The following is a 112977-nucleotide window of genomic DNA, read 5'->3' as shown; positions in this document are numbered from 1 at the left end:
GGGACTGGCTGGCGGCGCAAGCGTGAGGCTATCCCACAATGCCCGGTCAAACCGTCACGACGATCTTGCCGAATTGTTCGTTCGACTCGAGATAACGATGCGCCTCGACGATCTGATCAAACGGAAAGGTTCTAGCGATTGCGGGCTTCAGCGAACCCGATTTCAGTCCATCAAGGATGAATGTCTTGGCGGCCTGTAGCCGGGCCGGATCGCGCACGATCTCGTGGACGAGATAGCCGCGCAGCGTCAGCGTCTTGCCTAGCACTGCAGGTAACGGAAAAGGTGTCGGGTCGGGGCTCAAGCCGCCATATTCGATGAGAATGCCACCCAGTGCCATCGCTGCCGTCAGAGGCTCGAAGATCGGCCCGCCGACCGCGTCGAACACCACGCGCACGCCGTCCGGGCCGGCGATTTCCTTCAACCTGGCTTCCAGATCCACCTCTGCCGAGGCGATGACGTGGGCCGCGCCGAACTCAAGCAGAGTCCGCTTCTTGGCGGACGTCCGTGTGACGGCGATCGGGGTCGCGCCAACCAGGTTGGCAATCTGGATCGCCGCCAGTCCGACGCTGCTCGATGCCGCAGTGATGACGACAAAGTCCTTCCTGCCGAGTTTGGCAATGTCGATCAGCGCACCGTAGGCCGTGAGATATTGCATCCACGCAGCGGCGGCCTCTTCCCAGCTCAGCGATGGTGGATGCTTGACGACGAGCTCGGCGGGATATGTGGCAATCTCACCATAGGCAGGCCAGCGGGCCATCGACACTGGCGGCACGATGCTGACGGCATCGCCCGGCGCAAACCCGTCCACGCCTTCGCCGACCGTTTCGACGAGGCCAGCGGCCTCAAGCCCAAGACCAGAAGGCAACGGCGCGGTTTGGATATATCTGCCTGAACGCAGCAACGCCTCGGCCCGGTTCAGACCCAACGCCTTGACACGGATCTGGATCTCGCCTCGTCCCGGCGCAGGCATGTCGACATTCTCGATGCGCAGAACCTCGGGACCACCCAGCTCATAAAAACGAACGACACGCGCCATCGGTCACAACTCCAAAATATTTGCACTGAATGTGCTATGCCAGCGGCAATCAGGCGGATAAATAGCCGCTTGAGTAGATCAGTGGAAACTGTGGGTTTTGAATATGGATCGCCTTACGAGCATGGCCGTGTTCGTCAAAGCCGTCGACCTGGGCTCGTTCGCGGCTGCGGCGGCGGCTCTCGATCTATCCGGGCCGATGGTCGGCAAGCATGTCCGGCTTCTCGAGGAGCGCCTGGGCGTGCGCCTCATCAACCGGACCACGCGCCGCCAAAGCCTGACGGATTTCGGGCGCGCCTATTATGAACGCTGCCGGCTGGTGCTTGCCGAAGCGGAGGCCGCGGATGCACTCGCCGCCGACCAGCTTGCCGAACCGCGCGGAAAGCTGCGCGTCCTCATGCCGGTGCATTTCGGCCGGCGCTGCGTTGCCCCGATCCTGTTCGGGCTTGCGCAGCAATATCCGGCGCTGGAACTTGACCTGTCGTTCAGCGACGCCCTCGCCGACCTCGCCGAGGACGGCTGCGACCTTGCCATCCGAACGGGCGATCTGGAGGACCAGGCCGGGGTGATGGCGCGGCGCGTCGCGCGCCAGCACATGGTCGTCTGCGCGTCGCCATCCTATCTCGACAGGCACGGCCAGCCGCAGGCGATAGATGACCTCGGCAGCCATCACGCGATCATCTACCGCCGTTCCGGGCGTGCCGTTCAGCCGTGGCTGTTTCCACGCAATGGCCAGCCTGCGACGGAGGTCAGGCTCGCTGGCAGATTGCGGCTCGACGATCTCGATGCCATCGCCGATGCCGCGGCCGCCGGCATGGGGCTCGCCTGGCTGCCATACTGGCTGGTTCGCCAGCGCATTCAGGCGGGCGTACTTGTCCCGCTATTGCCGGAACAGCCGAGGTTTCTCTATGACGCCCATGCGCTGTGGCTGCAGACGCCACATCTGCCGATGAAAGTCCGCCTTGCCGTCGATGCACTGGCGGCAGCGCTGCCCAAACTCATGACTTGAAGTGCACGGTCGCGGTCAGCTGCGTGGATTTCCTCAATTCCGCCCTCCCGCATCGACCACGAATCCGCCTATAGTGCTGCCATGCCCATTCGCCAGCTTTCCGAAACGATGATCAACCAGATCGCCGCCGGCGAAGTCATCGAGCGTCCGGCAAGCGTGGTCAAGGAACTGGTCGAGAACGCGCTCGATGCCGGCGCCACGCGTGTCGAGATCGTCACCGCTGGTGGCGGGCTGAACCTGATCCGCGTCAGCGACGACGGCTCGGGCATTCCGGAAAAGGAACTGGCGCTGGCGATCGCGCGCCATTGCACCTCGAAGCTCGCCGACAATATTCACGACATCCGCTCGCTCGGCTTTCGCGGCGAGGCCTTGCCGTCGATCGGCTCGGTGGCGCGGCTGTCGATCCGCTCGCGCACAGCGTCCAGTGAAAACGCCGCCGAGATCGGCATCGCCGGCGGCCGCGTCTCCGCCGTCAGGCCGGCGGCGGCCAATCGCGGCACCACGGTCGAGGTGCGCGACCTGTTCTTCGCCACGCCGGCGCGGCTCAAATTCATGAAGGGTGAGCGCGCCGAAGGCTCGGCCATCGGCGACGTGGTCAAGCGCATCGCCATCGCCTTTCCCGCCGTGCGCTTCACGCTGGCCGGCCCGGACCGCTCGACGCTGGAGCTGCCGGCGACCGAGGACAGCCCGGAAGGCCGGCTGCGCCGGGTGGCACAGGTGATGGGCGCCGACTTTCCCGACAATGCGATCGCCATCGACGCGGTGCGGGACGGCGTGCACCTCGCCGGCCATGTCTCGGTGCCCTCCTTCACCCGCGCCAACGCCCTGCAGCAATATGCCTATGTCAACGGCCGCCCGGTGCGTGACAAATTGATCGCCGGCGCCATTCGCGGCGCCTTCGCCGACGTGCTGCCGCGCGACCGCCATGCCGTCACCGTGCTGTTCCTGACGCTCGATCCGGCGATCGTCGACGTCAACGTCCATCCGGCCAAGGCCGACGTGCGCTTCCGCGATCCGGGGCTGGTGCGCGGCCTGATCGTCGGCGCCATCCGCGAAGCACTGGCCCATGCCGGCATCCGCGCCGCCACCACCGGGGCCGCCGGCATGATGGCAGCGTTCCGGCCGGGCGCGGCATCCTATGCGCATGGCGGCCCGGCCAACGGTCACCGCAGTTACGAGGCCGCCTATCGGGCATCGGGCTTTGCCGGGTTCGACCCTGCCCGTTCGCCGCAGCGGCCGCTCGATATGGGCTCTGCAAATGGCGGCTTCGGCGAGGACGAGCAGGCGGCCTTCGACGCCGACCCACTGCACAGTGCCGACGCGCGCGCCGGACAGGATCAGGCGGCAGAGACGCTGCTCGGCACGGCCCTGGGCGCGGCGCGCGCGCAAGTGCATGAGAACTATATCGTCGCCCAGACCAGGGATTCGCTTGTCATCGTCGACCAGCATGCGGCGCATGAGCGACTGGTCTACGAGGCCTTGAAGAACGCCCTCCACTCACGCGCGGTGCCGTCGCAGATGCTGCTGCTGCCCGAGATTGTCGATCTGCCGGAAGAGGATGCCGAGCGGCTTGCCATGCACTCCGAGACGCTGGCCCGCTTCGGCCTCGGCATCGAGCGCTTCGGCCCAGGCGCCGTTGCGGTGCGCGAGACGCCGTCGATGCTCGGCGAGACCAACGTCCAGCAGCTGGTGCGCGACCTCGCCGACGAAATCGCCGACAATGACACCGTCGACACGCTGAAGGAGCGGCTGGACAGGATAGCCGCGACCATGGCCTGCCACGGCTCGGTACGTTCCGGCCGCCTGCTCAAACCGGAAGAGATGAACGCGCTGCTGCGCCAGATGGAGGCGACGCCCGGCTCCGGCACCTGCAACCACGGCCGCCCGACCTATATCGAGCTCAAGCTGGCGGATATCGAGAGGCTGTTCGGGCGACGGTAAGCATTACCTGGGCAACGCCAAGCGAGGCACCCGCTCAATTCGCCAATTGATGATACTTCTTGGTTTTAAGAGAGAAAACATAGTCCATTGTATAGCCAGCGCCGCCGCCACGAAAGTTTACTGAAATGACCTCGGCGATTTTTTCCGTCTGTTTTTGAACATTCATGTAGATTGGCGTCATCAGCATTCCCGCGTCGCAATTGTCGTCATCGAACTCGATCTCTTGATAGACTTTCTTGCTTCGCTTGCCGATGACTTGCAATTTTCGCATGCAAATTCCGGCTTCGGTTTTCGCGTAGATGCCTGAAAACCTGTCGGTGGCGGTCTGCGCCCAGAACGGGATCTCAACGGTTCCGTCAATCTTCCCGTCGCCGGTATCGTCCAGGCTCGCAACTTTCTTGAGCGTGACGGGATGTTTGTCCGCACCCTTGCTCCAGGTTCCTGTTGCGCCGCTTTCACCAATGTCGAGAGAAAATGGGCATCCACTGGTGTCGACGGGCGTTTTCGATCCCATGACCAGCACCCGGTCGAATTCCTTGTCGTCCGCAATCTCGCAAAGGGATACGCTGGTGCCGTTGATCTTGCCGTACACTGCTATCGGGCTTTGCTTCGCGTCATAGAAATAGCTCCCCTCGACCGTAATCCCGCTGCCGAAACTGTCATTCCTCTGCAGCGACAGATGGACTGGGTTAGGCCCAATGAAACCTTCGTAGTTTTCGATCTGATACCAACCCGCGACGGCATTTTGGCTGAACAGCAACAAGAAAAAAATTGCGGAGATAAACTGCATTCCCATGTCGACCCCTCGCCACGCTTCGCAAACGCAATCAACATAGACGCCGGCCTGGCTCATGTCTGCATCGCAATGGTCGTCAGTAACGCTCATGGTTTGAGTCGGGAAAAAGCTTCAATTATCTGAATCTCACCTCCTCAAATTCACCACGATGACGCCGCCGAGCGCCAGCGCCCCGCCGATTATGCCGAGCAGCGTCGGTACCTCGCCCAGCCAGAAGAAGCCGATCAGCGTCGCCACCGGGGACACCAGATAGAGGAAGTTCGATGCGCGCGCCGCCGGCAGCCGGGAAAGTGCTGTTGCCCAGGCAGCGTAGGCGATGAGGCTGGGCACGATGCCGAGAAAGATGACGGCGCCGAGCCCGGCGGTATCGGCGACCGCTGCCTGCGCCAGACCGCTCGGCAGGAATGGCGACAGGCAGAGCGCGCCAAGCACCATGTTCGAGGCCGAGATGGTCAGCGGGTGGTGGCGACCAAACAGCGGCTTCTGAACGATGGTGTTGACGGCCGAGCACAGCGCCGAGCCGAGGACAAGCAGCGCACCATTGTTGAAATGCAGCCCCTGCCCCTCGCCCATGGCGATGATGCCGATACCGGCGAAGGACAGGAATGTGCCGGCCCAGGCCAGGCCTGAGAAGCGTTCGCCGAGCAGCGCCATGGCCATGATCGCAGTGAAGATCGGGCTGACATTGATGATGAAGCCGGCCGCACCTGCCGAAACAGTCAGCTCGCCGAAATTGAGCATCACCGTGTAGAGCGCGACGAAGACGGCACCACCGAAGGCAAAGCGCCAGAGTTCGTCGAGCCTGGGCAGCGCCGGCCGCTTGACCGCGAGGAAGATCGCCGCCGGAACCGCGGCGATGGCAAAGCGCAACGCGCCGAGTTCCAGCGGCCCGAAGGCGGCAAGGCCGGCGCGGATCGCCGGAAAGGCGGAGGCCCAGCCGACCACCGTCAGCGCCACCGCGATGGCCGCCGTGGCATCCATACGCTGTGTCGGATTCAACGTTCCGGTATAGATGCTCATCTCGGTGTCCTCGCGATCCAATGCCATGAAGTAGAGAAACGCTATTGCGCGTCGATTGACAAACGAACAAATCGAGTATCACCTGTGACTATGGATCACAGCTCAGACTCGATGCTGCCGCTTGAAACCCTGCGCGCCTTCGATGCCGCGGCGCGGGCAGGCAGCTTTTCGGCGGCGGCCGAGAAGCTCAACATCACCCATGGCGCCGTCAGCCGGCAGATCGCCAAGCTCGAGAACTGGCTTGGGCTGAAAGTCTTCGATCGCGGCGCGCGCGGCGTCTCGCTGACCGTCGAGGGCAATCGCCTGCATCTGCGCACCACCGAAGCCTTCGCCCTGATCGCCAGCAATTCGGATCGCTGGGTCGAGCCGCGCGGCACGGCGGTGGTGCGGCTGACCTCGATCCCCTCGGTCAGCGGGCTGTGGTTGATGCCGCGCATGGCGGCGCTGGAGAACCACCCGTCCAAGCTGCGCATCGTGCTCGACGTCGACATCCGCCAGGGCGATCTTGCCGACGAGGGCATCGACCTGTCGATCCGCTGCGGGCGCGGCCGCATTCCGGGCCGGATCTCGGTGCAGCTTTTCGAAGAATATGTGTTCCCGGTCGCCTCGCCGGAATTGGCCAGGGAGATCGGCCGCGGCGATCCGGCCCGGCTGCTCGAATTTCCGGTGATCAACGATTCCGACGCTTCGGCGTGGCGCGCCTGGTTTGCGGCGCAGGAGATGGACTATCGGCCGCGGCCGCACGACCGCCGTTTCGAGGATTACAACCTCGTGCTCGACGCCGCCGCGCACGGGCTCGGCATTGCGCTGGCGCGTCCGCCATTGACGGTGGACCAATTGAAATCGGGCCGCATCGTCGCCGTAGACGAGCGCCGTGCCCTCAGCCCGATATCCTACTGGCTCGACCGGCCGCTGGGGCGGCCGCGCGCCGCGGCAGCCGAACTTGCTCGTCGCATCGCAGTCCAGGCCGGGCTGCCAGCGGAGAGGATCGAAGAGTTTATCATCGCCGAAGAATGAGATGCCTGAAGCGCGTCGCGTTCGACCGGCCTCATGCGACGCGCTTCAGGTTCTTGTGTTTATGCATGTCGTTATCGCAAAACCGCTGCACACTTTTGCGCGACATGCATTGGCATCCGCTTTGCCGGCTTGTTCGAGCAAGTGTCACCAGAAACAGAGGCAGGCAAAGCCAACCAAGCTTGACCTCGCCGCAATTTGTGGCGATGACATCGTCATGAATTTCGGCACCACCCCATGATGAACCGTTTCGAAGGCCCCGGCGGCAAGGAAGCCCGCATCCGCTATCTCGACGGCGATTTCCAGGTGACTAGCCCCGGCGCCTTCGTTCGCTGTGCGGTGACCGGCGAGAGCATCCCGCTCGACGAGCTCAAATATTGGAGTGTCGCCAGGCAGGAACCCTATCTGAATGCCGCTGCATCATTGCGCCGCGAGATCGAAGCGCATCCGGAACTGCGCCGCCGACGGTAGTCCAGCGCAAATGGAAGCCGCCCGTTGCGATCCTGCGCGCCCGCTCTGCCGCGGCGTCAGGCCGGCAACACCGAAACCTTAGAGGTTATCTTGAAATAAAAAACCCGCCTCGGGGCTCGAGGGCGGGTCGTTGGCGAATCATCACCATATCGAAATTAATAGCATAGCTGCCGGCACAAAGCAAGAACAAAATACGCTCGGCCGGCGAAAAGATGCAAATTCCGGTCCCCAGATCGCCTCGGTCTCAAGCTGCCGGTCAGCCTTTGAGCCTGCGCTGCCGCCAGGCATCCAGCGTTTCGTCGATGATGCGTTGCGGCACATGGTCGAGCTCGAAGACGGTGTCGATCTCCAGCACATCGAGCCGGTCGAGGAATTCCGGCGGCGCTGCGCCGTGACGCAGGCGGGCAGCATCCTTGGCAGTGGTAATGAGGCCAAGCCCGGCTTTACGTGCCGTCGCCGCCAATTCGGCAAGCTCGTCCGCGCTGTAGAAATGATGGTCAGGAAACGGTCGGGTCAGCGCAAGCTCGCCGCCGGCCTCGGCTACGGTGTCGAAAAACTTGTCGGGATGGCCGATGCCGGCGAACGCCAGGAACCGCCTGCCGGCCAGCATCACCGTGCTGCTCGGGGCGGTGTGCGCCTCGAAGATCGGCCTGCCGGCGCGCGCTGCCTGACGCACGACCGTGTCGGCCGCGGTGCCCTCGCCCATCTTCAGCAAGGCGCTGGTGAAGACCAACTGGTCGACGATGTTCGCCCGCAGCGGTCCGCCGGGGATGACGCGGCCATTGCCGATGCCATGGCGCGCGTCGACGACGACCAGCGCATAATCGATGTGGATGCGCGCGCTCTGAAAACCGTCATCCATGATCAGGAAATCGCAGCCGAGCTTCTCCAGCAGAAGCCTGGCGCCGGCGGCCCGGTTCGGCGTCACCGCGACCGGCGCATGTTCGGCCAGAAGCAGCGGCTCGTCGCCGACATGCTTGGCGGCGTCATGGTGCGGATCGACGATATGTGGCTGCGCGAAGGAGCCGCCATGGCCGCGCGACAGGAAACCGGGATTGAGCTGCATGCGCCGGGCCTGCTCGGCCAATGCGATCGCCACCGGCGTCTTGCCGGTGCCGCCGACCGTGAAGTTGCCGATGCAGAGCACCGGCGCCTCGACTTTTTCGCGCGGCGCGTGCCGCATGCGGCGACCGGCGATAAGCGCATAGATGGCGGAAAGCGGCGACAGCGCCACGACCCGCCAGTCCGGCTCTTCCCACCAGAAGGGCGGCGCTTCCGAGGTCACGTCAACGCCCGTTCGCGCCCTTCAGGCGCGACTTGACGACCAGCGGCTGGATATAGGGCTCGAGCGACCTGAGCGTATGTGCCAGCGCACCGCGCATCTCGTCGACCGTCGCCGCACCCGCCGCCATCATTTCGTGACGAGCCACCTCGTTGGTCAAAAGGAAATTGACGGCGCCGGCCAGCATATCGCGGTCGCGCACCAGCTTGGCGCCGCCACTGTCGAGCAGGCGCTGATAGGCCTCGCGAAAATTCTGGACGTTGCGGCCGGCAAGCACCGCTGTCTCCAGCATGGCCGGTTCCAGCGGGTTTTGGCCGCCCTCGGAAGTCAGCGAACGGCCGACAAAGGCAATTTCCGTCAGCCTCAGATAAAGCCCCATCTCGCCGATCGTGTCGCCGAGCAGAATATCGGTATCGGCGGTGATCCTGTCGCCCTTGCTGCGCTGCGCCAGCTTCAGGCCCATGCCGGAAATCTGGGCGGCCAGCTGCCCGGCGCGTTCGGGATGGCGCGGCACGATGATCGTCAAAAGCCCGTGGTGCCGCTTGTGCAGCATGGCGTGAACTTCGGCCGCGACCGCCTCTTCGCCGTCATGGGTCGAAATCGCCGCCCAGGTCGGGCGAGCGCCGATCTGGCGTTTCAGCGCCGCCAATGCCCGTTCGTCGGCCGGCGGCGGCGCGGTGTCGACCTTGAGATTGCCGGACACGGTGACCGGCCGGGCGCCGAGCGAAAGGAAGCGCTCGCCATCGAGATCCGACTGGGCGACGACATGGGCGAGATTTTCGAACAATGCTTCGGCGATGTTGGCGCGCTTCTTCCAGGATTTGAAGGAGCGGTCGGACAGCCTGCCATTGACCAGAACCTGCGGCACGCGGCGGGCGCCGAGTTCCAGGATGGTCATCGGCCAGATCTCCGATTCGGCGATGATCGCCAGGTCCGGTTGCCAATGATCGAGGAAGCGGCTGACCGCCGGCTTGAGGTCGAGCGGCACATATTGGTGGATGATGCGGCCGCCCAGCCGTTCTTCGGCGACCTGCGCCGAGGTGACGGTGCCCGTCGTCAGCACGATGTTGACGCCGTAGTCGAGAATGCTCTCGACCAGCGGCACGACGGCGATGGTCTCGCCGACGCTGGCTGCATGGATCCAGATCACCGGGCCTTCGGGGCGCTCGCGTCCGGCGACGCCGTAGCGCTCGCGCCGGCGAATGCGATCCTCCTTGCCTCTGGATGTGCGCCAGGCGACATAAGGTCCGACCAGCGGGTAGGCGGCGGCCCCGGCGAAGCGGTATGCCGTCAGGAAGGCGCGCGCCCAGCGCATACTCATTTCGAACCGTCCACAAGGCGATAGGCCTCGGCGGTCGCGGCATTGAGCGAGGCCGTGACCTCCTGGCGCTTGCGTTCCATTTCCGCGGCGTCTGCGTTGGCCGGCACGAAGACAGGCGTGCCGACGACAATCGAGGAGCGGCCGAAGGGCAAGTTGATCGTCGTCTTGTCCCAGCTGCCCTCGATCACCTTGCGGCGGCTGGTGGCAATCGCGGCAGGCAGGATCGGCCGGCCGGACAGCCGCGCCAGGAGGACGACGCCGAGCCCCGCATCGCGCGGCGTGCCGTGGGGAATATCAGCAATCATGGCGACATTCTTGCCGGTGGCGAGCGACTTTTTGAGGGCGATGAGCGCCTTGGCGCCGCCCTTGTCGAGATGCCTTGCGCTTTCGCGCCCGCCAGAGCCGCGCACCGCCTCGATGCCGAATTTCTCGACCATCAGCGCGTTGAGCTCGGCATCGGCGCTGCGCGACACCATGGCAACCAGTGGCCGTCCCTTGGGATAATAGGCCGGCGTCAGCAGATGCTGGCCGTGCCAGAGCGCGATGATGCCAGGCTCGAGCTGCGCATAGGCGCCGCCGGAAAACTTCGCCGATCCGTCGACCATGCGGTTGGTCAGGCGGACAAGGCGGACGAAATACGCAAACAGCGCGGCAAGCGCATTCTTGACGAATCGCGACTGCGCCAGCGGTTCGCGGATCTTGCGCCAGAACGTCTTCGGCTTGCGACGTCTGACCGCCGACCGCGGGGCTGATCGCTTGACCGCTTCATGGTTCATCGATGTCAACCGGCAGCCTTGTTTTCGGGGTCGAGCAGGCGGTGCAGGTGAACGACGAAATAACGCATATGGGCATTGTCGACGCTGGCTTGCGCCTTGGCCTTCCAGACGTCGTGCGCCGATTGATAGTCGGGATAGATGCCGACTACGTCGAGCGCGTCGAGGTCGCGGAATTCGGTGCCGCCCAGCTTCTTGAGTTCGCCGCCGAACACCAGGTGCAAAAGCTGTTTCTTTCCGTCTTCAGCGGCCATGTCGATCCTTCACATATCGTGAGTTTGGGACAGGTCTAGACCAAAGCCGCCGACTTTGGAACTATTGATGATGGTCAATTGTCCAGCCCGGCGATGACGCCGGCGAGCACAGCGAGGAGTTCGCCGCTGCCGGCGGCAAGCGCGCCGTGGCGGATCACTTCGCCGGCATAGAGCGGCGCGCGGCCGTGCCGATCGAGCACGGCGCCGCCTGCCTCGCGCAGGATGAGGTCGGCCGCGGCGATGTCCCAGTCATGCGCGTTGGCCTTGACGAAGGTGGCATCGAGCTGGCCGCCGGCGATCATCGCCAACCTGTAGGCGAGCGAAGGAATATAGGGCACGCGCTTCAGCCGTTTGTGCCATTTCGCCGGCATCAGGTCGATCATCGCCTTCGGTCCGGCGATTTCGGCCGTTTCCGACGGCGGACGCACGCCGATGCGCTTGCCATTCAGGAATGCGCCCTCGCCCGGCAGCGCCCAATAGATTTCGCCCTTCGCCGGGCAGTCGAGCACGCCGGCAAGCGTGCGGCCGTTCTCGACCACCGCGACGCTGACGCACCATGTGGGCAGGCCCTCGAGGAAGCCGCGCGTGCCGTCAATCGGATCGACGACGAAGGTGCGGCGCGCGATAAGCCTTACCGGGTCGTCGACGGTTTCCTCCGACAACCAGCCATAGTCCGGCCGGGCCGCCAGCAAGGTCTCGCGCAGATATTTGTCGGCGGCGTGATCAGCTTCGCTGACCGGCGAGGTGCCACCCTTCATCCACACCTGCGGATTGTTGTTGAAGTACTGCATGGCGATGAGCCCCGCCTCGCGGGCAGCGTCGCGCAGCAGCTGCAGGTCTTCAGTAGCGCCGGCCGAGACGGCCGGGTCAAGCTCCGGCAAGGGTCATTCCTTCGATCAAAAGCGTGGGTGCGGCAGTGCCGAAATTGCGGTCGAGATCGCTCGCCGGAACCATGTTGAGGAACATCGTCTTCAAATTGGAGGCGATGGTCACCTCGGCAACGGGATAGGCCAGCTCGCCATTCTCGATCCAGAAGCCGGAAGCGCCGCGGCTATATTCGCCCGTCACCATGTCGACGCCTTGGCCGAACACTTCGGTGACGTAGAAGCCGGTCTTGAGCGACTTGATCAGCTCTTCCGGCGTGCTTTCCCCGGGCTCGATGGCGAGATTGGTCGACGATGGCGAGACCGACGAGCCGCTGCGCGAGCCGCGCCCATTGGTGACGAGGCCGAGTTCCCGCGCCGCCGAGGTCGACAGGAACCAGTGGTTGAGCACGCCCTTGTCGACCATGAACAATTTCTCGCCCTCGACGCCTTCGCCGTCGAAGGGGCGCGAGGCCTGGCCGCGGCGCCGGAGCGGCTCGTCGGTGACGGTGATTGCGGCCGAAGCCACCTTCTTGCCCATCATGTCGCGCAGAAAGCTGGTCTTGCGCGCCACCGCGGCGCCATTGATGGCACCGGCGAGATGGCCGGCAATGCCGCGCGCGACGCGCGGATCGAACACCACGTCGACCGGCCCGGTCGCAGCCTTGCGCGCGCCAATACGGCGTACGGCGCGCTCGCCGGCCTTGCGGCCGATGTCTTCCGGCGCGTCGAGATCGGAAAAATGCTGGCGCGAGGAGAATTCGTAATCGCGCTCCATGCCGGTGCCCTCGCCGGCGATGACGCTGGTCGAGCGCGAAAAACGCGAGGCGACGTAATGGCCGACGAAGCCGTGCGAGGTGGCGAGCACCAGGCCGCCGAGCCCGGCACTGGCGCCGCTGCCGGCGGAATTGGTGACGCCCTTGACGGCAAGCGCCGCCGCCTCGGCGGCAAGGGCTGCTTCCTTCAACTGGTCCGCCGATACCTCGGTGGCGTCGAACAGATCGAGATCGCGCGGCTTTTTGACCAGCAAGGCCGGATCGGCGAGACCCTGATAGGGATCTTCGGGCGACACTTTGGCCATGGCGACGGCGCGCTCAGCCAGCATATTGGGGTCGGATGCCGCCGTTGCCGAAACGCTCGCCACGCGTCTGCCGACGAAGACGCGCAACGAGACGTCCTCGCTCTCGGACGCCTCTGTGCCTTCGACCTTGCCAAGCCGCACCGACACACCGGTTGAGCGGCCGCGTACTGCAACCGCATCGGCGGCATCGGCCCCGGCCCGTTTGGCAGCCTCGACCAGGGCCGCGACGCGATCGGTCAGTTTCGCTGCGTCGAGCGTATCGGTCATGCGCATAATCCTGTTATTTCCGGCCGGCTGAAGGGCAGCCGCTGCTGCACCATCTATTGTCCCGGTGCGGCTTCTGCAATGGGAGAAGGCGCAAAGCGGGTGCATCAAGCGCCTGAACAGGGCTGCCAGTGTCAGGCGGGTGAGCGGCAATGGCGAGATCGACAATCCCTCAGGAAGCGGCCACCGGCGTCCAGATCACGTCGTCGATCCGGAGCGCGCCGGTGGCGAGCATCACCAGCCGGTCGAAGCCGAGCGCCGCGCCGCTCGCTTGCGGCATGATCGCGAGCGCTGCGAGGAAATCCTCGTCGATCGGATAGCGTTCGCCATAGACACGCTGTTTTTCGTCCATTTCGGCGGCAAAACGCCGGCGCTGCTCGGCCGGATCGGTCAACTCGCCAAAGGCGTTGGCGAGCTCGACGCCGCAACAATAAAGCTCAAAACGCTCGGCGGTGCGTGAATCGTCGGCGCTCGGCCTGGCCAATGCCGCCTCCGAGATTGGATATCCGAAAAGAATGGTGGCGCGCCCCTGCCCCAGCGCCGGTTCGATTTTTTCGACCATCACCCGGCTGAACAGGTCGGCCCAATTGTCGTCGGGCGCGGTCCGCAATCCGGCCTGGACCAGGGCGGCATGCAACCCCGCGCGGTCGGTGCTGCCATCGGCTGCCACAGTCGCCAGCAGATCGATGCCGGCATGGCGCATGAAGGCTTCGGCGACGCTCAACCGTTCCGGCTCGGCGAACGGGTCGGCCTCGCGGCCGCGGAAGCTAAAACGCTTTGCGCCTGCCCGTTCGGCCGCCAGCGCGACGAGCTCGGCGCAATCGCGCATCAGGCTCTCATAGGCTTCGCCGACGCGATACCATTCGAGCATGGTAAACTCCGGATGGTGCAAAGGGCCGCGCTCGCGGTTGCGCCAGACAGCAGCGAGGCTGAAGATGCGCTCCTCGCCGGCGGCAAGCAGCTTCTTGCAGGCGAATTCCGGCGAAGTGTGGAGGTAGAGCGGCTGGCGCTGCCCGTCCGGCCCGATCGCCTCGGTGGCAAAGGCCGACAGATGCGCTTCATTGCCGGGCGAGATCTGCAGGGCCGATGTCTCCACCTCCACGAAGTCACGGCGGGCGAACCAGTCGCGCATGCCGGCGGCAATGGCGTTGCGCAGGATCAGCCGCGGCCGGCGGTCGGCATGGACATGCGGCGTCCACCATGGCGAAGCGGCGGTCATCGGCTTCAGGCGAATTGCACAGAGGGCTGGCGATTGCGGCCAAGATGCGCTAGGCCGCACCCAACGGCCTCTCCAGCCGATTTGCGCCAACAAATTTTATCAGGATGGAAACCCGTGAAGGTCATCGCCAGCTCCTTACGCAAAGGCAACGTCGTCGAAAAGGACGGCAAGCTTTATGTGATCCTCTTTGCCGAAAACATTCATCCTGGCAAGGGTACGCCGGTCACCCAGCTCGACATGCGGCGTATCTCCGACGGGGTTAAAGTTTCCGAGCGTTACCGCACCACCGAGCAGGTCGAGCGCGCCTATGTCGAGGAGCGCGAGCACACTTTCCTCTACCAGGACGGCGAAGGCTTTCATTTCATGAACCCGGAGAGCTACGACCAGGTGGCGGTGCCGGAGAGCGTGGTCGGCGACATGGCGCCTTATCTGGTGGAAGGCATGCCGGTGCAGATCTCGCAATACAACAGCATCGCCATCTCGCTGGTACTGCCGCAGCGCGCCACTTTCGAGGTGGTCGAGACCGAGCCGGTGACCAAGGGCCAGACCGCGTCCTCGTCCTACAAGCCGGCAACGCTGTCTAACGGCGTGCGTACCCTGGTACCACCACACATCAGCGCCGGCACCCGCGTGGTGGTGATGACGGCGGATGGCGCGTATGTCGAGCGCGCGAAGGATTGAGGCGCGAAGCCTGAAACGCCTCGCCCTAGCGCGCCGAGGCGGCCGGTCATCGTCGACCGCTTTGTGCCAGGGGGCTTTCGAGCATTGGGACGCGGCACGCAGACCGCAGCGTCAACGCCCGGCCAGTTCTTTCCTATTGCACGACGCCAGCGGGCAATCTTTGAGCCTCGAGCAACGCCGACCGTCCCTTTCGCCAGGTGCCAGGTGGAATGCCGACGAACTTTTTGAAGGCGCGATTGAAGGCGGCTTCCGACTCGTAGCCGACCTCGGCACCCGCTTGCGCAATGCTCATTTCGGGCCGTTCGAGCAAACGTCCCGCCAGTTGCAGACGCCAGCGAGCAAGATAGTGCATCGGCGAGACCTCGACATAGTGGGTAAAGCGGCTCGCAAACGCCGTGCGCGAGAGCCCTACTTCGCGGGCGAGCCGGTCCAATGTCCATTCCTCCCTGGGGCGAGCGTGGATGAGCCGGAGCGCCTCGCCGACATGTGGATCCCGTAGGCCTGACAGCCAGCCGCGCGAATCGCCGGGGAGGGTCTCAAGATGGCGGCGGATGATCTCGACAAACATCAGCTCGCTCAGCTTGGCGAGGATCGTTTCACCGCCCGCCCGCCCACTGCCACCTTCGGCCAGCGCCAGCCGAAACAGGTCGATAACCCAGCTGCTTCCATCGGCGGGCTTGCGGGCACACAGGATGGCCGGCAATGCAGCGAGGAGAGGATTGAAGGGACGTGCATCGCAGCCAAGATACCCGCAAATGAACCGGGTCCGCTCGTCTCCCCCGCCACCATGGATCACCGCGAACGGCAGGCTCTCGTCTATCGGCCGATAATACATCGCCATATTGGGTTCGCCCCGCGCTCCGGGCGAGGAGCTCAAGACGTTCGGAACACCACCGGGGAAGACAACGACATCACCGGCGTTCACGAGCACCGGGGGTACCGAATCGTCTGCCAGCGCGGCCCAGCACGAGCCAGACATCACGGCATGAAAGGAAATGATGTGCTCTGCCTCCGGCATGATGGCGGCGGCAATGTCGGCCGTGCCCGGCGACTCGCCGACCCAGGGAGAGCTGGCGTCGACGTCGAAATAGATCGCACCGGTGAGGCGAACAGCTCGGAGCACATCGGAAAGGACATCCATGCACTACACCTCCGGAAACGATCGGCTACTCCCTTTGACAACGAGTTTTTCGACAAGGCATCTCGAACTATCCGGCAATACAGCCGCCCTAGCAACTACCCATCCGGTCTAATCCTACTCTGAACGATCGGGCAACAGAAATGGACGATGTGACATTTGCGGGAACAGCGGACGGGATTAGCGTTTCATCGACCGGCCGACAGGTCCAATAACAGGGAGGAATACCATGCACGATGAAGACATCACCAAATTCGCAGCAAGCCTGCGGGGCGAAGTCATCCGGACCGGCGACGCCCGCTATGATGAGGCCCGCAAGCTCTACAACGGCATGATCGACAAGCGGCCGCTGATCATCGCCCGCTGTGTGGACGTGGCCGACGTGATCACAGCGGTGAATTTCGGCCGCGACAACAATTTGCTGGTTGCGGTACGTGGCGGCGGCCATAACGGACCAGGATTGGGGAGTTGCGACGACGGTCTGGTGATCGACCTGTCGGCGATGAACGGCGTGCGTGTCGATCCGGATGCCCGTACGGCGCGGGTGGGTCCGGGCTGCACTCAGGGCGACCTCGACCACGCAACCCATGCCTTTGGCCTGGCCGTACCGGCGGGCATCATCTCGACCACCGGGGTCGCCGGACTGACGCTCAGCGGCGGCCATGGCTATCTGACGCGCAAATATGGCCTGACCATCGACAATCTGGTCGAGGCCGATGTCGTGCTTGCCGACGGCAGCTTCGTCACCGCCAGCAAGGAGCGAAACCCCAACCTGTTCTGGGCGCTTCGCGGCGGCGGCGGCAATTTCGGCGTCGTCACCAGCTTTGTGTTCAAGCTCCACCAGGTCAGCATGGTCTTTGCGGGGCCGATCGCATGGGATCAGCGCCAGGCCCGCACCATCATGCAGCATTATCGCGAGTTCCTGCCGCGCGCGCCCGAGGAACTCGGGATCTTCCTCGGGCTCAAGACGATCCTGTCGAGCGCACCGTTCCCGGAAGAGTTTTGGGGAAAGCGGATGTGTCTGCTGATGTGTTGCTACAACGGCCCGGAGGAAAAGGGCAGAGAGGCGGTGGCTCCGCTACTCGATGCGCTGCCTGCGCCCTGGTTCAATTGGATGGGAATGATGCCCTATCCCGCGGTGCAGAGCATGTTCGATGGGCTCTATCCGAAGGGGATGCAGTGGTATTGGCGGGGCGATTTCGTCAAGACGCTGTCCGACGAGGCGATCGACGCTCATCTCAAGCAGGCGGCGAAAACACCGAGCGAGCTATCGCTCATGCATCTCTATCCGATCGACGGCGCTGTCCATCGCGTCGGCAAAGACGAGACACCCTGGAATTACCGTGATGCGACCTGGTCGATGGTCATCGCCGGGATCGATCCGGACCCACAGAAAGCGGGGCCGGTGACGCGCTGGACCAAGGCCTACTGGGAGGCCGTGCATCCCTTCGATCTGGGTGGCGCCTATCTGAACTTCATGATGGATGACGAGGGCGAGGGAAGGCTCAAGGCGGCTTATGGCGATAACTACGAGCGCCTGGCCTCGCTGAAGAAGAAATACGACCCGAACAACCTCTTCCGGGTGAACCAAAACATCCGGCCGGCTGCTTGACGGCCGCCCTCGTCAGGCCAGCAAGTGTTGTATCGTACCGCCCGGGCCAGCTAAGGCCCGGCCGGTACGATAGGTTGCCGGTCAGGACGCTCGGCGGCCTACAAGCGCGATACTCGGCCGGGCTCGGCGACCATGTTCCATGAGCCATGTCTGACACGCGTCGAAGCGGTCGGCCCGCACGCTCAGGTCACCCGTAGCGCTGCTTCAACAGGCAAGTCCGGGAGCAGGCAATGCGGTCAACGGGTTATGCCTCAGCGACTGCTTCTCGCCAGGCCGATCGCGCCGGCAGCCTACCGACAATTTCACGCTTCGATGCGGACGTCCGACGTCACCACGACACCCTTCAGTCCTTCTCGAGGACCGGTATCCACTTAAGAACTAGCTAAATTAGCAGTTTCTTAATTGCCTTTGGAACTTTGTAGCTTGCGTTCCATTTTCAACCGCATGCGAGAGTCTGTGGTCCAAGGCCCGGGAATAACGGTGAACAGGTCACCGCCGCGCTACTCGCTGGTCCTGCCCGTATACAATGAAGAACAGGTGCTGCCTCGGCTGATCGAGCGGATCAGTTCGCTTATCGGCCGGCTGGACGGCGAAACGGAGGCCATCTTCGTCGATGACGGAAGCCGCGATGGAAGCGTCGAATACCTTCAAAAAGTGGTCGCCGCCGAGCCGCGCTTTCGGCTGATCGAATTTTCCCGCAATTTCGGCCACCAGGTGGCGATTACCGCCGGCATGGACGCCGCTGCGGGCGATGCCGTCATCGTCATGGATGCGGACCTGCAGGATCCGCCGGAAGTCGTTCTCGATCTGGTGGCTAAGTGGAAGGAAGGTTTCGAGATCGTCTACGCCCGCCGGGTCAAGCGCGAGGGCGAATCCTGGTTCAAGCGCTTTACGGCAAGTCTTTTCTATCGCCTGCTGGAGAAAATGACGTCGGTCGATATTCCGCGCGACGTCGGCGACTTCCGCCTAGTCGGCCGCAAGGCGCTGGAAACCTTCAAGCGTATGCCCGAACATGACCGCTTCGTCAGGGGCATGTTCGGCTGGATGGGGTTCAAGCAGACGGCCGTGCCATTTGAGCGCCACGCACGAACCCTGGGCCAGACCAAATACCCGTTCTGGAAGATGATGCACCTTGCGGTTCACGGCATCGTCAGTTTCTCCGAGAAGCCGTTGCGCCTGGCGCTCTGGGGCGGGTTGGTCATTTCCGCGCTTGCGGGGGTCTTTGGCGCCTACGCCATCTTTGCCTGGTTTTTTGAAACCGGGATCATTGCCGGGTGGACATCCACGGTGGTGATCGTGTCGCTCCTGTGCGGGATCAACCTTTTCATGACCGGCGTGGTCGGACTCTACGTCGGCAGCATCCACGCCGAGGTGAAACGCCGCCCGCTTTATGTCATCGATCGGCTCACCGGCTTCGACGAGTCGATGCGTGCCGCCTCCGGTGAGCGCCGCCGATCGTTTCACAAACCCAGGAGTGGAGTCCCCGCCAATGGCCGAACTCTTCGACAGCTATAAATCCAACTATGGCGAGGCGGTCGAAGGGTCCATCCGGTTTTCCGGACTCAGCCACGACTTCTTCCTTGTCGCCAAGGCGGATCTGCTGCGGCGTCTGGTCTTCGAGCGAAAGCTTCGGCAGGGTGGGTCGGCTGTAAGGGCGCTGGATGTCGGCTGCGGCGTCGGTTCGCTCCACCCCTACCTCGACGGTGCTTTCGACAGCGTCGATGGTTGCGATGTCTCGCAAGAATCGATTTTGCACGCCAGCCAACACAATCCGCGTGTGGCCTACAGGACCTGCAGCACTCAGGGGCTGCCTTACGAGGACGGCATGTTCGATCTGGCTTTCGCCAGTTGCGTCGTCCATCACGTTCCGCCCTCCTCCTGGCTCGATTTCTTCCTGGAAATGCGGCGCGTCGTACGGCCGGGCGGCGTCGCCTGCATTATCGAGCACAATCCCTACAATCCACTGACGCGCCTTGCTGTGTTCCGGTGTCCGTTCGATCACGACGCGGTTCTGCTCAACGCCGCCAAAGCGAGGTCCGTTTTTCAGGAAACAGGCTTCCGGGACATCCGCTCCGAGCATTTCCTGCTGCTGCCATCGGCAAGGCCCTTGGCCAGAAGGGTCGAGCGGGTATTCGCGCCTTTGCCGCTTGGAGCGCAGTATGCGTGTAGTGCGCGTGTCTGAGCGCCGTTCAACCGGCGACGCCGGGCTGAGGGTGCTGGCGCGCTTCGGGTCGGTCGGCATCGCCGCAACGATCCTTTATGCAGTGATGGCCACCGCTTTGGTAAAATGGCAACGGTTCGGCCTCTCGCCGGTCGGTGCCTCGCTCGCGGCTTACACCGCAGCCGCCCTGTTTTCTTATCTCGCGCATAAGTTCGTGACTTTCGCGTCGAGCGGATCGCATCGATCGGAAGCTCCGCGTTTTTTCTTGCTGACGGCGACAGGCTTCGCCGTTGCCTACGCGGCGCCGGCGGTTTTGACGGCCAAACTCGGCCTGCCGCCGATCATCGCCATTCTGGTTACATGCTTGCTTGTTCCAGCGGTCAATCTTCTCATGCTCGACCGGTGGGTTTTTGCGCAGCGAAGACCCGGCCAGCAACGTGATCGCCCGCCCTAACCCGGCTCAACAGGATCGAGCCGGAACGACAACAATTTGATGGCGCGCTTGTAGATGTTGCTGGCGGCCGAACTTGGCGGAATGCCGTCGAGGTAGTCGAAGGCGACATCGAGTATCCTGGCCTCGGCGAGGGCCGCCGTTGGAATGACGAACGAGACCGTTCGCGGCTCTTTGCCGGACAGCGTCACCGCATGCACCCGAACGCCATTCACCGAAATAATAATCCGCTGCGTGACCTGCGGCGGGCGAATGGCGGCGGCCATTTGCAGCGTGGCCGTCACACTGTCGTGGAGCGGCGGTATCTTCAGCCGAAGCCGCGAGGTCTCGCCTAGGGAATGGGTGCCGTCGGCAACGGGTCCCGACCAGCCGCAGACCCTCATGCCGGCTGCCTTTTTGGCTCCGTCGGACCGGAACGACACCGTCTCGCCTAGGGTATAGCTGCCGACCGCATCGCGATTGAGGCAGGTCGTCGTCCGGTCAATGTAATAGGCGCGATAATCGGCGTTGACATTCGGATTGAGAGCAAGCGCAAGAATGACGATTTCCGTTCCCGCCAGAACCGCCGCCAGCGCGTAGCTGGCAAGCCTGGCCCCGCGCAGATACCGGCCCGAAATGTCAGACCAGGGCAAGATAGCCTCCGATCCATGCCACGGTCATGAAATAACAGGCGCCCAGGAAGAGAGCCAGAGCCGCAAGAAAAGTCAGCTTCGACGCCGACGACAGCATGGCCAGCAATATTGTCAGAGGTGCAAGCCCAACGACGTATCTGACCATCGAGGCCAGGTTCGTGATCAGCGGCAGGATGATGCAGCAGGCGCAGAACAACGCGGCGCCATATTGCCTGCGAACCGCCAGAACCGCCGATAGCGCCAGTCCGATGAGTGCGGCGAGCGCGCTCCATTGCGGCGACGTGGGCAGCCATCCAGTTGTCGGAACGGCCGAAAACCCGTCCCATATAAAGGCGAGCGGATTGCCCGGCACCCGTCCAAACGCGCGCTGCACGTGCAGGAAGGCAAAGCCGTCGCCGACGGTCAGATAGAGAAACAGGATGTAGGCGAATAGGCCGGCCGGCGAGATGAAGATGGCGACGAGCAGATCCGGTCGGCCAAGCAGCCAACGCGGGAACGACAGCGTCGATCCGCCCTTTGCGCGGTAATCCGTGAACATCTGAATGACGGTCGCGAATACAACGAGCACCCCGACGAGCCTGGTTGCCGACAGGAGAGCCGATGACAGTCCCGCAGCCAGATAGCTGGAGCGTTTGAGCGCCAGAAAAACGCACGAAGTCAGGAGTACGAAAAGAGGTTCGGTCAGGAAAGTCGTGAAGTGATAGGAGAACGGGCCGCTGAGCAGGAAGGCGCAATACAGAACATAAGCGCGCATGTTCTTCTCGAGCAGTGGCCACGCCACCAGACAGGCGGCATAGCTGCACGCAATCGATGTGATCGACGCGACGAGTATCGTCGGAAAGCGGAAAACAGACCGGATTGCCGCCACCAGCATCGGATAGAGCGGGAAAAAGCCCCAGCGTCCGACATTGCTCTGGCCTGGAATGGGAAAGCGCTCATAGCCGTGTTCGGAAATGCCGACATACCACGCGCAATCCCAGCGGCAGAGCGCCTGGGCATAGGCCGCGAAGCCGGGTTCTGCCGAAACCGAAGCAAATGCGGCATAGCGAATGGCCAGCCCACTGACGACGAAAGCCAACGGCACCGCGACGACGGCTACCGCAACAAAGCGGCCACCGGCGTTCGGACGCGCGACAGCTTCGAGCGCCAAAATCTGCCTCCACCCGTTCAAATGGCAGGCGCCACTCAAAGCTAGATGACGCGCGCCCCGGCGAATTCAAGGCGTTCACGCGGCTCAAATTGGCGATACCGCTATCCGGCGCTTCTGAGCCAGACCAGCATCTCGCCGGGGTCGCGGTTGTGCCAGGCGAAATGCGGCACGGCGCCGACTTTCACTTCCTCGACCGCCGGCGGTTCGGTGCGGTAGAGCCCCTTTCCAGTTTTCGAAAGTCTCCTTTTGGCAATCGCCGAAAGCATGACGCCGCCGCCCAGACGGTTCGCTGCTTGTGTGCCTCGATCTCAGCCGTTCGCGGCAGAGCGATGCGGTGCCGTGGCTGGAATTCGACGCGCAAAAGTCCGCCGCGTATTTTGTGCGATTCCGTCAAGCTGTTGTACACGACAGTTTTGAACCCTGATGCCGCGCCCGCGTACTCGGCCCTTGAGAATCCTCCAGCCTTCGGCAACATGGCGGCAAAGCTGAGAGTGTGAGGATGAGCAAGGTCATTTCCGCCGCATCGCGGCGTCAGTCGGCGCCGCGCAAGCCGCCGATGGCGCTGACCGAGGCGCTGGTCGCCCGCACCTTGCGGGCGGTCGAGGACGCCGGGCCGACGCCGGGCATGGTCTACATGACCGATGCCGATTACGCGCGCATTCGCGACGAGGTGCTGGCCGGCGCGCCGGCCGGGCCGGTGAAGCTGTTCGCCTATGGTTCGCTGCTATGGAAGCCGGCCGGCGAGGTCAGGGGTGGCGAACGGGCCGTAGCGACGGGCTGGCACCGTTCGTTCTGTTTTACGGTGCAGCGCTTCAGGGGCACGGTGGAGCAGCCCGGCCTGATGATGGCGCTCGACCGCGGCGGCCAATGCCAGGGGATGGTGTTCGAGATCGCCGAGCCAGTGGCGGCCAATCTCGAAGCGCTGCTGCGCCGCGAGATGACCATCCTGCCGGCCGTCAACGTGCCGCGCTGGCTGCAGGTCAGGACGGGCGACGGCATGGGCCAAGCGCTTGGTTTCGTTGTCGATCCCGCCAATCCGCGCTATGCCGGCAAGCTCGAAAAGCGAGCGATAGCGGCGACCCTGGCCACGGCCGTCGGCCATTGGGGTTCGGGCGCCGAATATCTGTTCGAGACCATTCGCCATCTCGACGCCTGCGGCATCCGCGACCGCAATCTCTGGCAGCTGCAGGAACTTGTGGCCGAGGAGATCGGCCGGGCGCCGCCGTCGGGCTTTATTCGTCCCTGAGCCAGACCAGCATCTCGCCGGGATCGCGGTTGTCCCAGGCGAAGTACGGCACGGCGGTGACTTTCGCTTCCTCGACCGCCGGCGGTTCGGTGCGGTAGAGCCCCTCTTCCCAGTTTTCGAAAGCCTCCTTTTTGGCAATCGCGGAAAGCGTGACGACGCCGCCCAAAAGGTTTGGCTGTTTGTGTGCCTCGATCTCGGCCGTTCGCGGTAGAGCGATGCGGTGCAGCTGGCTGGAATTGTCGGTCTCTTCGATGCAATAGATCAGCGGTCCGCGCGCCAGTGCGACGCGGCCAATATCCTGCCGCACCTGCGGATTGGCGTAGAGGCGGTCGACGGCCATTTCGAGATCGAGCTCGACGCGGTCGCCTTTGCGCCATTCGCGGCGGATCGCGGCATAGCCGTCACTGGTGACAGCATCCAAATCGATATCGGCGCCGTTGACCTTAAGCGCCGCCTTGCGGCACCAGGCCGGCAGGCGCAGGTGCAAGGTGAACTCGGTCGGCGCTTCCGGTTCGACGGAGATCGAGACCGCGCCGTCCCAGGGATAATTGCTGGTTTGGGTGAGCTCTATTTGGTTCCCGGCGATATCGAAACGAGCCGTGCCGTTTCCATAGAGATGGACGGCGAGTGCGTCGTCTGACAGGCCGTAGAAATAGCTGCCGATCGAAGCGACCATGCGTCCGACATTGGGCGGGCAGCACGGGCAGCGATGCCATTTCCAGCGGTGGTGGGCGCCGCGGCTTTCGAGCGGATTTTCGTAGAAGAACAGCGAGCCGTCGAGTGACAGGCCGGAGATCGAGCCGTTGTAAAGCGCCCGCTCCATGATGTCGGCGTAGCGCGCATTGGGACCCATGCCGAGCATGCGGCTTGCCCAGAACACCAGGCCGACCGAAGCGCAGGTCTCGGCATAGGCGGTGTCGTTGGGCAGGTCGTAATCGGCAGTGAAACCCTCATTGTGCGACGATGGCCCGAGACCGCCAGTCACGTAAAGGTTCTTGGTCATGAGATCGTCCCACAGCCGGTCGAGCGCCACCCGCAGCGTGTCGTCGCCATATTCGGTGGCGATGTCGGCCATGCCCGAATAGAGGTACATCGCCCGCACCGCATGGCCGACGACCTTGTCCTGCTCGCGAACGGGCTTGTGCGACTGGTTGTATTCGTAGGTCTTGAAGTGATAGGCCTTCGGGTCGGCGCCGCGGGCGCGCGCCTCCTTGTCGAAATAATGCGGCTGCTGGCCGCGCTGATCGATGAAGTATTTGGCAAGCTCCATGTATTTGCGCTCGCCCGTCACCCGCGCCAGCTTGACCAGCGCCAGCTCGATCTCCTCGTGGCCGCAATAGCCCTTCTTCTTGCCGGGCTCGGGACCGAATGTTTCTGCGATATGGTCGGCGTAGCGGCACATGATATCGAGCAGCTTGCGTTTGCCTGTGGCCTGGTAATAGGCGACCGCGCCTTCGATCAGGTGGCCGGCGCAATAGAGCTCGTGGCAATCGCGCAGATTGGTCCAGCGCAGGCCCGGCTGGATGCGCTGGTACCAGCTCGACAGATAGCCGTCGGGCTGCTGCAGCTTGCCATACATGTCGATGACGGCGTCGATCTTCTTCTCCAGCTCCTCGTTGCGGCGGCGGTAGAGCGAATAGGCGGCGGTCTCGATGGTCTTGCCCCAGTCGGAGTCCCAGAACATCTGGGTCGTCACCGTCGATCCGGTGAATTCGTTGCCGGCGGTGGCTGCCTCGTCCGGCGACGGTGAATGGAATGGAATGACGACGCCGGGCGACGGCCGGTCCGGATCGATCTGCTCGAGCATGCGCGCCTCGACGCAGCGATCGTAGAGGATGCCGGCGGTTTTGCTCGCGACGGCATCGACGCGGTCGCCCCAGAAGCCGCGCACGTCGACCTGCGGCACCGGCAGCGGACGGAAGGCGAGTTTTGGCTTGGCGCCCTGACTGGCGGATGGCGATGCGGTCATCAATTTACTCCGGTTCGGTTCGATTGGTCACTTGACGGCCCCTGCCATCAGGCCGCGGATGTAGAAGCGCTGCAGCAGCAGGAAGAGCACCAGGCACGGCACCATCATCACGGTGACGCCCGCCTGCACGGCGCCCCAGTCGATGGCGCCGAAGCGGCCGGACTGCAGTGCGGTCATCATGATCGGCAGCGTGAATTTGGACTGGTCGGTCATCAGCACGAGGGCCGCCAGAAACTCGTTCCAGGCGCCAAGGAAGGCAAACAGCGCGATGGTGACGATGCCCGGCCAGACCAGCGGCAGCATGACCCTAAGCAGCATGGTGACATTGTTGGCGCCGTCCATGCGCGCGGCCTCCTCGATCTCGCGCGGCACCGCGTCGAAGGCGTTGCGCATCATGAAGATTGAGAACGGCAGCTGCAGCGTGACGTAGACGCAGACCAGCCCGGTCAGCGTGTTGTGCAGGCCGATTTTTGTCAGCACCAGGAAGATCGGCGTCAGGATCGACTGGAACGGGATCATGATCGTCGACAGGATGACGACGAAGAGCAGGTTCTTCAGCGGAAAGCGGAAGCGCGAGAAACCGTAGCCGGCGAGCACGCTGACGATCACCGACAGCACCACCGTCATGACCGAGACATAGATGCTGTTTTGCGCCGGCAGCCAGAGGCCATCGCCGAAGGTGTTGAGCGTGGCGTAATTCTCTAGCGAAAAGCCCGTCGTCGGCCAGGGCGGCAGCGGCGGCTGGCGCGCCTCCTGCGCCGGCTTGAAGGCCGAAAGCACCGTCCAGGCGATCGGTGCCAGGAACAGAATGGATGCGATGATGCCGGTCGCATGCTCTGCGAACTGCATACCTATCCGGCGTTTGCGGCTGCGGGCCTGCGCCATCAGTCGACCCCCTCTGGCTGGCGCAGCAGCCGCAGCTGGATGAGGCTGAGCGCCACCAGGATGACCAGCAGGACCATCGAAAGCGCCGCGCCGTAGCCGAGCTTGAACGACACGAAGGACTGGTTGAAGATCCAGTAGACGGCGGTCAGCGTCTGGTTGCGCGGGCCGCCGCGCAGGATGATGTAGAACTGGTCGAAGGCAAGGATCGAGCCGGCCACCGACAGGATCAGCGCCAGCGCCAGCGTGCGGCGCATCAGCGGCAGGGTGATGGCGCGAAACCGCGCGAATGGCCCTGCCCCGTCGATCATCGCCGCCTCCTGCAGATCCGGCGGGATCGACTGCAGGCCGGTCATCAGGATGATCATGGTGAAGCCCGCCACCTTCCACACCACCATGGCGATGATCGACCAGAAGGCCGGCTGGAAGGTCGCCAGCAGGTTGAATTTCTTCTCGGTCAGGCCAAGCTCGAAGGCGGCCGGGCTGAACAGGCCGGAATCGACATTGAGCAGCCACGACCACAAAAGGCTGGCCGAGGCAAAACCGATGACCGCCGGCATGAAGAAGGACGTGCGGTAGAAGCCGGTCAGCTGCCGCGGCCTTTCGATGAACAGCGCCAGCGGAAAGGCGACGGCGAAGATCGCGATCGTCACGACCACCGTGTAGTAGCCGGTGAAGCGCAGCGCGTTCCAGAAGCGGGTATCGCGCAGGATCGCCCAGTAATTGTCAAGGCCGATAAAACTGTGGGCCCCCATCAGCGGCCAGTTGTGCAGCGACATCCAGGCGGTCATGCAAAGCGGCACGATGAAGAAGACGACGACCAGGGCAACGGCCGGCGCGACATAGAGCAGGCCGATCCACTGCCGGCGCCCGGCGCCGACGAGTTTTCTGGGGCGTGCCGGGGCGGAGATTGCTGTGATGGTGGTCATGCGGGTCTTCCATTAGTGGGACGTCCCCCTCCCCCTTGAGGGGAGGGTCCGGCCGAAGGCCGGGGGTGGGGTCGCCTGCGAAGTGCGCCGACGTTTCTTTCTGTCGGCGCGTTTCACTGAGGACCCCACCCGGACCTGCGGTCCGACCTCCCCTCGAGGGGGAGGTGGGCGCTTTACTTCTGCGGCGCCGAATCGATGATCGACTGCATGGTCTCCTGCGCGTTGGCGATGGCGCCGTCGACGTCTTCGCCGAAGAAGACCTCGTTCATCATCTGGTTCCACGGACCGTTGGCCGAGTTGATCAGATCGTTGAACACCACCGAATAGGGCGTGCGCCCCTTGGACATTGCCTCCGCGGCAACATTGTAGCGCGGGTCGAGGTCTTTCAGCGCCTCATTGGCGATGTCGCCGCGCACCGGCAGGCTGCCGTATTTCGCCAGGATGGTCTGGCCCTCGAGCGAATAGGCGAAGTCGAGGAACTCCTTCACCACCGCGACCTTGGTGGTGCCCTTGGTGACGACGAAATTATCGCCGCCGGCAAATGACGACCAGGCGCCGTCCTTGCCGGGCAGGAAGGTGATGCCGTAGTCGATATCGGGATATTGCGTGTTGAGCGCGCCGATGGCGAAGGCGCCGGACGGCGAGATGCCGATATTGCCGGTGGCGAAGGCGGCAAAGAAGTTGGAGCCGGTGTCGGTCTGCGCGCCTGAAGGCACCAGGTCCTTCTTGACCATCGAACGGTAGAAGTCGATGGCGCCGCGCATCTGCGGCGTGTCCAGTGTCGCCTTGGAGCCGTCCTCGGTGAGGATATCGCCGCCCGAGGCCCAGATCAGCGGCGTGAAGGTGAAGATGTTGCAGCCGCCGCAATTGCCGGAGAAGTAGAAGCCCTTGATGTCGCCGCCGAGCGCGTTGACCTTTTCGGCGTCGGCTTCGATCTCGGCCCAGTTGGTCGGGGCCTTTTCCGGATCGAGGCCGGCCTGCTTGAACAGCTTCTTGTTCCAGATCAGCACCGAGGAATCGGCCGAGAACGGCAGCCCGTAGATGCGGCCCTTATAGGTGCCGGTCTTGACATGCGCCGGCGACAGGCTGGCGAAATAGGGCAGCGATTTCGCCCAGTCGGTGATGTCCTCCAGTTGGCCGGCGGCGGCGAAGGACGGCGTGTAGATCAGGTCGAGCGACAGCGCATCGGGCGCCGTGCCGCCGGCGGCGGCAGCGCCGTATTTCGGGATGATTTCGGCGTTGGGGATGATGTCCAGCTTGATCTGGTTCTGATGCCCCTTGTTGAAGGCATCGACGATGCGCGGCATGAAGTTCGAGCCGTCGGCGCGAACCCAGATGTTGGCGGTATCGGCGGCGGCCGAGCCGACCGTCGCAAGCGTGCCGAAAATGCTCGCGGCGATGGCGAGCCCGGTAATGGTGGTTCTCATGCTTCTCCTCCACATGGTTTAATTTAGCGTCTTAATTTAGCCGCGCCCCACTATCGACACGGCCCGTTTCGTTCAGCCGTCCGGCGAACGGCCGCATGACTGACGCACCACCAGCCGGCACGGCAGTTTTCTGATGCCCGGCAGAGCGGGTTCGCCGCCGACGAGCGAAAGCAAGGCAAGGCCGGCCGCGCGCCCGAGCGCGGCCAGGTTCATGTCGACCGAGGTCAGCGGCGGGCGGGTCGCCTCGGCGACGATCTGCCAATTGTCGAAGCCGATGACGCCGACCTCGTCCGGCACGCCGATACCGCGCTCGCGCAAGGCGTCGATGACGCCGCGCGCGATCTGGTCGTTGCCGCAGAACACCGCATCGGGTTTTTCGCGCGTGCCATCGAATCCCTCGCCGTCGAACAGTTTTCTGACCGCCTCGTGGCCCCAGGCTTCCGACCATGGGCCGAGCAGCGGCTCCAAGACCGGCAGGCCGTTCTCGGCCAGCACCTCGCGATAGGCTTCGGCCCGGGCATGCACCACGGCAAAGCTCGCGGGACCGCTGACATGGGCGATGCGCCGTCGTCCGAGCCGGCAAAAATGCTCGACCGCCAGCCGCGCCCCGCCGGCATCGTCCGACACAAACGCGATGGCGTTGGGATCGGGCTCGGTGAAGGCGTAGATCGCCGGAATGCCGAGATTGGCGAGGTCGACCGGCAGGTGGCGGTCGATGCGCTTGCCGGTGGCGATGATGCCGTCGACGCGCTTGTCGAGCATGGCATCGACATGCAGCTGGGCAAGGCGCGGGTCGTCCTCGACATTGCACAAAAACACCGAGACGCCGGCATCGACCAGCGCATCGGAAACGCCGGCCATCAGCGGCAGCGAAAAGCGGCCATAGGTGTCGTTGGTCAACAGCCCGACGGTAAAAGAGCGCCGCCTGAGCAGGCTCTGCGCCAGGCTGTTCGGGCGAAAGCCAAGCCGCTGCGCCGTCTCGCGAATCCGGGTCCGCGTCTCGGCCGTCATCCGCCCCTGCCCGTTCAGCGCTTTTGACGCCGTGGCAACGCTGACGCCGGCAATGGCTGCCACCTCACGAAGCGTGACGGGCTGCTTGGCGGGCGTTGGCTGCGCATCGGACGCCATGATTTTGGTATCGATCCTCCCAAGTGGGAAAAGCTTTTCTCTTGTGGCCCCTGCGGGGTGCTGATTGCGGATGCGAGGCGAGTTGGGAAAAGGTTTTCTCAAGGGAGAGATTAGGACGAAGGAAGTGGGGATGGCAAGGGGGAATGGCCGCTCAGCGGGCACCGCGATCGAATAATCGCGGTGCCGCAGTCTACTCGTACGGCTAGCAGCTCTCAGTCTGCGGATCGCACGCCTTGTTTTTCTGTTTCTGCGGCTTGGCCGCCTGTTCGGGTTCAGCTTGCTGCTGCTCGGCGGGCTGCTTCCTGGTCTTCTGCTTCTCAGGCTTGGCCGCCTGCTCGGGCTCGGCCTGCTGCTGTTCCGCGGCGGGCTGCTTCTTGGTCTTCGGCTTCTCAGGCTTGGCTGCCTGTTCCGGCTCGGCCTGCTGCTGCTCGGCGGCGGGCTGCTTTTTGGTCTTCTGCTTCTCAGGCTTTGCCGTCTGTTCGGGCTCGGCCTGCTGCTGCTCGGTAGCGGGTTGCTCCTTGGCCTTCGGCTTCTCAGGCTTGGCGGTCTTTTCCGGCTCGGTCTGCTGCTGCTCGGCGGCGGGTTGCTCCTTGGCCTTCGGCTTCTCAGGCTTGGCCGCCTGCTCGGGCTCGGCCTGCTGCTGCCCAGCGGCGGGCTGCTCCTCGGTCGTCGGCTTCTCGGGCTTGGCGGTCTTTTCCGGCTCGGCCTGTTCGGTCGTTGCTGCGCCTTCGGTCGGCTTCGATTTGCGGCTAGCCTGAACCTGCTTCACCTCCTCGATGTCTTTGAGCTTGGCTGGTTTGGCATCGGCATCGGCTTTCACCTCACCTTCAAAGACCGTGACCGTATCGTTTTCCAATTTGCCGGACTGCTCGGGCGCGTCGGTCTTGCTGACCTTGACGGCAGTCACCTGCTGGTTCGTCTCCTTCTCGATCACATCGACATCGATGACTTTGTTGATCACCACATCGTTCTGGATCGTCACGTCGCCGGCCGGCTCGGCCGCCTCGACAATGCGCACAAACTCCGGCTCATCACGTATAACGACGGTAGAAACGTCCGCGGCAAGGAATTCGCGGGTGGGGACCACAACCCAGTAATACTCCGGCGTCGTGTCGAAGGTGATCTCGATTGAAATCAGATCCGGATCGCGGCGCGGCGGCAGCGGAGCCCAGATCATGTGCTCCCTGTCACGACGCCAACTCACCCATGCCGGCGCCCAACGAGTGCCCGGAACCCAGTACCAGCCGATATCGTCGGCATAGCCCCACCGGCCGTAATGGTACGTCGCCCAGCCGAATGGCTCGTCGGATACCCACAGCCAGCCATACTGCTCGGTATAGGCCCAGTGTCCAACGGTATACGGACGCCAACCGTCAGGTACATCAACCGGCACGAAAACGGACGCTCCGTGATACGAGACCCAGTCACCATAGGAAGACAGGTCTTCGTAGAACGTGCTGATCGAAACGGTGGTGGCAGCCCTTGCCTCGGACACAGGCGACAACGGCATGATCGGGTTGGGAATCTCGACGACCGTCAGCAGACAGGCGGTTACGCCGCCGAGCATCAGTCGTACCGCATGGTGGGCAAGGACGCGTTTCATCGTAATCTTCCTCCGAAACAGATCGCCCTTCATCCTACAAACCCGCCGGCTGCCGGATTGTTCCGCTTTGCTGACGTTGCCCGCATCCGCTCCGGCAACGGCCTGGCATCGCACCATGATACCAAATATCAGAGTTGCTTCATGAGGGCGGTGACCGTCACAAATGCGCGCCGAAGGCGCGGCGACAGGTCGTTGGTCAGCGGGCCAGCCGCCGCAACAGGCTCTGCGCCAGGCTGTTCGGGCGGAAGCCAAGCCGCTGCGCCGTCTCGCGAATCCGCTCGCGCGTCTCGGCCGTCATCCGCCCCTGCCCGTTCAGGGCTTTGGAGGCGGTGGCGACGCTGACGCAGGCAAGGGCGGCCACTTCGCGGAGGGTGACCGGCTGCTTGGAAACGGGCGTTGGCTGCGCATCGGACGCCATGATTTGGATATCGATCCTCCATTTGAGAAAAGCTTTTCTCTTAGTGCCCTCCGCGGTGCTGAGTGGTGAGGTCAGCGAGCGCGGGGCGATTTGGGAAAAGGTTTTCTCAGAGAGAGATTAGGAGAAGGACGCGGGGATGGCAAGGGGAATAGATTGGCTTTTGGGCGTGACTGAGATTTCTTGCTAGGGGCGGTGATCTGACCGCTTTGCGCTAGGAGCGGTCATCGCCGAACCACTACTCAGGCGTCGCGTTTGGCCGAAAGCTGACGCTCATTTCAGCCGATGGCAACTCCATCCGCCAACAGCGGACAGGCGGAATAAAGTGTCCGTTACCGCTCCGGCCTCCTCCTGCCAAGGTCTCTCCGCGCATAATTCGTCTTGCTGCCCAAGCATCGATTGGCCTTCCATCTCGTCCTCTACAGCAATCAAGAAATCCTCGGCGTTGAGCTCATCCTCTTCAAGTTCCTTTAGGGCCTCAGTCTCCGCGCGCCGTTTCTCACGGGCTTCGGCTTTACGGATACATGCCGCAGCAACATCCGTGTACGCCCCGAGCATGAGCATGGAATGGATAACCAATTCGCAGTTGTAGTAGGTAGCAGCTTCGCGACTTGCCAAACCGTGGGCGACGAGGTTCCGGAGGTTCATACCCCGCGCGTCGGCGAAAATCGCCCGTATCCAGAAATGGATATCTTCGCCGACCTCGGCCTTGACCTTTTCCATGCTGAGTAGATCGCCAAGGTTTAGTGAAACCTCCCAGCCTTTCTGACCTCGCTTCTCCTTCGTCACGGACTCGCCTACACTGCGAGCCACGTTCCGGAAGGCATCTTCGATCTGCGGAACCAAGACGAACAGGCACTTGACGTAGTCGCCTTCTATCCAAGCTCTGATCCCGGCAATAACCAGCGCGAAATCTGAAAACAGTTCTGTCCTCTGGACGAACGCCGCAATCTCCTCTGGCGAAAGCTTATGCCTTTCGACCGCAGCGTCGAGCGCCTTGCTCAGGAAGATGCGGGTCGACTGGCGGGCGAAATCCGCGTACCTGTAGAGGCCTCCGTCCCCATCATCGTCCCCCCCGACCTGTGCCGCCACATGATCATCAGCGATGACCGACATTGTCATCATGGACATCAGAGGGGACGTCGCCGCACCTTCCTCTGCTCGATACCGCAATTCCTGCTTGGGAGTGATAAACTCAGCGGCGATGTTGAAGAGGGTCTGCTGCCAGTTCTCGTCGTCAACCAAGATGTTCAGGGCGTCCTCGATCTCGGATTTCTTGATCTCCTGCCTGTAGCTGAAGGACTTCATCTCTGACGCCGAGCCGCGGATCGCCGCTTCCCTTTCCACCCGCAGCCTCTTGAGTCGCTCGCCGTCCCCCGCACGCCTGGCGAATTCCGCCGCAGTTTGAAGCCAAGCCATCGCTTGCATGCGCGAGCCGGCCGTCGCGATCTTTTCGAATGCCTCGCTAACCGCCAGCCCAACCCTCTTCACGCTGTCGAAATCCTCTCCCGCGGAATAGAACGGAAGGAGACGCGAAGCCACGCGCTCCGCGCCATGCGGGTCAAAGGTCTCGTCCGCCATGAACCGTGCTAGTACCTTCTCGAGTCCAGCGACCAAATCGCTTTTCTGGTCCGAGTTTAGACCAGCCTTTCGGTTTGTCGTGAGAGCGTCGTAAAGATAATGCCACCAGCCGGTCTTCTCCACCTCGACCTGAAACCTGACAAGCATCATTTCTTTGACGATACCTGTCCTTTCACCGTCACCGATTGACGTGGCCAACTGGAGCGCGCGCTTCAGCGCCTCGACGTCGTCATGGTCATCGGCATTGCGGCCGTCCGCTACACTGGCTATGTAGTTGTCTATCGCGAGACGAGCGAACCTTACGTCGGGTCTACGGTTTGCGGCGTTCCTGCTCAGGTCCCACACAAGATCAGCGTATCTAGCTTTCATAACGGGATGACTCACGGCATCCGCACGCTGCTCCCAGTGATCGACGATGTCCGGCGTCAGCTGGCGGATGTCGGGGAAGTACAGGTCGCTCCCGTCAGCATCCGTTCCAGACCCCATTGGTCCGAAGTACGTGTTCCACGGCGGCCTGTCTTCCTGTTCAGCCTGAACGGCGAACGCGACTAGGTCGGCCCAAGCATCGCCGGTCGCTATCTTGTCTTCGAGCCTTGTCCGGGCGCTTGAAAGAGCGGCCTGGATGGCGTGCGTGTCTAACGGTTCCTCCGTCCTATCGAACTCAGCGATGACCGCTTCTATCGTCCCTGGTACCTGCATCTCAAGCCTTTCAGGCGGATGGCCCCTTCAAATGGCGAAAAGCGGCTGTCAATTCGAGGTTCTCTACACTGAAATGACCGTGGTCGGCCAAATTTGCGGGCCACAACCCGTGGTCAAAGTATGCATCAGGGCTGCCTTGGCCAATGGCAGACATAGTATCGTATCGCGCGAGCCACACGTGTGCTTCTTTGAGCTGCTTCCCCGAAAACTGTGGCTTTCCACCAAAGCACGGCCGTCCATGATTGCTCCCATTGGCGCCGACTCCCAATTACGATCCTGATGTTCACGTCACCTAATTGTTGGGCGCTCGGCAACCTCTCAGCAAGCCACAATGGTGACGTTCTCCGCGATTGCATGATGCGGAATAGGTGCATAGCGCCGGGCCTTGCCGCCATAAGTCGCCGCGCGGGTGCTGGCATGCCGGCACCATCAAGGCCTCCTCGCTTTTACTAGAACCTCCGTGTCATTCATCTGGTTCGCAGCCTTGGGTTCGAGCATAGTTGAAACCCGCGTACTGGCTTGAACCATTTCTGAGCCTCCCGATCGAGGATGACTGCAGGCTTTCGCTCGCCGGCCGATTGGAATTTCTGGGTGAGGTGCTGACCTCTATATGGGCGACATGACGCGCGTTATCGTACGACTTATACTCTACGAACCATTTGCGCTTATCGACCGATGGCGGCTGGAGGTTCTTCACACGATCCAATCACCTTACATCCGAACCAACTGGTCCAGTCCCGCACTCAGAGCGCGGATGAAGCCCAAAGTATCGCGCAATGCGGTTAGATCGACAACACGGGTGAGATCGCCGTGCACGATGTCGTTGCGCAGGTTGATTTGAGCGTCCAGCTTTTCCTTCGCCCTAATAGCCACGCGACCTTTGGTCTTATCATCGAAATGCGCCTTGATTTGCGCGTTTTGACCCAACGCATCTGACAATGGCTCTGGAAGCGAAATTGCCTCGAATAGCTTCTCCAACCGTTCGGCCGTGCAATTTCCCATCAGCTTCGTATAAACTTCGGGATTGAGTCTGTAGCCCTTCTGGCCGGAAAGACCTCTCCCGAGATTCGTGAGCAGATTGTCGAAGTTGTACGCCACGCCCAGAATGTTGCCGGATTTCACATGGGCCAACACCCGGGCAGCGTGGGCAACGTGGTTATTGCGAAAGCCCTGTTCCAAGCTGCTATAGAGTTCAACGACCTCGAACCGCTCTTCAATAACAGCCTTGACCAACGACCGTATATAGTTCTCGAACACGCCGTGGATTTGCACAATCATTGGCTTATAGAGCGTGCTTGGGTCGACGGTCTTATACTTTAGAGCCTGCTGGACAGCCGTCTGCGCCGCCTTATCGTGCTTGAGAGCGCCCATGAGCGGTCCGGCCATCGCAACGACGATGTTGGTATAGGATTGACGGATTTCAATCGTCGCTTCAATTTCTTCAAGATAGGAATCCGCAAGCGATTTTGCGTCATCCATTTTAGACATTAATGATGCCCCTAATGACCTCTTCAACCTTGATGATGCGGTCACGAATGGCGTTTGCGGTGTTTCCGCGGCCAACCATGAGATCATACGTTTCGGCATTCAGTGCGGTCAGCTCAAGGAGCCGGTCGCGGATGAGCTGACGGTTGTTTAGCAGGGCGTCTCGGTACTGCCGCAGATTGAATACAGCAACCATTTCTGCATCATAAAGCGGGCGAGAGATCTTACCCGGCTTATCCCCGTTGGGCGGCAGACGGAATATGTGGGGGCCAAAAATCGCCACGCAAAGCTCAAGCGCCTGCACGAATTCCTGCCGCAAGGTTTGCAGCGCCGCTGCATCGGGACGTCTCAGACGCTTCATGGTCCCGTCGAGCATCGACCGCACAGAGCCAGCAATGTCTTTCGGCTCGCGGAAAGCGAAGAAACGCAGGACGATCTCCACGTCCGCCATGCGTTTGAACAGAGTGTTGGCGGAAAGTTCCGCGCTAGAAGTCCCATCGGCGCGGGTATTGTCCTCATGGTTCGGGATTTCCCAAGCGTCGGTGAACGCACGGGTCTCAGATAGTTCGATCAAAAGGGCATTGAATTCGCCCGAATAGAGCGAATTGCGAAGCTCCTGTTGGTTAAGCCGCTCGCCGCCCGTATTCAGGCGCTCGAATACCTGTGCCCGAAGGTCCAGGCTGTCCTCCGCAGGCGAGCTATTGTCAGACATAAGGGTGATGGCCGATATCTTGGCGCGCTCCAGCCCCCTCCTGACCAAAGGTGGAAGAGCACTGTAATTCCGACCATTAAGCGCAGGCCAGATATCCAGTCCTTCCAGTGCGAAGCTCCCACTGAAGAACTCGGAAATTGCATTGAGGCGTTGTTGACCGTCCATCACCTCGAACCGGCCAAGTTCCTTCTCGTACAAAAAGACGGGTGGAACGGGCACGTTCATGATGAAACTCTCGATGAGCTTCGATTTCTTCTTATTGTCCCAACGCAAGCGGCGCTGATATTCCGGCCGCAGGTTGCCCCATACTGTATTGCCTTCCCCGCGGATAAACTGGATCACGTGAGACAGGAAAAGATCGTTCTTCTCCTGAACGACCCGGAGCCGTCCGGTTTCGAAATGTCTTTCGATCTGTTTATCTGAAGTCCCGGCGGCTACAACTATATTTCCTACGGCAAGTGGCTCAGTTTCATCGACTATCCCGTCATATTCAGCCACGCCACGTCCCCGAAATTTCGCCCAAAGGTTTGTCTGGGCCTACAACTAAGCTGCGACACTGATAGCCTGCTGCAGAGCTCTTGGCTATCTCATCGAAAACGATCTTCATGCGCTGCGCTACCTGCAGATGCCGAAGCGCCAAGGCCGGCATGGGTAGGTCCACATCGCTGGCAGTCGACGCGACCCTCGCCTTCCATGCTCCACCATATCGCTTGCGTCATCCACCGCGCCCGATCCTGGTGAGAAGAAATGCCGGTACGACTTTTGTCCAAAGAAAATTCAACGTCCGAAGTCGATCAGCGGAGAAAATTCATTTTTCCATCCATTTTTCCTCGCTCGGCTTTTTGATCGTCCGGCATACGCCGCGCTCTACCGCGCGAGCGGTTTAGTTCGGTGGCGCAACCACGACTTCCAGAGTGGTCGCCGACTATGTCCGCTTCCAGGCCGTGGCAAAGCTGATCTTAACAGCTTAACGCGGCGCAAAGCTTTCATGCACGGCTCCGTTTGCCAGAGTCTGCTTCGGGTCAAAAGCGGCCATCGCGGAAAAAAAGCACCGACCGCCCACCACCGTTTCGCGCTTCTCCTGCCGGTTGGAATTGATGCCGGGCACCAGGTCGACTGAGATCGACGCTTGGGTCTGACATCGACCGAAGAACAACAAAGCGCCGCGCTAATTTCACGAGGCATGTCGTAAAAGGCTAGCGCCATCCGTCCTCTGACAGAAAGAAACCCGCCATGCGCAAACTCATCGTCACCGAATTCATCAGCGTCGATGGCATTGCCGAGGGTCGATAAGCTTGCCTGCCGTTACCTGGAACGATGGGATGCAAAAGTTCAAGGAGGACGAGCTTGCCGACAGCGGCGCCCTGTTTTTGGGGCACATGACCTATGAGATCTTTGCCGGCTCGTGGTCCAAGGAGACCGGAGACTTCGCCGACCGCTTCAATGCGCTGCCGAAATATGTCGCGTCGACGAGTTTGACGCCGCGCAGATCGGGGCGTGTCCCGCGATTGATGCGATCGAGTTCGCAGCCACCAGGCGGAAGGTTCTGATCCGCCCTTTCTTGCTGCTGCGGTAGAAGACTTCTTGATTCAGCCACAAGCCCAAATTGCTGGATTTGGCAGCCCAGGAAGCGTAGGCTTGGTTTTTGGTTCAGCGATGGAACAGAGACTAGCCGCAATTCTGGCTTCCGATATGGCGGGCTACAGTCGGCTAATGGAGGCCGATGAATCCGGCACGCTCGCACGCCTTCGCACCCATCGCATAGAGCTGGTCGATCCCGCCATCGCCAAGAACAAGGGCCGGATCATCAAGACCACCGGAGACGGCATGCTCGTTGAGTTCCAGAGCGTGACCGATGCCGTGAAATGCGCCGTGGAAATCCAACAGCGCATGAAACGGCGCAATTCGGATGTGCCGCAAGAACGGCGTATCGAATTCAGGATCGGCATAAATCTCGGCGACATCATTTTCGACGATGATGATATTTTCGGCGACGGCGTCAATATTGCCTCCCGCATCGAGCAGCTCGCCGACGTCGGCGGTATCTGCGTGACCGCGGCGGTGGCGACCCAAATTGCCGACCGTCTCGAAATTGCCATGGAGGACCTGGGCGAGAAGACGTTGAAGAACATCAGCCGCCCGGTTCGCCTCTATCGCGTAGGGTTTGACAGTCCTGTCCTGCCACAAGTCGAGGCAAAGCGATCCATCTCCAAACCTTCGATAGTGGTGCTGCCATTCAGCAACATGAGCGGCGACCCCGAGCAGGAATTTTTCGCGGACGGACTGACCGAGGACATCATCACCGAACTGTCCCGCCACCATGAGTTGTTCGTCATCTCGCGCAATTCCGCCTTCGTCTACAAGAACCGCGCCGTGAATGTGCGCGAGGTGGCCGAGAAACTCGACGTCCAATACCTGGTGGAGGGAAGCGTCCGCAAGATCGGCGACAGGGTGCGCGTAACGGTTCAGCTCATCGACACGGCGAATGACGCTCATATCTGGGCAGACAAATATGACCGGAAGCTGGTCGACATATTCGCGATTCAGGATGAGGTGACGGCGGCGATCGCAGCCACGCTGCCCGGCCGCGTCGAGGCGGCTCAGCGGGACCAGCTCGCGCGGGCGAAACCTGCAAACATGGCCGCGTATGAATGTGTGCTTGCTGCCAAGGTGCTGCATCACCGAAGCACGATTGCGGATAATGAACGCGCGCAAACCTTGATAGAGAGGGCCGTCACGCTCGACCCCGATTATGCCCATGCCCATGCCTGGCGGGCCTGCATTCTTGGCCAGGCGTGGGTCCATAACTGGTGCGAAGACAGGGATGCCGTCTGGAACAACATTATGGCAGCGCTGGACAGGGCGCTGGCGCTGGACAACAACGATGCCGATGTCCACCGCATCCTCGCGGCAGTGAACGTGAACAACAATGAGCTGACCACAGCGCGCTACCATCAAGAGCGGGCGCTGGCCCTCAATCCCAATTACGACCTCGTGGTGGTGCAGCAAGGCGAGTTATTGACGTGGCTGGGGAGGCCGGAAGAGGGAATTGAATGGATCCGCAAGGCAATGCAGTTGAACCCGCACCACCCGGAGAGGTTCTGGAGCCATCTGGGAAAGGCGCATTTTGCCGCGCGCCAGTATGGCGAGGCGATCGAAGCTTTCATGCATCTGTCAACCATGGACTCGGTTCAGCACGCTTTCGCCGCTGCCTGCTACGGCTGGCTCGGCGACGAAATCGCGGCCGCGGCGCATCTAGGCAAGATCAGAACGCTCGATCCCCAATTCGACCTCGATTCATTTATCGCCACCCTGCACTATGCCCAGGAGTCTGATGTGCAGCACGTCCGCGAAGGACTGCTGAAAGCCGGTATTGCCCACCTGTAGCCAGCCCGTGACTACGACCCAGATCCAATCGGGGACAGGCAAAAAGACCGGCCCCCGATGCGGACCTTGTGGCATGACCGAACGACGGGCAGGTCGGAGAAGCTTTTCCCACGGTATCGGTCTTTGGAAGCGAACAGGGAAAACCCTCCCCCTGAAAAAGCGCCGCGCTAGTTGACGGCGCATGTCGCATAAGGCCCGCGCCATTTGGCCCTGCCAGAAAGGAACCCGCCATGAGAAAACTCATCATCACCGAATTCATCAGCGTCGATGGCATTGCCGAGGTCGAGAAGCTGCCGAGCGTGGCCTGGAACGATGAGATGCAGAAATTCAAGGACGACGAGCTTGCCGACAGCGGCGCCATGCTGTTGGGGCGCAGGACCTATGAGATCTTTGCCGGCTCGTGGCCCAAGGAGACCGGAGATTTCGCCGACCGGTTCAATGCGCTGCCGAAATATGTCGCGTCGACCAGTTTGACGGCGCTGGACTGGCAGCCGGCCGAGCTGCTGACTGGCGCGTTGCCGGACGCGGTCAGAGGGCTGAAGCAAGGCAGCGGCGGCAACATCTATGTGCATGGCAGCCTCAGCGTCGCGCAGGAATTGCTGCGCCACGGCCTTGTCGACCGCATCAGGCTGCTCAGCTATCCCGGTGCCGTCGGCCAGGGCAAGCTGCTATTCCCGCCCGGCGCGCAATTGCCGCTCGAGCTGGTGTTTGCCAGGCAATTCAGCAACGGCGTGGTGGCGCTGGAGTATGCGGCGGGGAAGGCGTGATGAGCCAATCTCCCCCCTCGTGGGGGAGATGCCCGGCAGGGCAGAGGGGGGCGCGAAAGAACGCCGGCCTTCGTTTCAACTGTGATGAGCTGGAACTTGCGCGGGTACGCTAATGCCATCGACTGGTAGGTCGGCGGGACAGCGCCCCCCTCTGGCCTGCCGGCCATCTCCCCCTCAAGGGGGGAGATCGCAGCTTCGCCCATCAGCGCCCCCGCCCGCCTGACTCCACCTTTTGCTCGGCCGCAATCAGCATCTCGACAAACCTCGTCACCTTGGGCGGGCGGAAGCGGGCGGCGGGGTAGACTGTGTAGATGCCGCCGGAGGGCAGCCGCCACTCGGGCAGGATCTGCACCAGCCGCCCGGCGGCCAGCTCGTCCCGCACCAAAAAGTCTGGCAGCACCGAGAGGCCGGCGCCGGCGCGGACCGCCGCCAGCACTGCCGGCGTTGCGTCGATTGAAATCGTTGCCTGCATGCGCACGGCCTGCTGCTCGTCATCGCCTCGCGAAAATTGCCATAGCAGCGGTTCGCGCAGCGCCATGTTGGCGACGAAGGGCAACCTAGCAAGGTCTCGCGGTTCGCCGGCGGTGAAGCGGCCTTCAAACCCGGCGCGGCACACCATGAATTGTTGGAAGGTGCCGATGCGCCGCGCCTGCAGGCTGGAATCGGCCAGCCAGCCGACGCGGATCGCCACATCGATGTGGCCGGAAACCAGGTCGATCGTCTCGTCGCCCAGCGTCAGCTCCACCCGGCAGGCGGGATAGCGCGCGCTGAAGGCGGCGACCACCGGCACCACCGCCGACGTACCGTAGTCGTTGGACGCCGCGATGCGCAGCGTGCCGGTCGGCTCGGCGGCCGCTTGCGCGAGCTCGTCGAAGGCATCCTCGGCCTGCTGCAGGACCTGCAGGCAGCGGGCATGGAATGTCCGGCCGGCCTCGGTCGGATGGACGCGGCGCGTCGTGCGGATCAGCAGCGTCGTTCCGACATCGCGCTCCAGCCGCGCCACCTGCTGGCTGACCACCGCCTTGGTGATGCCCAGCCGCTCGGCGGCCCGCGTGAACGAGCCGGCATCGACCACCGCGGCGAAATAGGCCAGCCGGTTCAGGTTCATGCTTCGCTCATGGCAGAGGCAGCCTCATTGTCAGGCGAAAGCATACATTACGTCTATTTTGTCGGCCTTCAATACGCATTCCGCTTTTGCCATCTTGCGGGCATCGAGGCCGCCGAATTCCCAGGAGACACCCATGTTCACACGGAGAAGCATCATGAAAACCACCCTCGCCGCCGGCGCTGCCGCCGTCTTTGCTCCCGCCGGGCTTGGCCATGCGGCCGGCGGGCTTTCCTGGAAGCATTTTCCGGCCGGGCAAAACGGCTTCTTCCGCGCCCCGGTGCTGGTCTCCGGGGCCACTGAGGCCGTGCTGATCGATGGCGGTTTCACTTACCCCGACGGCCGGGCAGTGGCCGAGGCGATCAAGGCGACGGGCAAGACGCTCACCACCATCTATGTCAGCCAGTCCGACCCGGACTATTATTTCGGCCTCAAGCTGATCAGGCAGGCGTTCCCGCAGGCACGGGTGATCGCCGCAGCCGAGACGGTGGCCGCCATCAACGGCAATGTCGACAAGAAGCTCGCCGTCTGGGGGCCGCAGCTGAAGGAGAATGGCCCGCAGGCGCTCGCCGACGTCGTCATCCCCGAAGCGTTCGACGGCAAGACGCTCAGCGTCGATGGCGAGAGCATAGAGATCGTCGCCGCGGAAGGCCTCGCCAACCGGCGCTATCTCTTCGTGCCGTCGCTGAATGCGGTGTTCGGCGGGGTGGTGATCTTTGCCGGCGTGCATGTCTGGACCGCCGACACGCCGACCAGGGAACTGCGCGCCGCCTGGCTGGCCAATCTCGAAAAGATCGCGGCGCGCAAGCCGGCGATCGTCGTGCCCGGGCACATGATGCCTGAGGCCGCTACGGACCTTTCAGGCGTCGAGCACACCAAGACCTATCTCATCGCCTTCGAGGAAGAACTGGCAAAAGCCAAAGACGCGGCCGCGCTGAAGAGCGCCATGGAAGCCCGCTTCCCCGGCCTCGGCATGGGCGTTGCGCTCGACATCGGCTCCAAGGTTGCCACCGGCGAGATGAAGTGGGGCTGAAATGGCCGCCAATCTCGACCCTCGAGGGGGAGATCGGAAGCTTCAGCCTCGGCGCTCGATCCTGCAATGCTGGTGATAGGCGAAAGCGCGATGACAGCCAATCTCCCCCCTCGTGGGGGAGATGCCCGGCAGGGCAGAGGGGGGCGCGAATGAACGCCGGCCTTCGCGCCCAAACTTACCGCCCCTGCCCGCCTGATGTCGACACGCTCATGGGCCAGCGGGCGCTGACGCCAAGCGCTTGATTACGGTCATCCGCCGAGACGGTTGGTGCGCTTGCTGGCTTCGGCCTTGGCCCGCGCCTCGACCGCCCTTTCGATCTCGCGCTTCAGCTCGTCCTTGATCGCCACCGTCTCGGCCATCAGCGCCTCGACCTTCATGAAATCGAGCACGCGGTATTTCGACACCGCCGGCCGGATCAGAATGTCGGGCCGGCTCTGGTTCAGCTTGCTGGCGATGATCGACTGCATCATCAGCTGCGTGGCACCGAACATCAGGTCGACGGAGGTTGGGAATTTGCGCCCGGCCTCGGTCGGCGCGCCGACCACGTCGACGGCGATGATGATGTCGGCGTCGAGCTCGATCAGATCGAACGGCACGGGATTGTAGATGCCGCCGTCGATCAGCAGCCTGCCGTCGCGCATCACCGGGCGGAACACCGCCGGGATCGCCGCCGAAGCGGCCAGCGCCGAATGCAGCTCGCCTTCGTCGAACACGGCGAGCTTGTGGCCATAAAAGTCCGTTGCCGTCACCTTCAGCGGTATTTTGAGTTCGGCGAAGGTCTCGGGGATGGCATCGGGCAGGAACGCCTTGAGGATGCGCTCGACATTGAACTGGCTAACCCGCAAGCCGCCCTGCAACGCTTCGGCAAAGGTGCCGGGCCGCGCCCGCCACATGCGCGTCGCCACTTCGGCGCGGCGGCCGAGGATCGAGCGCGTATAGTCGTGAATGTCCTTGCCGGTCATGCCCGAGGCCATGCCGGCGCCCATGATGGCGCCGATCGACGAGCCAGCGATTGCCGCCGGCCTTATGCCCAGTTCGTCCAGCACCTCGATGACGTGGATATGCGCCAGCCCACGCGCGCCGCCGCCGCCAAAGGCGATGCCGAAGCTAGGGCTCATCCCTTGTTGGCCTCACCCAGCTTCGGCCCGACCACCATGACGGCCGGCTCGGCGGAGAGCAGCTTTTTCGCCGCTGCCTTGACCTGGTCCAGCGTCACCGCGTTTATCAGCCCGGCGCGGCGCTGCATGTAGTCGATGCCGAGCTTGCCGAGCTGGATCTCGAGCAGCGTTGACGCAATCGCGCCGGAGGAATTCAGATTGTTGATGGCATAGGCACCGATCATGTATTTCTTGGTCGCCGCCAGCTCGGCTTCGGTCGGCCCCTCCTCGGCCATGCGCTTGACCACGTCGCGCACCACAGCCAGCGTCTCGGCCGCCCTGTCGGCGCGGGTCGAGGTGGTGATGGACAGCGCCTCGGAATGCTGGTGGTCGACGAGGTCGGAGCTGACGCTATAGGCCAGGCCGCGCTTCTCGCGCACCTCGTCGAACAGCCGCGAGGTGAAGGTGCCGCCGCCCAGGATCTCGTTCATCAGCACCGCGGCGAAGAAATCCGGCGCGTTCCGCTTCACGCCGGGATAGGCGAGTTGCAGCGAGGCCTGCGGCTGGTCGTAAACGACCTCGAGCTGCTGGCCAAGTTTCAGGTCGATGTCGGGAACGGGCGTAAGCGCCTGCTTTTCCGGCAGGCTGCCGAATACCAGGTCGAGCTTCTGCTTCAGCGTCTCGGCGTCGATGGCGCCTACCACCGCGACATGCAGACCGTCGCGGGCGAAATTCGCCTTGTGGAAAGCGCTGAGATCGGACGGCGTGATCGTCGCGATGCTTTGCCTGGTGCCCTGGTCCGGCCGCGCATAGGGATGCCTGCCGTAGATCGCGTCGAGCCATTTGCGCTGGGCGAGCGTATCGGGATCGCGCTCGTTGGCGATGATGCCGGACAGGATTTGCGCGCGGATGCGGTCGATCGGCACCTGGTCGAAGCGCGGCTGGTTGACCGCCACGCGCAGCAGGTCGAAGGCGCCGTCGCGCTGCTCGGCCAGCATGCGCATCGAGCCGTAGATTCCGTCGCGCTGCGCATCGAAGCTCATCTCGGCGCCGACATCGTCAAGCTTGACCTGGAAGGCCTCGCTGTCGAGGTTGCCGGCACCTTCGTCGAACAGACCGCTCATCAGGTTGGCAAGCCCTTCCTTACCGGGCGGATCCTGCGTCGCGCCGCCATCGAAGACGAAGCGGATGGCGACGATCGGCACCGAATAATCCTCCACCAGCCAGGCGGTGATGCCCTTCGACGAGGTCACCTCCTGGATGTTCATGGCAGCACGAGCCGAAAGCGCCGGCAGGATGAGGAAGACGAGGGAGAGGATGAGGGTCGCTAGAAGAGGGCCGGAGCACGCGTGCTTCCCTTCTCCCCTTGTGGGAGAAGGTGGATCGGCGCGAAGCGCCGAGACGGTTGAGGGGTGTTGGACGGAGTGCCGTTGGTGCCAAGCTGGAACACCCCTCATCCGACCGAGCTTTGCTCGGCCACCTTCTCCCACAAGGGGAGAAGGGGAGGAGCCCGGGGGAGAAGGCAGAGCGGGACCGTGCTGGTTCATCATCAAATCAATTCCCAGCCTGGGTTTGCGGCAGAAGATAGCCGGTCGTTGCGTGGTCGAGATTGAGATAGCGGGCAGCGACCGCCTTGACCTGGTCGGCGGTGACCTTGCGGATGCGGTCGGGCCATTGCTGGACGTCCTGGACGTTGCCGCCGGTGGCGAGCGTCGAGCCGTAGATGTTGGCCATGTCCTCCTGCTTGTCGCGGGCAAAGATCATCGAGCGGACGAAACGGTCCTTGGATTTTTCCAGCTCATCGCTGGTGACGCCGTCTTTCGCGATGCGGGCGATCTCGGCGTCGACCGCGGCCTCGACGTCGGCAAGCTTGGCATCGCCGCGCGGCGCGCCATAGACGGTGAAATTGCTATCGTCGAGCATCGTGCCCTGGAAGAAGGCGCCAGCCGCGGCGGCTATCCCTTGCCTGACGACAAGCTCCTGGTAGAGCCGGCTGCGGTTGCCGCCGCCGAGGATTTCGGACAGCACGTCGAGCGCTTCGGCTTCGCCGGGCTTTGCCGTGTGATAGGACGGAACCACCCACTGCGTCGTAAAGCTCGGCACGCTGACGCGCCCGTCGGTCAGCGTCACCGTGCGCCTGGTGTTCTGCTCGGGCTCGATCGGGCGGATCCGCGGCGGAAGATCCGGGCCGCGCGCGATCTTGCCATAGGTCTTTTCGGCCAGCGCCTTGACCGTTTCCGGCTCAACATCGCCGGCCACCACCAGCACGGCGTTATTGGGCGTATAATATTTGTTGTAGAAGGCCATCGCGTCGGTGCGGTTCAGCTTCTCCATCTCCTGCATCCAGCCGATGACCGGGATGCGGTAGGGCTGGTTCTGCCACAGCGTGGCGTCGATTTCCTCGTCGAGCACCGCCTGCGGATTGGAGTCGATGCGCGAGCGGCGCTCCTCGAGGATGACGTCGCGCTCGGTCTTGATGACATCGTCGTTGAGGATGAGATTGCGCATGCGGTCGGCCTCGAAGCCCATCATCTCACCGAGCGCCTGCGGCACCACTGTCTCATGAAAAGCGGTGTAGTCGTAGGAGGTGAAGGCGTTGTCCGAGCCGCCGATGGCGGCGACGGCGCGATCGAGCTCGCCGGCCGCATGGTTGCTGGTCGCCTTGAACATCAAATGCTCGAAGAAATGGGCAATGCCGGATTTGCCCGGCGGCTCGTCGGCGCTGCCGATCTTGTACCAGACCATATGGGTGACGATCGGGGCGCGGTGGTCGGGGATGACGACGACCTCCATGCCGTTGTCGAGCAGGAAATCCGTCACCGCGCCGTCGTCGGGATTGTTGTCCGCCAGAGCCGGCGCGGCCATCACCAGGGCCAGTCCCAAGAGCGTTCCGCGCAGCCATTCAGCCTGAAATGTCATAGATGGCTCCGGTTTGGGGTGGAACGATAGGCGGGGTTGCTGGTCGAGGCAAAGCGAATTGTTCGTCATTTTGAAGGCGCTGCTTCCTCGCCAATTGCGGGGCCTCACCCAACCTCGATGAAGCGGATGACCGTCTCGCCATAGTTGCGCTCGTCGACAACCGAAAAGCCCGGCCCCGCCTCGAACGTCGCCGCCGCCGCTTCTTCGACGACGCAGAGCGCGCCGGGGGCGAGCCAGCCGCCGGCCTTGGCCGAGCGCAAAGCGCGTTCGCCAAGGCCTTTGCCATAGGGCGGATCAGCAAAGACGAGGCCGAATGCGGCAATGGTGCCCGCCTCGCCCAAGGCCGTCGCGTCGCGACGGAAGATCTTGGTGCGGCCGGTGAGGCCGAAAGCCTCGACATTGGTGCGGATCAGGCCGCGCCCTTCGGCGGATTCCTCGATGAAGACAGCATAGGCAGCGCCGCGCGACAGCGCTTCGAGGCCGAGCGCGCCGGTGCCGGCGAACAGGTCGAGCACGCGCGCGCCGTTCAGTTTTTCGGGAAAGCGATGCGCCAGCACGTTGAAGACCGCCTCACGCGTGCGGTCGGTCGTCGGGCGGATGGCAAAGGTGCGGGGCGTCGCCAGCGGACGCCCGCGAAGCTCACCGCCGACGATCCGCATTGCTTCCTTTCGGGCCGCCACGCGGCCGGTCGCCACCGCTATCCGAACGTTCGCCACGAGGCTTGCCGAACGGCTTTGCACCGCCGGGCTTGCCATAAGACGGCTTGAAAGCGGCCTTGCGCGCCTTGTTTTCCGCCGCCTTGGCGGCGTCTGCCTCCGCCCTGCCCTTGCCGATCGGCCGCGCCCCCGGCGCCATCCAGACATTGGCCTTGCGCTGGCCCGGCGGTTCGATCGGCCGCTGCTCGCGTTCGGATTTCTTGCCGCCGAAGCCGCCACGAGGCTTGTCGCCACGGGGTTTGTCCCCGAAGTCGCCGCGTTCAGGTTTGGCGCCACGCTCGCCAAAGCTCCTCTCCGGTTTTGTCGACAGCTTGCCGAGCGCTTCGTCGCGGCTGCCTTCGCGGCGCTTGCGGTTCTTGATCAGGCCGCCCTCGCCGATCGGACGGCGTTCGCCGTCACGGGTGAATTTCGGCCGCTCGGGCTCCTCCTCCCGCTCACGCCTGACCGGCTTGTTGGAAAACGGCTTGGCGATATCGGCGTCGAAATTGGCACCGGACTCTTCGACCAGGCGCTCGCCGAGCTGGTCGCGCAGCACGCGGCCCTTGATCTCCAACACATGGCCTTCCGGCAAATCGTCGAGCTGGAACGGCCCATAGGAAATGCGGATAAGCCGCGTCACGTCGAGACCGAGCGAGCCCAGGATGTTCCTGACCTCACGGTTCTTGCCTTCCCGCAGGCCGAGCGTCAGCCAGGCATTCGAACCCTGCTCGCGGTCCAGCGTCGCCTCGATGGCGCCATAAAAGACACCGTCAACGGCAATGCCTTCGCGCAGGCCCGCGAGCGCGCTTTCCTCGACCTTGCCGTGGACGCGCACGCGGTAGCGCCGCAGCCAGCCGGTCGCCGGCAGTTCGAGCACGCGCGACAGGCCGCCATCATTGGTGAGCAGCAGCAGCCCTTCGGTGTTGATGTCGAGCCGGCCGATGGTCATCAGCCGCGGCAGCCCGGGGGGCAGCACGTCGAAGACGGTCTTGCGGCCTTCGGGATCGCGGTTGGTGGTGACCACGCCGGCCGGCTTGTTGAACAGGAACAGCCGCGTGCGCTCGATCGGCGGGATCTCCATGCCGTCGAGATGGATGATGTCGCCGGGCATCACGTTGAAGGCCGGCGAGGTCAGCGCCCTGCCGTTGACCTTGACGCGGCCGGCCGCGATCAGTTCCTCGGCATCGCGGCGCGAGGCCAGGCCGGCACGCGCCAGCCGCTTGGCAATGCGTTCGCCGGCTTCTTCCGTTGCCTCGACGCGACGCGGACGCGGCTTGAAGCCGCCCTCCGATGCCGCCTGTGCCCTTTGTGCCCCTTGCGGCCGATCGCCGCCAAAATCACGCTTAGGACGATCCCCGAAGTCACGCTTGGGACGGTCGAAGCGCTTGTCGCCGTGCTCGCCTTCGGCAGCGGCCGGCCGGTCGCCGCGGGGCGCGTAGGGCTTGCGCGGACCTTCGCGCTTCTCATAAGGCTTGCCCTCCGGACGCGGCCCTTTGCTGAATGGCCTCTCGCTGCCTTTGAAGTCGCGCTTCGGCCGCTCGCCTTCGGCAGCTGCTGGCCGGTCGCCGCGCGGTGCATAAGGCTTGCGTGGGCCTTCGCGCTTCTCATAAGGCTTGCCTTCCGGACGCGGCCCTTTGCTGAACGGCCTGTCGCCTTCGCGCTTCGGCTTGAAGTCACGCTTCGGCCGTTCGCCTTCGGCCGCCGCCGGCCGATCGCCGCGCGGTGCATAAGGCTTGCGTGGACCTTCGCGCTTCTCATAAGGCTTGCCTTCCGGACGCGGCCCTTTGCCGAACGGCCGGTCGCCTTCGCGCTTCGGCTTGAAGTCGCGTTTCGGCCGTTCGCCTTCGGCCGCCGCCGGCCGATCGCCGCGCGGAGTGTAGGGTTTTTTGACGCCGAAGGACGGCTTGCCACCCTTGCCGGGAGCGCCATCGCGACCACGCGGCCCCGCCGGTTTCGGGCCGGCCTTGCGCGGGAATTTCTTGTTTTTGTCGTCCATGTGGCCTTTGCTCGTTTGCGCGGGTAGTAACAGGATCGCGCTCTAGTGGCGAGGAGATAATCGGAATGGAAACCGCGTGAGGCGGCAGGATTTCATGGCGCTGGCGCTGAAAGAAGCCGAAGCCGCCGCCCTGCGTGGCGAGGTGCCGGTTGGCGCGGTCGTCGTCGGCGGCGATACGGTCGTTGCGAGTGCCGGCAACCGCACCCGCGAGTTCGCCGATCCGACCGCCCATGCCGAGATGCTGGCGATCCGCGAGGCCTGCCGCAAGCTTTCCAGCGAGCGGCTCAGCGGCCACGATCTCTATGTGACGCTGGAGCCGTGCACCATGTGCGCCGGCGCCATCTCTTTCGCCAGGCTGCGCCGGCTCTATTTCGGCGTCGCCGACGAGAAGGGCGGCGCAGTCGTCAATGGCGTTCGCTTCTTCACGTCACCGACCTGCCATCATGTGCCCGACATCTATCCTGGCATGGCCGAGAACGCTGCAGCAGCATTGCTGAAGGACTTTTTTCGCGAGCGACGCGGACCCTGATTTTCCTGGTTCGGCAGACGGACCGAATCCAAGTCAGCCAATCCAGTTCAGCCAATCCAGGCCAGAACGTCTCTGGCGCCGTCAGTCTACCAGGGCAGCCAGTCGAACATGCCGCTGCTCTTGCTCTTGGCGGCCGCCTCCCTTTTGAGGCGGCGTTCCTTCTTGTACTCGTCCTCGCCGAGGTCACCCTGCGGCGCAGTGTCGGCGGCAGCGCGGTATTGCACCGGCGGCTCGCTCAGATATCTGCGGGTGGTCGGGTCGCCCTGTTTGCCTTCAGCCCGGCGGCGCATGATTTCCGCGGCGCGGTCCTTGTCCGAATCGGCCGGAGTCCAGGCTGGCGGGTGGCTCGAGCCCGACTGCTTCAGCGCGGCCTTGACCGACGCCGGATCCGTCTGCACGTCATCGATGACCTGCGCCTGGTAGGCCGGGTCGTCCTGATGCAGGGTGGCATCGGCGCGCAGGCGGGCACGGCGCTGCTCCGGCGATTCGGGCCATTCGGCACTCGCCGTCTCGATGCTTTCCTGCGGCGGCGGCAAGACTTCCTTCTGCCCCGGCCCTGGCTTCACCAGCGTGGGGCGCGGCTTGTAGTCGATACTATCCTTGCGTTTGGGTGCGAAGGAAAAAGCCCCGGTGAGGTCGCCGGCAAGCTGCGCGCCCGCGGTCTTGTCGGTCCCGTAGGTGGGCGAGCCCATGCAGCCGGACAAGGCGAGGCTCGATACGACAAGCGGCGCCAGCAGCGCGACGCGCGCGTAAGTTCTCTCGGTCATGCCAAAAAGTCCCACTGTAGACAGCCTCTCGATTGCCGCCGGCCAAAGAAAGGTCCGGCCCCCATCGCCTATGCTCTTCCGACGGAATTCCGGCGACAATTTGTCGTCCGGAGTTTCGCGTGTTTACCTCAACCACTCGTTAAGGGCAACGCACGGGGGCCGATCGGCCGCCCGCCGTGGCAATTGTGCACCGCCTTAAAGGCGGCTCAAAGCCTTCAGCTCATGCAGGACAGCTGCGTCCCGGGCCGAAACATCCGGGAATTCCGGATCTGAGCCGACATCGGCGGTGTAGCGCCAGGAGCGTGCGCATTTCACCAGGCCGCGGTCCTCCGCCTTCTCGACGACCACGGCGACGCCTTTGACATCGTCGAGGGTAAAGCCGCCCGCCGGCGCCTTGCCGTGCGCGATAACCAGATCGCTGGTGATCGCCATCTCGGCCATGTCGACATCGGCGATCGCCGCTTCGAGTAGGGCATCGTCGAGAGTGACGACCGGCACCGCTTCCAGCGAAGAGCCGATGACCTTCTGCGCGCGGGCGATCTCCAGCGCGCCGGTGACGACACGGCGGACCTGCCGCACCTTGCGCCACTTCTCCGCCAGCGCCTCGTCCTTCCAGTCCGCCGGGATCTCCGGGAACTGGTCGAGATGCACCGAGACGACATCCGGATGACGGTCGAGCCAAGCCTCTTCCATGGTGAAAGGCAGCATCGGCGCCAGCCATTTCACCAGACAGTCGAAGAGATGGCGCACCACCTGCACGGAAGCCTTGCGCTTCACGCTGGAAGGCGCTTCGCAGTAGAGCGCATCCTTGCGGATATCGAAATAGAAGGCCGACAGCTCGATCACCATGAAGTCGAGCAGCGCGCGGGTGATGCGCTTGAATTCGAAGGCGTCGTAGCCCGAGCGTACGACTTCATCGAGCTCGGCGAGCCGGTGCAGCATCAGCCGCTCCAGCTCCGGCATCTTGTCCAGCGGCACCTCCTCGCCATCGTCATGGGCGAGCGTGCCCAGCATCCAGCGGATGGTGTTGCGCAGCTTGCGGTAGGCGTCGATGTTGGTCTGCAGCACGTTTTTGCCGAGCCGCTGGTCTTCCCAATAATCGGTCGTCACCACCCACAGCCGCAAGATGTCGGCGCCGGACTGTTTGATGACGTCCTGCGGCACGACGGTGTTGCCGAGCGACTTCGACATTTTCCGCCCCTCCTCATCCATGGTGAAGCCATGGGTGACGACGGTGTCGTAGGGCGCCCTGCCCCTGGTGCCGCAGCTTTCGAGCAGCGAGGAGTGGAACCAGCCGCGATGCTGGTCGGAGCCTTCGAGATAGACGTCGGCCGGCCATTTCAGGTCCGGCCGGTCTTCAAGCGTGAAGGCATGCGTCGAGCCCGAATCGAACCAGACGTCGAGGATGTCCATCACCTGCTGCCAATTCGAGGCATCGTGATTGCCAAGGAAACGCTCCTTGGCGCCGGCGGCGAACCAGGCGTCGGCGCCTTCCTTCTCGAAGGCGTCCATGATGCGCTGGTTGACCGCCTCGTCGCGCAGGACATTGCCGTCGGCATCGGCAAAGACGGCGATCGGCACGCCCCAGGCGCGCTGGCGCGACAGCACCCAGTCGGGGCGCTCCTCGATCATGGCGCGGATGCGGTTCTGCCCGGCGGCGGGCACGAAGCAGGTGTCGTCGATGGCTTTCAGGGCGCGGCTGCGCAGCGTCGTGCCGTCGCCAAGCTCCTTGTCCATATAGACGAACCATTGCGGCGTGTTGCGGAAGATGATCGGCTTCTTCGAGCGCCAGGAATGCGGATAGGAGTGCTTCAGCCGGCCGCGCGCGAACAGCGCGTTTCGCTTGATCAGCTCGTCGATGACGGCCTGGTTGGCGTTGCCCTTCTTGCCACCGTCGTCGATAACGCGCGCCGCTCCACCCTCGCGGTCCGGGCCGAAGCCCGGCGCGTCCTTGGTGAAGAAGCCGGCATCGTCGACGGTGAAGGGGATCGCGGTGTCGATGCCACGCTGGCGAAGATCAGAGGCGGCATCCATCCAGGCGTCGAAGTCTTCTCGGCCGTGTCCCGGCGCGGTGTGGACGAATCCGGTGCCCGCATCGTCGGTGACATGATCGCCGGCCAGCATCGGCACAGGGAATTCGTAGCCACCACCCAGACTTTTGAGGGGATGCGAAAGCGTAAGATTTTCAAGCTCTTCGGCGCCAACGCTGCGAAGACGATTCAGGGTGACCTTGGCCTTCGCGGCAGCGTCGTCTGCAAGTTTCTCGGCAAAGATCAGCTTTTCGCCGGGCTGGGGGCCAAAGGCGTTCTCGGCCGCCGTGACCTCGTAGAGACCATAGTTGATGCGCGGCGAGTAATTGACGGCGCGGTTGCCGGGGATGGTCCACGGCGTCGTGGTCCAGATGACGACGTTGGCATCAAGCAGATCGAGCGACGTCTGCGTCAGCTTGGGATCCAGGGCTGGCTGCCCATCATCGATGTTGATGACCTGGCGAGCGAGGCTGACGACCGGAAACTTCGCCCAGATCGTGTCCGACTCATAGTCCTGGTATTCGACCTCCGCCTCGGCCAGCGCGGTGCGCTCGACCACACTCCACATCACCGGCTTGGAGCCGCGATAGAGCTGGCCGGACATGGCGAATTTCAGCAGCTCGCCGGCGATGCGCGCCTCGGCGTGGAAAGCCATCGTCGTATAGGGATTGTCGAAGTCGCCGACGACGCCGAGGCGCTGGAATTCGGAACCCTGCACCTTGATCCAGTGCGCCGCAAACTCGCGGCATTCCTGCCGGAACTCGTTGACCGGCACCTCGTCCTTGTTCTTGCCCTTGGCGCGGTACTGCTCTTCGATCTTCCATTCGATCGGCAGGCCGTGGCAATCCCAACCGGGTACATAGTTCGAGTCATAGCCGCGCATCTGGAATGAGCGGGTGATGACGTCCTTGAGGATCTTGTTCAGCGCATGGCCGATATGAATGTTGCCATTGGCATAGGGCGGGCCGTCGTGCAGCACGTATTTTTCGCGGCCGGCTGCGTCTTCGCGCAGCTTGCGGTAAAGGTCCATATCCTGCCAGCGCTTGACCAGCAGCGGTTCCTTTTCCGGCAAACCGGCGCGCATCGGAAAATCCGTCTGCGGCAGGTAGAGCGTTTTGGAATAGTCGATCGTCTCGGCGGTCTCGGTATCAGTCATTCGTCTGCCATATGCGTTGCCCGTCGGCAAAAGAGCCCGGGCGTTGAACTATCATGATCTGGAAAAAGCGCGAGAGGCCGCGCGCAAGATTCCCGGCGGCTCCGGCGGCGGTCAAGCCGCCCGGAACACCGGGCCTGTAATTCGTATCGCAGTCGCGAGAAGGCGCGAAAAGCTCGTCATGGCTGGGCTTTTAACTGAGACAGGCGATGTTGAAAAGCCCGAACTCTGATGCTTCCGCTAGGAGCGTACACCAATTGCGCCTATGTTTGTCGGTAGATGGCGTCGAGAGACCAGCATCTTCGGTTTGCATTTCACAGTTTAGCGCGCTGGAAGGACGGAATGTGACCCTGACGACTACCGAGTCCGCCTTGCGACTTGAACGCATTTCAACGATGGCGAATCGCGTTTTTGGCAACCATGAAAAGGCGCAACGCTGGCTGCGTAAGCGAAGTCGGGTTCTCAACGACGCGCCCATCGATCTCCTTCAGTCTGCAACAGGTGCCACGCTTGTGGAAGAGGAACTCAACCGGATCGGCTACGGCATAGTCGTCTGAGCTTTGCGGCTCTCCGTCGTACACAACCCGCCCGCTCACATCGAGAAATCGAAGCGATAGGTCGTCGACACGCCGATCATGAACTGATCCCTGGAGCCCCGCTCCTTGACCAGGCTGGAATCGGCGGCCGGGCCCATCAGGCGGGAATATTCGCCGAACAGACTGGCCGTCATCGGCTCGGTCACCTTCCAGGTCACCGCGCCGCCCAGGCCCGCAGATTTCACCCCGCCGCCTGGATGATATTCGCTGAGCCCCGAGGCCAGTGACTCCTTGGCATCAACGCCATAATAGGCGTCGAAATAGTCCGATGAGGCGAATGAAACGCGCGGCCCGCCGGAAATCCTGACGTCGGGCGTCACATCGTAAAAGGCGTCGGCGGCGATGTCGGCGACAAAGCCGTTATGGGCGCGAATGCCGTGCCGCAATTCGGCGCGGGCACGCAGCCAATCCAAAGGATAGAATTCGAAGAAGCCGCCAGCCTCGCCGCCCCAGCGCACCGGGTCGAGACCCTTCAATTCGTCGGCGTCACCACCATCGCGGGAAAACAGGAACTTGCCTGTCAGGCCGGCGCGGACGCCGCCATCGTCGATCAATGCCAATGAGATATTGTCGTTGCGCGAGTTGAAGCGCGCCGCGGGACCAGCCTTGCCGAGCGAGATGATCGGCGAGGCGCTGAGCAGGTACTTCTTGCCGCCCTCGAAATTCGGCGCGACCATGCCGGTGGCGCCGACCGTCAGGTACCAGTCTCCGGACAGCCAGCCGAAGGTGCCGTCGCCGGCCTTGGCAACGCCGCAGGTGCCGAGCATGAATGCGGCCAAGACCGTCGGGATCGTCGGGACTGACCGCATCGTTACTCCATACGTCGAACGCATTGGCCGATACAACCAGCCTTCATCCAAGCCATGGCGCCATTTCGGTAAAATTTGACTTAATATCCGTAACATTGGCGGCGCTGGCCCTGTTTTCCGCATAGCAACGATCGTATTGGCGCACCAAGATCCCAGATCAAGACGTCTGGAATGCGCCAGCAGTTGCCTCGGCAAGGGTTATAAATACTCGTGGACAAACATGCCCGCGCTGTGAAGAGCGCGGCGACCGGCACTCAACCGCGCATTCCAAACCGGCCAAGCGTGAATCATATGCGGCCAAATTTCGAGACGTACTTTGACGTCAGTCGCGCCAGCGGCTTCCGCGAGCCGAGTTGCGTCCGACAACAGCGTCTCGGCCGAACCGACTTGTATAAGCATTGGGGGAAATCCGCTCAGATCGGCGAACAACGGCGAGATCAGGGGATCGCGCCGACCAACGCCATTGGGAACATAGGCGGTTGCCAGTTCCTCCAAATACGCCCGGTGGATGATGGGGTCGATTGCGTCCTTGGTTGATAGTGTCGCGCCGGACATCGAAAGGTCCGTCCAGGGCGAAACCAGCCAAAGACATCGCGGCAACGGCTCGCCTGCCGCGCGCAATATACTGACCAGGCACAGGGTGAGGTTGCCGCCCGCACTGTCTCCGCCAACCACGATGCGATCCGGCGCGATCCCTTGCCGCCTCAGAAAGCGCCATGCGGTGAGTGCGTCTTCATGTTGCGCAGGGAAAGGATGTTCCGGTGCGCGTCGATAGTCGATCGCGAGAGTGCGCATTCCCATTGCCCGACCTGCCTCTGTCACCATTCGACGATGACTTTTAGGAGAGCCGGAGCAGTAGCCACCACCGTGGAAAAACAGCAGAACCTTATCCCTGTCACTCCCAGGCGCCAGGGACCACTCTCCCTCGAGGCCATCGAAAACCACATCCTCGCATCGGATGTCCTCGGCAATCGGCCACACCGAACCAACCTCGTCGAGCCGTGCCCGGCGTTCGTCCCAGCGGACCGTTCGTGGCTTTGAGGTCAACAACCTGCGGACGGCGTTGATCTCCGTCAGATCGAGGTGTTCGTCCACGTCGCCCATTTTGCTTCCCTAGCCTCATCAAGCGTAGAAAACGGCGTACAGCAGCACGTCATCGATAAAGGGCCAATGCCAGCGCTGGGGATTTTTCGTTACACTTGCGTCATGGCGAATACACGAGACGGCGGGTCGCCCCTAAACCCACTCGTCATCTTTAGCACTCCCCTCGCATATGGTCGAATATTCCATCTGATATTTGGCCTCTTCGGGACAAAGCGGAAGTGTGGCAAGCGGATCGCTCGGGGCGTGGCGCTCGCAGCCTGCTCGCTGGACGGGCAAGGCGATCGGCGCTACCTTCCGGAACAAAGAAGCTAGGCAACCTTGAGGGAGAAGGGTGATGACACTGCACGGCGACGCCTTGAAAGACGCCATTGGCCAGACGCGGGCGAAGTGGGGATGGTTCGTCGCGCTTGGGGTGCTGCTGCTTGTCTTCGGCGGCATCGCTTTCGGCAATCTGTTCATCGCAACCGTCGCCTCCGTCTTTGTCGTGGGCTGGCTGATGCTGATGGCCGGCGTTGTCGAGATCATCCATGCCTTCGGCGTGAAGACATGGGGCCGCTTCTTCTATTGGCTGCTCAGCGGCCTCCTCTACGCCGTCGCCGGCTTCTTCGCCTTCGACAATCCGGTCCTCGCCTCGACGGTGCTAACCTTCCTCCTGGCAGTCGCACTCCTTGCTTCAGGCGTGCTCAGGGCCTGGGTCGGCTACAGCCACCGGCCGCAGCCGGGCTGGGGCTGGGTGGTCGCGGCCGGCATCATCAGCGCGCTGGCGGGACTGGTCATCGCCATGGGCTGGCCGGTCAACAGCGTGTGGGTGCTCGGCCTGTTCCTGGCCGTCGACCTGATTTTCCAAGGCTGGACCTTCATTGCCGTCGGCTTGGCGCTGAAAAAGTAGATTCAGAAAGCCATGGCCGCGTCGAGCTCGGAAAGCGGGCGGACGCCGGCAAGCAGTGCCCTTGCCTCGGCCTCATCGCGCTTCATCTGGGTGACCAGCGCGTCAAGCCCGTCGAACTTCACCTCCGAGCGCAGATAACCGAAGAAGGACACGGCACAAATCTCGCCGTAGAGGTCGCCGGAAAAGTCGAAGATGAAGGTCTCCAGCAGCGGCGCGCCATTGTCGTCGACCGTCGGCCGGCGGCCGAAGCTGGCGACGCCATCATGAAGCGAGCCGTCGGCGCGGCGGAAGCGAACTGCGTAAATCCCTTCCTTCAGGGTGGCTTCTGGCGAAAGCCTCATGTTTGCGGTCGGAAAGCCGAGTGTCCGGCCGAGCTGCTGGCCGCCGATCACCTCCGCCTCAACGGTGAAACGGTAGCCGAGCAGGCCGGCGGCCTCGGCCACATTGCCCTCGCACAGCAGCGTGCGAATGCGGCTCGACGACACCACCTCGGCGCTTTCGTCGCGAAAGGCATCGACCAGCGTGACGCCGAAGCCATGGCGCTCGCCGGCCGCCATCAGATAGGCCGGGCCGCCTTGGCGGTCCTTGCCGAAATGGAAATCGAAGCCGGTGACGGCGTGGCTTATGCCGAGGTTGCGCTCGAGCACGCCGGTGACGAAAGCCTCCGCCGACAAGGAGGCGAACTCGCGTGTGAACGGCTGCTCGACCAGCGCCGCAAAGCCCAGATGCGACAGCAGCCGCGCCTTCATCGGCGGCGGCGTCAGCACGAACAGCGGCATGTCCGGCCTGAACACTTTTCGCGGATGCGGCACGAAGGTCAGCACCAGGGCAGGTACGCCGCGACGCTCCGCTTCGGCGCGCGCGCGTTCGAGCACCGCCTGGTGGCCGCGGTGGACGCCGTCGAAATTGCCGATCGCCACCACGCCGCCACGCAGATGGGCCGGCAGCGGTGCGGTTGCGGAAATGCGTTCGAACATTGCCGTCATAGCTTGAACCTATTGCAGTCTGGGCTTGAACCTATTGCAGTCTGGGCCTGAACTTATTGCAGTCTGGGAATCACCGCGACCGGCTTGTAGCCGTATTTTTCGAGAAAGGCCGCGAGCCTGGCCGGGTCTGGCTGCAGCGCTTCACCGTAATCGCGGGCATGGATGCCGCCCGATACGTAGAGCACGTCGAAGCCATTATCGGCCGCGCCCTTGATGTCGGTCATCATGCCGTCGCCGATGGCCAGAACTTGCGAACGCTCGACCGTGCGGCCGAGAATGACGGCGATCTCTTTCATGGCGACCTCATAGACCGGCGCATAAGGTTTCCCGGCGATCAGCGTGCGCCCGCCAAGCTGCGCGTATTCGCGGGCCAAAGCCCCTGCGCACCAGATCATGCGTTCGCCGCGCTCGACGACGATGTCGGGATTGGCGCAGATGAAGGGCAGGTTCCTGGCACGCAGCCGCCGCAGAAGATCGGCATAATCTTCCGGCTTTTCCACCTCGTCATTGAACAAGCCGGTGCAGACCACGCCGGATGCTTCGAACTCCTCGACAAGCTCGACGTCGAGACCATCATAGAGCGTGAAATCTCGATCGGCGCCTATATGGAAGATCTTTCGCGGCCCGTCGGCGATCAGGTCGCGGGTCACGTCGCCGGACGTCACGACACGATCGTAGGCGGCGGAAGGAACACCGATAGCGTTCATCTGCGCCACCACGTCGGCGCTGCGGCGCGGCGAATTGGTGATCAGCACGACAGGTATTTTCGCCGCGCGAGCAGTGATCAGCGCGGCAGCAGCCGCGGGGAAATGCCATTCGCCATTGTGCACCACGCCCCAGACATCGCACAGGATGGCTGAATAGGCTCCCGACAGGTCTGCGAGCGAACCGATGATGTCGGGCGAATCCGCCATGCCGTTGTCCCTGTACCATGATGCTTGCAAGCGCCGCGACCGACGGTCCGTAGCGGCCGGCCCGGATTAACCGAAGCGCTTCGCTCTGTCACCAGCTTTCGTTGTGCCCGCAAGATTGCCGCCCGAGGCGCCGGCGGGGAAGTGATGGCGAAAGCTTTTCTTTTCCAGCGCCTTATTCCGCTTTTAGGGACTTTGCCGAGGGGAGCGCGGAGCGGCATTGCCGATTGCGGACGTGTGGTTAACGGGGATTGAAAAACCGTACCGACCTTGGACGTATTTTAGCAATCGGAAATTTAAAAATGCGTGGCATCGTCCGGGAAAAATAGGGCGGGGCGGGAATGCTGAAGGCAATAATCGGAAAATTCCGACACGACAGACGTGGCAACTACTCCTTAATGACTGCAATCACCATTGTGCCGCTGATGGCCGGTCTGGCGCTCAGTGTCGATTACGGGGAGTTGCTGCGCCAAAAGCACGAAACGCTGAACGCACTTGATGCGGCCGGCCTCGCCGCCGCCCAGCAGATCGTCGCCGGCGCCAGCGACGACGACGTCAAGGCCTACGCCAAAACATTTTTCGAAACCAATCTCGCACGCATCGACCCGGCGAACACAGCGCTGACCGTCACGCTGCCCAACAACAATGCCGGTGGCGGCACCTTGAAGCTCTGCGCCAGCCTCACCTTCTACCCCTATTTTCTCCCGGCCGCCAGCCTGCTGATTGGCGGCACGGCAAGCGACACGACCTTCACCGAATGTTCGGAACTCCGCCTCAAGAACACCCTCGAAGTCGCGCTTGTGCTGGATAATTCCGGCTCAATGACCGATCTCGGCTCCGGCACCGGCGAAAAGCGAATAGACCTGCTGAAGTCGGCCGCCAAGCAGCTTGTCGATACGCTGGCGCTTCAGGCGCAGCAGATGAAGCAGATCACCAAACCGGTGCAGTTCTCGCTCGTGCCGTTCGCGGCCTCGGTCAATGTCGGCCCTACCCACGACCAGGACGGCTGGATGGATCAGGACGGCATCTCCCCGATCCAGCATGAAGATTTCGACTGGACGACGATGAGTGCAGCCAACAATCCGGACAAATATGCCGAGAAGCTCAATGGCATCTGGTACAAGCGCGGCACCGGCTGGGGCGAGACCAAGGACCAGCCGCTGACGCGTTTCAGCCTCTACGCCGACATGACGGTCGAATCGGGCCGCGAAGAGGTACCCAATTCGAAGCAATATGTCTGCGACACATACAAGAAGAACGGCACCTGCCAGTACGGCCATTGGAGCGCACCGGAATATATTTATACGACGAGCCGCTATGCGAGCTGGCAGGGTTGCGTCGAGGCACGGCCATATCCCTACAATGTCGACGACACCACGCCCGACACAGCCGCGCCGGCCACGCTTTTCGTGCCGATGTTTGCCCCGGATGAGGCTGGCACTCTGTGGCTCGATTTCAACCGTGACGGCATCAACGACGTCATCAGCACGTCTTACAATTACGGCAACAACTGGTGGGCCGATTGGCCCTATGTCGCCGGTCCCACCGCTTCGCAGCGACAGTCTGACATGCGCAAATATTTCCTGGTAAAACCGTACGGTTCGCAATCCGCAGCCGCGGGCGATGGGCCGAATTCCTCCTGCACCACCAACCCGATCACGCCGTTGAAGGACGTCAGCCAGGACGCCGAGAAGCAGGAGATCAAGGACGCCATCGACGCCATGGCGCCGAACGGCAATACCAACGTACCGGAGGGACTTGCCTGGGGCTGGCGAACGGTATCGAGCAACCCACCGTTCACCGATGGCCGGCCGAACAGCGAGAGGGGCAACGACAAGGTGGTCGTGGTGCTGACCGACGGAGCCAATACCTATAGCGCCGTCAGCGACGGCAGCTACGCCAACAACAGGTCGACCTACGCCGCCTACGGCTACACTGGCCTGACCTATCCGGGATCTGGAAGCGTGACCCGCCTGTTCATGAATACCAGCACCGATATCGGCAAGACGACCTATACCGGTGCCAACTACACGGCAGCACTCGACGAGCAGATGAAAACGCTCTGCGCCAATGCAAAGAATTCGAACATTCTGGTGATGACGGTGGCGCTCGACCTGTCGCCCACAGATGCCGGCGACAAGAAGGCGATCGATGCGCTGAAGGCGTGTTCCTCGGATTCGCGCTTCCGCAAGGATCCGGCCGACCCGAGCAAGCCGGCCAAGCTGTTCTGGAATGCGACGGGCGCGACGCTGTCCGACAATTTCAAGGAAATCGCCAACGAATTGTCGAACCTGCGCATCGTCGGCTGAAGGCGATGGGATTGGCGACGTAAAGGCAGAGGGGCGCAGCGCGCTGGCGCAAAGGCTCCTGCCCTCATGCCCTTGCGGGTGGGGGAAGCATGTGGTGAGTGTCCCTATCCGGAGATACGCTCTTGCCTGAACCCGCCAACCATCTCGCCTTCGCGCTGGTCTGCCTCGGCATGGTGCTGACGCCCGGCCCGAACATGATCTATCTGATCTCGCGCTCGCTGTCGCAAGGGCCGAAGGCCGGGCTGATTTCGCTGGGCGGCGTGGCGCTCGGTTTTTTATTCTACGTGCTGTCGGCGGCGTTCGGTATCACCGCGCTGCTGCTCGCGGTGCCCTTCGCCTATGACGTGCTGCGCCTTGCCGGCGCGCTTTATCTGCTGTGGCTTGCCTGGCAAGCGGTGAAGCCCGGCGGGCGCTCGCCCTTCCAGATCCGCGAACTGCCTAAGGACAGGCCGCGCAGGCTGTTCGCCATGGGCCTGATGACCAACCTGCTCAACCCGAAGGTGGCAGTGCTCTATCTGTCGCTGCTGCCGCAGTTCATCAGCCCCGGCAAGGGCCACGTGCTGTCGCAGCTTCTGGTGCTCGGTGCCACGCAGGTCGCCATCAGCCTGACCGTCAACGCCATCATCGCGGTGACGGCCGGCTCGATCGCCATCTTCCTCGCCGGGCGGCCGCTATGGCTGGTGATCCAGCGCTGGATGATGGGCACGGTGCTGACCGCGCTGGCCGTCAAGATGGCAACCGATGCGCAACGCTGATCGGGCCTACATCGGCCGTCTGACCTGCTGTGCCCGCTCCGGTTCGACCACCCTGCGGTAGAGATGCCAGGTCGCGTGGCCAAGGACGGGCATGACGACGGCAAGCCCGGCAAATAGCGGGATCGAGCCGATGACCAGGAGCACGGTGACCATCAGGCCCCACAGCGCCATCTGCAGCGGGTTTGTCATAACTGCGCGCGCCGACGTCTCGACTGCCGAGACCGCGCCGACATCGCGGTCGAGCAGCAGCGGAAAGGCGACGACAGTCGTCGCCAGCACGATCGCGGCGAAGGCGAACCCGGCCAGGTTGCCGAGCAGGATCAGTGTCCAGCCCTTGCTGGTCGTCAGCACCTCGCGAACAAAGCCGACGATAGAGGTCGGAGGCTGATTGCCGTACAGGCTGGTGTAGATCGATTGCGCGGTGAACAGCCAGAGCAGGAACAGTACCAGCAGCATGATGCCGATGACCGCAATCGCGGGCAGCGCCGGCGAGTGGCGCACGTCGAGCGCATGCCACCAGGATGTATCCATGCCGAACTCGCGCCGACGGCTGATTTCGTAAAGGCCGATAGCGGCGAACGGACCGACCAAAGCGAAGCCGGACATCAGCGGATAGATGAGCTGGATGGCATTCGAGCCCGACGTCCACTGCGTCAGGATCAGGCCGACCACCGGATAGATCAGGCACAGGAACACATAATGCGACGGCTTGGCCCAGAAATCCTCTACGCCGAGACGGAGCGCATCGATCAGATCCTCGGTGCTGATGCGGCGCACCGTGGGCTGTACATGCATTCCACGCGCGTCCGCCATGACATGAAAGCCGGCCATAACCTTTCTCCCGTGTGTCGGGGCGGTCACCGCCAGGATGGCCGCCCGCAGCTGCCACTTCAAGAACGGCGATATGATAGCCGATCTCGGCGCGCTTGTCGCCACCACCCGGCGCCGGGGCGCCGGGCGGCTGAACGAACAGATTAGGCCGCGAAGCGATCGATCACCTCGGCCAGCCGCACGTGACCGAGGCAAGCGCCTGACCCGGCCGGCTTTTCACCATCCTCGATGGCCTGCGCAAATCGCACGTCCGGATCGCTTTCGATCCGGCGGCGCAACGCCGCCAGCTTGGGATAAGCTGCGCCGTCGACCGCCTTGTGGAACTCCGCCCAGCGCGCCACGCCGATCAGCGTGGTATCGGCAAGCGTCAGCCGGTCGCCGACCAGGAAATCCGTGTCGAGGATCATCGCCTCGAGCTGGTCATGGCGGTTGGTAACGACCTTGCGGCCAAAGTCACGCAAGGTTGCCAGCAGCACCGGCTCGGCCGATTCCATTTCATATGCGGCCCAGAGCGGGGTGAAAGCGGCGGTGAAGCCGGTGTTCACGAAAGCCATCAGCTGGTGCATCCGGTCGGCTTCCGGCGAGCGAGGCTCAAAGCTGATACGACGTTGCGTATCGCGGGCTTCGAGCCAAGCGGCAATCGCCATGGTCTCGGTGAGCACCCTGCCTTCGTCGGTGATCAACACCGGCGTTTCCTGACGGCCGTTGATGCTGGCATAGGCGTCGTTCTTCATTTCAGTGAGCATGTCGACTCGACACAGGCGGTAGGGCTGTCCGACGCGTTCAAATGCAGCGACGAGCCCCATCGAACTTCCCAGCGGGAAGCCATAAAGGAGGATAGGTTCCATTTCTTTGTCTCTTCCATAATTTAGGGATTACGCTGCGCAGCGAAACTTGACCCTAAACGCTGGTCGCCCCATGTAAATTACGCACTATTCTGTAACCAGGTCCCCCCATGAAAGATGTCGTCTCACGCTGCCCGATCGAAGAGACCATGCGTGTGCTCAGCGGTCGCTGGCCCACCTTGCTGCTCTACTATCTCAAGGACGGCACCAAGCGCTTCAGCGATCTGAGGCGTGACAACCCGACCGTGTCGCACCGCATTCTGGCTCTCGAACTGCGCAAGCTGGAGGACGCCGGGATTGTGCGGCGAACGGCGCATGCCGGCTATCCGCTACGCGTGGATTACGACCTCACGACGCCCGGTCTCAAGCTTGTGCCGCTCATCGAGGCCTTGGGCAGATGGTGGGAACATACCGGGGACGACCGGGTCGGCCAGGCTCCACCGATGCCGGAAACGAGGCTAGACACAGCGGCCTAGCCGATCGTGAAAATCTGACGCTTGCTATCCGAGGCTGGACAACCGCTTTGGATAGGATCCGGCCGAATATCGGAATGCACGGACAGCGCCAGAAGCTGTCATTGCCGAGCAGATACTCTAACGTCGCGTTTGGGCCGGAAGCGGAGATCCGCTTTCGGGATGATTGGGCCAAAAAGCTGACCTTCGCGTCCAGCATAGCGTGGGCTGGTTTGCGCCACTTGCGGACCTTTGCCAATGATGCCGCGAAGGTCGCGTCTCGGACCCGTTGCTGCCCTTCGGTCACAGCTTGGGGCATATCAAAGGTGTGAACACGACAGACAAGCCAGTCGCGGAAATTGGCAACCGGGATGTCTGAACCGAAGGCGCTACCCCAGCCGGCGAACCGCTCGGTATTCGCGCGAGACGCTGAAAAAAACAGCTGTGACCACGAACGCGGCCGGCTGCTGCGGCTGAAGGGACGAGGCGTCGCGATCTGCGGCCCCCTCAGCCGGTCGACTTCTTGAAGTTGGCGAGGGCCTTGTCCCAGTTCACCACGCGCCACCATTCCTTGAGGTAGTCGGCGCGGCGGTTCTGATACTTGAGATAATAGGCGTGTTCCCAGACGTCGACGCCAATCACCGGACGCGCCCCTAGCTCGAGCGGCGTGTCCTGGTTGGCTGTGCTGACGATGTCGAGCTTCTTGTCCTTGTTCACGACAAGCCATACCCAGCCGGAGCCAAAGCGGCCAAGGCCAACCGCCGTGAGCTTTTCGGTCAGGCCCGCATAGCTGCCGAAGGTGCTGCTTATGGCGGCGTTGAGGTCGCCACCGGGCTGGTTGGGGCCCCCGGGAGTCATCAGCTCCCAGAAGTGAGTGTGATTCCAATGTCCCCCAAGATTGTTGCGCACGCCTTCCGGGACCTTGCCCAGATCTGCCAGAATAGCCTCCATCGGCGTGCTGGCGAGCTCGGGCCAAAGCGGCACGAGTTGATTGCAGGCATTCACATAAGCGGCGTGATGGCGGTCGTGATGGATCATCATCGTGGTCGCGTCGATGTGCGGCTCTAATGCGTTGTTCGCGTAGCCGAGCGGTGGGAGCTTGAAGGGTTGGGTCTCCTGCGCAAAGGCCGCGGCGCCCAACAGGGTTGTGTTGGCTGCCGCGGCCGATGCTCCTGCGAGAAATAGAAGACTCTGACGCCTGTTCATGGTGTAGCTCCGGGTGAAAGTGGAACGCCAATGCTGCATGCTGTTCGTTTACGAGGTGTCGCGACTCCAAGCATCGCTTCGCGAAATTCCCTGAGGGTTAGCCATTGTTCCGATCAGTGTTGAACGAGATAGGTTTCAATCCTGCCGACACCTGCCAGTTCTACATTACAGCGCGGTTCGAGCTTCCAGGAGGTGTGCAGGGCCTGCTTGGTTGCCTCCGAAATCTGCATGCGGTCGGCCACGCCCTGGGACTCGAGCCGGCTTGCAATATTCACGGTTTCGCCCCAGACGTCGTAGACGAACCGATGCCGGCCGATCAGGCCCGCGATCACCGGTCCCGTGTGCACGCCAATGCGGATCCGAAAACCATCGTTGCCCCACGCTAAGGGCTTCAACGCGTCCAGCATGGATTTCCCCAGTGCCACGATCCTGTCGGCATGGTCAGCTGCCGGTTCCGGAACACCGCCCGCAGCCATATAGGCGTCTCCGATGGTCTTGATTTTCTCCACGGCATGCTTCTCCGCCAAGACGTCGAACGTGCTGAATAGCCCGTCGAGGCGTTTGATCAGGTCCGACGGCGGCAACCTTGCCGCTATGCTCGAGAAACCGACAATATCGGCAAAAAGAATGGTCACTTCATCGAACCGGTCGGCAATGAACTCTTCGCCCCGTTGCAGCCGTGCCACGATCTGACCGGGCAGGATCGCATGGAGAAGCGAGTCAGCCCGCCGCTTCTCCGCCTCGATCCGCTGAAGATACTGGTGCTCGCGGTCGAGCCAACGTTTCTTCTCCAAACTCGAGTTGATCCGGGCGCGCAGCAGGACCGGATTGAAAGGTTTAGGCAAGTAGTCGTCGGCCCCCGCCTCGATGCAGCGGACCACCGCGTCCACTTCGTCCAACCCCGATATCATGATGACAGGGATATGCCGCCATCGGCGCTCCGCTTTCAATCGCGAGAGCACCTCGATGCCGTTCATGTCCGGCATTAGGACGTCCAGCAGAACTAGGTCGAACTCGTGTTCCGCGAGGTGAGTCAGCGCCGACGGACCGGACTCGGCAGTGACTACCTGATGACCGTCACGTTGCAAGCGGCGCGAGAGGAGACCGCGGTTGCTGGTGATGTCGTCGACGACAAGTATGCGGCCACCGTGACCGGAGCTTGCGTCGTGCTCTGCCTTGATCAGTGCCCGTTCGAGCCCTGCCACATCGATCTCAGCCTGATCCGTGGTCCGCGGTTCCTCGCTGTCGGGTGCGCGCGAGAGGCCGGCAATCGCATCGACATGCGCCAGCAACTCAGCCGCCGCGGCGAGCATCACCCTGACATCCTCTTCCAGCGCGTATTCGTGCAATTCTTCGGCTTCTTCACGAATCATTTCGGAATAGCCGATGATGGCGTTGAGCGGCGTTCGCAAGTCGTGGCGCAGTTTCGCCTCGATCTCGACCCCTGCCCGGTTCTGATTGTCCGCTTTGCCGTGGATCAAGCTGTCGATCAGGCTACTCAATTCGCAAGCAGCGGCGCCAACCTTCTCTAGATCCGGTCTCATGTGGGCCAGACCGAGGTCCTGCACCTGCTCGGTTAGCAACTCCTGAAATCCTGAGATTGCCCGCGCCGGTCCGGCGAGCTGTTGCGCCAGATGGACGGCGATCGCATGGCGTTGGAACTTGTTCTTAGCAGGCATATTTTCAAACCGTCGGTCCGCGCCTCATCGATTCGCGGCAAGCAATTGTTCAATTTTCTGGACAAGTCGCGACAGGTCCACCGGCTTGCTATCGTAGTCATCGCAGCCTGCCTCGAGTGCCATTTCGCGATCGTTGGCCATCGCGTGCGCAGAAAGCGCAATGATCGGGATCCCGGAGGTGGCCGGATCAGCCTTGATCCGCCGGGTCGCCTCCCACCCGTCCATGACCGGCAAGCTCATATCCATGAGGATGAGATCGGGCCTTTCCGAAACGGTGAGTTCCACGCCCGACTGTCCGTTTTCCGCAATGAGGACTTCGAACCCACGCCGTGACAACCGCCGCAAAAGCATGTCGCGGTTCAATTCGTTGTCTTCTACCAGAAGGATCCTCGTCATCTTTAGCTTCCTTCAGCCATGGGGGCGGTTCCGCGATCGGCAATGCTGGCACCTGTCGACCCAAGTGGGAAGATCTGGCGCTCGAGGGCCTCGACCAACTGAGACCGACTATTTGCGCCCTTGATTACAACCGCGACCGCCCTGTCGCGAAGCCACTTGAGCTCGTCCGCCGATAAATCCTTGGAAGTCACGACGACGACCGGAATGTTCTGAAGCTCGGGCACCTGCTGCATCTCGTTCAGGGTCTGGAACCCGTCCATTTCGGGCATCAGCAGATCAAGCAGGACCAGACGCGGTAACAACCGCTTCATCAGCTTGAGGCCGCGCAGGCCATCGCTTGCCTCGTGAACCCGCCAATCCTTCTTGATCAGGATACGCCGAAGGAAGTCGCGGGAGGCTTGATCGTCGTCAATAACAAGCACATCGCGGTTGCCGCCGCCGCAAGCCTCTATTGTTCGTATAAGCTTCTGGGTGTCGATCGGCTTCGTGAGGTATTCGACCGCACCGAGTGAGAGGCCGAGTTCGCGATCTGCAAGTATCGTCGCAAGGATTACCGGAATCTCGCAGAGCTCCTTATCGCCCTTCAGTGAGCGCAGCACTGACCAGCCGTCCTGATGCGGCATGATGATGTCGAGAACGATTGCGGCCGGGCGATGCGCTCGCGCCGCGGCTATGCCTTCCTCGCCGCTTGCTGCTTCGATTGATGCCAGTCCCGCCTCAGCCAAGGACCTGGCGATGAGAGTTCGGGCGGCTGGTTCGTCATCTATGATCAGAACCGCCTGCTCCGAGGGCCTCGACGACAGCGGCTCGGCGGGTTTCTGCTCGCCAGGTTCTTCGTCGCACTCGGCTGGAATCTCCATTGTGAAAGTCGAGCCTTTTCCGAACTCGCTTTTAACGGTTACAACGCCTCCGATCATGCGGCAGAAACTCCGGGTTATGCTGAGGCCCAATCCCGTCCCGCCGTAGTTGCGAGTGGTGGAGGCGTCTGCCTGCGTAAAAGCATCAAAGAGCCGTTCTTGCTGCTTTGGCGTCATCCCGATCCCGGTGTCGGACACTGTGAATATCAGCCAGTCGCCGTCCGATCTCCTCTCGCGTCGAATCGCCAGTGTTACACGGCCCCCCTCGGTGAACTTGGCTGCGTTACTGAGGAGATTGAAGAGGTTCTGACGCAACTTCGTCTGGTCCGAATGCATCTTCCCGAGGTCGCCCGCGAGGTCCATAACGAAACTGTTTCGGTTTTTCGCCATCAGTGGCGCGACTGTGGCCTGGACATCGCGCAACAAGTCGGCGACGTCGAAAGTCTCGAGGAAATTTGCCATCTTATTTGCCTCGATCTTCGACAGATCGAGGATGTCGTTGATGAGCGCGAGGAGATGGCGACCGGCCCCGGCGATCTTTTCCACATCTGGCACGAACTCATTCATTTGCTGGTCGCTCGCCTCTTCGATCAGCATCTCGCTGTAGCCAATGATCGCGTTCAGTGGAGTGCGCAGCTCGTGGCTCATGGACGCGAGGAAGCTGCTCTTGGCCTCATTTGCCGCTTCAGCATGACTCTTGGCCCGCTCGAGTTCGACCTCTCTCTGCTTCAGTTCCGTGATGTCGGTGTAAACGGCGACGGTCCCGCCGTCAGGGGTCTTTCGTTTGCTGACGCGGACCCAGCGTTCTCCGAAGCGACCCTCGTGGACGAAGCCTGCCGGATCCTTCTGGATGCGCAGCCTCTTCGCAATCCATTCCTCCGGCGACGCGCCCTCAAGGTCGACGTGCCCGCTCGCCAAGCGTCTTTTCAGAATATCCTGAAGGCTTTGCCCCGGCAGAGTAGCTCGGTCATTGTCGGGAAAGATTTCGCAGTATTTGCTGTTGGCAAGAAGGACCTTGTCCTCCGAATCGAACAGGACAAATCCGTCAGAAATCGCCTCGAGTGCCGCTCCGATCGTCCGTCTTTGCCGCTCCGCCTCATCCTCCAGTCGTTGCTTTGCAATTGCGCTCGCCCGGAAAAGCCGAAGCGTCCGCGCCATCGCGCCGAGCTCGTCCCCTCCCTCTGCCTGTATTTCGACGTCGTAGCGTCCTTCCGTCAGATTTCCGATTACCCGGTTCAGCCGCCGCAACGGTCCGACGATCGAGCGAAGAACAAGGATGGTGAGAAGTGACCCGATCATCACCACGATGGCCACCAGAACGGCAGCAGTAGTCGCCGTTTTCTGGGTTTCCGTTACGACCTCGTTGCGAGCGGCTTCTGCCTCGGCGCTCGCTCGGTCGACGAGTTTGTTAAGCGCAGCATCCACGTTTGCGCTGTGGGTGCGCGCCTCGGCGAGGAGAGTGTTGCCGATGATGCGGTTGTCTTGAGTATAGCTGTCTGCCGCCTCCAGCGCTGTTTTGACATAGGCATCCATCTCAACGCGGATTTCCCTGACCGCATCCGGTGATGATTTCGAAAGGCGGTCCAGATGTGCCAGTAGTCGCTCGCGCGCCTGCTCGGCATTACGCTGGGAATTCATCAACAAGCTAACCGACAGATCAGTCAGCCAGTATCGCAATTCGCCGAATGTTGCGTGCGCCGCAGCCGCAGTGGACGCGGCGTCGAAAAATGCTTTGGTCTCCGCAGTTCGATCTGCACTGCGATAAAGTGCCTGTGTGAGAAAGATTGACGATACGATAAGGCTGATAAGGCCGGCCGCTGTCAGCGCAGCTATGCGGGCCGAAATCGGTAGATGGGCAAAGGGACGCGCAAAGGGCCTCGCCGGCGCCGATACCGTTTCCACGCGGTGCGGTGATTGTTCCAAAGCGCTCATTTGAACAAGACGATGCTTATCGCGCCTCCCAGATCGCCCGCTTTGCCGCCCTCCTTTGGGTATCCTGTCACGTCGATCTCGCCCTTCGGCTCGCCGTGGCAGGAAAGACACGAGCCAGTATAGTATTCGGGCAGCAGCATTCGAAATGCAGGGCGCCCATCCGCCTCGGTGACTTCCGTGTAGGCTTCTCCCTTTGCTCTCTGCGGATCCAGCAAGACGCTTTCGATGATCCGTGCTTCCCATGCGTCCGGAAGCGATTTGCGGTTGCGCACGAGTTGCTCTGGCGCGGTCACGCGCACCCGAGCTTCATTGCCGGCCTTGGCAGCGAACTTGTCATTCATCAGACGCGCAAACACCGCCGGCACGAAGCCTTTGAAAGCGGTTCCCGCGCGGTTGATGTTATCCTGCTGTTCGTCCACCACCTCTCGCATCGCCTCAATCTGGGCCTCAAGCAGACGCCGGTCGCGCTCGGTCAATCCGCCCGAAAGCGGGTCGTGGCCGGTGTGTTTTGAGTATGCGGCGATGGCTTCTCTCGTAATGCGCTCACCGTCGAGGTGCTTGTCGCCAAGAGCAGGATCATTGATGAGCGTCTGATAGTTCGAGATGATGCTTCGCCCCGCACGGAGCAATTCCGCGAGTCGCGTTCCCGTCACGACATCCTCGGTAACTCCCGCTCCGATGGCAGACGACACGACGAGTGCGCAGCCGACAAGAACAGCGGCAATGAAAGTCCGGGTCAACGTTGACATGGCGGACATTTCCGTTCCCTTCAAGGACGGCCTTTAGGGTATATTAGCATAACACGATAAAAGGCGGGGACCCAGCGGCAAACTTTGCTGGTTCCGCAACGAACAGTCTGGGCGACTTGCGACCCGCGAGCTCGGCCCTTTTTGTTGCGCTGTGGGTCGGCTTGAGCGAGATTCTAATCGCCTGCCCGGCAAAAGCCATGATCACCGCTATGTCAGGCGGGCATGACCGTTGCGAGAATTGAAAATTATGAAGACAAACCAAGCCTGAACAGGCGCATGCTGCTCAGAGCTGCCGGCCTTGGTGCCCTTGCCGGGCTCGCCGCCTGCGCAACCGCCGTGCTGCCCACCGGCGAAGGCGCCGGTGTCTCTGCTTCCGCGGCCGGCACCCTGAGCGGCATTCGGGCCTCAGCCGGTCTTGGACCGCTTGTCGCCGATCCTCGTCTCGAACAGGCGGCCTTGCAGCAGGCCGGCTACATGGCGCGCCGCGGCCGCATGAATCACACCACCGGCTGGGGCAAGGACTTTGCCTCGCGCGTCAAAGACAATGGCATTGCCGGCGCTGCCGCCGAGAACATCGCCGAAGGCCGCTTCGACCAGCAGAAGCTGTTTGATATCTGGGTGCATTCGCCAGGCCACCGCCGCAACATGCTAGACCCGCGCTTCACCCGCTTCGGCCTCGCCTATGTACGCGACGGCCGCGACAACACGCTTCGCTACTGGTGCCTTGTGCTCGGAAGATAGCACGGTTTCGCCTTTGGTCGGCGGAGTCCGTGCCGGATGACCGAGCCGTCAGTCTTTGCGGCCGCCGAGCAACTCCTCGATGTCCTGCGCACAAACCGGTCTGCTGAAATGATAGCCCTGCATTTCGTCGCAATTGTTCCTGCGCAGGAAGGCCACCTGATCATCTGTCTCAACGCCCTCGGCGATGACCCTCAGGTTGAGATTTTGCCCCAATGAAATCACCGCGCTGGCCACAGCCTGGTCGTTCTCGTCGGCGGCGAGGTCCTTGATGAAGGACTTGTCGATCTTCAGCCGCGCCACGGGAAAGGTTTTGAGTGCGCTGAGGCTGGAATAGCCTGTGCCGAAATCATCGATCGAGATCTGGACACCCAGGCTTTGCAGGGCGTTCATGGTCGCGACGGCGAGCTCGATATCCTGCATGATAAGGCTCTCGGTCACCTCCAGCTCGAGATACCTGGCCTCCAGGCCGCTGTCCTTCAGCGCGCTGACGATGCGATCGATCAGGTTGCGCTCCCTGAATTGCCGCGCCGACACATTCACGCAAACGGTCAAGGGCGGCAGCCCGGCGTCTTGCCAGGCTTTGTTCTGCCGGCACGCCTCATGCAGAACCCAGTCGCCGATCGGTACGATCAGACCTGTCTCCTCGGCGGTCGGGATGAACATCGTCGGCATTATCGTGCCAAGCGTTGGATGGTTCCAGCGTATCAGCGCCTCGATCGCAAAAATCCGACCTGACCGAAGGTCCACTTGCGGTTGGTAGAGCAGAGTGAATTCCGAACGCGCCAAGGCGTTTCGCAACTCTTCCTGAAGCACGAATTTTTCATGCGCCCGGGTGTTGAACTCCGGAGCGTAAAACTGGAAATTGTCGCGGCCGAACTCCTTGGCGCGATACATGGCCGCATCGGCATTTGCCAGCAGCGTATCGGGATCAGTCCCATCCTTCGGATAGTTGGCAATGCCGATGCTGGCCGTCGCCCGCACAAGATGCGCCCCGAGCCGAACCGGTTCGGCGAGTGCCGACCTGAGCTTTTGCAAGGTCTCGGAAACGAGATCGACGTTCGCCGGCTGGTCGAAAAGCACGATGACGAATTCGTCGCCGCCAAGCCGCACGACGGTATCGGTTGCCCTCACGCAGTCGACCATGCGACTTGCGACGATCTTCAGAAGCTCGTCTCCGGCATTGTGGCCGAGCGTGTCGTTGACAAATTTGAAATTGTCCAGATCGATGAACACCACCGTCACCCAGCGATCGTATCGCTGGGCGTACAGGACCGCCTGCGAAAGCCGATCCTCGAGCAAGGCGCGATTGGGAAGCCCGGTCAGCACGTCATGATTGGCCATGAAGTGGATCCGGTCTTCAGCCTGTTTGCGTTCGATGGCGATCCCGGCGATGCGCGTGGTGAAATCGATCAGGCGGGTCTCGGCCTCGGTCGGTTCGCGCACCGTCATCGAATACATCGCAAAGACGCCAAGCACCGCGCCCTGATGCGACAGGATCGGGGTCGACCAGCACGAACGCAAACCGTGCGGCCGCGCGAGTTCGCGATAATCCTGCCAAAGCGGATCCTGCATGATGTCAGCGACAATCACCGGCTCGTGCCGATAGACCGCCGTTCCGCAAGACCCCGCCCGAGGGCCGACCGCGGCGCCGTCGACGGCGTCGGTGTAGTCTTTCGCCAGGCTCGGCGCGGCGGCGTGGCGCAAGTGGCTGCCATCCTTGTCGAGCAGCAAGACCGAACCGAATATCCCCGCCAGTTGGGACTCGACCAGACGCATGAGCCGCTCGAGCACGTCTTCGAGGGGAGCGCTCTTTGCGATCATCTCGAGGATATGCGCCTGCCCATCGCGAAGGATTTCGGCCTGCTTGCGCGCAGTGATGTCGCGGGCAATGCCGACGAGGCCGAAAATGTTGTTTTGAACGTTGCGCAATGGCAGTTTCGTAGACAGGAACCATTTGCCGGTGCCTGACGCATCGACGACGAACTCCTCCTCGTCGATCATCGGTTGTCCGTCGCGCATCAGTTGCTGCTCGACGAAGCGAAATTTCTGCGCAAGATCCGGCGCATGAAGGTCGAAGTCGCTCAGGCCGATCATGTCGCTCGTGCTGTCTCGACCGCTGTCGGACGCAATGGCTCGGTTGGCGACGACGAAGCGGCTTTCGGTGTCCTTCACCCACATGTAGTCAGGCACCAGGTCGATCAGCGTCTGCAAGGAGATACGCTCGTCGACGACCAAGCGGTTGGCGCTGAGCTCGCTGATGTCCTCGTGCGTGGCCACCCAGCCGCCGTCAGGCATCGGTTGATGGCAGACCTGAATTGTCCGGCCATCGGCGAGCTCAGCTGTCCAGTTCCCCGAAGCAGTGCCCGAATTGACTGCCCGGGCCAACGCCAGATAGGCGTCCGCATTCATTGCCGAGGTCCCGACAGCGACGCGCCGCTCGACGATTTCGCGCAGCGCCGCGCCTGGCTGCAATTGCTCCGGTGCAAGGCGATAGATTTCCGCATAGCGCCGGTTGCACAGGATCAGCCGTTCATCGGCGTCAAAAAAGCAGATGCCTTGCGAGATGTTCTCGATCGCGGTCTGGAACCGCAGTGCCTGGTCCTGAAGCGCTGCAATCGTGGCGCGAAGCTCGCGCTCGAGCGCCTCATATGAGGCCGTCGCCAGTTGTGCCAGCGTCGTCAAATTGGCGGATTCGGGCACTTCGGCGGTTTGCCTGGATGATTTCGTGGCCAAACACAGTTCCTCCCGCTGATGCTTGAGCAAGCAAAGGAGGCTCGCCTTCAACCCAAAAGCGAGTGCATATTGGTCGGGATATACTAATGGCAGGTGAACCGGCTCAACGCCGACGCGACCGGCACAGGCAACGGAAGCCGTGAGTCGGTCGCGGTTGCCGGAGCCGTGAGACTTAGTCCATATGCGCGGCAGGCGCTCCACCGGCGGGCGGCGCAGCCTTTGGCTTGCGCAGCAGGAAAACAAACGGGACGGCAAGCAGTGTCATCATCATCAGCAGCTTGAAGTCATTGACGTAGGAGACCATCATCGCCTGGATATTGACCATGCCATCCATCAGCGACAGCGCCGTCGGATCGCCGCCCGCCGCTGCCGGCGACGCCGCCCAGAGGTTGGGATTGAACGGATTGATATAGGCCGAGAGCTCAGCGTGGTTGATCTGCGTGTTGCGTACCAGCAGAACCGTCACCACCGACACGCCGATCGACGAGCCAAGATTGCGCACCAGGCTGAACAACGCCGTGGCATCGGTGCGGAAGCGTGCGTCGAGCGTGGCGAAGGCCACGGTGGACAGCGGCACGAACACCATTCCCATTCCAAGGCCCTGGATGACGCCGGAGCTGAGGATAAGCCAGTTGTCCATCTGCGGCGAGAAGCTGGACATCGTATAGAGCGATTGCGCGGTCAGCAGGAAGCCGATGACGACGAGGATCCTGGCATCGATCCTGTGCATGATCCGCCCGACGAACAGCATCGCGATCATCGTGCCGACACCGCGTGGCCCCAGGACGATGCCGATGGTGAGGGTCGGATAGCCGAAGATGGTCGACAGCATTGGCGGCAGCAGCGACATGCTCGCCAAAATGAGCACGCCCATGACAAAGATGAACGCCAGCCCGGTGACGAAATTGCGATCGAGGAAGATCTTCGGGTCGATAAAGGGGTGCTCCGCCGTCAACGTGTGAATGGTGAATACCCAGAAGCCGGTGATGGAAAGACCAAGCTCGATCCATATCTCGATCGAGGAAAACCAGTCGACCTCACCGCCACGATCGAGCATCAGTTGCAGCGCGCCGACACCGAGCGAGAGCATGGCGAAGCCGAAGAAATCGAAGCTGCGCACCCGCCGGGCAACGCTGGGGAGATATGCGGCCATGCCGAGGAAGGCGATGATGCCGACCGGCAGGTTGATGAAGAACACCCAGCGCCAGTTGAAATTCTCGGTCAGCCAGCCACCCAGCGTCGGGCCAAGGATCGGTCCCAGCATGATGCCGGCGCCCCAGATGGCCATGGCCTGGCCGTGGCGTTCCCTAGGGTTGATGTCGAGCAGGAAGGTCTGCGACAGCGGCACGATGGCCGCGCCGAAGACGCCTTGCATCAGCCGGAAGAGAACGATGGTCTCCAGGCTCCAGGCGATGCCGCACAGCATGGAGAAGACGGTGAAGCCGACCACCGCCGTCAGGAACAGCTCCTTGCGACCGAAGCGGTCGGCAAGCCAGCCGGTCACCGGCGTCATGATCGCGGCGGCAACGATGTAGGAGGTCAGCACCCAGTTGATGTTGTCGGGGGAGGCGCCGAGATCGCCGGTCATGGTCGGCAGCGCGACGTTGGCGATCGTCGTGTCGAGCGCCTGCATGATCGTCGCCAGCATGAGCGCAACTGTGATCAGGCCGCGGTGCGGTACTTCGCGAAAGGGTTCTGGGCTGCTCATGACGTAAAACTTCCAGCAGGTAACAAAAACGTGTACATTAGGTTTCCGGACGGCGAGGCCCTCGCTGCAGAGAGACCCTCATCGCGGTGGGACGCGAGCATCGATGTGGGGGTTACATCGACTGAGCGTCTCGACAAAGCGGGCGCCTGCCGCCCGGAAACCTGAGGACCGAAGATCCTGCGCAACGTTGTCTGGTTTAGCCAGGCCGCAGCGCAGCCCGTCTACGCATTCAACTCTTCCTGCGCCTCCCTCGGACCAATCCTGTCACCTGCATCCATCTCGCTGTTTGCCATGCGGCCGCTGTCAGGCCTCTTTACTTGGCCTCGCCTGCCGTGGCGCGGCGGAAAATGCCCGGCAGCCCGCGGGAAACGCCGGTGTCCACCGTGACGGTCGCGCTCATGCCGGTGCGCAGCGCCATCTTGGCGTCGGCATCGGTCAATTCCAGCCGGACCGGAATGCGCTGCGTGACCTTGACCCAGTTGCCGGTGGCGTTCTGCGCGGGCAGCAGCGAGAACTCGGCCCCGGTGCCGGCGCCGATCGCCGTGACGGTGGCTTCGAACGTCTTGCCCGGATAGGTGTCGACCACGATTTCGGCCTTCTGGCCCGGCTTCATGTTTGTGAGCTGGGTTTCCTTGAAATTGGCGTCGACCCAGGTGTCGCCGGTCTCGACCAGCGAAAACAGCGGCGTGCCCGAACCGACATACTGGCCGACCTTGAACGAAGCGGCCTGGCTGACGATGCCGTCGGCAGGCGCCTTGACCGTGGTCTGGACCAGATCGTAGGCCGCCTTGTCGCGTGCGGCGAGCGCCGCCATTACCGTTGGATGCTTGTCGGTCTCGATGTCGGGATTGCCGCCAAGTGCCGCCTTGGCGCTGACGATCCCTTGCTGGGCCACGGCCAGTTGCTGCTTGGCCTTGTCGAGGTCGTTCTTGGCCTCGTCCAGCGACGACTTGGCGTTGATGCCCTTGTGGGCAAGGTCGGCGGCGCGGTCATATTGCGACTGCGCGTACTGGACCTGGCTTTCGTCGGACTTCTCCTGCGCCAGCGACTGGCTGTAGGCCGCACGCAGCTGCTCGACATTGAGCCGCGCGCCCGCCACAGCCGCGTCGGCTTGGGCCAACGCGATCCGGTAGGGCTCGGGATCGATGGCGAACAACACGTCGCCCTGCTTGACAGACTGGTTGTCGAAAATGTCGACCTGAACGATGCGGCCCGCCGTATCGGCGGCTATCGACACCTTGGCCTGCTGCAGATTGGCGTTTTCGGTCTCCTGATAGCGGCCGCCGGTCACCCAGACATAGCTGCCGCCGGCGATCAACGCAGCGGGCAGCACAAACATCAAAAGGAAGCGGCCGGCACGGCGCTTCTTCTTCAGCGCCACCGGCGCCGGAGCTACCTGCGCAGCGACCGTTACCGGAGCTGCCGCCGGCTTCGCGGGAGCTTCCATCTCCAGCTTGGCTGCATTCTCATCTACTTTGGCTACCGCGTTCATGCTGCTGCGCCTTCCGTATTCTTCAATTTTTCCGAGGGCGGCGTGTCACCATCTGCAAGATTCTGCACCATTGTCTCCAGCGCCTTGACCAGGACGCGGCGATCTTCCGGCGAAACGCCAACGAGCGATTCCTCATACACCTCGCCGGCAAGGCTCTTGACGTGGGCGTAGGCTGCGTTCGCCTTGGCGGTCGGGAAAATCATGCGCACTCGTCTGTCGGTTGCGTCGGGACGGCGCTCGATCCAGCCGCCCTCCTCCATGCGATCGACAAGGCGCGAGACGCTGATCGGCTCGATTTCGAGAAGCTCGGCAAGCCGCGCCTGCGCGACACCCGCCTCCTTGGCGACACGGACCAGAAGCCGCCATTGCGCCGAAGAAAGGCCGAAACCACTGGCGCGCGCCTCGAAGCGCTTGCGCATCAGGCGCTGCACGTCGTGGATCAAAAAGCCCAATCTGTCGATGCCGTCGGAAACCATGAGCGACATATATAATAAGCGTGCTCATAATTCAAGGAGCCGGATTGTGCCAGTAGCCGGCAAATGTGCATGGCAGTCAGTGCGGGGCGATCGTGGTTAGCAATTTATCACCCCGGGCGCTTGTGACGAGTATGCAGAAGATCGGCGTTCAGATGCTCAGACTGTCGATCTCATCCAGGCGGAAAAGGTTTCGATATGCGCTTGTCGGGGGTGATTGGCTACCCAGGCAAGGTAAAAGCCATAGCCTGGCAAAGAGAGATCATGTGCCTTGACCAGCCTGCCAGCCTCGAGTTCGCCACTGACGACCACATCACTGCAGATAGCGATGCCTTGGCCTGCCGCGACCGCGTCGATCGCGTGCAGCTCTTCGCGGAAACTTAAGTCCCATGCCTGGTTGGCATTGGGGATGCTGGGATCGATCGAGTGTGCGATCGCCAGCCATCGCTGCCAAGTCGGCGCTTCCGGGTCGCGGTTCGTCCAATTGAAATGGATGAGCGGGTATTGCAGCAGATCGGCGGCGCGCTCGATCTGTCGGTCACCTCCTGCGAACAGCTTCGGGCTGCATACCGGAAAGAATGCGTCCCGAAAAATTTCCTGCGCGGGAACATCCCGCGGCATCCTGCGCGCATAGCGGATCGCGACGTCGGCGTCACCGGCTCGCAGGTCCAGAACGGCGTCTGTCCCGATGATCTCCAGTGGAATGTTCGGATGCTGTTCGCGCCAATTCGACAGGCGCGGAACCAGCCATCGGCTGGCAAACGCATTTGGGCTCGTCACGCGCAACGGGCGTTGGCCAACACCGGCCGAGGCTGATGCTATAGCCGCGGCGAAAGCGTCGAAGCCGCTGCAAATTACCGGGAATAGCCGTTCGCCCACGTCTGTGAGCACGAGCGGGCGTGGGCGTCGCCGGAACAGCAGTTGCCCACAGACCTCCTCCAGCAATCGAATCTGGTGGCTGATGGCCGTCGGCGTCACTCCGAGTTCCGTCGCGGCCTTCCTGAAGCTCATCAGCCTGGCAGCGGCTTCGAAGGCGCGAAGCGACCCGAGCGGCGGAAGTTTTCTCATCCAGGCAGTTTAGATGAATTTGGCTCATCCAGCGACTGAGATATTCGATTTTGCAGCGAATGGCGCTGCATGAGATCATTATGATCCGACACATGTCGGTGAACTACAGCGGCCCTGTCCAACCGTGCCGGATCACGAAGGGTATCCCTCGATGAGCATGTTCAAGCTTATAGACGGTTCCGAGCCGAAGTTGCAGGCGCCAGATATCGCTCGGCTCAGGCAGGCGATTCGCGGCGATCTGATCCTTCCAGACGATCCCGGCTATGATCAGGCGCGCAGAGTTTGGAATGGCATGGTCGATAAGAGGCCGGCGGCTGTCTTCTATTGCGCCGAATCCAGCGATGTCGTCACGGCCGTCAACTTCGCCCGATCGCAAGGCTTCCTCGTCGCCGTCCGCGGCGGTGGCCATAACGTCGCCGGCAGTTCGGTATGCGACGGCGGCGTGGTGATCGATGTGTCACGCATGAAGCGGATCGAAGTCGACCCGATCCGCCGTGTTGCGCGCGCAGAAGCTGGCTTGAACCTGGGCGAGTTCGACGCAGCCACACAGGTCCATGGTCTTGCGACGACCATGGGTGTCAACGCGGATACCGGCATAGCCGGACTGACACTCGGCGGCGGGTTCGGCAAGCTTGGCCGAAAACATGGACTGAGCTGCGACAACCTTGTCGCTGTCGAAATCGTGACGGCGGACGGCCGGTTGCTCACGGCAAACGCGGCCGAAAATGCAGATTTGTTCTGGGGCATTCGGGGCGGCGGCGGCAATTTCGGAATAGTCACGACTTTCGAATACAAGCTCCATCCCGTGGGTCCGCTCCTCATCGCGGGATCGATGCTATACCGGTACGAAGAGGCACGCGAAGCGATGCGGTTCTACCGTGCGTTCTCGAGCGGCGCCCCGGATGAGCTGAGCCTGGATGCAGCACTTGTGACGGCGCCCTCGGGCGAACGCTTCTTCAGCATATCGGCGTGCTACATCGGCCCACTCGACGAGGGCCAGCAAATCATTCAACCTCTGAGAGAGTATGGCACGCCGGTTGAGCGCCGGATTGCTCCCGTCCCCTATCTTCAAATCCAATCGGCCGGGGACAGCCTCTTTCCGCGCGGGCGGCGCTACTACTGGAAGGCGCAGTTCATGCGCGAAATCACAGATCAGGCGATCGATACCATGCTTGCGGCTTACATGACTGCACCCAGCGAATCGCTTCTGGTCCTGCAGCAGGTTGGCGGCGCCATCTCGCGAGTACCGATGGACGGAACGCCCTACGCCAATCGGGATGCGCTTTACGATTGCTTCCCGATATCGATCTGGGACAATCCGTCTGACGACGAAACGCACATCCGATGGGCGCGCGACCTGTGGGATGCAATGAGACCGTTCTCGACCGGCGGCGTCTATGCCAACAATCTCGGCGAAGAGGGCACTGATCGGGTTCTGGCGGCTTACGGCGAGAATTATCCGAGGTTGGCCGCACTAAAGAACAAGTATGATCCCACCAATTTCTTTCGCTTGAACCAAAACATTAAGCCTGCGACCTGAGCGACCGCCGCAGGCCGATGCTCGAAATTCTGCGGCGCTGCTACAACTCCAGATTCCAGTTCTGGCCGACCAGATCCTTGCCGAAGGAATGGTGGCGCTCCTCGTTGGTCAATTTAAAGCCCGCAGCCTCATAGATGCGGCGTGCCGAAGTGAGCACGTCGTTGGTCCACAGCGTCAGTGTCCTGTAACCCGTGTCGCGGCAAAAACCGATGCATTCCTCGACCAGCCGCTTGCCGATGCCGAGGCCGCGCGCCGACGGCTCGACATAGAGCAGGCGCAACTTCGCCACCGCGTCCGACTGGCGCACGACGAAGACCGAGGCGCTGGGGATCGCGAACTTGCCTGATGTGAAGGGTTTGTCTTCGCCGGAGTCGTAAAGAAACACACGCGTTCCCGTGCGGTCGCCGATCTTTGCCGTGATATCGGCGAGCTGCGCCTTCCAGTTCGAAACAAGCTTTCCCGCCTCCGCCTCCTTGCCAAAAATCTTGCCCAGCTTTTCGACATCACCATAGAGCAGGTCCATCGAGGCGGCGGGGCGGTTCTGGTCGAGATGGACGCAACTTTCCGTCAGCACCAGCGTCTTGATACCGTGCGGGGCCAGCGTATCGGGCGTCACCTCGCCGCCAGGCTTCATGCCGTAATACCAGCCGGCGAAGAAGAAATCGGGCTCGACGGCGACGAGGTTTTCGAGGGTCGGGTATTTCGGCGCGAGTTCCGGGATCGCGCCCTGCTCGGCCTTGAATTCCGGACCGACCTTATACCATCCGGTGATGCCGGTCAGGCCGACGATCGATGGTTGCAGCCCCAGCGCGAAGGCCATCTCCGCCATGTTCAGATCTTGGATGACGGCGCGCTTCGGCGCGGCGTCGAACGTCAGCGGCGTGCCGCAGCTATCAACGGTTACCGGGAAAGCGAAGGCGGTCTCGGCAAGCAGGAGGGAGGCAAAAGACAGTACGAGGCGTTTCACGGATATTGCTCCTTGGTCAATCGGGATGTGAAGAGGCGCGGTTCGGAACGTCGAAGACCGTGAGTTCGCGGTCTTCGGTGGGATGGCGCAGCCAAAGCACGTCAACGCCAAAAATCTCGCGGATCAACTTCTTGGTCAGCGCCTCGCACGGACTGGCAAGTGCCTGCAGGCGGGCCTCGTTCATCACCGCGACCCTGGTGGCAAATGGCGTGACAAGCGACAGATCATGAAGCACCGCCACGACGGTCATGCCAAACTGCGATACGAGTTCGAGAAGGTCGCTGCGGGCGCGCGGATCGAGATGATTGGTCGGTTCATCGAGGAACAGGATTTTGGGCTCCTGGGCGATGGCGCGCGCCAGCTGGGCGCGTTGCCGCTCGCCACCGGATAGCGAGCCGATCGTGCGGCCGAGCAGCGGCAGCAGGCCGGTTCTGCGAAGTGCTTCAATGACGATGTCGCGTTGCTCGCTCCTCCGACGCAAGCCGGCATGCGGGACGCGCCCAAGCTCGACGTAGTCGATCACGGCAAGCCGCGGATCAGGCTGGTCGGTCTGGCCAACGACCGCCATGTGCAGTGCCCGCTCGGCGGCCGAAAACCTCTCCAGCCGGCGTCCGGAAAATCTCACATCTCCCGCGCTTGGCCGCAGCGTACCGCATAGCATGCGCAGCAGCGTCGTCTTGCCGGCGCCGTTGGGGCCGATGATGGCGAGGCGGTCGCCCGGCGCTATCGAAAGGCTCACCGCGCTGACCAGGCACCGGCCATTCGTCGTCGCGCTCAGTTCACACGCTTCAAGAAGAGGCTGGGAGGCGTCCAACTTACCGTCACTTTCTCAATGGCGACGGAAGGAAGCTGGACGGACCGGCCGACAAGACCGATGTCCACGTCTCCTCCCGGCACACCCCGTCCGGTCAACTCATGCTGATGGCAGGTCTCCTGGCTCGCGGGTCTTTGCGCCATCCTGCCTTCCCAGCCTTGCCGGCCAGTGGCACTTCGGATTTTGCTAACCGCTTACAGTTGCGGGGGCAGCCACGGCCTCGATCCGAAGGATCTCACCGTGTTCCCTTTTCACCCCTTGCCTCGCGACTCGGGGACCATCACCTTTCTACCGTAGATCTCGCCGACCGCGTCGCAATGGCTTTTGATTGGGCTCGCAGGCACCATCATGCCTCTGCTGTCAACACCGGCAGACCTGTGTTCCGGTTTTTCCCTGGATGCCCAATTCGAAGACCTTTCAATGGACCAGCACGGACGAGGTCGGTCGCCAAAACATCGGAAAATTTTCAGAATCCGATCGAGATTTCAGCGCTCGAAAAGCCGAATGAAAGCGTGCTGGTGAACGGGCCTATTGACCCCACGTTTTCGCGAAGGCGCCCGGCGCCGTCTCCAGCCAAGGATCATTGCCGTCTATTGCGCCCGTTCCGGCGCCGGCCGCCACACGGAAGGAGACAACATGACTGCCGCATCCAACAGCAGGTTGAAACGTGGCCTCGTTGGCGTATCGTTCGCGGCGCTCGCCTGCGCCGCCGCCGTCACCTGGTACGCCGCCAAGGGCGAGGCCGCGAGCGCAAGGCCGGATGTGCCGGGACCGAAGCTGGTCAAGGCCGTGAAGGTGAAGCCGGCGCCGCAGGCGGATAGCCGCCTCGCCATCGGCGAGGTCCGCCCGCAACGCGAAAGCGATCTCGGCTTCCGCTTGTCCGGTAAGCTGGTGCAGCGCATGGCCGCGATCGGCCAGACGGTCAGGAAGGACGAGGTGCTCGCCCGCATCGAAGACCAGGATTACCGCAACCGCTTACGCAGCGCCGAGGCCGATGTCGCGGCCGCGCAAGCCGTTCTGGTCGAGGCGCGTGCCGCCGAAGCCCGCCTCGGAGCGCTGCTCGCCAAAGGTTTCACGACGCGCGCCAGCTACGATGCGACGTTGAAGAACCTTCGCTCCGCGCAGGCCAAGCTGGACTCGGCAAGGATCGGCCTGGAGATGGCCAAGGACCAGCTCGCCTATACCGAACTGCATGCGGATTTCGACGGTGTGGTGACGGCGACCGGCGCCGAGGAAGGCCAGCTCGTCACCGTCGGGCAGATGGTCGTGCGCATCGCCGATCCGCAAGCCCGCGACGCCGTCTTCTCGATCGCCGAGGCAGCTTTCTCGAATGTCCGCAGCGCCGGGCATCCGCCGGAGATCATGGTCTCGCTGCTGAGCAACCCGGCGATCTCGACACCCGGCGTCATCCGCGAGGTGTCGCCTGTGGCCGATGCCGTCACCCGTACCTTCCAGGTGAAGGTTTCGCTGGGCAACGCCCCGGATGAAATGCGCTTCGGCAGCAGCGTCGCGGGCCGTGTCAACGAATCCAGCGCGCCTGTCGTGGTGTTGCCGGGAAGTGCGCTGTTCGACAAGGACGGCAAGCCGGCCGTGTGGGTCGTGGGCGCTTCGTCGGCCGTCGAGCTGAAGCCCGTCGTCATTGACCGCTACGAGACCGAGCGCGTCGTCGTCAGCGGCGGCCTGGCCGAAGGCGACGTTGTCGTAACCGCCGGCATTAACCGGCTGCGCGAACACGAAAAGGTTCGCATCGCGGCAGGAGAATCCAGATGAGCCCGTCACAAACGAAAGTCCTGATCGCCGGCGCCGGACCAACCGGGCTGACGCTTGCCCTCTGGCTCACCCGTCTCGGCATGCCGGTCCGCATCCTCGACAAGGCAGCAGGTCCAGGCGAGACATCGCGCGCGCTCGCCGTCCAGGCCCGCACGCTCGAGTTCCACCGCCAGGTCGGCATCGTCGAGGATGTGCTTGCTGCCGGCGTGCGGCTGGAGCAACTCACCGTACGCACGCCGGCCGGCATCGCCGCAAAGCTGCCGCTCTCCGACTTCGGCCGCGGCATCAGCCCGTACTCCTTCGCATTCGCGCTGCCGCAGGACATTCACGAGCGCGTCCTGATAACGCATCTCGAGCGCGCCGGCGTCGAGGTCGAGCGCAGCACGGAGCTTGTTGCCTTCGATGACAGGAGGGACTCGGTTATTGCCACGCTGAAGAGGCACGGTCGGACCGAGACTGTCAGCGCCGCCTATCTCTGTGGATGCGACGGCGCCCGCAGCACCGTGCGCCATGGGTTGAACATCGGCTTCCCCGGCGGCACCTACGAGCAGGCCTTCTATGTCGCCGACGTCATGGGCAGCGGCGCGGTCACCCGCAACGGCATGGACACGACGGTCAGCGCCTACGGTTTCGCGATCGTCATGCCGGTCAGGCAATCCGGTTCGCTGCGTCTGATCGGCATCGTGCCGAAGGCGCATGAAGCCGACGAGACGATCACCTTCGAGGCGATCCGTGCCGATGTCGAGCGCGACACCGGCATTGCGGTGGACAAGGTCAACTGGTTCTCGACCTACCGCGTCCATCACCGTGTTGCCGAACGCTTCCAGATCGGCCGCGCGTTCCTCTGCGGCGATGCCGGCCACATCCACAGCCCGGCCGGCGGCCAGGGCATGAACACCGGGATAGGCGATGCGGTCAACCTCGCCTGGAAGCTCGCTGCCGTGCTGCAAGGCCGTGCGGACCAGCGCCTGCTGGACAGCTACGAGGCGGAACGCATCGCCTTTGCCCGGAAGCTGATCGACAGTACCGACACGGCGTTCCGCTTCATCACCAGCCGCTCGCGCCTGGTCGGCCTGTTTCGCCGTTATCTGATGCCGAAGATCCTGAACTTCCTGCTTCACACGTCGTTCGGCTCCCGCGCCTTTTTCGGGTTGATCTCGCAGGCAGCCATCCAGTACCGCGCCGGGCCGATCAGCGCGGGCACAGCTGGCCAAATCCGCGGCGGCGACCGCCTGCCCTATGTCGCCTACGGCAGCGGCGACAATTTCGAGCCGCTGCGTTCGCTGGACTGGCAGGTCCATGTCTATGGAGAGACGAATGCCGAGTTCCGGGCGATGCTCGCCTCGACCGGCATCCCTATTCACGTCTTCGCCTGGTCTGAGAGGGCGAAGGCCGCGGGCCTCCACCGCGATGGCGCCTATCTGGTCCGGCCCGACGGCCATATCGCGCTGGCCTCCACGGTTCAGGAGGCAGCCGCGTTCCAGCGCTACCTCGCCGGGCTCGCGATCAGGCCACGGCTGGCCGAACGTGCGCCGTACCGGATTTCAGGCACCATGCACAGCCTGGCCTGACAGCTGAATCAAGCAGCGCCCGCCTAACCAGCGGCGCTGCCCAAATCCCGATCACCAATGTTCCCGACTGCCGGTGCAGACCGGTCGCGCGCCGCGTCGGCGCACCATGAACAGGAGTTGCATCATGAACAGCTTCAATCTTTCCGAATGGGCGCTGCGCCACAGGAGCTTCGTTGTCTACCTGATGATCGCGGCCGCGCTCGCCGGCATCTTTGCCTATTCCCGCCTTGGCCGCGAAGAGGATCCGCCCTTCACCATCAAGACGATGGTGGTCAAGACGCTGTGGCCGGGCGCCACGACCAGCGACACCGTCGAACAGATAACCGATCGCATCGAGAAGAAGCTCGAGGAGCTTTCCAACCTCGACTACGTCAAGAGCTATACCAAGCCCGGCGAATCCGTGGTCTTCGTCAACCTGAAGGACACGGTCGCGGCCGACCAGGTGCAGCCGCTCTGGTATCAGGTGCGCAAGAAGCTCGACGATATCAAGTCGACGATGCCTTCCGGTGTCCAGGGCCCCTTCTACAATGATGAGTTCGGCGACACCTATTCGTTGATCTACGCGCTCACCTCCGACGATCTCAGCCATCGCGAGCTGAAGGACATCGCCAGCAGCCTGCGGGCCGGGCTGCTGACGGTGCAAGATGTCGCCAAGGTCGAGCTGATCGGCCAGCAGGACGAGAAGATCTATCTGGAATTCTCGACGCAGAAGGTGGCCGCACTTGGGCTTGACGTCAGCACGCTGTCCCAGGCGCTGCAGGCGCAGAACGCTTTGACCCCGAGCGGCACAGTCGATGCCGGCCCCGAACGCATCGCCATTCGGGTCTCCGGCGAGTTCACCTCGGAGGAGAGCCTGAAGGCGATCAACTTCTATGCCAACGGCCACTACTTCAGGCTGGGTGATGTCGCCGAGGTGAAGCGCGCCTATTCCGATCCGCCGCAGCCGATGTTCCGCTTCAACGGCAAGCCGGCTCTCGGCATCGCCATCTCGATCACCGCTGGTGGCGACGCGCTGGCGCTCGGCGAGAACGTCAAGGAGAAGATGCACGAGATGGCAGCCGAGCTGCCGCTCGGAGTCGAGCTTGGCCTGGTCGCCGACCAGTCGCACGTGGTGGAGGAGTCCGTCGGCGAATTCACCAAGAGCCTCGGCGAAGCCATCGCCATCGTGCTTGCCGTGAGCTTCCTGGCGCTCGGCTGGCGTCCCGGCATCGTGGTGGCCGTCGCCATCCCGTTGGTGCTCGCCATCACCTTCGTCACCATGGAGTATTTCGGCATCTCGCTGCAGCGCATTTCGCTCGGCGCGCTGATCATCGCGCTTGGCCTGCTGGTCGACGACGCCATGATCGCGGTTGAGATGATGATTTCCAAAATGGAGGAAGGCTACGAACGGATCTCGGCCGCCACCTATGCCTACACCTCGACCGCCTTCCCGATGCTCACTGGCACGCTGGTGACGATTGCCGGCTTCGTGCCGGTCGGCTTCGCCAAGAGCGGCGCCGGCGAATACTGCTTCTCGCTGTTCGCGGTCGTCGGCATAGCGCTGGTCGTTTCCTGGGTCGTCGCGGTGCTGTTCACGCCGCTGACCGGCGTCGTCCTCCTGCCTGAGCGCATCAAGGGCCATGGCAGCCACGAGCCCTCGCGCCTGGCGCGCGGCTTCCGCGTGCTGCTCGAGATGGCGATGCGGGCGAAATGGCTGGTGCTGTCAGCGACCGCCGGACTGTTTGCCCTCTCGGTTGTGGCCATGGGCTATGTCGGGCAAGAGTTCTTCCCGAAATCCGACCGGCCGGAGGTCATGGTCGACCTGACGCTGCCGCGCACGGCGTCGATCAAAGCGACTGACGAGGTCGTGGGCCGCGTCGAGAAGTTGCTCGCCGCCGATCCGGACATCGACCACTGGAGCTTCTATGTCGGCCAGGGTGCGGTGCGCTTCTATCTGCCGCTCGACGCCCAGCTCGCCAATGACTTCTTCGCCCAGGCGGTTATCGTCACCAAGGGGCACGCCGTGCGCCAAGCCGTCATCGAGCGGCTGGAAAAGTCGCTCTCCAACGGCTTCGGCGACGTCATGACCCGCGTCACACCGCTTGAACTCGGCCCGCCGGTCGGCTGGCCGCTGAAGTTCCGCGTCAGCGGACCGGACGCCGACAAGACGCGCAAGCTGGCACAGCAGTTCGCACAGGTGCTGGGCAGCAATGGTGCCGTGCGCAATATCAACTACGACTGGAACGAGCCGGCCAAGGTCATCAAGATCGAAGTCGACCAGGACAGAGCGCGTGCGCTCGGCATCTCCTCACAGCAGCTTGCCGACACCGTCAACTCGATCCTGACGGGGTCGAAGATCACGCAGATGCGCGACGACACCTATCTCGTCGACATCGTGGCGCGCGCGGTTCAGTCGGAACGTGCCGACATTGACACCCTGCGCGCACTGACGATCAGCGCGTCGGGTGGACGCCGCGTGCCGCTCGACCAGGTCGCCTCGTTGTCCTACCAGACCGAGCCGCCGCTGATCTGGCGCAGGGGCCGCATGCCGACGGTAACGGTGCAGGCAGACGTCGCACCTGGCGTCGAGCCCGCCGCGACGGTGCGCAAGCTCGACAGCGCCATCAACGCCTTCAAGGCCGAACTGCCGGCGCGCTACAGCGTCGAACAGGGCGGCGTCATGGAAGACAGCGCCAAGGCTCAGGCCAGCATCTTCGTGGTCTTCCCGCTGATGCTGTTCATCATGGCGACCGTGCTGATGATCCAGCTGATGAGCTTCCAGCGTCTGGTGCTGGTGCTGCTCACCGCTCCGCTGGCACTGATCGGCGTCGCTGGCGCGCTGCTGATGTCGGGAGCACCGATGGGCTTCGTCGCCATCCTCGGCGTGATGTCGCTGATCGGCATGGTGATCCGCAACTCGGTCATCCTGATCTCGCAGATCGACCAGCACATCGCCTCCGGCGAGGAGCCCTGGGCGGCGGTGATCAGCGCCACCGCGCACCGGCTGCGGCCGATCCTTTTGACGGCGGCGGCGGCCATCCTCGGCATGATCCCGATCGCGCCGACGGTGTTCTGGGGACCGATGGCCTATGCGGTGATGGGTGGCCTGATGGTGGCGACGGTGCTGACGCTAATCTTCCTGCCGACTCTCTATGTCGCCTGGTTCGGCATCAAGGCACCGGCGCAAACCATCCCGGCGGCTGAGCCCATCGAGGCGATCGCCGAACCGCAGCCGCTGGCCGCCTGAGGCGGCGAGCGTCCGCAAAAAGTCACGGCGGAGGAACCGCCGTGGCAGCTGCCCTGCAACATTCAAAACTGAAAGGAACGAAGATGCCCCCCGCGTTCGGAAACCTTCTCATCCGCTTCAACGCCGGCTTCCTGATGCTCGCATCGGCAGGGGGCCTGGCCACCGACATCGCCGGCTCCTTCTTCGGGCGCGGCGCCGAGGCCACCTTGCTCGCCGACGCCCCGGGCGTCGGTATCGGCTTCCTCGAGGCGCACGGCCTTGCCCTCGTCATCGGGCTGACCATGTGGCGCATCGCCTATTCCCTGAACTGGCACGCCTTCCTGGCGGCCGTTCACGCACTGCTCGGAACCGCAAACCTCTTGTTCTGGCAGTTCTTCATCGCCGCCGACGTGCTCATCGTCGGTTACGCGACGACCGCGGCACATTGGCTGTTCGTGGTTCCCCACCTCGCGGCACTGGCGGGCGCTACCCGGCTTGCCGCGCCATCTCACTAGACTTCATCAACAGGAGAGAGAACATGCCTACGAAATCAGTCAAGAAAATCAGCGCGATCGCGGCGGCCGCAATCGGCCTCGCCGCCGTCGAAATCATCGGCAGTACCGTGCCGGCCTTGTCGCTGGTCAGCCAGGCCGTGGCTCGCGTCGGCCAGCCATGGACGCCCCGCAGTGCCGCGGGCGTCGCACGGCGCACCACATGGCGCGTGCTCCGGCACACCACGGCCTGGGTCCCCGCATTGCCGGCGGGCTGCGTCCGCACCAAGGTCAACGGCTTCGCCGTCTGGCGTTGTGGCGGCACCTATTATCGGGCCTATCAGGGCCGCTATATCGTCGTTGTCGTCGATTGACCGGTCCCAGGCCCAGCCTTCCGACCGAGGGCAAGCATGACGCCTTCGGCGAGATGGTCCGCGTCGGCCTGGTTTTCGAACGGGACCCCGCGCAGTGCATAATCGACCGGCGAAAACGGATCGCTCTCGTCAATGAGGGCGATCTGGTGCCTCGCCCTCTCCATGTCGCCCATCTGAGCGTAACAGGCGGCCAGTCGCGTCCGGATCCACGGCGCCGGACGCGTGGCCAGTTCCAACGCCTCGGCGGCAGGTCGATACTCTCCCATCATGTATAGCGCCAGCGCGCGGTCGAACTGGTACCAGTGCGGGTGCAAGGGGTCGATGCTTATACCGCGCGCCAGCCAGGTCAGAGCGTCGAGCGGGCGCCCACGCATGGTGAGCAGCATACCCATCTGCTCGATGCTGTCGGCATCATAGGGGTTGAGCTGCAGCGCGATGCGCATGTGGTGTTCCGCCGCCTCGTGTTGGCGCATATAGAGCCGCACCAGCGACTGCACCCGATGGCCGGTCGCCTGGTCCGGTGACAGCGAAAGACCCTTGTCGGCAAGGTCGCGCGCGTTTTCCAGCACCGCGTCGCTGGCACGTCCGAATTCTCCATCCAATGCGCGGGCCAAGGCGAGGTAGGTGTAGGCCAAGCCATAGGTCGGGTCCTTGGCGATCGCCGCTTCGAACAAAGCCTCGGCACCCCGCTGGTCGGTCTGAGCAGGATCGCGCAGGAGGGCAAAGCCACGCAGCGCCAGCTCGTAAGCGGCAAGGCTGGTGACCGGCTTGCGCGACGCCTGCTGCAGGCCGGCATTGTTGACCCGCGTGACCAGCCTGCCGACAATCTGCTCGACGATCTCCTGCTCGATCGCGAACAGGCCCGTTCCTTGCGACTGGTAGCGGTCGCCCCAGAGCTGGCTGGCGGTCGCGGTATCGATGAGGTTGACCGCTGTCACGACATGCTCGCCTTTCCGGCGGAGCGAACCCTCGACCAGGTAATCGGCGCCGATGCGGGCGCGGATCTCGGGCCATTCTGCGCGTCCGAAGGAGGCGAAGGAAAAACTCGAATTGCGCGCCAGCACGGTGATCGTGCCGAAACGCGCCAGCCCGTTGATGATGTCCTCGGCAAAGCCATCGACGACCGGCTCGTCGGCCGGATCGCCGCTCTCGTTGCGGAAGCGCACCACCGCTACCACCGGCTGCGCGCCGATTTCGGGCGCCGCCTCGGCCTCGGCGGCAAGCATGTAGCCGCGTTTGGAGACCGTGCGCACCATGTCGTCGCCAAGCAATTTGCGGATTTCGCGGATCGACTGAGTTAGCGAATCCTCGGTGACGAAGACGCCCGGCCAGACGACGTCCATCAGTTCCGATTTCGGCACCACGCGCCCCATATTGCGGGCAAGATGGGTGAGCAGCGCATAAGCTTTCGGGCGCAGGAACAGCGGCTCGTTGACGCCACGCAGCGTTCCCTTGGCCAGATCCAGCGTGAACCCGCCAAATCGAAAAACCTGATCGGCCGTCGCGATCGCCACCGGGATATCCCTCCCTGACATCGCGCATTGAGATGCCAGACGGACGCTGCGTCAAGAGCCATCGGCATGAGCAGCATTGTTGCGCGGTACGCAATTTCGATCAAACTGACAATGCCAAGAGACAGCACCATCCTCGTGCAGACGCAAGGCGCCTTGACAAGGAGACCCATGAACCCGATCGAGAAAGCCTTGTGGTTCGTCGAAAGCCATCTGCCCGAAGCAGTCTCGCTGGACGATGTCGCCAAGATCAGCGGGGTGTCGCGCTTTCATGTGACGCGGGCTTTCGGCGCGGCTACCGGCCGTTCGGTGATGAGCTACGTCCGTTCTCGCCGACTGACCGAAGCGGCGCGCAAGCTTGGCGCCGGCGCACCCGACATCCTCTCGGTCGCGCTCGACGCCGGCTATGCCTCGCATGAGGCCTTCACCCGCGCCTTCCGCGACCAGTTCGGCACCACGCCGGAACTGGTGCGCGCACAAGGCTCGCTCGACAACCTCGATCTTGTGGAGCCGATCCTGATGGACCAGTCCTTTCTCGCCACTCTCGAACCGCCGCGTTTTGAGACCAGCCGGCCGTTTCTCATCGCCGGTCTCGGCGAGCGCTACAGCTGCGAAACCAGCGCCGGCATCCCGATGCAGTGGCAGCGGTTCGGCCCCTATATTGGCAACATTCCTGGCGAGATCGGCGACGTCGCCTATGGCGTCTGCGTCAACGGCGACGACGCCGGCAATTTCGACTACATCGCTGGCGTCGAAGTGTCCGATTTTTCGGACCTGCCGAGGGAGTTTTGGCGTGTGCGCGTGCCGGCGCAGAAATACGCCGTGTTCGCCCATCGTGACCATATCTCGACCATCCGCCGCACGGTCAACACGATCTGGAACAAATGGCTGCCAGCCTCTGGGCACGAGATCGCCGATGCGCCGGAATTCGAGCGCTACGGCCCCGAATTTGATCCGCGCAGCGGCAACGGCGGGCTGGAAATCTGGATACCGGTCAAAGGGTGAGGTACGGCAGGCCGGCGCCGAAGCGCCGGAAGCGCTGCTACAACTCCAAATTCCAGTTCTGGCCGACCAGATCCTTGCCGAAGGAATGGTGGCGCTCCTCGTTGGTCAATTTAAAGCCCGCAGCCTCATAGATGTGGCGGGCGGCGGCGAGCACGTCGTTGGTCCACAGCGTCAGTGTCCTGTAACCCGTGGCGCGGCAAAAGCCGATACATTCCTCGACCAGCCGCTTGCCGATGCCGAGACCTCGCGCCGAGGGCTCGACGTAGAGCAGGCGCAATTTCGCCACCGCGTCCGACTGGCGCACGACGAAGACGGAGCCGACGACCTCGCCTTCCCGCTCGGCGATCCAGCTGCGTTCCCATTTCGGATCGAAGGATTTGACGAAGGCACCGAGGATTTCGGCGACCAGCGCTTCATAGGTTTCGTCCCAGCCATATTCCTGCGCGTAGAGCAGGCCCTGGCGATGAATAATCCAGCCGATGTCGCCGACTTGCAGAGGCCGCAGCATATAGGGAATTTTGGGCTCGGCGCTTCCGCCCAGCAAACGCTGCACCGTCTGCATGGCTTTGACCAGCCTGTCCTGTTCAGCATCCGAAAGCCGGTCGAGCAAAGCCGCGACCTGGTCGTGCGAGCCCTGGTTCAGCGGTGCGAAGGCCTGCCGCCCGGCCTTGGTCAGCGCGATCGACGAGCGCCGCGCATCCGCCTCGATCGTGGCACGCTCGACCAGATCACGCTCCTCGAACTTCTTCAGCAGCCGGCTGAGATAACCGGCATCGAGGCCGAGATCGCGCCCAAGATCCGTGGCGGTCAGGCCATCGCGATGCGCCAGCTCATAGAGCACCCGCGCCTCGGTCAGCGAGAAGGTGCTTTTCAGCAGCCCTTCGTCGAGCAGCCCGATCTGGCGGGTAGAAAAGCGGTTGAAGGCCCGCACCGCGTCGATCCGCTCCTTGCCTGGGTGATGATGAATGGTCATGGCATCCTCCTCCGGGCAAGATCAGCGATTTAGTTGACTTGGTCAAGTATCTGTTTGAAGCATCCGTTTGAAGCAATTGTCCTGATGATGCTCACCGGGCGCCTTGACTCGCGCGAGTTGCCAGACTATTTCAGCGCCACGTTAGCACTCCCCCAAGATGAGTGCTAACCATGTCCGGCGCCGCCGGACGGAGGAACTGTTCTCACCATTCTCATCGAGGAATAAAAAATGGCAAAGTCGAAGTTCCGCCCGCTTCATGACCGCGTGGTCGTTCGTCGGGTCGAATCCGAATCCAAGACCGCGGGCGGGATCATCATTCCCGACACGGCGAAGGAAAAGCCGCAGGAAGGCGAGATCATCGCCGTCGGTTCCGGCGCCCGTGACGAAGCCGGCAAGCTCGTCCCGCTGGACGTCAAGGCCGGCGACCGTATCCTGTTCGGCAAGTGGTCGGGCACCGAAGTCAAGCTCAATGGCGAAGACCTTCTGATCATGAAGGAAGCCGACATTATGGGCATCATCGGCTGAATATCGGCCTCACCCTCATTTAAATCTTCGGGCTCAATCCAAGCCCCTGCCAGGAGCTAAAAATGGCTGCCAAAGACGTAAAATTCTCCCGCGACGCTCGTGAGCGCATGCTGCGCGGCGTCAACATCCTCGCCGACGCGGTGAAGGTCACGCTCGGCCCCAAGGGCCGCAACGTCGTCATCGACAAGTCGTTCGGCGCACCGCGCATTACCAAGGACGGCGTCACCGTCGCCAAGGAAATCGAGCTTGAAGACAAGTTCGAGAACATGGGCGCGCAGATGGTCCGCGAAGTTGCTTCGAAGACCAACGACATCGCCGGCGACGGCACCACGACCGCGACCGTTCTGGCACAGTCGATCGTCCAGGAAGGCCACAAGGCGGTTGCCGCCGGCATGAACCCGATGGACCTCAAGCGCGGCATCGACCTCGCCGTCGCCGACGTCGTCGCGACGCTGATCAAGAACGCCAAGAAGATCAAGACCTCGGAAGAGGTTGCCCAGGTCGGCACCATCGCCGGCAATGGCGACGTTTCGGTCGGCTCGATGATCGCGGAAGCGATGCAGAAGGTCGGCAATGAGGGCGTCATCACCGTCGAGGAAGCCAAGACCGCCGAGACCGAGCTCGAAGTCGTCGAAGGCATGCAGTTCGACCGCGGTTATCTCTCGCCCTACTTCGTCACCAACGCCGAGAAGATGGTTGCGGATCTGGAAGACGCCTACATTCTTCTCCACGAGAAGAAGCTCTCCAACCTGCAGGCCATGCTGCCGATCCTCGAGGCTGTCGTGCAGACCTCGAAGCCGCTGGTCATCATTTCGGAAGACGTCGAGGGCGAGGCCCTTGCCACGCTCGTCGTCAACAAGCTGCGTGGCGGCCTGAAGATCGCCGCCGTCAAGGCGCCTGGCTTCGGTGATCGCCGCAAGGCCATGCTGGAAGACATCGCTATCCTCACCGGTGGCCAGGTCATCTCCGAAGACCTCGGCATCAAGCTCGAGAATGTCGGCCTGAACATGCTCGGCCGCGCCAAGAAGGTGTCGATCTCCAAGGAGAACACCACCATCGTCGACGGCGCCGGCAAGAAGGCCGAGATCCAGGGCCGCGTCGCCCAGATCAAGCAGCAGATCGAGGAGACCACCTCGGACTACGACAAGGAGAAGCTGCAGGAACGTCTCGCCAAGCTGGCGGGCGGCGTTGCCGTCATCCGCGTCGGCGGTGCGACCGAAGTGGAAGTCAAGGAAAAGAAGGACCGCGTCGATGACGCCCTCAACGCGACCCGTGCGGCCGTCGAAGAAGGCATCGTTCCCGGCGGCGGCGTCGCACTGCTGCGCGCTTCGCTGAGCATCAAGGCAACCGGCGCCAACTCCGACCAGACCGCCGGCATCAGCATCGTGCGTCGCGCGCTGCAGGCTCCGGCCCGTCAGATCGCGGCCAACGCCGGTGCGGAAGCATCGATCGTTGCCGGCAAGATCCTTGAGAACAAGGGCGCGACCTTCGGCTACAACGCCCAGACCGGCGAATATGGCGACATGATCGCCATGGGTATCGTCGATCCGGTCAAGGTTGTGCGCACGGCTCTGCAGGACGCGGCCTCGGTCGCCGGCCTGCTGGTCACCACCGAAGCCATGATTGCGGAGGCTCCGAAGAAGGAGTCGGCTGGCGGCGGCATGCCTGGCGGCATGGGCGGCGGCGGCATGGGCGGCATGGGCGGTATGGATTTCTAATCCAACCCATCAGCCTTCATGTACGGAAAGGGCGGCCGAGAGGTCGCCCTTTTTCGTTGATGGGACGGAGGATGAGAGGCGGTCCGATTCCAAAGCAAGCGGAAGCATACCCCTGACCGTTTCTTCGGCGTCGGCGCAGAACGTGAATTGCAGAGCTGGAGCGTCGGCCCTTCGGCAGGGCTCCGCGCTGGCCTCGATGCCGTGGAAGCGCGAAACGTCAATGCGCCGTGACTGCGATCTCTTTCGCCGGCAATGCCCCCTCAATCAGCGCCGCGACCTCATCGGCTACCGCCAGCACCGGGGCGCGGTCGCGGGTGGCGCGTGCGATCACCATCAGCCCTTCCAGCGATGATTCGACCAGCAGCGCCAGCGCGTGCGCGCGGCGCTCGGGCACCCCTGCCCTGACGAAGGCCGCCCTGAGCAGGCCTATCCATTGCTCGAAGGCCGACCGGCACAACTCAGCCAACTCCGGCATGTCGGTCGGCGAATCCAACACCACGGGCGCGATCGGGCAACCGAGCGTGAACTGGTTGTCTTCCAGCATGCGCGCGACCGATTGGTAGATGTGGTGGACCGCCACCGCCGGATCTTTTTCGGCAGCGAGCGCGGCGTCCAGCCTCTGCGTCACATCGGCGACGCTATCGCGCGTAACCTCGACGACCAGCTGATCCTTGCCGCCCGGAAAGTGGAAGTAGAGCGAGCCCCTTGGTGCACCTGAGGCACTCAATATGTCGTTGAGCGACGTGCCGTGGTAGCCGCGCTGCCTCAGCAGCAGCGCCGTCGTCTCGAGTATGCGGGTGCGGGTGTCGTTCGCCATGTCAACCTCTGTCAGGAATGAGCATTATAGGGCTTGCCTCGAATATGACAACCGGTCTATATAATATGTAGATCAGTCTATATATCAATGAGGGGCGAATGCGCAGTTATCGTCTTGAAGGAACCGGCGGGACCAGGTGCCTGGTGATGCGCGACGGGACGCAGCCGACGCCGAAGCCGCACGAGATCGTCGTGCGTGTCCGCGCCACATCGCTCAACCGCCGCGATACGATGATCCTCAACGGCACCTATCCGCTGACGCCGCGCCAAGACGTCGTCCCGCTGAGCGACGGTGCCGGGGAAGTCGTTGCCGTCGGAGATGCCGTCACCCGCTTTGCCGCCGGCGACCGCATCACCGGCAGCTATTTTGCACGCTGGATTGATGGCCGCATCAATGCCGGGCTGATCGACCAGCTTGGCTGCACGCTGGACGGGATGCTGACTGAATACGCGGTGCTCGACGAGCAATGGGCGGTGTGGCTTCCCGATCATCTCGACTGGCATCAAGCGGCGACACTGACCTGTGCCGGCCTGACCGCTTGGAATGCCGTGACGGCGGCCGAGATGCCGAAGCCCGGGCAGTGGGTTCTGGTCATCGGTTCAGGTGGCGTCGCGCTGTTTGCGCTGCAATTCGCCAAGCTGCTCGGCTGCCGGGTCGTGGCAGTCAGCTCGCGCGGCGAGAAGCTGGACCGGCTGCGGGCGCTGGGCGCCGACCTCGTCGTCTCGACGGCCGACACGCCGGAATGGGGTGCAGCTCTGCGCGAGCAAACCGGTGGCATCGACCTCGTCGTCGAGACCGGCGGCCCGCCGACCTTCGCGCAATCGATAATCGCCTGCGCGCTTTACGGGCGCATCGTGCTTCTCACCATACAGGATGCGAAAGGCGGGACGGTGCAGATCCCCGGCCCGGTCTACCAGCGCAGCCTCGCCACCATCAGCCGCCTCTTCGTCGGCAATCGCACCAACCTCGAAGCCATGCTGCGCGCCATCTCGGTGCATCGGCTTAGGCCTGTCTCGACAAGGTGTTCGCCTTCGACGAGGCCCAAGACGCCTACCGTTATTTCCAGCAAGGCGACGTCTTCGGGAAAGTGGTCGTCGACGGCGCCTGACTGGTTCGCCCCCAAAATCTGATCGACCCCCTCAAATCAAAGGAGAGACACAATGACCATTCGTGAAGCAGAGGCCCAATGGCAGGGATCGTTGAAAGAAGGTTCGGGCCGGCTGAGGCTAGGCAGCGGCGTATCGAAGGCGCCTACTCCTTCCCGTCGCGTTTCGAGAACGGTCACGGCACCAACCCGGAGGAATTGATCGCGGCGGCGCATGCCGGCTGCTTCTCGATGGCGCTGAGCGCCATCCTGGGCCGCGAAGGTTATACTCCCGCACGCATCCACACGATCGCGAAAGCGCATCTCGGCGCCACCGCGGCCGGACCGACGATCACCCGTATCGAGTTGGAGACGGAGGCAAGCGTCGCCGGGCTGCCGGCGGGGGATTTCGAGCGGCTGGCGCAGACGGCCAAGGAGAGCTGCCTCGTGTCGCGGGCGCTGGCCGGCGTCGCGGCGATCACGCTCAAGGCCCGCCTCGTCGAAACCGTTGCTGATCACTGAAGGGAAGGAATATCCAATGACACAGGAACTCATCATCGACATCGCCGCGGCAAAACGCTCCGCCGAAACGGCCGAGATCATGCGGCGCTACAACGACGTCTTCCAGCGCCACGACGCGTCGGCGCTCGACGATCTGGTGGCGGAAGATTGCGTGATCGAGAACACCACGCCGGCCCCGGACGGCGCCCGCCGCATCGGCAAGGGCGCCTGCGTCGAACTGTGGTCGGCGATCGCGACCGGACCCGGCACGCGCTTCGACATCGAAGAAACCTTCGTCGCCGGCGACCGGGCGACGATCCGCTGGCGCTACTGGATGGCCGACGGCAATTCGCTGCGCGGCGTCAACCTGATGCGCGTGGCGGACGGGCAGATTGTCGAGGCCATGGGCTACGTGAAGGGATAGCGCTTGGCGCGACAAGCTGCCGTCAGCCAAGCTGCACCGCGCGCGCATCCTTGCGATATAGATCCTTGATCGGCTCCTGCGCGGCGCGCAATGTCGTGATGTCCATGCATATTCTCCAGTCGTGAGATGTCGCTGTTCGAAATCGTGTGTCATTGCCGGGTTACTCCGGCACGCTCACACCCGAGCCCCCGAGTTCGGCGGGGAAGTCTTTCAGCTTCGGCAATCCGTCCTTCATCGGCATGACCGTCTCGGCGTAGTTGACATGAACCCCCGGCGTGAACTTCACCGTCGGTATCGTGGCCGCATAGACGTCTACCAGTCCGAGCGGCGGATGATCGGTCATCAGATGGCCGCCGCACTTCGTGCAGAACTGACGGTCGCTCATGTTGGACTTCTCGAAGCCGGACAGGAACTCCTCGCCCTTGGTGACCTTGACGTTTTCCGGCTTCCACAGCGTGAACGCGTTCACGGGAGACGCCGACCACGAACGACAGGAACTGCAATGGCAGTAGCCCATCGCCTCGGCCGCTCCGTGCACTTCGATTTCCACGGCGCCGCAAAAACATCCGCCCTTATGTACCGTCATGACTTAGATCCTCATTTTTCTTGAGTTCGACTGCGCTCAGCAGCTGATTTGAGACAGAGCTCAGCGCCGACGGGGTTTAAAGCTTCCGGCAATGAACGGAATGACGGGGCGTCCGCCTCACTTGACAGCGCGTCCGGAACTCGAAAGGGATGTCGCGCCGGGTTGCCGCGCAACTTACGGGACATGGATGGAATGGCCGGGGACGCTCTGTCTGACCTCTTGAAAAAGGTGCGTCTCACCGGCGCGACGTTTTTCGACATCAAGGCTCAGGATCCATGGGCCGTCTGCTCGCCTGCCCCGTCATCGATACTGCCGAAGATCCTGCCCGGCGCGGACCACCTGATTTCCTATCACGTGGTGACGGCCGGCCGTTGCTTTGCTCGCATCGTGGGCAAGGAGGCGATCGCGGTGGAGGCCGGCGAAGTCGTGGTCTTCACCCACAGCGACCCGCACATCATGTCGAGCAATCCCGAGCTCGCGGCCGATCCTCCGACCGCCGATGTCCTGGAGATCGCGTCCGCCAGCCAAATGCCGTTCCACATCAACCATGGCAGCGACGGGTCGATCTCGGCTAGGCTCGTTTGCGGTTATCTTGCCTGCGACGCACAGCCATTCAATCCGCTGCTCGATGCATTGCCCCCGGTGATCAAGGCCGGGGACGTGAAAGGCGATGCCGGCTGGCTTGGCCAATTCATCAGATTGGCAGTCTCGGAAGTGGCGGAAAAGCGGGCTGGCAGCGAGACCGTGCTCACCAAGCTCAGCGAGCTCATGTTCGTCGACGTCCTGCGCCGCTATGTGGAGTCGCTTCCACCGCAACACACCGGCTGGCTGGCGGGCCTGCGCGACCCGCACCTGCGCAAGGCGCTGGCGCTGATCCACGATCGGCCCGAGCACAATTGGACCGTGGAGGCGCTGGCGAAGGAGGCCGCGCTGTCGCGCACCGTGCTCGCCGAGCGTTTCACCAGGCTCGTCGGGATGCCGCCGGTGCACTATCTCGCCAAATGGCGGATGCAGATTGCCTCGGAACTGCTCAGCACCGGCAACAGCAACGTCGCAAACATAGCGGCGGAAATCGGCTACGAGTCCGAGGCGGCGTTCAGCCGTGCCTTCAAGAAGATGATCGGCGTCCCCCCATCGGCCTGGCGGCTGGGTGTTCGCGCTGCGCCCGGTTTCGGCGGCGGCGAGGCTCCCGAAACCGAAGGCGGACCCGCCGATCCGCAGCGGTAAGAGCAATTCCCGGAAAGGTGCGAAACGGTTTCCGTCCGGAATTGCGTCAAAACAAAGAGATCTACCGGTCCGCCAGCGCCAGTTTGGCGCCGAGCATGACAAAGGCTCCGGCGAAGGTGCGGCGCATCCAGGTCAGCACCTTCGGCCGCGACACGACATGGCTGCGGACCGACGCCGCGAAGATGCCGTAACCGACAAAGACCACGAAGGTGAGCAGCATGAAGACGCTGCTGAGCTCCAGCATCTTCGACAGCGCACGCGGTTCGGTGGTGGTGACGAATTGCGGCAGGAAGGCAAAGAAGAAGATCGACAGCTTCGGATTGAGGATGTTGATGAGGATGCCCGAAGTGATCACTTTGCCGGCCGAGCGCGGCGCGACATTTTCGTCGACGCTCAGGCCGCCCTTCTCCTTCAGCGTGTTCCAGGCCATGTAGAGCAGGTAGGCGACGCCGAGATATTTCAGCGTCTCGAAGGCGACGGCGCTGGTGTGCAGCAGAGCCGCGAGGCCGGTGATGGCGGCCGCCATATGCGGAATGATGCCGAGCGTGCAGCCGAAAGCGGCAATGATGCTGGCACGCGCACCACGCGAAAGCCCGGCGCTCAGCGTATAGAGAACGCCAGTGCCGGGCGAAGCCACGACAATCAGCGACGTCAACAGGAATTCGATGCTCACAGATGGTCTCCCGGTGCTGGCCCTGCCGCCGGCAGCGTAATCAGCGAAACGTGCGGGCACAAGCCAGCCTGAGAGCCTATCCGCATTCAGATCATGCTATTGGCGTGCAGCTTGCTATCCGCGATGGGCTGCCGAACTTCCCAGTGTTCGACTAGCTTACTCTCGTTCAGCCTGAAAATGTCGACGATGGCCAAGCCCTCCTCTTCGGGTTCGCGTTTTGCGTGCATGTGCACGATGACGAAATCCCCTTCGGCAAAAATCCGCTTCACCTCTCCCCTCACGAGGGGAAATGACTGTTTGAGCTGCTGCAGATAGGCTTTGAAGCCGTCCGCACCATCCGCAATGTTCGGATTATGTTGGATGTAGCGTTCGCCAAAATGCATCGAAGCAGCTTCGATGTTGCCCTGGTTTACTGCTTTGTCGATGAAGTCCAGGACGATCGTCTTGTTGGTCTCGAGCGAATTATAACTCTTGGCTGTAACTGGATTTGATGGTTCGTCACGCATGTTTTGCTCCGTGAGGTGCCTGCTTCTGCCTGGTGTGAACAGGAGCGTCCGCACGCCGACATTGCCAACATAATCAGCCACGCTTGTGAGATGGTCGATATGCCATTCCGCTAGATTCTTATCCAATCGTCTAATATCGTTGTCCGATTCATCATCGGAGGATGGTTCTCATGGATGCCTTGTCCGAAGTTCTTGCTTCGCTGAGATTTGGCAGCGCCATGATCGGCAGCGCGACCCTGCATCGGCCATGGGGTATTTCGGTCGATCCGATAAGGAATGCCGCCATCCACGTCATACAGAACGGCGAATGCTGGCTGCGGCTAGCCGGTGAAAAGGAGCCGATCCGCTTAGGCGAGGGAGACGTCATCCTTGTCGCGAGCGGTATCGGGCATGCCCTTTGCAATCCGGCGGATGCACCGACGGCATCGATATCCGCCGTCCTTTCCGCAAATCGGAGCGGACTGGAACCGAAAAGCGAGAGCGGCGCGACAACTCTTCTTTGTGCGAGATATTCACTCGACGGCGTCGGACCATATCCGATGGTTTCGCTGCTTCCACCGCTGATCCATTTGACCCGAAATCAGATCGACACCAGCGAGCCGCTGCGGCTTGCCCTGGAACTTCTGCAGGTCGAAGCAAAAAGCAATCTCGGCGGTCACGACATTGTCGCCCCACGTCTTCTCGACAGCACGTTGATCTTCTTATTGCGTGCCTGGATAGAACATCAGCCTCTCGGAACAGGCGGATGGTTTGGCGCCTTACGCGATAAAGGCATTGCGCAGGCTTTGCGCCTGATCCACGAGCGGCCGGATGGTCCCTGGACTATCGCTTCCCTTGCCAGCGGCGCGGCACAGTCCCGGGCCACCTTCGCGCGTCGCTTCGCTCAACTCGTGGGACAGCCGCCGCTGTCCTATGTGACTCGATGGCGGATGAACCTTGCCGCCAAGGCTCTGCGAGAAACGAACCAGAACATTGGCGAGATCGGGCGCGCCGTCGGATATGAATCGGTGCCGTCGTTCTCGCAGGCATTCAAACGGTTGACCGGACGATCGCCCGGCCTCTACCGCAGCGACTTTCGATCATCTGACTGACGAATTTCAAAACTGCCCGAGGGCCGTCACTACACCACCGGCAGTCCGTGAGCCAGGCGCGCCATCAGGCAGTCGTCATCGCCCGGCATGCAGGCGCGGCAGACGTCGGGACGGATCTCGTAGATGCCGCAGGCGGTCGACTTGCCGACCTCGCCGCACAGTGCCGAACAGCGCGCGCCGTCGCAGCGCATGCCGGCTTCATCGGCAGCCACGTATTTTTGCGGGATAAGGTCGAGCTGCGCGTCATCCTCGGTTGAAAAGCGCGGCCATCTTGACGAGTAGGCGCAGCAGGCGCCACAGGTCTGGCAATCGAAGGCAACCGGATCGGCGCCCTCTTGTGGCGACAAAAAATCCTCTGCGACCGCCAGGGCAAGCAGCCTTGGCGCAGATTTCCGGCCGGCATTTTGCTGCAAGGGTGCTATTTCTTCTTCGGCTTGCGCGGCGGTGCTTCGGCCGGCGACCTGAACAGATCGGTACCCGCTTCGGCGGCTTCACCGGTTTTTGGTGCGGCGGCCGGCTTGGCCGGCTTCACGGCGGCAGTAGGCGCGGCCGGCTGGCCCTTGGCGGAAAACTTGATTGCCATATCAATCCTCGTCAGAGAAACGCGATGATGGCGCATTCGGATTGCGAAGGCGGCCGATGAGCGCCGAAACGGCCGTGATGTTCATTTCTTCGGGCGACCAGTTCCTGGCTTCCTCGATGTGCCGGGGCGCCAGCTCGCGATGCGTGCTGCCGCTGTAGGCGGCGTCCTGATAGGTCACGCGCTCGTGCGTCTTGGCGTTTTCCCGGACGTATTCGATCAGATAATTGGGGCATTCGGCACGGCCGCGCACGCCGAGCCGCACCTGGGCATCGCCGTGGACACGCCGGCAGCGCTCGAGCTTTTCGAGCACGCGCCGGACATATTCGACCGGCTTGTCGAGCTCACCCACGACATCGGCGATGGTCGAATCGGCGGCGATCGCCTTTTGAGGCACGCGTTTGGTGGCCATCAGCGTTTGCCCGCGCGTTTCGGCGAGGCCGCGAGCGCAACCGCTGCCGCCATGTCATCGGCTTCCTTTTCCAGGCGCAGTTCGCGCAGCCGCGCGGTCTTGGCTTCGCGCGCCTGGCTGACGGCATCCCGTTCGGAATTGATGCGGTCGAGCGACATCGACTGGGTCCGCGTCTTGCTAAAAATGGATTCGGCCTGGTCGCGGGGTCTTTTTGAAGGTGCGGTCAAGGTCTTTCTCCCGGTTCGGAGCGCGCCGCCGAAAAGTGGCGAGATTGGTCTTTCAGCCAGGATCCCGCACAAAGCAATACGGCAGCCGGTTTCAAATTGCTGGAACGTCCTCAGAGACCGTTTGGAAATTCTACTCTGACGGCCGTCTGATGGCCGTCAGAGCGAATTTCGAAACAGCCTCTTAGCACGTCCGGGCCGTCGAGCAGCGCTCTTTCGGCGGTCGAAGCGCAAAAATGAAAAAGGCCAGGCACCGCCTGACCTTCCATGAGAGCGCCCGCGCATCCCGAGAGACGCGCAAAGAAACGTTCTTCTCATGCGCATGAGCGGGGGGCTTAACCTCCCCGCGACCATGCGCTGGAATTGCCATTCACCGGTGCCAGTACATCCGTGGTCACCGGTGAGGCTGAATTCCGTTTTAGGCCGCCTTCAACTGGTCGGCGGACATCTTGCCCGACTTGTTGTCGCGGACCATCTCGTAGCCAAGCTTCTGGCCCTCGACGATGTCGCGCATTCCGGCGCGCTCGACGGCTGAGATGTGGACAAAAACGTCGGCAGAACCGTCGTCAGGCTGAATAAAACCAAAACCCTTGGTGGCGTTGAACCATTTAACTGTGCCTGTGCTCATAACGAACCCTTTCCATGGCAAATATTCGTTCGCCGTCATGCGGATGCACAACAACGTTTGTCTCGATTTTGATGGGGAAGTTCGTCAAAGGCGCGCCTCGGCACGCGGATAACAAAAGTCGGTCAAACAAACATCGACAAAATTCTTGTAGACTTCTTTGCGCGCTGTGTCAATTTTTTTGATTTGCAACACTCGTGGAGATGCGCGGCGGCGGCAAATACGACAGCGAAAACCGGGCTATTGCCCGCCGAAAAAACCACTTAGCCGGGAACCATTTTGGCGCCGGAGCATTTTTTCGGTGTCGAACGCCGTTCTCGAAAGAGCGATCTTGAGAAAAGGCGGACGACCACCAGGACGCCCCCCGCGCAGATAAAAGGCACGAGGGGCGTTCCTGTGTGATGCGACCATTCGCGCCGCCGCCCCCTGCTCCTCACACCATGCCGCGACTGAGCCCGCCATCCACCGGCAAAGCCACGCCGGTAATATAGGCGGCGGCGTCGCTGGCCAGGAATGCTGCAACCGCACCGAATTCGGCGGGAGTGCCGTAGCGCTTTGCCGGGATATCGGCCTGACTCTCGGCGGCGATCACGGCAGCGTCGACACCCCTGTCGGCGGCGTCCATGGCGTCGAACTGTTTGGTCCGGTCCGTCGCAAAACGGCCAGGCAGCAACAGGTTGACGGTAACGCCGTCCGCCGCCACTTCGCCGGCCAGGGTCTTGGCCCAGCCAGCGAGCGACGCACGCAGCGCATTCGAGGCGGTAAGGCCGGGGATCGGCTCGCGGACGGATGTGGAGGAAACGGCGATGATGCGTCCCCAGCGCCGCGCCCGCATGCCTGGCAGGAAAGAAATGGCAACGCGCATCTGGCTCAGCACCATGCTGGTGAACTGCTTCTCCCAGACGCTCGCATCGAAGACACTGGCCGCGAAGGGCGGCGGGCCGCCGCCATTGAGCAGGACGATGTCGATCCGTTGATGCTCGTCCTCGACGGCACGGATCAGCCGGGAGACGCTGTCGTTGTCGGAGAGGTCGGCGCTGAAGGTCGAGCAGATGTGGCCGGCGGCCTCGATCGCGCGCCGCGCCACATCCAGGGTCTTCTCCCCTCGTCCGACCAGGATGATCTCGGCGCCTTTCGCCGCGAGCGCTTCGGCGACGCCGAAACCGAGGCCCTTGCCGCCGCCGAGAACCAGCGCCTTCCGCCCCTCAAGATTTGCATCCATCAAGCCAAGCCTCCTGCTGGTTTCACTGGCTATTTCGAGCGACTTCCCTAGCGGACATGCACGATAGCGTCGGCTTCGACCGGAACATTGGCCGGCAAGCCGGCCATGCCGAGCGAGCAGCGGGCGTGCTCGCCACGCTCGCCGAAAACATGGAGCAGAAATTCGGATGCTCCGTTGCCGACCTCCGAATAGGCCGAAAAGCCGGCCGTCGCATTCACATAGACGGTCAGCTTGGCGAATTTCATGACACGGTCAAGATTGCCGTCCAGTTCCTTGTCCAGCCAATAGACGATGTTGGCCGCGCAGAGCCGGGCGGCGTTCTGCGCAGCAGCCAGATCGATCTCTCTGCCGACCTGGCCGATCGCGGCGATCTCCTGCGCGATCTCGGGAATCTGACCGGAGACATAGACGACGTCGGCGACCCGAACCGTCGGCGAGAACGGCAAAGCAGGCCGCTCGAGCGACGGCCAGGCGACACCGAACTCCTCAAATCTTCTTCTGTAGGACAAGGTGGCTGCTCCTGTTTTCGTTCGTGCAAGCGGACCTTGAATTCAGATCGGGCTTTCGGATAGCCTGATAGTGCTGACACAGCTATCAGGAATTCTTATGACTGGAGATATCGACGTCAGGCTGCTGCGCGCCTTCGTCACCGTGGCCGATACGGGAACGGTGAGCCGGGCGGCCGATCGACTTGCCCGCACCCAGGCGGCGGTGAGCATGCAGCTTCAGCGCCTCGAGGGTGAAGTCGGCGCCGAGCTGCTGCGCCGTTCGCCGCGCGGCGTGACGCTGACCGAGGCCGGCGAGATCCTGCTCGCCTTCGCCCGCAAGGCCATCGCGATCGGCGACGATGCCAGGCGCGAGATAGAAGGCCGCAGGCTGGTCGGCCGTGTCCGGCTGGGCATCATCGAGGATTTGGCGGTGACACGGCTGCCGCTGATCATTGCCGACTTCCGCCGCCGGCATCCTTCCGTGGAGATCGAGCTGACATCGGCCAGCAGCGCCGATCTCAGCAAGTCGCTGGGCGAAGGAAAATGCGACATCGTCATGGCCGATCCGGCGCGCTTCACAAAGGCGCCGCGAGGTCATCTGTCACGACAGCTGGTCTGGGCGGCAAGCCGCATGATCGAGATCGATGACGAGGTCGAGCTTCCGCTGGTCATCTTCGAAGGCGCCTGCTCCTGGCAGGACAGAATGCTGGCCTCGCTCGCCGAGGCCGGGCTCGGCTGGAAGATCGGCTGCCGCGTGTCGACTTTCGCGACGCTGATCTCGGCGCTGAGGGCCGGGCTTGGCATCGGCCTTCTGCTGCAGGAAGGACTGCCGCCCGACTGCCAAAGCCTCAACGGACGCTTCAACCTGCCGCCGGCGCCGATGGCGGATTTCGGCGTCTACCTTGCGAGGGACCCGTCCCGGCTGGTCGAGGAGTGTGGCGATTTCCTGCGGGCGGGATTCGAAGTCTAACGAAACGATCCGACGTCATTCACCGTTCCTGGTCGGTCGGGCGGATGACGATCTCGTTGACGTTGACGTGCGCCGGCTGGCTCACGGCGTAGAGAATGGCCGCGGCGATGTCCTCGGCGGCCAGCGCCTCCATGGCGGCGAGCCGCTGGTCGAGCCCAGTCTTCGCCGCCGGATTGGTGATATGGTCGCCGAGCTCGGTGCGCACCAGGCCGGGTTCGATGACGGTGACGCGAACCTTGTCGGAGTAGACTTCGCGGCGCAGCGATTCGGAAAAGCCGACGACGCCGAACTTGGTTGCGGCATAGCCGCTGGCGCCGGGATTGGCGACGCGGCCGGCGACCGACGAGACATTGACGATGTGACCCTTGGCGGCCCTGAGATGCGGCAGCGCCGCTTTGGTGACACCCATCAGCGCCAGCAGGTTGAGCTCGACCATGCGGCGCCAGTCATCGAGCACCGCCTCGGCGGCCGGCGACAGAAGCATCACCCCGGCATTGTTGACGAGGATGTCGAGGCGGCCCCATTCGGCGACAACCTTGTCGACCATGGCGGTGACATCGTCGTTGCTGGTGACGTCGGCCGCGATACGGAGTGCCGTGCCGCCGGCCTTTTCGATACGCGCGGCCAGCGCTTCGAGGCGATCGGCGCGGCGGGCGGCAATCGCCACCTTTGCCCCGGCGGCCGCCAGCGCCACAGCGGTTGCCTCGCCGATGCCCGACGAGGCGCCGGTGACAAGCGCGACCTTGCCGGCCAGTGCGGAAGAAACAGCTGTCATTGTGAAGTCTCCAAAGCCCCTGCCCGATCTTCAGATAGGCCGCGGGCCGCGAAGTGGAAGACCAGCTCGCCGGTTGCTCGGCTCATTCGTCGGGGCCGGGCTCCGGCCATGGCTCCTTCGCCGCCTCCGCATACCAGTGGCGCATCGCCGGCATCGAAAGCACGGCATCGACATAGGCGCGGGTGTCGGGCGCCAGCGTGCCGCCATAGGTGTCGAAGCGGGTGACGACCGGCGCGTACATGGCGTCGGCCGCGGTGAAATGGCCAAACAGGAACGGCCCGCCTTTGCCGTATTTTTCCCGGCATTGCCGCCACAGATCCTCGATGCGCGCCCGTTGCGCCTCACCTTCGGCGTCGAGCGGCTTGTGGCCTTTTGGCCGGCGCAAATTCATCGGCCAGCCATAGCGGACCTCGCGAAAGCCGGAATGCATCTCTGTCGCCGCCGAGCGGGCGTGCGCGCGAGCGCCGATATCGGCCGGCCAGAGCTTCTTGTCGGGAAACAGGTCGGCAAGATATTCAAGGATGGCAAGGGTGATATCCTGGCCAGATTGGCGGCGGTCTCGGGCGTGCGCAGGCGCACAAAACCTTCCTCGAACGGTATCTCCAGATGCTTCATCGCCAGCCATGGCCTCAGGACGAGAAGCATTTGTTGCCGATGAAGAGCGTGAATTCAGCCAAGATGGTCTCTCCGTGTCGAGCCCAGCGGCTCAGTTTGCTTGTGCCGCGGCCAATTGTGCCCCCGGCGTGACGCCGGCGCGAGCGCGGATGGCGGCGACCGCCTTGGTGATATCCGCATTGACCAGCAGCGCCTCGCGACCGGCCGCGATGGTGAGGTCGACCTGATCGACCGGCAATTTCAGCCGCGTCGGGACAGCGTTCAGCTTGGCCTGTGTCGCCTGGTCGAGGTCGGCAAAGGACAGATATTGGACCACGAGTTCAACATCGCGGCAATCCCAGCCGGCAGTCGAGCCGCGATAGGCAGCCACGGTCGAGGTCGGCAAAGCACAGCGGTAGCGGACCAATTCACCGCGCCATTGCGAGACGGCCAGCTTCAGTGCGTCGGCTTCGTCGCGCACCGCGGCCGCCATGGTGGTGCTCGTCACGGCGTCGAGCAACTCGCTAAGCCGCGGTCCGTGGATAGACTTGGCCCAGCTCACGTCGTTGTCGGCGCCGGCGTCGGCAACGATGAAAAGCAGCGTCCTCAACCGGACAGCGGCGGCCGGCGACAGCGGACCATAGGGGGTGCCGGCGGCGGAGCGCTCCAGGGTAAAGCCGGTGACGCCGAGATTATCGGTCAGACCACCGTCCAGCAATTTCACATAGTCGAGGGGATCGGCGTTTTGATAGGAATCGAGCGCGCTGGCATAGGCCTTGAGCCTGATCGAGGCATTGTGATCGGCCAGTGCCCGGCTCAACCATTGCGGCCTGCGGTAGCCGCAATCCGGGCTGGTGGCGGAAACCACGATCGGCGCGAAGACCACCGGCACGGCAGCGGAAGCCGCGACCGCATCAGCCAACCGCATCTTGTCGAGATCGCTACAAAGCGCCGCGAAAGTGTCGTAGCTGAACAGAAATGGCGTGCGGTTATAGATATCGGACGCGTTGATCCAGATGATGGGCCGGTCCGGCTTGGCGAACGCCTCGAATGTCGCATCGTCGAAGAGATTGTCGTTCAGCCATTTGGCAAAACCGCTGCGGTCATTGACGCCGCCATAGTAGGCGCGGACAAGGTTGAACGGCGACAGCCTTGTTCGAAGGTCGGCCTCAGCATTCTGGATCAGGAACCGTTCGCGAAAGTCGCGGTAGCCGTCCTCGCCCTTGTAGCCGAAATAGGCGGCAGTCACCGCGCCGCCTGATGCACCGGAAATCATCCTGATGTCATCGACCAGCGTGCGCCGCCGCGGCTGCTCGTCGATGACGATGTCGTCCAGCGCCCGCAGAACGCCGTAGGAGAAGGCCGCGGCCCGGGTGCCGCCACCGGAGAAGGCGAGGCCGAGCACAGTCGAGCCGTCGTCGCCCGGATCTGGAATGAAAGCCGGCGACGGCCTGCCGGCTTCGGGCGTAAAGACGTTGATCGGCCCGACATCATCGGCGACGCAGCCTGCCAAAAGCATGGACGTCGCAACGGCACAGGCAAGGCGAAAACGCATCGAAATCCCCCCGGGCAGAGCCTAGCCGCATTACCGCGCCGGGTGCAACCGGTTGTCCGGCGATGCATGGAACCGAAGCGGTGCCTGACCGTTTACCTCGCAAATAAAACTCCCGAACTCCAGGAGATGCGCGATGGTGAACAAGGATCAGGTGGCAGGCGTCGCCAAGCAAGCCAAGGGCTCGGTCAAGCAGGCCGCCGGCAAGGCCACCGGCAACAGACGCACCGAGGCCGAAGGCAACGTCGACAAGGCCACCGGCAAGATCCAGAAGGCTTACGGCGACGTGAAGGACAAGGTGAAGAAGGCGCTTTGACGCCTGCCCTTCGCAAACCAGGAAAAAGGCGGCTCGGCCGCCTTTTTTTGCGCCGTCTCTTACCCGTCAGAAAGTCAGGCTTTTGCTGTACGCATTGGTGAAGGTGACCTCGCCATGATCTCCGGCGGCTTCGCCCAGCACCACATCCATGCTGTTTCCGGTCACCCGCGCCAACGCAAAGCCGCCCATGAAGGCGGCCTTCGGCTTGAACAAATCAAGCCCGTCACGGTGGTAGATCATCGGCGTCGCGTGCTGGTGGCCATGGAAGATGCCGACGACGTTGTAACCCTTCAGCACAGCCAGCAGCGCCTGCCTGTCGGCCTCGCTCCACCAATGCGGTGGACCCGTGCCGTTGTCGTCGAAGCTACTTTCGGTCGCGTCCCATCTTTCGATCGAAAAGGTATCCCAGCCATAATGCTGGAACAGGATGACCGGGCGGCCGTCGCCGGCATAGGTGGCAAGGTCCTGCTTCAGCCATGGCAGGCTGCTGGCGGCGCCGTGGCCGGTATCGCCCGCAAAACGGTGCGTCTGGACAAGATGCAGACCGCCCCAATCCCATGAATAGCAGTCGGTCTCGACGTCGTAGTCGGTCGCCGGCGCAGGCGGCTTGAAGAACACGCCGGGGCGGTGGTTGACCTCAACATAGTCTCGCATTTCGCGGCGGTACCAGTCGACATGCGAGCGCGGGCCGTTCTGGTCGAGGTCGTGGTTGCCAAGGCCGACATAGACCGGAATGTGCACGCGGTCGGGGCCGACGCCCTGCTGGTAGCGCTGGCTGAACTGAAGCAGCTGCGTGCCCTCGCTGGGCTGGGTGATCTGGCCGCCGCCGTCATCGGTGATGTCGCCGCCAACGACGAGGCCGAGCGGCGTGCTGATTTTGCCCGTCGAGCGCAGGCCGGTGGCAACGCCATCGATTTCGGCCGGCCATTGTCTGTCACCGACGCCGTTGAGTGCGGCGACATTGCGCAGCAAGGCAGCGTCAGTCTTGCCCTCCTGCTCGCAATGCGGGCTCAATCCGTTCGCCATTCGGCAGGCATGGACATCAGCGATAAACAGGAAGGTGGCGTCGATCGGCGGGATGCGCTGCCCGGTCTGGCCGAAGGCCGGGCGCGAAACGGCGCCGGCCACGGCAAGGGCCGCTGCCTGCATCAGGAAGCTGCGCCGGGAAACCGGTGGGGCGGGAATGCGATGCATCATGCGCTAAAATTCAGCACGACGCGGACCGGCAGTCCAGTTGCTCGCAAAGTATGTCGACACGTTCTCCCAGGTCTGGCATTGCTTTCGGCATTCAACTTGCGCGGGCAGAGGAGGACGGCATGAAAACTGCTTCCATCGGCATGACAATGGCCATTCTGGCGGTGACGAGCGCAGCGCATGGCGCCGAGTGCATCGACGTCAAATCGGCCAAGGCCGGCTTCATTCTCGAAAGGCCTGGCATCCACAGCGAATTTCGACCGGCAGCGGGCGGAATGGTGGCCGTTGCCAACAAATACCAGTCGCAATCGCCGCAGTCGCAGTACCTGTTCGGCGGACTGATCGAGGTGTTTCGCGACAGCAGCACGGGGCAGCTGGCGATGATCCCGTTTTCCGATCTCAGGAAGGTGTTCCCGCTGAAGGCGGGGGCTAAGAACAAGATCGTGTTTGCCCGCCTCGCACCGAACAAGCCGCCGAAGGGCACCGAGACGCTGGAGATCAACGTCAAGGGCAAGGAGACGTTCAGCCTGGGTGAATGCAAATACTCCGTGCTCGCGGTCAAGCAGACGATCAGGAGCGAGGCCGGCGAGACGCGGGACGAGTTTACCGCGCTTTACGCACCCGACTTGCAGGCAGTTGTGGCCAGGCGCTATGACGAGGGCACCAGCGCCGAAAGCGTGGTCGGCTACGAGCTGATCAAGCCGCTGCCGAATTAAGAGCTCGGCCTCCCCACCTCGGTCATAGTGAGCGACGGCGGCGCCTCTGTCCTGCCGGCGTCAAGGGGCTTTGTGCAGTATCCTGCGACGTCGCCTCGTGACGCCCTGTTCCAAGGCCATCAGGCAGTCGCGCAGCACTCTTGTGTCCTGTGCGGTCTTGGCCATCGACATGGCGCCGGAATAGGTGGCGACGGCGAGCGCTGCGAAGCGCTGCGGATCGGTGCCCTGCTCCCGGCCCGCCTGCTGGTCGGCCCTGATCTTGTCGGCAATCGCCTGACGCCAGGCCGAAAAAATGTCGGCAAGGGCAATGCGGAAATCCGGATCGGCAAGCGACAGTTCGTGCGCCAGATTGTTGAGCGGGCAGCCGCGCACGAATCCCTGCTGCTCCAGCTCCGCCGCGACGGCCGCGAACACGGCGCGCACGCCCTCCCGCGCCGAGCCGGCCCTCCGCACTGGCGCGATCCAGGTCTCCTCGACGGCGGCGGCGACCCGCTCTTCGATGACTGCTAGCGCCAGCGCCTTCTTGGTCGCGAAATGGTGGTGCAGCGCGCCGCCGGTGACGCCCGCCGTCGCCATCAGGTCGCCCATGCTGGAGGCGTGATAGCCGCGTGCCTGAAACGCCTCTTCGGCGACATCGAGCACCTTTTTGCGCATGCCTTCGGGGTCATTGGTGCGTTTTTTAGCCCGCGCCTTTG

At 62.7% G+C, this 112977-nt stretch carries 107 protein-coding genes, 3 pseudogenes and 1 riboswitch (1 of these 111 running past the window's edge); of the genes and pseudogenes, 40 read left to right on the top strand and 70 right to left on the bottom strand.

Annotated features, from left to right (window positions below):
- On the top strand, nt 1-26 hold the end of the coding sequence (locus NKH01_RS15285; RefSeq protein WP_023717175.1) for a LysR substrate-binding domain-containing protein. 877 nt of this gene lie to the left of the window's left edge; the window shows 26 of its 903 coding nt (coding positions 878-903); its start codon lies beyond the left edge, outside the window; its stop codon occupies nt 24-26.
- A gap of 20 nt (nt 27-46) precedes the next feature.
- Here the strand turns inward: NKH01_RS15285 and NKH01_RS15280 are convergent, their stop codons facing one another.
- Nucleotides 47-1036, bottom strand: coding sequence for a zinc-dependent alcohol dehydrogenase family protein (locus tag NKH01_RS15280; protein WP_352481283.1), 990 nt, complete (start codon nt 1034-1036; stop codon nt 47-49).
- 103 nt (nt 1037-1139) lie between these two features.
- Between NKH01_RS15280 and NKH01_RS15275 the strand changes: the two genes are divergently transcribed.
- Nucleotides 1140-2042: a LysR family transcriptional regulator gene (locus NKH01_RS15275; protein WP_352857288.1), complete on the top strand. Its 903-nt coding sequence runs from the start codon at nt 1140-1142 to the stop codon at nt 2040-2042.
- Nucleotides 2043-2123: 81 nt separating this feature from the next.
- Complete coding sequence (gene mutL, locus NKH01_RS15270) at nt 2124-3983, top strand: DNA mismatch repair endonuclease MutL (protein ID WP_353020867.1); 1860 nt, start codon at nt 2124-2126, stop codon at nt 3981-3983.
- 34 nt (nt 3984-4017) lie between these two features.
- Here mutL and NKH01_RS15265 read toward each other — a convergent pair whose 3' ends face one another.
- Both NKH01_RS15265 and NKH01_RS15260 read right to left on the bottom strand, forming a co-directional pair.
- A complete protein-coding gene (locus NKH01_RS15265) occupies nt 4018-4869 on the bottom strand; it encodes a hypothetical protein (RefSeq protein ID WP_353020865.1) in 852 nt (283 codons plus the stop codon).
- A gap of 36 nt (nt 4870-4905) precedes the next feature.
- Nucleotides 4906-5799, bottom strand: coding sequence for a DMT family transporter (locus NKH01_RS15260; RefSeq protein ID WP_353000944.1), 894 nt, complete (start codon nt 5797-5799; stop codon nt 4906-4908).
- 111 nt (nt 5800-5910) lie between these two features.
- On the opposite strand from NKH01_RS15260, the gene NKH01_RS15255 reads away from it, so the two are divergent.
- Both NKH01_RS15255 and NKH01_RS15250 read left to right on the top strand, forming a co-directional pair.
- Nucleotides 5911-6816 carry a LysR family transcriptional regulator gene (locus NKH01_RS15255; protein WP_352481286.1) on the top strand — a complete coding sequence of 302 codons (906 nt, stop codon included), beginning with the start codon at nt 5911-5913 and terminating at the stop codon, nt 6814-6816.
- Between the two features lie 234 nt (nt 6817-7050).
- Nucleotides 7051-7284, top strand: coding sequence for a DUF2093 domain-containing protein (locus NKH01_RS15250; protein ID WP_031193470.1), 234 nt, complete (start codon nt 7051-7053; stop codon nt 7282-7284).
- Nucleotides 7285-7540: 256 nt separating this feature from the next.
- On the opposite strand, the gene lpxK is transcribed toward NKH01_RS15250, so the two are convergent.
- The 7 genes from lpxK to epmA form a co-directional block, all read right to left on the bottom strand.
- Nucleotides 7541-8569, bottom strand: a complete 1029-nt coding sequence (gene lpxK / locus NKH01_RS15245) for a tetraacyldisaccharide 4'-kinase (RefSeq protein WP_353020862.1) — start codon at nt 8567-8569, stop codon at nt 7541-7543.
- Nucleotide 8570: 1 nt separating this feature from the next.
- Nucleotides 8571-9887 (bottom strand): lipid IV(A) 3-deoxy-D-manno-octulosonic acid transferase, encoded by a 1317-nt coding sequence (gene waaA / locus NKH01_RS15240; protein ID WP_023717167.1) that lies wholly within the window; start codon nt 9885-9887, stop codon nt 8571-8573.
- Nucleotides 9884-10663: a lysophospholipid acyltransferase family protein gene (locus tag NKH01_RS15235; protein WP_023717166.1), complete on the bottom strand. Its 780-nt coding sequence runs from the start codon at nt 10661-10663 to the stop codon at nt 9884-9886. The genes waaA and NKH01_RS15235 overlap by 4 nt, the downstream gene beginning before the upstream one ends.
- Nucleotides 10664-10668: 5 nt before the next feature.
- The gene (locus NKH01_RS15230) at nt 10669-10914 is read right to left on the bottom strand and encodes a DUF4170 domain-containing protein (protein WP_353020860.1); all 246 of its coding nucleotides are present in this window, start codon (nt 10912-10914) and stop codon (nt 10669-10671) included.
- Nucleotides 10915-10988: 74 nt separating this feature from the next.
- Complete coding sequence (locus NKH01_RS15225; protein ID WP_353020859.1) at nt 10989-11795, bottom strand: 3'(2'),5'-bisphosphate nucleotidase CysQ; 807 nt, start codon at nt 11793-11795, stop codon at nt 10989-10991.
- A complete protein-coding gene (locus tag NKH01_RS15220; RefSeq protein WP_353020857.1) occupies nt 11782-13125 on the bottom strand; it encodes a TldD/PmbA family protein in 1344 nt (447 codons plus the stop codon). The genes NKH01_RS15225 and NKH01_RS15220 overlap by 14 nt, the downstream gene beginning before the upstream one ends.
- A 169-nt stretch (nt 13126-13294) precedes the next feature.
- Nucleotides 13295-14341 carry an EF-P lysine aminoacylase EpmA gene (gene epmA / locus NKH01_RS15215; protein WP_353020855.1) on the bottom strand — a complete coding sequence of 349 codons (1047 nt, stop codon included), beginning with the start codon at nt 14339-14341 and terminating at the stop codon, nt 13295-13297.
- Between the two features lie 114 nt (nt 14342-14455).
- Between epmA and efp the strand changes: the two genes are divergently transcribed.
- On the top strand, nt 14456-15022 hold the full coding sequence (gene efp / locus NKH01_RS15210; RefSeq protein WP_023717161.1) for an elongation factor P: 567 nt from the start codon (nt 14456-14458) through the stop codon (nt 15020-15022).
- 133 nt (nt 15023-15155) lie between these two features.
- Here efp and NKH01_RS15205 read toward each other — a convergent pair whose 3' ends face one another.
- Entirely contained in the window at nt 15156-16163 is a 1008-nt protein-coding gene (locus tag NKH01_RS15205; RefSeq protein WP_353020853.1) for an AraC family transcriptional regulator, read from the bottom strand.
- Between the two features lie 226 nt (nt 16164-16389).
- Here NKH01_RS15205 and NKH01_RS15200 point away from each other — a divergent pair, with 226 nt between their 5' ends.
- From NKH01_RS15200 to NKH01_RS15185, 4 genes are all read left to right on the top strand, one after another.
- Complete coding sequence (locus tag NKH01_RS15200; RefSeq protein ID WP_353020851.1) at nt 16390-17772, top strand: FAD-binding oxidoreductase; 1383 nt, start codon at nt 16390-16392, stop codon at nt 17770-17772.
- A 444-nt stretch (nt 17773-18216) separates the two neighbouring features.
- Nucleotides 18217-19287, top strand: a complete 1071-nt coding sequence (locus tag NKH01_RS15195; RefSeq protein ID WP_156948034.1) for a glycosyltransferase family 2 protein — start codon at nt 18217-18219, stop codon at nt 19285-19287.
- A complete protein-coding gene (locus NKH01_RS15190) occupies nt 19262-19954 on the top strand; it encodes a class I SAM-dependent methyltransferase (protein WP_353020848.1) in 693 nt (230 codons plus the stop codon). The genes NKH01_RS15195 and NKH01_RS15190 overlap by 26 nt, the downstream gene beginning before the upstream one ends.
- Nucleotides 19932-20387 carry a GtrA family protein gene (locus NKH01_RS15185; RefSeq protein WP_352481293.1) on the top strand — a complete coding sequence of 152 codons (456 nt, stop codon included), beginning with the start codon at nt 19932-19934 and terminating at the stop codon, nt 20385-20387. The genes NKH01_RS15190 and NKH01_RS15185 overlap by 23 nt, the downstream gene beginning before the upstream one ends.
- On the opposite strand, the gene NKH01_RS15180 is transcribed toward NKH01_RS15185, so the two are convergent.
- The 3 genes from NKH01_RS15180 to NKH01_RS15170 all read right to left on the bottom strand — a co-directional run bounded on the left by NKH01_RS15180 (nt 20384) and on the right by NKH01_RS15170 (nt 22432).
- The gene (locus tag NKH01_RS15180) at nt 20384-21016 is read right to left on the bottom strand and encodes a hypothetical protein (RefSeq protein ID WP_023717155.1); all 633 of its coding nucleotides are present in this window, start codon (nt 21014-21016) and stop codon (nt 20384-20386) included. The two genes, NKH01_RS15185 and NKH01_RS15180, sit on opposite strands and share 4 nt — an antisense overlap.
- On the bottom strand, nt 21003-22166 hold the full coding sequence (locus NKH01_RS15175; protein WP_353020846.1) for a putative hexosyltransferase: 1164 nt from the start codon (nt 22164-22166) through the stop codon (nt 21003-21005). The genes NKH01_RS15180 and NKH01_RS15175 overlap by 14 nt, the downstream gene beginning before the upstream one ends.
- Nucleotides 22167-22267: 101 nt before the next feature.
- Nucleotides 22268-22432 carry a hypothetical protein gene (locus NKH01_RS15170; RefSeq protein ID WP_353020844.1) on the bottom strand — a complete coding sequence of 55 codons (165 nt, stop codon included), beginning with the start codon at nt 22430-22432 and terminating at the stop codon, nt 22268-22270.
- A gap of 233 nt (nt 22433-22665) precedes the next feature.
- Between NKH01_RS15170 and NKH01_RS15165 the strand changes: the two genes are divergently transcribed.
- Entirely contained in the window at nt 22666-23412 is a 747-nt protein-coding gene (locus NKH01_RS15165) for a gamma-glutamylcyclotransferase (RefSeq protein ID WP_352818344.1), read from the top strand.
- Here the strand turns inward: NKH01_RS15165 and NKH01_RS15160 are convergent.
- The 10 genes and pseudogenes from NKH01_RS15160 to NKH01_RS15115 form a co-directional block, all read right to left on the bottom strand.
- Nucleotides 23399-25381, bottom strand: a complete 1983-nt coding sequence (locus NKH01_RS15160) for a glycoside hydrolase family 127 protein (RefSeq protein ID WP_353020842.1) — start codon at nt 25379-25381, stop codon at nt 23399-23401. The two genes, NKH01_RS15165 and NKH01_RS15160, sit on opposite strands and share 14 nt — an antisense overlap.
- A gap of 27 nt (nt 25382-25408) precedes the next feature.
- A complete protein-coding gene (locus NKH01_RS15155; RefSeq protein ID WP_352481296.1) occupies nt 25409-26266 on the bottom strand; it encodes a carbohydrate ABC transporter permease in 858 nt (285 codons plus the stop codon).
- The gene (locus tag NKH01_RS15150) at nt 26266-27192 is read right to left on the bottom strand and encodes a carbohydrate ABC transporter permease (protein ID WP_353020840.1); all 927 of its coding nucleotides are present in this window, start codon (nt 27190-27192) and stop codon (nt 26266-26268) included. The genes NKH01_RS15155 and NKH01_RS15150 overlap by 1 nt, the downstream gene beginning before the upstream one ends.
- Before the next feature lie 173 nt (nt 27193-27365).
- Nucleotides 27366-28619, bottom strand: a complete 1254-nt coding sequence (locus NKH01_RS15145; protein ID WP_353020838.1) for an ABC transporter substrate-binding protein — start codon at nt 28617-28619, stop codon at nt 27366-27368.
- Between the two features lie 72 nt (nt 28620-28691).
- Entirely contained in the window at nt 28692-29747 is a 1056-nt protein-coding gene (locus tag NKH01_RS15140) for a LacI family DNA-binding transcriptional regulator (protein WP_353020836.1), read from the bottom strand.
- A gap of 202 nt (nt 29748-29949) precedes the next feature.
- On the bottom strand, nt 29950-31257 hold the full coding sequence (locus tag NKH01_RS15135; protein ID WP_353020925.1) for a DUF6600 domain-containing protein: 1308 nt from the start codon (nt 31255-31257) through the stop codon (nt 29950-29952).
- A 301-nt stretch (nt 31258-31558) separates the two neighbouring features.
- Nucleotides 31559-31768 (bottom strand): annotated as a pseudogene (locus NKH01_RS15130) (LacI family DNA-binding transcriptional regulator); the annotation flags it as partial.
- 270 nt (nt 31769-32038) lie between these two features.
- Nucleotides 32039-34045 (bottom strand): DUF7380 domain-containing protein, encoded by a 2007-nt coding sequence (locus NKH01_RS15125; protein WP_353020834.1) that lies wholly within the window; start codon nt 34043-34045, stop codon nt 32039-32041.
- 711 nt (nt 34046-34756) lie between these two features.
- Nucleotides 34757-35533, bottom strand: coding sequence for a HEPN domain-containing protein (locus NKH01_RS15120; RefSeq protein WP_353020832.1), 777 nt, complete (start codon nt 35531-35533; stop codon nt 34757-34759).
- Nucleotides 35526-36740, bottom strand: a complete 1215-nt coding sequence (locus NKH01_RS15115; RefSeq protein WP_292713316.1) for a DUF262 domain-containing protein — start codon at nt 36738-36740, stop codon at nt 35526-35528. The genes NKH01_RS15120 and NKH01_RS15115 overlap by 8 nt, the downstream gene beginning before the upstream one ends.
- Before the next feature lie 824 nt (nt 36741-37564).
- Between NKH01_RS15115 and NKH01_RS15110 the strand changes: the two genes are divergently transcribed.
- From NKH01_RS15110 to NKH01_RS15100, 3 genes are all read left to right on the top strand, one after another.
- Complete coding sequence (locus NKH01_RS15110; RefSeq protein ID WP_353020830.1) at nt 37565-37792, top strand: dihydrofolate reductase family protein; 228 nt, start codon at nt 37565-37567, stop codon at nt 37790-37792.
- A 106-nt stretch (nt 37793-37898) separates the two neighbouring features.
- Nucleotides 37899-39629 (top strand): adenylate/guanylate cyclase domain-containing protein, encoded by a 1731-nt coding sequence (locus tag NKH01_RS15105; protein WP_353020924.1) that lies wholly within the window; start codon nt 37899-37901, stop codon nt 39627-39629.
- 230 nt (nt 39630-39859) lie between these two features.
- Entirely contained in the window at nt 39860-40396 is a 537-nt protein-coding gene (locus NKH01_RS15100; RefSeq protein WP_353020828.1) for a dihydrofolate reductase family protein, read from the top strand.
- Nucleotides 40397-40598: 202 nt separating this feature from the next.
- Here NKH01_RS15100 and NKH01_RS15095 read toward each other — a convergent pair whose 3' ends face one another.
- A complete protein-coding gene (locus NKH01_RS15095; RefSeq protein WP_353020825.1) occupies nt 40599-41504 on the bottom strand; it encodes a LysR family transcriptional regulator in 906 nt (301 codons plus the stop codon).
- A 30-nt stretch (nt 41505-41534) separates the two neighbouring features.
- The gene (locus NKH01_RS15090; RefSeq protein ID WP_352856511.1) at nt 41535-41660 is read right to left on the bottom strand and encodes a hypothetical protein; all 126 of its coding nucleotides are present in this window, start codon (nt 41658-41660) and stop codon (nt 41535-41537) included.
- On the opposite strand from NKH01_RS15090, the gene NKH01_RS15085 reads away from it, so the two are divergent.
- Nucleotides 41638-42534, top strand: coding sequence for an MBL fold metallo-hydrolase (locus NKH01_RS15085; RefSeq protein ID WP_353020823.1), 897 nt, complete (start codon nt 41638-41640; stop codon nt 42532-42534). The genes NKH01_RS15090 and NKH01_RS15085 overlap by 23 nt on opposite strands.
- Nucleotides 42535-42782: 248 nt before the next feature.
- On the opposite strand, the gene NKH01_RS15080 is transcribed toward NKH01_RS15085, so the two are convergent.
- From NKH01_RS15080 to NKH01_RS15060, 5 genes are all read right to left on the bottom strand, one after another.
- A complete protein-coding gene (locus NKH01_RS15080; protein ID WP_353020821.1) occupies nt 42783-43652 on the bottom strand; it encodes a patatin-like phospholipase family protein in 870 nt (289 codons plus the stop codon).
- Complete coding sequence (locus NKH01_RS15075) at nt 43649-44899, bottom strand: M16 family metallopeptidase (protein WP_353020820.1); 1251 nt, start codon at nt 44897-44899, stop codon at nt 43649-43651. Before NKH01_RS15075 ends, NKH01_RS15080 begins: the two co-directional genes overlap by 4 nt.
- Nucleotides 44900-45185: 286 nt before the next feature.
- A complete protein-coding gene (locus NKH01_RS15070; RefSeq protein WP_353020817.1) occupies nt 45186-46550 on the bottom strand; it encodes a M16 family metallopeptidase in 1365 nt (454 codons plus the stop codon).
- A 104-nt stretch (nt 46551-46654) separates the two neighbouring features.
- A complete protein-coding gene (gene rsmD / locus NKH01_RS15065; RefSeq protein WP_352849091.1) occupies nt 46655-47209 on the bottom strand; it encodes a 16S rRNA (guanine(966)-N(2))-methyltransferase RsmD in 555 nt (184 codons plus the stop codon).
- Nucleotides 47190-49241, bottom strand: a complete 2052-nt coding sequence (locus NKH01_RS15060; protein ID WP_353020815.1) for a pseudouridine synthase — start codon at nt 49239-49241, stop codon at nt 47190-47192. The genes rsmD and NKH01_RS15060 overlap by 20 nt, the downstream gene beginning before the upstream one ends.
- A 76-nt stretch (nt 49242-49317) precedes the next feature.
- On the opposite strand from NKH01_RS15060, the gene NKH01_RS15055 reads away from it, so the two are divergent.
- Entirely contained in the window at nt 49318-49770 is a 453-nt protein-coding gene (locus NKH01_RS15055; protein ID WP_023717130.1) for a nucleoside deaminase, read from the top strand.
- An 86-nt stretch (nt 49771-49856) separates the two neighbouring features.
- Here the strand turns inward: NKH01_RS15055 and NKH01_RS15050 are convergent, their stop codons facing one another.
- Both NKH01_RS15050 and ileS read right to left on the bottom strand, forming a co-directional pair.
- Nucleotides 49857-50537 carry a hypothetical protein gene (locus tag NKH01_RS15050; RefSeq protein WP_023717129.1) on the bottom strand — a complete coding sequence of 227 codons (681 nt, stop codon included), beginning with the start codon at nt 50535-50537 and terminating at the stop codon, nt 49857-49859.
- 195 nt (nt 50538-50732) lie between these two features.
- Nucleotides 50733-53723 carry an isoleucine--tRNA ligase gene (ileS, locus tag NKH01_RS15045; RefSeq protein ID WP_353020812.1) on the bottom strand — a complete coding sequence of 997 codons (2991 nt, stop codon included), beginning with the start codon at nt 53721-53723 and terminating at the stop codon, nt 50733-50735.
- 43 nt (nt 53724-53766) lie between these two features.
- Between ileS and NKH01_RS15040 the strand changes: the two genes are divergently transcribed.
- Nucleotides 53767-53952, top strand: a complete 186-nt coding sequence (locus tag NKH01_RS15040; protein WP_023717127.1) for a hypothetical protein — start codon at nt 53767-53769, stop codon at nt 53950-53952.
- Between the two features lie 112 nt (nt 53953-54064).
- Nucleotides 54065-54277 (top strand): MbcA/ParS/Xre antitoxin family protein, encoded by a 213-nt coding sequence (locus NKH01_RS15035; protein WP_023717126.1) that lies wholly within the window; start codon nt 54065-54067, stop codon nt 54275-54277.
- Between the two features lie 35 nt (nt 54278-54312).
- Here NKH01_RS15035 and NKH01_RS15030 read toward each other — a convergent pair whose 3' ends face one another.
- Both NKH01_RS15030 and NKH01_RS15025 read right to left on the bottom strand, forming a co-directional pair.
- Entirely contained in the window at nt 54313-55125 is an 813-nt protein-coding gene (locus tag NKH01_RS15030; protein ID WP_353020810.1) for a MipA/OmpV family protein, read from the bottom strand.
- Nucleotides 55126-55323: 198 nt separating this feature from the next.
- Nucleotides 55324-56229, bottom strand: coding sequence for an alpha/beta hydrolase (locus tag NKH01_RS15025; RefSeq protein WP_352481725.1), 906 nt, complete (start codon nt 56227-56229; stop codon nt 55324-55326).
- A 334-nt stretch (nt 56230-56563) separates the two neighbouring features.
- On the opposite strand from NKH01_RS15025, the gene NKH01_RS15020 reads away from it, so the two are divergent.
- On the top strand, nt 56564-57118 hold the full coding sequence (locus NKH01_RS15020) for an HdeD family acid-resistance protein (protein WP_023717123.1): 555 nt from the start codon (nt 56564-56566) through the stop codon (nt 57116-57118).
- Between the two features lie 2 nt (nt 57119-57120).
- Here NKH01_RS15020 and NKH01_RS15015 read toward each other — a convergent pair whose 3' ends face one another.
- Together NKH01_RS15015 and NKH01_RS15010 are read right to left on the bottom strand one after the other, a co-directional pair.
- Nucleotides 57121-58104, bottom strand: coding sequence for a bifunctional riboflavin kinase/FAD synthetase (locus tag NKH01_RS15015; protein ID WP_353020807.1), 984 nt, complete (start codon nt 58102-58104; stop codon nt 57121-57123).
- A gap of 53 nt (nt 58105-58157) precedes the next feature.
- Nucleotides 58158-59018, bottom strand: a complete 861-nt coding sequence (locus NKH01_RS15010) for a TIGR01459 family HAD-type hydrolase (protein ID WP_353020805.1) — start codon at nt 59016-59018, stop codon at nt 58158-58160.
- Between the two features lie 338 nt (nt 59019-59356).
- On the opposite strand from NKH01_RS15010, the gene NKH01_RS15005 reads away from it, so the two are divergent.
- Nucleotides 59357-61324 (top strand): pilus assembly protein TadG-related protein, encoded by a 1968-nt coding sequence (locus NKH01_RS15005; protein ID WP_353020803.1) that lies wholly within the window; start codon nt 59357-59359, stop codon nt 61322-61324.
- Between the two features lie 122 nt (nt 61325-61446).
- Nucleotides 61447-62079, top strand: coding sequence for a LysE family translocator (locus tag NKH01_RS15000; protein ID WP_023717119.1), 633 nt, complete (start codon nt 61447-61449; stop codon nt 62077-62079).
- 6 nt (nt 62080-62085) lie between these two features.
- Here the strand turns inward: NKH01_RS15000 and NKH01_RS14995 are convergent, their stop codons facing one another.
- On the bottom strand, nt 62086-62910 hold the full coding sequence (locus NKH01_RS14995; RefSeq protein WP_353020801.1) for a DUF2189 domain-containing protein: 825 nt from the start codon (nt 62908-62910) through the stop codon (nt 62086-62088).
- 143 nt (nt 62911-63053) lie between these two features.
- Nucleotides 63054-63758 (bottom strand): glutathione S-transferase family protein, encoded by a 705-nt coding sequence (locus NKH01_RS14990; RefSeq protein WP_352481729.1) that lies wholly within the window; start codon nt 63756-63758, stop codon nt 63054-63056.
- Nucleotides 63759-63865: 107 nt separating this feature from the next.
- Between NKH01_RS14990 and NKH01_RS14985 the strand changes: the two genes are divergently transcribed.
- Nucleotides 63866-64231: a winged helix-turn-helix transcriptional regulator gene (locus NKH01_RS14985; protein WP_352481730.1), complete on the top strand. Its 366-nt coding sequence runs from the start codon at nt 63866-63868 to the stop codon at nt 64229-64231.
- A 483-nt stretch (nt 64232-64714) separates the two neighbouring features.
- On the opposite strand, the gene NKH01_RS14980 is transcribed toward NKH01_RS14985, so the two are convergent.
- The 5 genes from NKH01_RS14980 to NKH01_RS14960 form a co-directional block, all read right to left on the bottom strand.
- Nucleotides 64715-65413, bottom strand: a complete 699-nt coding sequence (locus NKH01_RS14980) for a superoxide dismutase (RefSeq protein ID WP_084642425.1) — start codon at nt 65411-65413, stop codon at nt 64715-64717.
- Nucleotides 65414-65526: 113 nt separating this feature from the next.
- Entirely contained in the window at nt 65527-67092 is a 1566-nt protein-coding gene (locus tag NKH01_RS14975; protein ID WP_352481731.1) for an adenylate/guanylate cyclase domain-containing protein, read from the bottom strand.
- Between the two features lie 24 nt (nt 67093-67116).
- Nucleotides 67117-67488 (bottom strand): response regulator, encoded by a 372-nt coding sequence (locus NKH01_RS14970; RefSeq protein WP_023717114.1) that lies wholly within the window; start codon nt 67486-67488, stop codon nt 67117-67119.
- A 2-nt stretch (nt 67489-67490) separates the two neighbouring features.
- Nucleotides 67491-70277 (bottom strand): ATP-binding response regulator, encoded by a 2787-nt coding sequence (locus tag NKH01_RS14965; protein ID WP_352481732.1) that lies wholly within the window; start codon nt 70275-70277, stop codon nt 67491-67493.
- On the bottom strand, nt 70274-71035 hold the full coding sequence (locus tag NKH01_RS14960; RefSeq protein WP_023717112.1) for a Tll0287-like domain-containing protein: 762 nt from the start codon (nt 71033-71035) through the stop codon (nt 70274-70276). Before NKH01_RS14960 ends, NKH01_RS14965 begins: the two co-directional genes overlap by 4 nt.
- Nucleotides 71036-71248: 213 nt before the next feature.
- On the opposite strand from NKH01_RS14960, the gene NKH01_RS14955 reads away from it, so the two are divergent.
- Nucleotides 71249-71767, top strand: coding sequence for a CAP domain-containing protein (locus tag NKH01_RS14955; protein ID WP_353020798.1), 519 nt, complete (start codon nt 71249-71251; stop codon nt 71765-71767).
- A gap of 48 nt (nt 71768-71815) precedes the next feature.
- Here the strand turns inward: NKH01_RS14955 and NKH01_RS14950 are convergent, their stop codons facing one another.
- The 6 genes from NKH01_RS14950 to NKH01_RS14925 form a co-directional block, all read right to left on the bottom strand.
- Nucleotides 71816-74500 carry an EAL domain-containing protein gene (locus NKH01_RS14950; RefSeq protein ID WP_353020797.1) on the bottom strand — a complete coding sequence of 895 codons (2685 nt, stop codon included), beginning with the start codon at nt 74498-74500 and terminating at the stop codon, nt 71816-71818.
- Between the two features lie 172 nt (nt 74501-74672).
- Nucleotides 74673-76208, bottom strand: coding sequence for a DHA2 family efflux MFS transporter permease subunit (locus tag NKH01_RS14945; protein WP_352642906.1), 1536 nt, complete (start codon nt 76206-76208; stop codon nt 74673-74675).
- 313 nt (nt 76209-76521) lie between these two features.
- Nucleotides 76522-77700, bottom strand: coding sequence for an HlyD family secretion protein (locus NKH01_RS14940; RefSeq protein ID WP_353011245.1), 1179 nt, complete (start codon nt 77698-77700; stop codon nt 76522-76524).
- The gene (locus tag NKH01_RS14935) at nt 77697-78176 is read right to left on the bottom strand and encodes a MarR family winged helix-turn-helix transcriptional regulator (RefSeq protein ID WP_353020922.1); all 480 of its coding nucleotides are present in this window, start codon (nt 78174-78176) and stop codon (nt 77697-77699) included. The genes NKH01_RS14940 and NKH01_RS14935 overlap by 4 nt, the downstream gene beginning before the upstream one ends.
- A gap of 156 nt (nt 78177-78332) precedes the next feature.
- Nucleotides 78333-79241: a LysR substrate-binding domain-containing protein gene (locus NKH01_RS14930; RefSeq protein WP_353020796.1), complete on the bottom strand. Its 909-nt coding sequence runs from the start codon at nt 79239-79241 to the stop codon at nt 78333-78335.
- A gap of 103 nt (nt 79242-79344) precedes the next feature.
- Nucleotides 79345-79650, bottom strand: a complete 306-nt coding sequence (locus NKH01_RS14925; protein WP_353020929.1) for a hypothetical protein — start codon at nt 79648-79650, stop codon at nt 79345-79347.
- Between NKH01_RS14925 and NKH01_RS14920 the strand changes: the two genes are divergently transcribed.
- Nucleotides 79534-80781: an FAD-binding oxidoreductase gene (locus tag NKH01_RS14920; RefSeq protein ID WP_353020919.1), complete on the top strand. Its 1248-nt coding sequence runs from the start codon at nt 79534-79536 to the stop codon at nt 80779-80781. The two genes, NKH01_RS14925 and NKH01_RS14920, sit on opposite strands and share 117 nt — an antisense overlap.
- A gap of 40 nt (nt 80782-80821) precedes the next feature.
- On the opposite strand, the gene NKH01_RS14915 is transcribed toward NKH01_RS14920, so the two are convergent.
- Both NKH01_RS14915 and NKH01_RS14910 read right to left on the bottom strand, forming a co-directional pair.
- Complete coding sequence (locus NKH01_RS14915) at nt 80822-81748, bottom strand: GNAT family N-acetyltransferase (RefSeq protein ID WP_353020795.1); 927 nt, start codon at nt 81746-81748, stop codon at nt 80822-80824.
- A 16-nt stretch (nt 81749-81764) separates the two neighbouring features.
- The gene (locus NKH01_RS14910) at nt 81765-82562 is read right to left on the bottom strand and encodes an ABC transporter ATP-binding protein (protein ID WP_353020793.1); all 798 of its coding nucleotides are present in this window, start codon (nt 82560-82562) and stop codon (nt 81765-81767) included.
- A 92-nt stretch (nt 82563-82654) separates the two neighbouring features.
- Nucleotides 82655-82859: riboswitch (cobalamin riboswitch) on the bottom strand.
- 339 nt (nt 82860-83198) lie between these two features.
- Here NKH01_RS14910 and NKH01_RS14905 point away from each other — a divergent pair.
- The 5 genes from NKH01_RS14905 to NKH01_RS14885 all read left to right on the top strand — a co-directional run bounded on the left by NKH01_RS14905 (nt 83199) and on the right by NKH01_RS14885 (nt 89973).
- Nucleotides 83199-84332: an efflux RND transporter periplasmic adaptor subunit gene (locus NKH01_RS14905; RefSeq protein WP_353020792.1), complete on the top strand. Its 1134-nt coding sequence runs from the start codon at nt 83199-83201 to the stop codon at nt 84330-84332.
- Nucleotides 84329-85903 carry an FAD-dependent monooxygenase gene (locus tag NKH01_RS14900; protein ID WP_353020790.1) on the top strand — a complete coding sequence of 525 codons (1575 nt, stop codon included), beginning with the start codon at nt 84329-84331 and terminating at the stop codon, nt 85901-85903. The genes NKH01_RS14905 and NKH01_RS14900 overlap by 4 nt, the downstream gene beginning before the upstream one ends.
- A gap of 124 nt (nt 85904-86027) precedes the next feature.
- The gene (locus tag NKH01_RS14895) at nt 86028-89129 is read left to right on the top strand and encodes an efflux RND transporter permease subunit (RefSeq protein ID WP_353020788.1); all 3102 of its coding nucleotides are present in this window, start codon (nt 86028-86030) and stop codon (nt 89127-89129) included.
- Between the two features lie 83 nt (nt 89130-89212).
- Entirely contained in the window at nt 89213-89623 is a 411-nt protein-coding gene (locus NKH01_RS14890) for a hypothetical protein (RefSeq protein WP_353020787.1), read from the top strand.
- A gap of 23 nt (nt 89624-89646) precedes the next feature.
- Entirely contained in the window at nt 89647-89973 is a 327-nt protein-coding gene (locus NKH01_RS14885; RefSeq protein ID WP_353020786.1) for a hypothetical protein, read from the top strand.
- On the opposite strand, the gene NKH01_RS14880 is transcribed toward NKH01_RS14885, so the two are convergent.
- On the bottom strand, nt 89949-91487 hold the full coding sequence (locus NKH01_RS14880; protein WP_353020785.1) for a winged helix-turn-helix domain-containing tetratricopeptide repeat protein: 1539 nt from the start codon (nt 91485-91487) through the stop codon (nt 89949-89951). The two genes, NKH01_RS14885 and NKH01_RS14880, sit on opposite strands and share 25 nt — an antisense overlap.
- 168 nt (nt 91488-91655) lie before the next feature.
- On the opposite strand from NKH01_RS14880, the gene NKH01_RS14875 reads away from it, so the two are divergent.
- Nucleotides 91656-92489 (top strand): GyrI-like domain-containing protein, encoded by an 834-nt coding sequence (locus tag NKH01_RS14875; RefSeq protein ID WP_353020784.1) that lies wholly within the window; start codon nt 91656-91658, stop codon nt 92487-92489.
- 37 nt (nt 92490-92526) lie between these two features.
- On the opposite strand, the gene NKH01_RS14870 is transcribed toward NKH01_RS14875, so the two are convergent.
- Nucleotides 92527-93462 carry a bifunctional helix-turn-helix transcriptional regulator/GNAT family N-acetyltransferase gene (locus tag NKH01_RS14870; RefSeq protein ID WP_353020782.1) on the bottom strand — a complete coding sequence of 312 codons (936 nt, stop codon included), beginning with the start codon at nt 93460-93462 and terminating at the stop codon, nt 92527-92529.
- Between the two features lie 228 nt (nt 93463-93690).
- On the opposite strand from NKH01_RS14870, the gene groES reads away from it, so the two are divergent.
- Both groES and groL read left to right on the top strand, forming a co-directional pair.
- Nucleotides 93691-93987: a co-chaperone GroES gene (gene groES / locus NKH01_RS14865; RefSeq protein WP_006333965.1), complete on the top strand. Its 297-nt coding sequence runs from the start codon at nt 93691-93693 to the stop codon at nt 93985-93987.
- Nucleotides 93988-94049: 62 nt separating this feature from the next.
- On the top strand, nt 94050-95705 hold the full coding sequence (gene groL, locus NKH01_RS14860; protein WP_352481739.1) for a chaperonin GroEL: 1656 nt from the start codon (nt 94050-94052) through the stop codon (nt 95703-95705).
- Nucleotides 95706-95922: 217 nt separating this feature from the next.
- On the opposite strand, the gene NKH01_RS14855 is transcribed toward groL, so the two are convergent.
- Nucleotides 95923-96522, bottom strand: a complete 600-nt coding sequence (locus NKH01_RS14855; RefSeq protein WP_352495553.1) for a TetR/AcrR family transcriptional regulator — start codon at nt 96520-96522, stop codon at nt 95923-95925.
- 98 nt (nt 96523-96620) lie between these two features.
- Here NKH01_RS14855 and NKH01_RS14850 point away from each other — a divergent pair, with 98 nt between their 5' ends.
- The 3 genes and pseudogenes from NKH01_RS14850 (at nt 96621) to NKH01_RS14835 (ending at nt 98531) form a co-directional block, all read left to right on the top strand.
- Complete coding sequence (locus tag NKH01_RS14850) at nt 96621-97652, top strand: zinc-dependent alcohol dehydrogenase family protein (protein WP_502912626.1); 1032 nt, start codon at nt 96621-96623, stop codon at nt 97650-97652.
- 30 nt (nt 97653-97682) lie between these two features.
- Nucleotides 97683-98128: pseudogene (locus NKH01_RS14840) on the top strand (OsmC family protein).
- Between the two features lie 16 nt (nt 98129-98144).
- On the top strand, nt 98145-98531 hold the full coding sequence (locus NKH01_RS14835; RefSeq protein ID WP_352481906.1) for a nuclear transport factor 2 family protein: 387 nt from the start codon (nt 98145-98147) through the stop codon (nt 98529-98531).
- Nucleotides 98532-98691: 160 nt separating this feature from the next.
- Here NKH01_RS14835 and NKH01_RS14830 read toward each other — a convergent pair whose 3' ends face one another.
- Complete coding sequence (locus NKH01_RS14830; protein WP_353020779.1) at nt 98692-99117, bottom strand: GFA family protein; 426 nt, start codon at nt 99115-99117, stop codon at nt 98692-98694.
- 192 nt (nt 99118-99309) lie between these two features.
- Here NKH01_RS14830 and NKH01_RS14825 point away from each other — a divergent pair, with 192 nt between their 5' ends.
- Complete coding sequence (locus NKH01_RS14825) at nt 99310-100344, top strand: AraC family transcriptional regulator (protein ID WP_353020778.1); 1035 nt, start codon at nt 99310-99312, stop codon at nt 100342-100344.
- A gap of 61 nt (nt 100345-100405) precedes the next feature.
- Here the strand turns inward: NKH01_RS14825 and NKH01_RS14820 are convergent, their stop codons facing one another.
- On the bottom strand, nt 100406-101017 hold the full coding sequence (locus NKH01_RS14820; RefSeq protein ID WP_352481743.1) for a LysE family translocator: 612 nt from the start codon (nt 101015-101017) through the stop codon (nt 100406-100408).
- 86 nt (nt 101018-101103) lie between these two features.
- A complete protein-coding gene (locus NKH01_RS14815; RefSeq protein WP_352859387.1) occupies nt 101104-101523 on the bottom strand; it encodes a nuclear transport factor 2 family protein in 420 nt (139 codons plus the stop codon).
- A gap of 161 nt (nt 101524-101684) precedes the next feature.
- On the opposite strand from NKH01_RS14815, the gene NKH01_RS14810 reads away from it, so the two are divergent.
- A complete protein-coding gene (locus NKH01_RS14810) occupies nt 101685-102614 on the top strand; it encodes an AraC family transcriptional regulator (RefSeq protein WP_353020776.1) in 930 nt (309 codons plus the stop codon).
- Between the two features lie 29 nt (nt 102615-102643).
- On the opposite strand, the gene NKH01_RS14805 is transcribed toward NKH01_RS14810, so the two are convergent.
- The 7 genes from NKH01_RS14805 to NKH01_RS14775 form a co-directional block, all read right to left on the bottom strand.
- Nucleotides 102644-102961: a YkgJ family cysteine cluster protein gene (locus NKH01_RS14805; protein WP_502895891.1), complete on the bottom strand. Its 318-nt coding sequence runs from the start codon at nt 102959-102961 to the stop codon at nt 102644-102646.
- A gap of 71 nt (nt 102962-103032) precedes the next feature.
- Nucleotides 103033-103197 carry a hypothetical protein gene (locus NKH01_RS14800; RefSeq protein ID WP_352481746.1) on the bottom strand — a complete coding sequence of 55 codons (165 nt, stop codon included), beginning with the start codon at nt 103195-103197 and terminating at the stop codon, nt 103033-103035.
- Between the two features lies 1 nt (nt 103198).
- Nucleotides 103199-103606, bottom strand: coding sequence for a hypothetical protein (locus NKH01_RS14795; protein WP_023722751.1), 408 nt, complete (start codon nt 103604-103606; stop codon nt 103199-103201).
- Nucleotides 103606-103833, bottom strand: coding sequence for a hypothetical protein (locus NKH01_RS14790; RefSeq protein WP_353020773.1), 228 nt, complete (start codon nt 103831-103833; stop codon nt 103606-103608). Before NKH01_RS14790 ends, NKH01_RS14795 begins: the two co-directional genes overlap by 1 nt.
- Before the next feature lie 415 nt (nt 103834-104248).
- On the bottom strand, nt 104249-104458 hold the full coding sequence (locus tag NKH01_RS14785) for a cold-shock protein (RefSeq protein ID WP_010915421.1): 210 nt from the start codon (nt 104456-104458) through the stop codon (nt 104249-104251).
- Between the two features lie 430 nt (nt 104459-104888).
- Complete coding sequence (locus tag NKH01_RS14780; protein WP_353020771.1) at nt 104889-105677, bottom strand: SDR family oxidoreductase; 789 nt, start codon at nt 105675-105677, stop codon at nt 104889-104891.
- 47 nt (nt 105678-105724) lie between these two features.
- Nucleotides 105725-106186: a RidA family protein gene (locus NKH01_RS14775; RefSeq protein ID WP_352481750.1), complete on the bottom strand. Its 462-nt coding sequence runs from the start codon at nt 106184-106186 to the stop codon at nt 105725-105727.
- Between the two features lie 97 nt (nt 106187-106283).
- On the opposite strand from NKH01_RS14775, the gene NKH01_RS14770 reads away from it, so the two are divergent.
- Nucleotides 106284-107135 carry a LysR family transcriptional regulator gene (locus NKH01_RS14770; RefSeq protein WP_352481751.1) on the top strand — a complete coding sequence of 284 codons (852 nt, stop codon included), beginning with the start codon at nt 106284-106286 and terminating at the stop codon, nt 107133-107135.
- A 19-nt stretch (nt 107136-107154) separates the two neighbouring features.
- Here the strand turns inward: NKH01_RS14770 and NKH01_RS14765 are convergent, their stop codons facing one another.
- The 3 genes and pseudogenes from NKH01_RS14765 to NKH01_RS14755 all read right to left on the bottom strand — a co-directional run bounded on the left by NKH01_RS14765 (nt 107155) and on the right by NKH01_RS14755 (nt 110059).
- Nucleotides 107155-107910 carry an SDR family NAD(P)-dependent oxidoreductase gene (locus tag NKH01_RS14765; protein WP_023722745.1) on the bottom strand — a complete coding sequence of 252 codons (756 nt, stop codon included), beginning with the start codon at nt 107908-107910 and terminating at the stop codon, nt 107155-107157.
- 82 nt (nt 107911-107992) lie between these two features.
- Nucleotides 107993-108587: pseudogene (locus NKH01_RS14760) on the bottom strand (glutathione S-transferase).
- Nucleotides 108588-108616: 29 nt separating this feature from the next.
- Nucleotides 108617-110059 (bottom strand): patatin-like phospholipase family protein, encoded by a 1443-nt coding sequence (locus NKH01_RS14755; RefSeq protein WP_353020769.1) that lies wholly within the window; start codon nt 110057-110059, stop codon nt 108617-108619.
- 133 nt (nt 110060-110192) lie between these two features.
- Here NKH01_RS14755 and NKH01_RS14750 point away from each other — a divergent pair, with 133 nt between their 5' ends.
- Complete coding sequence (locus NKH01_RS14750) at nt 110193-110372, top strand: CsbD family protein (protein ID WP_023722742.1); 180 nt, start codon at nt 110193-110195, stop codon at nt 110370-110372.
- Between the two features lie 66 nt (nt 110373-110438).
- Here NKH01_RS14750 and NKH01_RS14745 read toward each other — a convergent pair whose 3' ends face one another.
- Nucleotides 110439-111569, bottom strand: coding sequence for a metallophosphoesterase (locus tag NKH01_RS14745; RefSeq protein ID WP_352643235.1), 1131 nt, complete (start codon nt 111567-111569; stop codon nt 110439-110441).
- A gap of 119 nt (nt 111570-111688) precedes the next feature.
- Here NKH01_RS14745 and NKH01_RS14740 point away from each other — a divergent pair, with 119 nt between their 5' ends.
- Nucleotides 111689-112282: a hypothetical protein gene (locus NKH01_RS14740; protein WP_023722740.1), complete on the top strand. Its 594-nt coding sequence runs from the start codon at nt 111689-111691 to the stop codon at nt 112280-112282.
- Between the two features lie 60 nt (nt 112283-112342).
- Here the strand turns inward: NKH01_RS14740 and NKH01_RS14735 are convergent, their stop codons facing one another.
- On the bottom strand, nt 112343-112936 hold the full coding sequence (locus NKH01_RS14735; protein WP_023722739.1) for an LmrA/YxaF family transcription factor: 594 nt from the start codon (nt 112934-112936) through the stop codon (nt 112343-112345).
- Nucleotides 112937-112977: the final 41 nt, after the last annotated feature.

The sequence above is a fragment of the Mesorhizobium sp. M1403 genome (genome assembly GCF_040317695.1).
Taxonomy (GTDB): Bacteria; Pseudomonadota; Alphaproteobacteria; order Rhizobiales; family Rhizobiaceae; genus Mesorhizobium.
The sequence above is the reverse complement of the archived record's forward strand: the minus strand, read 5'-3'. Positions and strand labels throughout refer to the sequence as shown.

Bases quoted from the DNA above. Each gene is read 5' to 3' on its own strand.
- NKH01_RS15280 (WP_352481283.1), bottom strand. From the start codon at position 1,036: ATGGCGCGTGTCGTTCGTTTTTATGAGCTGGGTGGTCCCGAGGTTCTG.
- NKH01_RS15275 (WP_352857288.1), top strand. From the start codon at position 1,140: ATGGATCGCCTTACGAGCATGGCCGTGTTCGTCAAAGCCGTCGACCTG.
- mutL (WP_353020867.1), top strand. From the start codon at position 2,124: ATGCCCATTCGCCAGCTTTCCGAAACGATGATCAACCAGATCGCCGCC.
- NKH01_RS15265 (WP_353020865.1), bottom strand. From the start codon at position 4,869: ATGAGCGTTACTGACGACCATTGCGATGCAGACATGAGCCAGGCCGGC.
- NKH01_RS15260 (WP_353000944.1), bottom strand. From the start codon at position 5,799: ATGAGCATCTATACCGGAACGTTGAATCCGACACAGCGTATGGATGCC.
- NKH01_RS15255 (WP_352481286.1), top strand. From the start codon at position 5,911: ATGCTGCCGCTTGAAACCCTGCGCGCCTTCGATGCCGCGGCGCGGGCA.
- NKH01_RS15250 (WP_031193470.1), top strand. From the start codon at position 7,051: ATGATGAACCGTTTCGAAGGCCCCGGCGGCAAGGAAGCCCGCATCCGC.
- waaA (WP_023717167.1), bottom strand. From the start codon at position 9,887: ATGAGTATGCGCTGGGCGCGCGCCTTCCTGACGGCATACCGCTTCGCC.
- NKH01_RS15235 (WP_023717166.1), bottom strand. From the start codon at position 10,663: ATGAACCATGAAGCGGTCAAGCGATCAGCCCCGCGGTCGGCGGTCAGA.
- NKH01_RS15230 (WP_353020860.1), bottom strand. From the start codon at position 10,914: ATGGCCGCTGAAGACGGAAAGAAACAGCTTTTGCACCTGGTGTTCGGC.
- NKH01_RS15220 (WP_353020857.1), bottom strand. From the start codon at position 13,125: ATGACCGATACGCTCGACGCAGCGAAACTGACCGATCGCGTCGCGGCC.
- epmA (WP_353020855.1), bottom strand. From the start codon at position 14,341: ATGACCGCCGCTTCGCCATGGTGGACGCCGCATGTCCATGCCGACCGC.
- NKH01_RS15205 (WP_353020853.1), bottom strand. From the start codon at position 16,163: ATGGATGTCCTTTCCGATGTGCTCCGAGCTGTTCGCCTCACCGGTGCG.
- NKH01_RS15200 (WP_353020851.1), top strand. From the start codon at position 16,390: ATGCACGATGAAGACATCACCAAATTCGCAGCAAGCCTGCGGGGCGAA.
- NKH01_RS15195 (WP_156948034.1), top strand. From the start codon at position 18,217: ATGCGAGAGTCTGTGGTCCAAGGCCCGGGAATAACGGTGAACAGGTCA.
- NKH01_RS15190 (WP_353020848.1), top strand. From the start codon at position 19,262: ATGGCCGAACTCTTCGACAGCTATAAATCCAACTATGGCGAGGCGGTC.
- NKH01_RS15185 (WP_352481293.1), top strand. From the start codon at position 19,932: ATGCGTGTAGTGCGCGTGTCTGAGCGCCGTTCAACCGGCGACGCCGGG.
- NKH01_RS15170 (WP_353020844.1), bottom strand. From the start codon at position 22,432: ATGCTTTCGGCGATTGCCAAAAGGAGACTTTCGAAAACTGGAAAGGGG.
- NKH01_RS15165 (WP_352818344.1), top strand. From the start codon at position 22,666: ATGAGCAAGGTCATTTCCGCCGCATCGCGGCGTCAGTCGGCGCCGCGC.
- NKH01_RS15160 (WP_353020842.1), bottom strand. From the start codon at position 25,381: ATGACCGCATCGCCATCCGCCAGTCAGGGCGCCAAGCCAAAACTCGCC.
- NKH01_RS15155 (WP_352481296.1), bottom strand. From the start codon at position 26,266: ATGGCGCAGGCCCGCAGCCGCAAACGCCGGATAGGTATGCAGTTCGCA.
- NKH01_RS15150 (WP_353020840.1), bottom strand. From the start codon at position 27,192: ATGACCACCATCACAGCAATCTCCGCCCCGGCACGCCCCAGAAAACTC.
- NKH01_RS15145 (WP_353020838.1), bottom strand. From the start codon at position 28,619: ATGAGAACCACCATTACCGGGCTCGCCATCGCCGCGAGCATTTTCGGC.
- NKH01_RS15140 (WP_353020836.1), bottom strand. From the start codon at position 29,747: ATGGCGTCCGATGCGCAGCCAACGCCCGCCAAGCAGCCCGTCACGCTT.
- NKH01_RS15135 (WP_353020925.1), bottom strand. From the start codon at position 31,257: ATGCCGTTGTCGCCTGTGTCCGAGGCAAGGGCTGCCACCACCGTTTCG.
- NKH01_RS15125 (WP_353020834.1), bottom strand. From the start codon at position 34,045: ATGCAGGTACCAGGGACGATAGAAGCGGTCATCGCTGAGTTCGATAGG.
- NKH01_RS15120 (WP_353020832.1), bottom strand. From the start codon at position 35,533: ATGTCTAAAATGGATGACGCAAAATCGCTTGCGGATTCCTATCTTGAA.
- NKH01_RS15110 (WP_353020830.1), top strand. From the start codon at position 37,565: ATGCAAAAGTTCAAGGAGGACGAGCTTGCCGACAGCGGCGCCCTGTTT.
- NKH01_RS15105 (WP_353020924.1), top strand. From the start codon at position 37,899: ATGGAACAGAGACTAGCCGCAATTCTGGCTTCCGATATGGCGGGCTAC.
- NKH01_RS15100 (WP_353020828.1), top strand. From the start codon at position 39,860: ATGAGAAAACTCATCATCACCGAATTCATCAGCGTCGATGGCATTGCC.
- NKH01_RS15095 (WP_353020825.1), bottom strand. From the start codon at position 41,504: ATGAACCTGAACCGGCTGGCCTATTTCGCCGCGGTGGTCGATGCCGGC.
- NKH01_RS15085 (WP_353020823.1), top strand. From the start codon at position 41,638: ATGTTCACACGGAGAAGCATCATGAAAACCACCCTCGCCGCCGGCGCT.
- NKH01_RS15090 (WP_352856511.1), bottom strand. From the start codon at position 41,660: ATGATGCTTCTCCGTGTGAACATGGGTGTCTCCTGGGAATTCGGCGGC.
- NKH01_RS15080 (WP_353020821.1), bottom strand. From the start codon at position 43,652: ATGAGCCCTAGCTTCGGCATCGCCTTTGGCGGCGGCGGCGCGCGTGGG.
- NKH01_RS15075 (WP_353020820.1), bottom strand. From the start codon at position 44,899: ATGAACATCCAGGAGGTGACCTCGTCGAAGGGCATCACCGCCTGGCTG.
- NKH01_RS15070 (WP_353020817.1), bottom strand. From the start codon at position 46,550: ATGACATTTCAGGCTGAATGGCTGCGCGGAACGCTCTTGGGACTGGCC.
- rsmD (WP_352849091.1), bottom strand. From the start codon at position 47,209: ATGCGGATCGTCGGCGGTGAGCTTCGCGGGCGTCCGCTGGCGACGCCC.
- NKH01_RS15060 (WP_353020815.1), bottom strand. From the start codon at position 49,241: ATGGACGACAAAAACAAGAAATTCCCGCGCAAGGCCGGCCCGAAACCG.
- NKH01_RS15050 (WP_023717129.1), bottom strand. From the start codon at position 50,537: ATGACCGAGAGAACTTACGCGCGCGTCGCGCTGCTGGCGCCGCTTGTC.
- ileS (WP_353020812.1), bottom strand. From the start codon at position 53,723: ATGACTGATACCGAGACCGCCGAGACGATCGACTATTCCAAAACGCTC.
- NKH01_RS15030 (WP_353020810.1), bottom strand. From the start codon at position 55,125: ATGCGGTCAGTCCCGACGATCCCGACGGTCTTGGCCGCATTCATGCTC.
- NKH01_RS15025 (WP_352481725.1), bottom strand. From the start codon at position 56,229: ATGGGCGACGTGGACGAACACCTCGATCTGACGGAGATCAACGCCGTC.
- NKH01_RS15020 (WP_023717123.1), top strand. From the start codon at position 56,564: ATGACACTGCACGGCGACGCCTTGAAAGACGCCATTGGCCAGACGCGG.
- NKH01_RS15015 (WP_353020807.1), bottom strand. From the start codon at position 58,104: ATGACGGCAATGTTCGAACGCATTTCCGCAACCGCACCGCTGCCGGCC.
- NKH01_RS15010 (WP_353020805.1), bottom strand. From the start codon at position 59,018: ATGGCGGATTCGCCCGACATCATCGGTTCGCTCGCAGACCTGTCGGGA.
- NKH01_RS15005 (WP_353020803.1), top strand. From the start codon at position 59,357: ATGCTGAAGGCAATAATCGGAAAATTCCGACACGACAGACGTGGCAAC.
- NKH01_RS14995 (WP_353020801.1), bottom strand. From the start codon at position 62,910: ATGGCCGGCTTTCATGTCATGGCGGACGCGCGTGGAATGCATGTACAG.
- NKH01_RS14990 (WP_352481729.1), bottom strand. From the start codon at position 63,758: ATGGAACCTATCCTCCTTTATGGCTTCCCGCTGGGAAGTTCGATGGGG.
- NKH01_RS14985 (WP_352481730.1), top strand. From the start codon at position 63,866: ATGAAAGATGTCGTCTCACGCTGCCCGATCGAAGAGACCATGCGTGTG.
- NKH01_RS14980 (WP_084642425.1), bottom strand. From the start codon at position 65,413: ATGAACAGGCGTCAGAGTCTTCTATTTCTCGCAGGAGCATCGGCCGCG.
- NKH01_RS14975 (WP_352481731.1), bottom strand. From the start codon at position 67,092: ATGCCTGCTAAGAACAAGTTCCAACGCCATGCGATCGCCGTCCATCTG.
- NKH01_RS14970 (WP_023717114.1), bottom strand. From the start codon at position 67,488: ATGACGAGGATCCTTCTGGTAGAAGACAACGAATTGAACCGCGACATG.
- NKH01_RS14965 (WP_352481732.1), bottom strand. From the start codon at position 70,277: ATGAGCGCTTTGGAACAATCACCGCACCGCGTGGAAACGGTATCGGCG.
- NKH01_RS14960 (WP_023717112.1), bottom strand. From the start codon at position 71,035: ATGTCCGCCATGTCAACGTTGACCCGGACTTTCATTGCCGCTGTTCTT.
- NKH01_RS14955 (WP_353020798.1), top strand. From the start codon at position 71,249: ATGACCGTTGCGAGAATTGAAAATTATGAAGACAAACCAAGCCTGAAC.
- NKH01_RS14945 (WP_352642906.1), bottom strand. From the start codon at position 76,208: ATGAGCAGCCCAGAACCCTTTCGCGAAGTACCGCACCGCGGCCTGATC.
- NKH01_RS14940 (WP_353011245.1), bottom strand. From the start codon at position 77,700: ATGAACGCGGTAGCCAAAGTAGATGAGAATGCAGCCAAGCTGGAGATG.
- NKH01_RS14935 (WP_353020922.1), bottom strand. From the start codon at position 78,176: ATGGTTTCCGACGGCATCGACAGATTGGGCTTTTTGATCCACGACGTG.
- NKH01_RS14930 (WP_353020796.1), bottom strand. From the start codon at position 79,241: ATGAGAAAACTTCCGCCGCTCGGGTCGCTTCGCGCCTTCGAAGCCGCT.
- NKH01_RS14920 (WP_353020919.1), top strand. From the start codon at position 79,534: ATGGTCGATAAGAGGCCGGCGGCTGTCTTCTATTGCGCCGAATCCAGC.
- NKH01_RS14925 (WP_353020929.1), bottom strand. From the start codon at position 79,650: ATGGCCACCGCCGCGGACGGCGACGAGGAAGCCTTGCGATCGGGCGAA.
- NKH01_RS14905 (WP_353020792.1), top strand. From the start codon at position 83,199: ATGACTGCCGCATCCAACAGCAGGTTGAAACGTGGCCTCGTTGGCGTA.
- NKH01_RS14900 (WP_353020790.1), top strand. From the start codon at position 84,329: ATGAGCCCGTCACAAACGAAAGTCCTGATCGCCGGCGCCGGACCAACC.
- NKH01_RS14895 (WP_353020788.1), top strand. From the start codon at position 86,028: ATGAACAGCTTCAATCTTTCCGAATGGGCGCTGCGCCACAGGAGCTTC.
- NKH01_RS14890 (WP_353020787.1), top strand. From the start codon at position 89,213: ATGCCCCCCGCGTTCGGAAACCTTCTCATCCGCTTCAACGCCGGCTTC.
- NKH01_RS14885 (WP_353020786.1), top strand. From the start codon at position 89,647: ATGCCTACGAAATCAGTCAAGAAAATCAGCGCGATCGCGGCGGCCGCA.
- NKH01_RS14875 (WP_353020784.1), top strand. From the start codon at position 91,656: ATGAACCCGATCGAGAAAGCCTTGTGGTTCGTCGAAAGCCATCTGCCC.
- NKH01_RS14870 (WP_353020782.1), bottom strand. From the start codon at position 93,462: ATGACCATTCATCATCACCCAGGCAAGGAGCGGATCGACGCGGTGCGG.
- groES (WP_006333965.1), top strand. From the start codon at position 93,691: ATGGCAAAGTCGAAGTTCCGCCCGCTTCATGACCGCGTGGTCGTTCGT.
- groL (WP_352481739.1), top strand. From the start codon at position 94,050: ATGGCTGCCAAAGACGTAAAATTCTCCCGCGACGCTCGTGAGCGCATG.
- NKH01_RS14855 (WP_352495553.1), bottom strand. From the start codon at position 96,522: ATGGCGAACGACACCCGCACCCGCATACTCGAGACGACGGCGCTGCTG.
- NKH01_RS14850 (WP_502912626.1), top strand. From the start codon at position 96,621: ATGCGCAGTTATCGTCTTGAAGGAACCGGCGGGACCAGGTGCCTGGTG.
- NKH01_RS14835 (WP_352481906.1), top strand. From the start codon at position 98,145: ATGACACAGGAACTCATCATCGACATCGCCGCGGCAAAACGCTCCGCC.
- NKH01_RS14830 (WP_353020779.1), bottom strand. From the start codon at position 99,117: ATGACGGTACATAAGGGCGGATGTTTTTGCGGCGCCGTGGAAATCGAA.
- NKH01_RS14825 (WP_353020778.1), top strand. From the start codon at position 99,310: ATGGCCGGGGACGCTCTGTCTGACCTCTTGAAAAAGGTGCGTCTCACC.
- NKH01_RS14815 (WP_352859387.1), bottom strand. From the start codon at position 101,523: ATGCGTGACGAACCATCAAATCCAGTTACAGCCAAGAGTTATAATTCG.
- NKH01_RS14810 (WP_353020776.1), top strand. From the start codon at position 101,685: ATGGTTCTCATGGATGCCTTGTCCGAAGTTCTTGCTTCGCTGAGATTT.
- NKH01_RS14800 (WP_352481746.1), bottom strand. From the start codon at position 103,197: ATGGCAATCAAGTTTTCCGCCAAGGGCCAGCCGGCCGCGCCTACTGCC.
- NKH01_RS14795 (WP_023722751.1), bottom strand. From the start codon at position 103,606: ATGGCCACCAAACGCGTGCCTCAAAAGGCGATCGCCGCCGATTCGACC.
- NKH01_RS14785 (WP_010915421.1), bottom strand. From the start codon at position 104,458: ATGAGCACAGGCACAGTTAAATGGTTCAACGCCACCAAGGGTTTTGGT.
- NKH01_RS14780 (WP_353020771.1), bottom strand. From the start codon at position 105,677: ATGGATGCAAATCTTGAGGGGCGGAAGGCGCTGGTTCTCGGCGGCGGC.
- NKH01_RS14770 (WP_352481751.1), top strand. From the start codon at position 106,284: ATGACTGGAGATATCGACGTCAGGCTGCTGCGCGCCTTCGTCACCGTG.
- NKH01_RS14765 (WP_023722745.1), bottom strand. From the start codon at position 107,910: ATGACAGCTGTTTCTTCCGCACTGGCCGGCAAGGTCGCGCTTGTCACC.
- NKH01_RS14755 (WP_353020769.1), bottom strand. From the start codon at position 110,059: ATGCGTTTTCGCCTTGCCTGTGCCGTTGCGACGTCCATGCTTTTGGCA.
- NKH01_RS14750 (WP_023722742.1), top strand. From the start codon at position 110,193: ATGGTGAACAAGGATCAGGTGGCAGGCGTCGCCAAGCAAGCCAAGGGC.
- NKH01_RS14745 (WP_352643235.1), bottom strand. From the start codon at position 111,569: ATGATGCATCGCATTCCCGCCCCACCGGTTTCCCGGCGCAGCTTCCTG.
- NKH01_RS14740 (WP_023722740.1), top strand. From the start codon at position 111,689: ATGAAAACTGCTTCCATCGGCATGACAATGGCCATTCTGGCGGTGACG.
- NKH01_RS14735 (WP_023722739.1), bottom strand. From the start codon at position 112,936: ATGCGCAAAAAGGTGCTCGATGTCGCCGAAGAGGCGTTTCAGGCACGC.